Source organism: Streptosporangium sp. NPDC050284, assembly GCF_044459525.1.
Classification (GTDB): Bacteria; Actinomycetota; Actinomycetes; order Streptosporangiales; family Streptosporangiaceae; genus Streptosporangium.
The window spans coordinates 1-115,343 of the sequence record NZ_JBITIZ010000014.1; the positions used below are offsets into that span (position 1 = coordinate 1).

At 70.4% G+C, this 115,343-nt stretch carries 99 protein-coding genes (1 of these 99 running past the window's edge); 63 read left to right on the top strand and 36 right to left on the bottom strand.

From position 1 onward, the window contains the following. Positions 1-429 precede the first annotated feature (429 nt). On the top strand, positions 430-939 hold the full coding sequence (locus ACIBH4_RS28735) for a GNAT family N-acetyltransferase (RefSeq protein WP_362501796.1): 510 nt from the start codon (positions 430-432) through the stop codon (positions 937-939). A gap of 37 nt (positions 940-976) precedes the next feature. On the opposite strand, the gene ACIBH4_RS28740 is transcribed toward ACIBH4_RS28735, so the two are convergent. Together ACIBH4_RS28740 and ACIBH4_RS28745 are read right to left on the bottom strand one after the other, a co-directional pair. After that, positions 977-3,346, bottom strand: coding sequence for an SDR family NAD(P)-dependent oxidoreductase (locus ACIBH4_RS28740; protein ID WP_362770060.1), 2,370 nt, complete (start codon positions 3,344-3,346; stop codon positions 977-979). 53 nt (positions 3,347-3,399) lie between these two features. Further along, positions 3,400-6,948, bottom strand: a complete 3,549-nt coding sequence (locus ACIBH4_RS28745) for a BTAD domain-containing putative transcriptional regulator (RefSeq protein ID WP_362770058.1) — start codon at positions 6,946-6,948, stop codon at positions 3,400-3,402. Positions 6,949-7,110: 162 nt separating this feature from the next. On the opposite strand from ACIBH4_RS28745, the gene ACIBH4_RS28750 reads away from it, so the two are divergent. The 4 genes from ACIBH4_RS28750 to ACIBH4_RS28765 all read left to right on the top strand — a co-directional run bounded on the left by ACIBH4_RS28750 (position 7,111) and on the right by ACIBH4_RS28765 (position 11,234). Continuing rightward, the gene (locus tag ACIBH4_RS28750; RefSeq protein ID WP_362501802.1) at positions 7,111-7,698 is read left to right on the top strand and encodes an NAD(P)H-dependent oxidoreductase; all 588 of its coding nucleotides are present in this window, start codon (positions 7,111-7,113) and stop codon (positions 7,696-7,698) included. Positions 7,699-7,816: 118 nt separating this feature from the next. Further along, complete coding sequence (locus ACIBH4_RS28755) at positions 7,817-8,374, top strand: dihydrofolate reductase family protein (RefSeq protein WP_362501804.1); 558 nt, start codon at positions 7,817-7,819, stop codon at positions 8,372-8,374. Positions 8,375-8,651: 277 nt separating this feature from the next. Next, positions 8,652-10,274 carry a serine/threonine-protein kinase gene (locus ACIBH4_RS28760; RefSeq protein ID WP_362501806.1) on the top strand — a complete coding sequence of 541 codons (1,623 nt, stop codon included), beginning with the start codon at positions 8,652-8,654 and terminating at the stop codon, positions 10,272-10,274. A 231-nt stretch (positions 10,275-10,505) separates the two neighbouring features. Beyond that, entirely contained in the window at positions 10,506-11,234 is a 729-nt protein-coding gene (locus ACIBH4_RS28765; RefSeq protein ID WP_362501808.1) for a maleylpyruvate isomerase family mycothiol-dependent enzyme, read from the top strand. Positions 11,235-11,290: 56 nt separating this feature from the next. On the opposite strand, the gene ACIBH4_RS28770 is transcribed toward ACIBH4_RS28765, so the two are convergent. The 4 genes from ACIBH4_RS28770 to chvE form a co-directional block, all read right to left on the bottom strand. Continuing rightward, entirely contained in the window at positions 11,291-12,328 is a 1,038-nt protein-coding gene (locus ACIBH4_RS28770) for a TerC family protein (protein ID WP_362501810.1), read from the bottom strand. A gap of 186 nt (positions 12,329-12,514) precedes the next feature. Beyond that, the gene (mmsB, locus tag ACIBH4_RS28775) at positions 12,515-13,798 is read right to left on the bottom strand and encodes a multiple monosaccharide ABC transporter permease (RefSeq protein ID WP_362501812.1); all 1,284 of its coding nucleotides are present in this window, start codon (positions 13,796-13,798) and stop codon (positions 12,515-12,517) included. An 8-nt stretch (positions 13,799-13,806) separates the two neighbouring features. Next, positions 13,807-15,336, bottom strand: coding sequence for a multiple monosaccharide ABC transporter ATP-binding protein (mmsA, locus tag ACIBH4_RS28780; protein WP_350944271.1), 1,530 nt, complete (start codon positions 15,334-15,336; stop codon positions 13,807-13,809). A 100-nt stretch (positions 15,337-15,436) separates the two neighbouring features. Further along, on the bottom strand, positions 15,437-16,579 hold the full coding sequence (chvE, locus tag ACIBH4_RS28785; RefSeq protein ID WP_362501814.1) for a multiple monosaccharide ABC transporter substrate-binding protein: 1,143 nt from the start codon (positions 16,577-16,579) through the stop codon (positions 15,437-15,439). Between the two features lie 640 nt (positions 16,580-17,219). Between chvE and ACIBH4_RS28790 the strand changes: the two genes are divergently transcribed. From ACIBH4_RS28790 to araA, 4 genes are all read left to right on the top strand, one after another. Then, a complete protein-coding gene (locus tag ACIBH4_RS28790) occupies positions 17,220-18,209 on the top strand; it encodes a LacI family DNA-binding transcriptional regulator (RefSeq protein ID WP_362502238.1) in 990 nt (329 codons plus the stop codon). Positions 18,210-18,379: 170 nt separating this feature from the next. Then, entirely contained in the window at positions 18,380-20,083 is a 1,704-nt protein-coding gene (gene araB / locus ACIBH4_RS28795; RefSeq protein ID WP_362501816.1) for a ribulokinase, read from the top strand. Positions 20,084-20,198: 115 nt separating this feature from the next. Further along, entirely contained in the window at positions 20,199-20,867 is a 669-nt protein-coding gene (locus tag ACIBH4_RS28800) for an L-ribulose-5-phosphate 4-epimerase (protein WP_362501818.1), read from the top strand. Then, the gene (gene araA, locus ACIBH4_RS28805; protein WP_362501820.1) at positions 20,864-22,360 is read left to right on the top strand and encodes an L-arabinose isomerase; all 1,497 of its coding nucleotides are present in this window, start codon (positions 20,864-20,866) and stop codon (positions 22,358-22,360) included. Before ACIBH4_RS28800 ends, araA begins: the two co-directional genes overlap by 4 nt. A gap of 138 nt (positions 22,361-22,498) precedes the next feature. Here the strand turns inward: araA and ACIBH4_RS28810 are convergent, their stop codons facing one another. Beyond that, a complete protein-coding gene (locus tag ACIBH4_RS28810; RefSeq protein ID WP_362501822.1) occupies positions 22,499-22,684 on the bottom strand; it encodes a hypothetical protein in 186 nt (61 codons plus the stop codon). A gap of 446 nt (positions 22,685-23,130) precedes the next feature. Between ACIBH4_RS28810 and ACIBH4_RS28815 the strand changes: the two genes are divergently transcribed. The 14 genes from ACIBH4_RS28815 to ACIBH4_RS28880 all read left to right on the top strand — a co-directional run bounded on the left by ACIBH4_RS28815 (position 23,131) and on the right by ACIBH4_RS28880 (position 41,804). Next, a complete protein-coding gene (locus ACIBH4_RS28815; RefSeq protein WP_362501824.1) occupies positions 23,131-24,807 on the top strand; it encodes an ABC transporter substrate-binding protein in 1,677 nt (558 codons plus the stop codon). Between the two features lie 3 nt (positions 24,808-24,810). After that, positions 24,811-25,821, top strand: coding sequence for an ABC transporter permease (locus ACIBH4_RS28820; RefSeq protein WP_362501826.1), 1,011 nt, complete (start codon positions 24,811-24,813; stop codon positions 25,819-25,821). Then, on the top strand, positions 25,821-26,666 hold the full coding sequence (locus ACIBH4_RS28825; protein WP_362501828.1) for an ABC transporter permease: 846 nt from the start codon (positions 25,821-25,823) through the stop codon (positions 26,664-26,666). Before ACIBH4_RS28820 ends, ACIBH4_RS28825 begins: the two co-directional genes overlap by 1 nt. Before the next feature lie 6 nt (positions 26,667-26,672). Further along, the gene (locus ACIBH4_RS28830) at positions 26,673-28,823 is read left to right on the top strand and encodes an ABC transporter ATP-binding protein (protein ID WP_362770057.1); all 2,151 of its coding nucleotides are present in this window, start codon (positions 26,673-26,675) and stop codon (positions 28,821-28,823) included. A gap of 8 nt (positions 28,824-28,831) precedes the next feature. Then, entirely contained in the window at positions 28,832-30,889 is a 2,058-nt protein-coding gene (locus ACIBH4_RS28835; protein WP_362770054.1) for a hydantoinase/oxoprolinase family protein, read from the top strand. Beyond that, a complete protein-coding gene (locus ACIBH4_RS28840; protein ID WP_399173163.1) occupies positions 30,886-32,580 on the top strand; it encodes a hydantoinase B/oxoprolinase family protein in 1,695 nt (564 codons plus the stop codon). The genes ACIBH4_RS28835 and ACIBH4_RS28840 overlap by 4 nt, the downstream gene beginning before the upstream one ends. Beyond that, positions 32,573-34,444: a hydantoinase B/oxoprolinase family protein gene (locus ACIBH4_RS28845; protein WP_362501836.1), complete on the top strand. Its 1,872-nt coding sequence runs from the start codon at positions 32,573-32,575 to the stop codon at positions 34,442-34,444. The genes ACIBH4_RS28840 and ACIBH4_RS28845 overlap by 8 nt, the downstream gene beginning before the upstream one ends. Beyond that, positions 34,441-35,811 carry an amidohydrolase family protein gene (locus ACIBH4_RS28850; protein WP_362501838.1) on the top strand — a complete coding sequence of 457 codons (1,371 nt, stop codon included), beginning with the start codon at positions 34,441-34,443 and terminating at the stop codon, positions 35,809-35,811. The genes ACIBH4_RS28845 and ACIBH4_RS28850 overlap by 4 nt, the downstream gene beginning before the upstream one ends. After that, a complete protein-coding gene (locus tag ACIBH4_RS28855) occupies positions 35,808-36,251 on the top strand; it encodes a DUF4440 domain-containing protein (RefSeq protein WP_362501840.1) in 444 nt (147 codons plus the stop codon). The genes ACIBH4_RS28850 and ACIBH4_RS28855 overlap by 4 nt, the downstream gene beginning before the upstream one ends. After that, positions 36,248-37,237: a zinc-binding dehydrogenase gene (locus tag ACIBH4_RS28860; protein WP_362501842.1), complete on the top strand. Its 990-nt coding sequence runs from the start codon at positions 36,248-36,250 to the stop codon at positions 37,235-37,237. Before ACIBH4_RS28855 ends, ACIBH4_RS28860 begins: the two co-directional genes overlap by 4 nt. 13 nt (positions 37,238-37,250) lie before the next feature. Further along, positions 37,251-37,610, top strand: a complete 360-nt coding sequence (locus ACIBH4_RS28865; protein ID WP_362501844.1) for a TIGR04076 family protein — start codon at positions 37,251-37,253, stop codon at positions 37,608-37,610. A 185-nt stretch (positions 37,611-37,795) separates the two neighbouring features. Further along, positions 37,796-38,818 carry an LLM class flavin-dependent oxidoreductase gene (locus ACIBH4_RS28870; RefSeq protein WP_362501846.1) on the top strand — a complete coding sequence of 341 codons (1,023 nt, stop codon included), beginning with the start codon at positions 37,796-37,798 and terminating at the stop codon, positions 38,816-38,818. A 161-nt stretch (positions 38,819-38,979) separates the two neighbouring features. Then, complete coding sequence (gene kynU, locus ACIBH4_RS28875; RefSeq protein ID WP_362501848.1) at positions 38,980-40,473, top strand: kynureninase; 1,494 nt, start codon at positions 38,980-38,982, stop codon at positions 40,471-40,473. Continuing rightward, complete coding sequence (locus ACIBH4_RS28880; RefSeq protein WP_362502241.1) at positions 40,428-41,804, top strand: NAD(P)/FAD-dependent oxidoreductase; 1,377 nt, start codon at positions 40,428-40,430, stop codon at positions 41,802-41,804. Before kynU ends, ACIBH4_RS28880 begins: the two co-directional genes overlap by 46 nt. A 166-nt stretch (positions 41,805-41,970) precedes the next feature. Here the strand turns inward: ACIBH4_RS28880 and ACIBH4_RS28885 are convergent, their stop codons facing one another. Continuing rightward, the gene (locus tag ACIBH4_RS28885; protein WP_350947333.1) at positions 41,971-42,600 is read right to left on the bottom strand and encodes a cupin domain-containing protein; all 630 of its coding nucleotides are present in this window, start codon (positions 42,598-42,600) and stop codon (positions 41,971-41,973) included. Positions 42,601-42,695: 95 nt separating this feature from the next. On the opposite strand from ACIBH4_RS28885, the gene ACIBH4_RS28890 reads away from it, so the two are divergent. Further along, positions 42,696-43,913: a damage-control phosphatase ARMT1 family protein gene (locus tag ACIBH4_RS28890; RefSeq protein ID WP_362765267.1), complete on the top strand. Its 1,218-nt coding sequence runs from the start codon at positions 42,696-42,698 to the stop codon at positions 43,911-43,913. A gap of 10 nt (positions 43,914-43,923) precedes the next feature. Here ACIBH4_RS28890 and ACIBH4_RS28895 read toward each other — a convergent pair whose 3' ends face one another. From ACIBH4_RS28895 to ACIBH4_RS28905, 3 genes are all read right to left on the bottom strand, one after another. Continuing rightward, a complete protein-coding gene (locus ACIBH4_RS28895; RefSeq protein ID WP_362501852.1) occupies positions 43,924-44,589 on the bottom strand; it encodes an AIM24 family protein in 666 nt (221 codons plus the stop codon). A gap of 82 nt (positions 44,590-44,671) precedes the next feature. Beyond that, complete coding sequence (locus ACIBH4_RS28900; protein ID WP_350947336.1) at positions 44,672-45,331, bottom strand: DUF47 family protein; 660 nt, start codon at positions 45,329-45,331, stop codon at positions 44,672-44,674. Further along, positions 45,328-46,308, bottom strand: a complete 981-nt coding sequence (locus tag ACIBH4_RS28905; RefSeq protein ID WP_362501854.1) for an inorganic phosphate transporter — start codon at positions 46,306-46,308, stop codon at positions 45,328-45,330. Before ACIBH4_RS28905 ends, ACIBH4_RS28900 begins: the two co-directional genes overlap by 4 nt. Positions 46,309-46,764: 456 nt before the next feature. Here ACIBH4_RS28905 and ACIBH4_RS28910 point away from each other — a divergent pair, with 456 nt between their 5' ends. Then, positions 46,765-47,469, top strand: coding sequence for a dihydrofolate reductase family protein (locus ACIBH4_RS28910; RefSeq protein ID WP_362765264.1), 705 nt, complete (start codon positions 46,765-46,767; stop codon positions 47,467-47,469). Positions 47,470-47,559: 90 nt separating this feature from the next. On the opposite strand, the gene tnpA is transcribed toward ACIBH4_RS28910, so the two are convergent. Then, positions 47,560-47,982, bottom strand: a complete 423-nt coding sequence (gene tnpA, locus ACIBH4_RS28915; protein ID WP_362501859.1) for an IS200/IS605 family transposase — start codon at positions 47,980-47,982, stop codon at positions 47,560-47,562. A 22-nt stretch (positions 47,983-48,004) separates the two neighbouring features. Between tnpA and ACIBH4_RS28920 the strand changes: the two genes are divergently transcribed. From ACIBH4_RS28920 to ACIBH4_RS28940, 5 genes are all read left to right on the top strand, one after another. Then, a complete protein-coding gene (locus ACIBH4_RS28920) occupies positions 48,005-49,201 on the top strand; it encodes an RNA-guided endonuclease TnpB family protein (RefSeq protein WP_362765261.1) in 1,197 nt (398 codons plus the stop codon). Between the two features lie 87 nt (positions 49,202-49,288). Beyond that, entirely contained in the window at positions 49,289-49,732 is a 444-nt protein-coding gene (locus ACIBH4_RS28925) for a deaminase (protein WP_362765258.1), read from the top strand. Between the two features lie 407 nt (positions 49,733-50,139). Then, a complete protein-coding gene (locus ACIBH4_RS28930) occupies positions 50,140-51,366 on the top strand; it encodes a glycosyltransferase family 9 protein (RefSeq protein WP_362765256.1) in 1,227 nt (408 codons plus the stop codon). Between the two features lie 34 nt (positions 51,367-51,400). Then, complete coding sequence (locus ACIBH4_RS28935; protein WP_362501865.1) at positions 51,401-52,480, top strand: glycosyltransferase family 9 protein; 1,080 nt, start codon at positions 51,401-51,403, stop codon at positions 52,478-52,480. Continuing rightward, positions 52,477-53,442: a UDP-glucuronic acid decarboxylase family protein gene (locus ACIBH4_RS28940; RefSeq protein WP_362501867.1), complete on the top strand. Its 966-nt coding sequence runs from the start codon at positions 52,477-52,479 to the stop codon at positions 53,440-53,442. Before ACIBH4_RS28935 ends, ACIBH4_RS28940 begins: the two co-directional genes overlap by 4 nt. 111 nt (positions 53,443-53,553) lie before the next feature. On the opposite strand, the gene ACIBH4_RS28945 is transcribed toward ACIBH4_RS28940, so the two are convergent. Then, positions 53,554-54,741: an ROK family protein gene (locus tag ACIBH4_RS28945; protein WP_362501869.1), complete on the bottom strand. Its 1,188-nt coding sequence runs from the start codon at positions 54,739-54,741 to the stop codon at positions 53,554-53,556. 286 nt (positions 54,742-55,027) lie between these two features. On the opposite strand from ACIBH4_RS28945, the gene ACIBH4_RS28950 reads away from it, so the two are divergent. The 5 genes from ACIBH4_RS28950 to ACIBH4_RS28970 all read left to right on the top strand — a co-directional run bounded on the left by ACIBH4_RS28950 (position 55,028) and on the right by ACIBH4_RS28970 (position 60,844). Beyond that, positions 55,028-56,500, top strand: coding sequence for a sugar ABC transporter ATP-binding protein (locus ACIBH4_RS28950; RefSeq protein ID WP_362501871.1), 1,473 nt, complete (start codon positions 55,028-55,030; stop codon positions 56,498-56,500). Beyond that, complete coding sequence (locus ACIBH4_RS28955; protein ID WP_362501873.1) at positions 56,497-57,540, top strand: ABC transporter permease; 1,044 nt, start codon at positions 56,497-56,499, stop codon at positions 57,538-57,540. Before ACIBH4_RS28950 ends, ACIBH4_RS28955 begins: the two co-directional genes overlap by 4 nt. Next, positions 57,537-58,475 (top strand): ABC transporter permease, encoded by a 939-nt coding sequence (locus tag ACIBH4_RS28960; RefSeq protein WP_362501875.1) that lies wholly within the window; start codon positions 57,537-57,539, stop codon positions 58,473-58,475. Before ACIBH4_RS28955 ends, ACIBH4_RS28960 begins: the two co-directional genes overlap by 4 nt. Positions 58,476-58,548: 73 nt before the next feature. Then, on the top strand, positions 58,549-59,727 hold the full coding sequence (locus tag ACIBH4_RS28965) for a substrate-binding domain-containing protein (RefSeq protein WP_399173227.1): 1,179 nt from the start codon (positions 58,549-58,551) through the stop codon (positions 59,725-59,727). Positions 59,728-60,004: 277 nt separating this feature from the next. Further along, positions 60,005-60,844 carry a sugar phosphate isomerase/epimerase family protein gene (locus ACIBH4_RS28970; protein ID WP_362501879.1) on the top strand — a complete coding sequence of 280 codons (840 nt, stop codon included), beginning with the start codon at positions 60,005-60,007 and terminating at the stop codon, positions 60,842-60,844. Positions 60,845-60,875: 31 nt separating this feature from the next. On the opposite strand, the gene ACIBH4_RS28975 is transcribed toward ACIBH4_RS28970, so the two are convergent. Next, entirely contained in the window at positions 60,876-62,384 is a 1,509-nt protein-coding gene (locus ACIBH4_RS28975) for a hypothetical protein (protein WP_362501881.1), read from the bottom strand. Positions 62,385-62,593: 209 nt separating this feature from the next. Continuing rightward, entirely contained in the window at positions 62,594-63,553 is a 960-nt protein-coding gene (locus ACIBH4_RS28980) for a LysR family transcriptional regulator (protein ID WP_362501883.1), read from the bottom strand. Between the two features lie 327 nt (positions 63,554-63,880). Here ACIBH4_RS28980 and ACIBH4_RS28985 point away from each other — a divergent pair, with 327 nt between their 5' ends. After that, positions 63,881-64,660 (top strand): putative hydro-lyase, encoded by a 780-nt coding sequence (locus tag ACIBH4_RS28985; RefSeq protein ID WP_362501885.1) that lies wholly within the window; start codon positions 63,881-63,883, stop codon positions 64,658-64,660. A 26-nt stretch (positions 64,661-64,686) separates the two neighbouring features. Here the strand turns inward: ACIBH4_RS28985 and ACIBH4_RS28990 are convergent, their stop codons facing one another. The 3 genes from ACIBH4_RS28990 to ACIBH4_RS29000 form a co-directional block, all read right to left on the bottom strand. Then, positions 64,687-65,274 carry an AAA family ATPase gene (locus tag ACIBH4_RS28990; RefSeq protein WP_399173173.1) on the bottom strand — a complete coding sequence of 196 codons (588 nt, stop codon included), beginning with the start codon at positions 65,272-65,274 and terminating at the stop codon, positions 64,687-64,689. Positions 65,275-65,401: 127 nt separating this feature from the next. Beyond that, complete coding sequence (locus ACIBH4_RS28995) at positions 65,402-66,232, bottom strand: patatin-like phospholipase family protein (RefSeq protein WP_362765253.1); 831 nt, start codon at positions 66,230-66,232, stop codon at positions 65,402-65,404. Positions 66,233-66,288: 56 nt separating this feature from the next. Further along, positions 66,289-66,687 carry a PPOX class F420-dependent oxidoreductase gene (locus ACIBH4_RS29000; protein ID WP_362765250.1) on the bottom strand — a complete coding sequence of 133 codons (399 nt, stop codon included), beginning with the start codon at positions 66,685-66,687 and terminating at the stop codon, positions 66,289-66,291. 68 nt (positions 66,688-66,755) lie between these two features. On the opposite strand from ACIBH4_RS29000, the gene soxR reads away from it, so the two are divergent. From soxR to ACIBH4_RS29020, 4 genes are all read left to right on the top strand, one after another. Beyond that, complete coding sequence (gene soxR, locus ACIBH4_RS29005; protein WP_362501891.1) at positions 66,756-67,208, top strand: redox-sensitive transcriptional activator SoxR; 453 nt, start codon at positions 66,756-66,758, stop codon at positions 67,206-67,208. 324 nt (positions 67,209-67,532) lie between these two features. Further along, positions 67,533-70,790 (top strand): cellulose binding domain-containing protein, encoded by a 3,258-nt coding sequence (locus tag ACIBH4_RS29010; protein WP_362765247.1) that lies wholly within the window; start codon positions 67,533-67,535, stop codon positions 70,788-70,790. 244 nt (positions 70,791-71,034) lie between these two features. Next, positions 71,035-71,607, top strand: coding sequence for a TIGR02611 family protein (locus tag ACIBH4_RS29015; protein WP_362501895.1), 573 nt, complete (start codon positions 71,035-71,037; stop codon positions 71,605-71,607). Between the two features lie 292 nt (positions 71,608-71,899). Further along, positions 71,900-72,274, top strand: a complete 375-nt coding sequence (locus ACIBH4_RS29020; protein ID WP_350947360.1) for a hypothetical protein — start codon at positions 71,900-71,902, stop codon at positions 72,272-72,274. A 279-nt stretch (positions 72,275-72,553) separates the two neighbouring features. Here ACIBH4_RS29020 and ACIBH4_RS29025 read toward each other — a convergent pair whose 3' ends face one another. Continuing rightward, entirely contained in the window at positions 72,554-73,324 is a 771-nt protein-coding gene (locus ACIBH4_RS29025; RefSeq protein WP_362501897.1) for a TetR/AcrR family transcriptional regulator, read from the bottom strand. Between the two features lie 137 nt (positions 73,325-73,461). On the opposite strand from ACIBH4_RS29025, the gene ACIBH4_RS29030 reads away from it, so the two are divergent. From ACIBH4_RS29030 to ACIBH4_RS29040, 3 genes are all read left to right on the top strand, one after another. Next, positions 73,462-74,472 (top strand): ATP-binding cassette domain-containing protein, encoded by a 1,011-nt coding sequence (locus ACIBH4_RS29030; protein ID WP_362765244.1) that lies wholly within the window; start codon positions 73,462-73,464, stop codon positions 74,470-74,472. 169 nt (positions 74,473-74,641) lie between these two features. After that, positions 74,642-75,472, top strand: a complete 831-nt coding sequence (locus ACIBH4_RS29035; protein ID WP_362501901.1) for an ABC transporter permease — start codon at positions 74,642-74,644, stop codon at positions 75,470-75,472. 168 nt (positions 75,473-75,640) lie between these two features. After that, complete coding sequence (locus tag ACIBH4_RS29040) at positions 75,641-75,919, top strand: hypothetical protein (RefSeq protein WP_362501903.1); 279 nt, start codon at positions 75,641-75,643, stop codon at positions 75,917-75,919. Here ACIBH4_RS29040 and ACIBH4_RS29045 read toward each other — a convergent pair. Then, entirely contained in the window at positions 75,867-77,903 is a 2,037-nt protein-coding gene (locus ACIBH4_RS29045; protein ID WP_362765241.1) for a phosphatidylglycerol lysyltransferase domain-containing protein, read from the bottom strand. The two genes, ACIBH4_RS29040 and ACIBH4_RS29045, sit on opposite strands and share 53 nt — an antisense overlap. Before the next feature lie 277 nt (positions 77,904-78,180). Here ACIBH4_RS29045 and ACIBH4_RS29050 point away from each other — a divergent pair, with 277 nt between their 5' ends. Then, positions 78,181-79,143 (top strand): hypothetical protein, encoded by a 963-nt coding sequence (locus ACIBH4_RS29050; protein WP_362501907.1) that lies wholly within the window; start codon positions 78,181-78,183, stop codon positions 79,141-79,143. Positions 79,144-79,245: 102 nt separating this feature from the next. Here ACIBH4_RS29050 and ACIBH4_RS29055 read toward each other — a convergent pair whose 3' ends face one another. Next, positions 79,246-79,566: a co-chaperone GroES gene (locus tag ACIBH4_RS29055; RefSeq protein WP_350947367.1), complete on the bottom strand. Its 321-nt coding sequence runs from the start codon at positions 79,564-79,566 to the stop codon at positions 79,246-79,248. Positions 79,567-79,718: 152 nt separating this feature from the next. Here ACIBH4_RS29055 and ACIBH4_RS29060 point away from each other — a divergent pair, with 152 nt between their 5' ends. After that, entirely contained in the window at positions 79,719-81,380 is a 1,662-nt protein-coding gene (locus ACIBH4_RS29060) for a DUF885 domain-containing protein (RefSeq protein WP_362765238.1), read from the top strand. A gap of 15 nt (positions 81,381-81,395) precedes the next feature. Here the strand turns inward: ACIBH4_RS29060 and ACIBH4_RS29065 are convergent, their stop codons facing one another. The 3 genes from ACIBH4_RS29065 to ACIBH4_RS29075 are packed head-to-tail and all read right to left on the bottom strand — an operon-like array spanning position 81,396 to position 84,426. Then, the gene (locus ACIBH4_RS29065; RefSeq protein WP_362501910.1) at positions 81,396-82,190 is read right to left on the bottom strand and encodes an ABC transporter ATP-binding protein; all 795 of its coding nucleotides are present in this window, start codon (positions 82,188-82,190) and stop codon (positions 81,396-81,398) included. Beyond that, complete coding sequence (locus tag ACIBH4_RS29070) at positions 82,187-83,341, bottom strand: iron chelate uptake ABC transporter family permease subunit (protein ID WP_362501912.1); 1,155 nt, start codon at positions 83,339-83,341, stop codon at positions 82,187-82,189. The genes ACIBH4_RS29065 and ACIBH4_RS29070 overlap by 4 nt, the downstream gene beginning before the upstream one ends. Continuing rightward, positions 83,338-84,426 carry a FecCD family ABC transporter permease gene (locus tag ACIBH4_RS29075; RefSeq protein ID WP_399173229.1) on the bottom strand — a complete coding sequence of 363 codons (1,089 nt, stop codon included), beginning with the start codon at positions 84,424-84,426 and terminating at the stop codon, positions 83,338-83,340. Before ACIBH4_RS29075 ends, ACIBH4_RS29070 begins: the two co-directional genes overlap by 4 nt. Before the next feature lie 84 nt (positions 84,427-84,510). On the opposite strand from ACIBH4_RS29075, the gene ACIBH4_RS29080 reads away from it, so the two are divergent. Further along, the gene (locus ACIBH4_RS29080) at positions 84,511-85,533 is read left to right on the top strand and encodes an ABC transporter substrate-binding protein (protein WP_362501916.1); all 1,023 of its coding nucleotides are present in this window, start codon (positions 84,511-84,513) and stop codon (positions 85,531-85,533) included. 32 nt (positions 85,534-85,565) lie between these two features. Here the strand turns inward: ACIBH4_RS29080 and ACIBH4_RS29085 are convergent, their stop codons facing one another. Continuing rightward, positions 85,566-87,962: a helicase-associated domain-containing protein gene (locus tag ACIBH4_RS29085; RefSeq protein WP_362765233.1), complete on the bottom strand. Its 2,397-nt coding sequence runs from the start codon at positions 87,960-87,962 to the stop codon at positions 85,566-85,568. 339 nt (positions 87,963-88,301) lie between these two features. After that, positions 88,302-88,733, bottom strand: a complete 432-nt coding sequence (locus tag ACIBH4_RS29090; protein WP_362501920.1) for an ATP-binding protein — start codon at positions 88,731-88,733, stop codon at positions 88,302-88,304. Between the two features lie 316 nt (positions 88,734-89,049). Between ACIBH4_RS29090 and ACIBH4_RS29095 the strand changes: the two genes are divergently transcribed. The 3 genes from ACIBH4_RS29095 (at position 89,050) to ACIBH4_RS29105 (ending at position 90,528) form a co-directional block, all read left to right on the top strand. Then, positions 89,050-89,910, top strand: coding sequence for a helix-turn-helix domain-containing protein (locus tag ACIBH4_RS29095; protein ID WP_386200457.1), 861 nt, complete (start codon positions 89,050-89,052; stop codon positions 89,908-89,910). Next, positions 89,911-90,147, top strand: coding sequence for a DUF397 domain-containing protein (locus ACIBH4_RS29100; protein ID WP_350947375.1), 237 nt, complete (start codon positions 89,911-89,913; stop codon positions 90,145-90,147). Between the two features lie 138 nt (positions 90,148-90,285). Then, on the top strand, positions 90,286-90,528 hold the full coding sequence (locus ACIBH4_RS29105) for a hypothetical protein (RefSeq protein ID WP_362501922.1): 243 nt from the start codon (positions 90,286-90,288) through the stop codon (positions 90,526-90,528). A gap of 55 nt (positions 90,529-90,583) precedes the next feature. On the opposite strand, the gene ACIBH4_RS29110 is transcribed toward ACIBH4_RS29105, so the two are convergent. Beyond that, complete coding sequence (locus tag ACIBH4_RS29110) at positions 90,584-91,165, bottom strand: histidine phosphatase family protein (RefSeq protein ID WP_362501924.1); 582 nt, start codon at positions 91,163-91,165, stop codon at positions 90,584-90,586. 159 nt (positions 91,166-91,324) lie between these two features. Between ACIBH4_RS29110 and ACIBH4_RS29115 the strand changes: the two genes are divergently transcribed. The 10 genes from ACIBH4_RS29115 (at position 91,325) to ACIBH4_RS29160 (ending at position 101,473) form a co-directional block, all read left to right on the top strand. Further along, complete coding sequence (locus ACIBH4_RS29115) at positions 91,325-92,179, top strand: Gfo/Idh/MocA family oxidoreductase (RefSeq protein ID WP_350947378.1); 855 nt, start codon at positions 91,325-91,327, stop codon at positions 92,177-92,179. 364 nt (positions 92,180-92,543) lie between these two features. Further along, on the top strand, positions 92,544-93,497 hold the full coding sequence (locus ACIBH4_RS29120; RefSeq protein WP_362501927.1) for an ABC transporter substrate-binding protein: 954 nt from the start codon (positions 92,544-92,546) through the stop codon (positions 93,495-93,497). A gap of 293 nt (positions 93,498-93,790) precedes the next feature. Continuing rightward, entirely contained in the window at positions 93,791-94,777 is a 987-nt protein-coding gene (locus tag ACIBH4_RS29125; RefSeq protein ID WP_362502250.1) for an iron ABC transporter permease, read from the top strand. Then, positions 94,774-94,932 (top strand): hypothetical protein, encoded by a 159-nt coding sequence (locus ACIBH4_RS29130; RefSeq protein WP_399173181.1) that lies wholly within the window; start codon positions 94,774-94,776, stop codon positions 94,930-94,932. Before ACIBH4_RS29125 ends, ACIBH4_RS29130 begins: the two co-directional genes overlap by 4 nt. Further along, positions 94,929-95,702: an ABC transporter ATP-binding protein gene (locus tag ACIBH4_RS29135; RefSeq protein ID WP_362501931.1), complete on the top strand. Its 774-nt coding sequence runs from the start codon at positions 94,929-94,931 to the stop codon at positions 95,700-95,702. The genes ACIBH4_RS29130 and ACIBH4_RS29135 overlap by 4 nt, the downstream gene beginning before the upstream one ends. 116 nt (positions 95,703-95,818) lie before the next feature. Next, on the top strand, positions 95,819-96,481 hold the full coding sequence (locus ACIBH4_RS29140; RefSeq protein ID WP_362501933.1) for an adenosylcobinamide amidohydrolase: 663 nt from the start codon (positions 95,819-95,821) through the stop codon (positions 96,479-96,481). A 26-nt stretch (positions 96,482-96,507) separates the two neighbouring features. Beyond that, a complete protein-coding gene (locus tag ACIBH4_RS29145) occupies positions 96,508-97,149 on the top strand; it encodes a Uma2 family endonuclease (protein WP_362765230.1) in 642 nt (213 codons plus the stop codon). Between the two features lie 297 nt (positions 97,150-97,446). Further along, positions 97,447-99,039, top strand: coding sequence for a hypothetical protein (locus tag ACIBH4_RS29150; RefSeq protein WP_362501937.1), 1,593 nt, complete (start codon positions 97,447-97,449; stop codon positions 99,037-99,039). Continuing rightward, the gene (locus ACIBH4_RS29155) at positions 99,039-100,628 is read left to right on the top strand and encodes a serine/threonine-protein kinase (RefSeq protein ID WP_362765227.1); all 1,590 of its coding nucleotides are present in this window, start codon (positions 99,039-99,041) and stop codon (positions 100,626-100,628) included. Before ACIBH4_RS29150 ends, ACIBH4_RS29155 begins: the two co-directional genes overlap by 1 nt. Positions 100,629-100,810: 182 nt before the next feature. Then, positions 100,811-101,473: a response regulator transcription factor gene (locus ACIBH4_RS29160; protein ID WP_362501941.1), complete on the top strand. Its 663-nt coding sequence runs from the start codon at positions 100,811-100,813 to the stop codon at positions 101,471-101,473. Here ACIBH4_RS29160 and ACIBH4_RS29165 read toward each other — a convergent pair. After that, on the bottom strand, positions 101,413-102,117 hold the full coding sequence (locus ACIBH4_RS29165) for a hypothetical protein (protein WP_362501943.1): 705 nt from the start codon (positions 102,115-102,117) through the stop codon (positions 101,413-101,415). The genes ACIBH4_RS29160 and ACIBH4_RS29165 overlap by 61 nt on opposite strands. Positions 102,118-102,328: 211 nt before the next feature. On the opposite strand from ACIBH4_RS29165, the gene gdhA reads away from it, so the two are divergent. Further along, entirely contained in the window at positions 102,329-103,669 is a 1,341-nt protein-coding gene (gene gdhA / locus ACIBH4_RS29170) for an NADP-specific glutamate dehydrogenase (protein WP_362765224.1), read from the top strand. 174 nt (positions 103,670-103,843) lie between these two features. Here gdhA and ACIBH4_RS29175 read toward each other — a convergent pair whose 3' ends face one another. The 6 genes from ACIBH4_RS29175 to ACIBH4_RS29200 form a co-directional block, all read right to left on the bottom strand. Next, positions 103,844-104,737 (bottom strand): phosphotransferase, encoded by an 894-nt coding sequence (locus ACIBH4_RS29175; RefSeq protein ID WP_362501947.1) that lies wholly within the window; start codon positions 104,735-104,737, stop codon positions 103,844-103,846. A gap of 154 nt (positions 104,738-104,891) precedes the next feature. After that, positions 104,892-105,605: an MBL fold metallo-hydrolase gene (locus ACIBH4_RS29180; protein WP_362765221.1), complete on the bottom strand. Its 714-nt coding sequence runs from the start codon at positions 105,603-105,605 to the stop codon at positions 104,892-104,894. A gap of 208 nt (positions 105,606-105,813) precedes the next feature. Continuing rightward, on the bottom strand, positions 105,814-107,193 hold the full coding sequence (locus ACIBH4_RS29185; RefSeq protein WP_362765218.1) for a hypothetical protein: 1,380 nt from the start codon (positions 107,191-107,193) through the stop codon (positions 105,814-105,816). A gap of 868 nt (positions 107,194-108,061) precedes the next feature. After that, a complete protein-coding gene (locus ACIBH4_RS29190) occupies positions 108,062-108,691 on the bottom strand; it encodes a hypothetical protein (protein ID WP_362501953.1) in 630 nt (209 codons plus the stop codon). 210 nt (positions 108,692-108,901) lie between these two features. Then, entirely contained in the window at positions 108,902-110,416 is a 1,515-nt protein-coding gene (locus ACIBH4_RS29195) for a hypothetical protein (RefSeq protein WP_362765216.1), read from the bottom strand. 20 nt (positions 110,417-110,436) lie between these two features. Continuing rightward, positions 110,437-110,625, bottom strand: a complete 189-nt coding sequence (locus ACIBH4_RS29200) for a TIR domain-containing protein (protein WP_362765213.1) — start codon at positions 110,623-110,625, stop codon at positions 110,437-110,439. Between the two features lie 288 nt (positions 110,626-110,913). Between ACIBH4_RS29200 and ACIBH4_RS29205 the strand changes: the two genes are divergently transcribed. From ACIBH4_RS29205 to ACIBH4_RS29215, 3 genes are read left to right on the top strand one after another with little or no spacing between them, the layout of a single operon-like run. Next, positions 110,914-113,055 (top strand): DUF6421 family protein, encoded by a 2,142-nt coding sequence (locus tag ACIBH4_RS29205; RefSeq protein WP_362501961.1) that lies wholly within the window; start codon positions 110,914-110,916, stop codon positions 113,053-113,055. Next, positions 113,052-113,717: an SDR family NAD(P)-dependent oxidoreductase gene (locus tag ACIBH4_RS29210; protein ID WP_362501963.1), complete on the top strand. Its 666-nt coding sequence runs from the start codon at positions 113,052-113,054 to the stop codon at positions 113,715-113,717. The genes ACIBH4_RS29205 and ACIBH4_RS29210 overlap by 4 nt, the downstream gene beginning before the upstream one ends. After that, on the top strand, positions 113,714-114,787 hold the full coding sequence (locus tag ACIBH4_RS29215; RefSeq protein WP_362501965.1) for a low specificity L-threonine aldolase: 1,074 nt from the start codon (positions 113,714-113,716) through the stop codon (positions 114,785-114,787). The genes ACIBH4_RS29210 and ACIBH4_RS29215 overlap by 4 nt, the downstream gene beginning before the upstream one ends. Before the next feature lie 61 nt (positions 114,788-114,848). Here ACIBH4_RS29215 and ACIBH4_RS29220 read toward each other — a convergent pair whose 3' ends face one another. Further along, positions 114,849-115,148, bottom strand: coding sequence for a DUF3467 domain-containing protein (locus ACIBH4_RS29220; RefSeq protein WP_329092600.1), 300 nt, complete (start codon positions 115,146-115,148; stop codon positions 114,849-114,851). A gap of 74 nt (positions 115,149-115,222) precedes the next feature. Further along, positions 115,223-115,343, bottom strand: partial view of a DUF305 domain-containing protein gene (locus ACIBH4_RS29225; RefSeq protein WP_362501967.1) — the 3' portion only. It continues 536 nt past the right edge of the window; 121 of the gene's 657 nt are visible here — the last part of the coding sequence; the start codon falls outside the window, past its right edge — the gene reads right to left on this strand; it ends in the stop codon at positions 115,223-115,225.

The window sequence follows — 115,343 nt, forward strand, 5'->3', positions numbered from 1 at the left end:
GCGGACGTCGAGATCGTGGCCTACTGCGGTGGCCCCTACTGCGTGGTCTCCCCGGAGGCGGTGCGGCTGCTGCGCGACCACGGATTCCGGGCACGCCCACTGGAGGGCGGACTCGCCCGCTGGCGTCGTACGGGCAACCGGCTGCGGACCGGTTCCACCACCTCGGGCCTGTGACGGGGTCGTTCGTGGCGCTGTCGCGGGACCGTGGTCTCGTGGGGGTTCGTGGCTCCGTGACGGGTCGTGCGCGGCGCCGTCACAGGTTCGTGGCCTCGTGGTGTCGCTCATCGGCGCCGTCGCGGGTTCGTGGTCCGTGGTGGTGCCAACGGGTGAACCGTCGAAGTGGCAGGCGGTGAGCGTCGCAGGCATAGTGCTGTTGGGACCCGCCCTGACGATCTGGGCGATCGGACGACAAGGAGCACCGGTGGTGTCATGACCGACCTCCCCCTGACCATCCATCCGGCGACCGCCGCCGACGCCGACGCGCTGGGCGAGATCCACGCAGACTCCTGGGCCGTCGCCTACGAGTCCTTCTTCGGGCCGGAGTTCTTCGCCGAGGCCGTGGGCCGCCGCCGTACCAAATGGGGTGCGGTCGTGGCGAGCGGGCAGGACACGATCCTGCTCGCCGCCCTGAACGGCCGCCCCCTGGCCTTCTCCTACTTCGGAAACTCCCCGGAACACCCCGGCGCCGCCGAGATCTTCGGCTTCTACGGCCACCCGGACGGCTGGGGCAGCGGCATCGCCGCCGCCCTGATGACCGCCACCGTCGAGCGCCTGAGGGCCGAGGGGTTTCCGCGCGTCCACCTGTGGACCCTGCGCGACACCCCGCAGTCACGCCGCTTCTACGCCAAGACCGGTTTCGCCGAGTCGGGCGCGGAAAGGAGACACGACTTCGGCGACGGGAACCTGATCGACGAGGTCGAGTACGAGCTGACACTCTAGGCGTGCCGACCCGCGCGGCGGCGGCGATCCGAGGCCCTCACAGGTCCTGGCCGCGGTGCCTGCTCACCATCCCGGCCGCGAGGGGGGCGTTCGCGAAGTCACCGGCCGCCACGCGGGCCGCGACGGTGCGGCGGACGAGACGGTCGGCGAGGGAGGGGGCGTGCCTGCCGACCATCATCTCCAGGCGTCCCCGGACGGTGGTCGCCACGTCGCGCGGGGCACGGCGGGCGGTGACGGCGCGGACGATCGCGTCGACCACGCCCTCGACGGGCTCCGGCCGGGACACCGCGTCCAGGGAGAGCCCGGCCTGTTTCGTGCTGTCGTGGATCGGGCTGCGGACCATGCTCGGGTAGACGGTCGTCACGCCGACGTGCGTGCCGACCTCCAGCCGGAGCGCGTCGGCGTAGGCGGCGAGGGCTCGCTTGGAGACGCCGTACGCCGCCGCGAGCGGCAGGGGCAGGACCGCCATCCGTGAGGCGATGAAGACCACCTGCCCGCGCGCACGCACCAGGTGGGGCATGACCGCCGCCGTCACCCGCCAGGCGCCGAGGAGGTTCAGCCGCAGCTGCGCCTCGACCTCGTCGCCCGGGGCGAGCTCGGCCGGTGCGGGCCCGCCCCGGCCGGCGTTGTTGACCAGCAGGTCGATGCCGCCGAGCAGGGCCGCCGCCTCGGCCACCGCCGCGTCGACGGATTCGGAGGAGGTGATGTCGCACGCGATGATCGGGATGTCGGAGTCGTCGGGGCGGGCGATGTCCAGGCCGACCACGTGCGCGCCCTGGGCGGTGAACCGAGCGCTCATCGCCCTGCCGAAGGTGCCGGCCGCGCCGGTGACCAGGATCCGGCGTCCGGCGAGCGCGCGGGAGGGGGAGGCGCGCAGCTCGCGCCGCATGACGCGGAGATAATGGTCGACGTCGATCCGCATGTGGGGCCTGCGCTGCCCCCAGCGGTCGCGGGCGGCGTCGAGTTCGGCGGAGGCGATGCTGCGCGCGGTCTCGGGGTCGGGCAGCCGGTGGGTTCCGGCGCGTACGGCGGCGAGGAGGCGGCCCTGTGCCTCGACGACGGGCAGCGCCGAACCGGTCGACTGCATCAGCCCGACGTAGCTGATCGAGTCGTCGCCGATGGGGAAGACATGGCGGTAGAGCAGCGTGCTCGCCGGGTCGGGCGCCGTGCCGGTGTCGGTCTGGGTGTCAGTGGTGGCGACGGTGTCGAGGAACGGGGTCACGGCCCGGTAGCCGGTGCACCAGATGATGTGGTCGACCTCGTCCACCTGCCCGTCGGTGAAATGGACCCGCGAGCCGTCCAGGCGCGCGATGCCCTGGCGCGCGAGCACCCTTCCCTCCGCGACCAGGCGGGGAACAGAGTCGCTCAGCGTGGGGTGGTCCTGGAGCACGCCCCGGCGGGGAGCGGGCAGACGCGGCCCCGCGGGTTTCCTGTCGGCGACCCTGAGCACCGCCTGGGAGACCACCTGCCGCACCCGCCAGGGGAGGAGGGCCGCGAGGGCGCCGTTGAGCTGGTCGGAGGGGCGGCCCAGCAGCCGCTTGGGCAGCACCCAGACGCCTCGCCTCGCCGACAGCAGCACGGCGGACGCGTGGTCGGTCAGTTCGGCGGCGATGTCCATCGCGGAGTTGCCGGTGCCCACGACGAGCACACGCCTGCCCGCCAGCTCGGTGGGGGTGACGTAGTCGTGCGCGTGCGACTCGGTGCCGGTGAACGTCCCCGGGTAGGGAGGTTCGGGCAGCCGGGGCTCGTGGTTGTGGCCGTTCGCCACCACCAGGTGCTCCACCGTCTCGCGGTACGGCCCGCCGGGACCGGTCAGCTCCAGCTCCCAGCCGCCCTCGGTGCGCCGGGCCGATTCCAGCGTCGTGCCGAACCGGAAGCGCTCGCCGACCCCGAAACGGTCGGCGTACGAGCGCAGGTATTCGAGCATCTGGGCGCGGGCCGGGTAGTCGGGCCACTCGGCGGGCATCGGGAAGTCGGAGAACTCGGTGCGCGGCTTGCTCGTGTTGAGGCGCAGGCCCTCGTAGGACGCGGTGTCGGCCTCCAGTCGCCACAGGCCGCCGAGGGAGGTGGCGCGTTCGATGCCGAGGACGGGCAGACCGGCCTCGATGAGGGCCTTCGCCGCCGCTATGCCCGCCGCACCGCCGCCGACGACGGCCGTCATCCCCCGGCCAAGCACGCCGTCGCGGCCGGGGGGCACCCCTTGACCGCGTACGTCGTCAGCGGCGGTCGCTCCTCGGCCGGTGACGCCTTCGCGGTCGGCGGTCCCCCTCACGTCGTGGGTGCCTTCGCGGGTGGTGGCTGTCCCAGGGGCCGTCTCAGGCGCCGTCCCAGGGGCCGCTCCGGCCTCGCCGCCGACGGTCGTCTCCGTGCCCGGCATGTCGTCGGCGGTCGCTTCCCCTGTGCTCATTCTTCGTCTCCCATGTTCCAGCGGAATTGATTTCACTGTCCGAGAGCTGCGGGTCACGGAGACTCGTCCGCCGGCGAGGACGCGGCGCCTTCCGGTACGACGGCGAGGGACCTGATCTGCTCGGAGGTGAGCGCGGTGCCGCGTTCGCGTTCCGCGGCGAAGCGCTCCTCGCCCAGCGCGTCACGGATCCGCGCGGTGATCCGGTCGACGTCGACGCTCTCCACGGAGGTGAGGGGCATGGGGCTCGACGCGAGGGCCGCGGCGCCCGCGCCCAGGAGCCGGGCGGCCCGGTCGTGGTGCCCGGCGACGGAGAGTGCCCCGGCCAGGCCGTACACGGCGACCTTCATCTCCCTGGTCCCGTCGAACCTGGCCATCAGATCGAGGGCGACCAGGTGCAGGTCGAGGGCCGCCGCCGCGTCGCCGCGCCCCTCGGCGACGAAGCCGAGCTCGGTCATGATCATCGGAAGGTAGGGTGGCGGCTCCCCGGAGACGGGAGGGGTGTGGTCCAGCACGTCGCGCAGGTGGGTCTCGGCGACGTCGAGGCGGCCGTCCCTGCGCGCGGCGAAGGCGAGCCCCATCCGGGCGAAGGTCTGCCCGGCCCGGTGACCCTGCTCCAGGGTGAGCCGCAGCGACCTCTCGCTCCACTCCGCCGCCCGCGCGTAGTCGCCGCGCTGCAGCGCGATCCAGCCCAGCCAGCCCAGCCGCCCGGCGAGCTCCGTCCACAGCCCGAGCTCCTCGGCGAGGCGCATGCCGTCACGCTGCAGCCGTTCGGCCCGGTCGAGGTCGCCGGTCATCTCGGCCAGCGCGCCGAGCCAGCCGCCGGACTCCAGTTGCCCCCAGCGCTCCCCGAGCTCGTCGAAGATCCGCGCGCTGCGCTCGCCGTCGCGTCCGAGCCCGTCCAGGTCACCGCGTACGTGGGCGAGTTTGGCCCGCAGGGCGAGGGCGGCGGCCGTTCCCCAGCGGTCACCGAGCGCCTCGAAGGCGGGCAGCGCCCGGTCCAGCAGGTCCGCGGCGACGGACAGGTCACCGAGGTCGACCCCCGCGTAGGCGAGGATCCACCACGCCCTGGCACGCCCGCCGGGATCGTCCGCCTTCTCGTACGCCTCCAGGGCGGCCCTGCGGAGCTCCTCCCGGTCGGCGGCGGCGACGTCACCTCGGAGGAGCCCGATCACGGCCTTCCAGGTGAGAGCCTTGGCCCGAAGGGAGGCGAACGAGACGTCTTCGGAGCCGCCGACGGTGTCCGGTGCGAGGGGTCCGACGCCGCCGGATTCGCCGCTCGACCCGTGGTTTCCGACGGTGCCGGATTCGTCGCCAGGTTCGTTGACAGGTTCGTCGCCGGGTTCGTCGACGGGGGAGACGGCGGGGTATCCGCAGGGGGCGGCGAGTGCCGCCGCCAGGGATCGGTGGGCTTCGGTCAGCCGGCCGCGCAGGAACCAGTACCAGCCCATCGCGCAGACGAGGCGCAGCGCACCCTCCGCGTCGCCGTTCCTGACGGCCGCGTTCAGCGCGGCGCGGAGGTTCGCGGCTTCGGAGTCGAGACGCCGCAGCCAGCGCCGCTGGTCCGCCTCGTAGAGACGCGGCTCGGCCCGTTCGGCCAGGTCGGTGTAGTGGCGCAGGTGCCGCAGCCGCACCCGCTCGTACTCCCCGGCCCGCTGCAGACGCTCGACGCAGTACGCCGCCACCGACTCCAGCAGCCGGTATCTCGGCCCGTCGGCACCGTCCACCATGACCACCAGCGACCGGTTCACCAGCCGTGCCACCAGGTCGAGCACACCTGCGGCGGGGACGTCGTCATCCGCGCAGACGGCCTCGGCGGCCTCCATGTCGCAGCCGTCCGCGTGGACGGCGAGGCGGCGCAGGACGGCGCGCTCGGCGCCGGTCAGCAGCTCCCAGCTCCAGTCGATCATCGCAGTCAGGGTCTGCTGGCGGGGTGGGACGCCCCGGTGTCCGGTGGCCAGCAGCCTGAACCGGTCGTCGAGGCGGGCGACGAGACCGTGCACCCCGAGGGCGGGGACCCTCGTCGCGGCCAGCTCAAGCGCGAGCGGGATACCGTCCAGCCTGCGGCACAGCGCCGCGACCGCCGGAGCGGTGTCCGCGTCGAGGACGAACCCCTTGGCCGCGGCGGACGCGCGTGCCACGAACAGCCGCACGGACCCCGTCCGCTCCAGCTCGGGGATGTCGTCGAAGGCCCGGCCGGGCACCTCCAGCGGTGGGACGCTCCAGACCACCTCGCCGGGCAGGGCGAGCGACTCCTGGCTGGTCGCCAGGATTCGCAGCCCGGGGGCGGCGCGCAGCAGCGATCCGGCCAGCTCTGCGACCGGCTCGACGACGTGCTCGCAGTTGTCCAGCACCAGCAGCAGCCTCCGGGGGCGCAGCGCCTCGGTGAGCCGGTCGGCGGCGGTCACCGGTCCCGCGCCACCCGCGGAGTCCTGGACGTCCAGCACCGTCATGATCGTCTCAGCCAGCCGGTGGACCGCGTCCTCGTCACCGGGACGGTCGAGCGCGGCGAGTTCGACCAGCCACACCCCGTCACGTACGAGGCCGGGAGCGACGGTGCCGGAGGGGGCGGTGCCGGAGGGGGCGGTGCCGGAGGGGGCGGTGCTGGAGGGGGCGGTGGTTCCGGGAGCGGGGTGGGAAGCGGAGGCGGAGGGCGTGGTGCCGGAAGGACCCAGGTCGGTCAGATGTCTGGCGGTCTCGACCGCGAGGCGGGTCTTGCCCACGCCGCCGGGACCGGTGAGCGTCACCAGCCGTTCCGTCTCCAGCAGGGCGCGGATCTCGGCGACGGCCTCCTCCCTGCCGATCAGGTCGGTGAGCGGCGCGGGGAGATTGGTGTCCGGCCTGTCGGGGGGAGAGCCGGACGCGGCCAGCGCCGGGTCCTGGGTGAGGACGGCCCGGTGCAGGGTGACCAGGTCGGCGCCCGGATCCAGGCCCAGCTCGTCGGCGAGCAGGAGGCGCAGCTCCTCGTAGCTGTCCAGCGCCTCGCTCTGCCGCCCGGAGCGGTACAGGGCACGCATGTGCGCGGCGCGCAGCCGCTCCCTGAAAGGGTGGGCGGCGAGCAGGCCGCCGAGCTCCCCCGCGAGCCGGACGTGCTCGCCCAGCTCCAGCCGTGTCTCCGCGTGCTCCTCCTGCGCGGTCAGCCACCGTTCCAGCAGTCTCGTGATCGCGGGGCGCGCGAACGGCTCGTCGCCGAAGTCGGCGAACGCGGGGCCGCGCCACGACGCCAGCGCGTCGGCCAGCAGCGCCGCCCTGACCCGCGGATCCCCCGCGAGGGCCGCCTCGTCGAGCAGGCGCAGGAAGTCGGCCACGTCGGTGTCGGCTCTCAGCACGTAGCCCGCGGGATGACGGGTGACCAGGTCCCGGCAGCCGGGTTCCGCGTCCTCCAGCACCCTGCGCAGCTGCGAGACCTTGGCCGAGAGGGCGCCGGTCGGATTGCCCGGCGGATCGTCGCCCCACAGGTCGTCGACCAGCCGGTCGGCGGGCACCGGGCGTCCCTCGTGCGCGAGGAGGTCGGCGAGCAGGGTCCGGACCTTCAGCCCGGGTATCGCCACCGGCTCACCGGCGGTCGTCCACACGGCGAGCGGCCCAAGCACCCCGAAACGCATGAAGGCCACGATAACCCCGGGCACTCACCGCGTTACGACTCGTCTTACGGCGGATTTCCGTGCACCCCGGATCGGCCGTAAAGCGACGGGAGCTTTTCCGTAAAGGGGTTCGGCCATGCTGAGGGCACATCGAACGGAGCGGGACACGAGGGAGGTACGGAGATGCCGGAGGAGGGCAGGCTGCGACTGGCGGTCATCGTCGGGAGCACCCGCGACGGCCGGTTCGGGCCCACCGTGGCGGACTGGTTCACCTCCCGGGCCCGCAGGCGCGGAGACCTGGACGTCGACCTGATCGACCTGGCCGAGACCGGCCTGCCGCAGACCCTCACCGACCAGGAGGAGCCCGCACCCGCGGAGGTGGCCGCCCTGGCGCCGAGGCTCGCCGCCGCCGACGCCTTCGTCGTGGTCACCCCCGAGTACAACCGGAGCTTCCCCGCTCCGCTGAAGACCGCGATCGACTGGTACTACGAGGAGTGGCAGGCCAAGCCCGTCGCCTTCGTCGCCTACGGCAGGGACTCCGGTGGCCTGCACGCGGTCGACCAGCTCCGCCAGGTCTTCACCGAACTGCACGCCGTCGCCATCCGCGACGCCGTCATCCTTCCCCGCTACTGGGACCTCTTCGCGACCGACGGCACCTGGCCGAGGGCCGGCACGGAGTGCAACAGCGCGGCGAAGAGCACGCTCGACCGGCTGACCTGGTGGGCCCGCGCCCTGCGCGACGCCCGCGCCAGGAGCCCGTACGTCCCCTGACCGTCTTCACACACCACCCCATCCATTTTTATCCGGACTTATCCGGACTCGTTCAGTCTCAGCAGGCCTCATCCAGCCCTAACGGGCTTCATTCAATGAGAACGACACGGAGAAAATCATGCGGAAGATCATTGCCATGACCCACACCACGGTCGACGGCTACATCGACAACCCCCACCTGTGGTCCATGCCGTACTCGAACGAGGAGTCGATGGCGTACGCCCTGAACCTCACCCTCGGCTGCGACACCCTGCTGCTGGGGCGGGTCACCTACGTGGGCATGGCCCAGGCCTGGCCCGGTATGAGCAACCCCTACGCCGACCACGTGAACGGCACCGAGAAGTACGTGGTCTCCTCGACCCTGGAGAAGGCCGAGTGGGAGAACTCGACCATCGTCCACGGCGACGACCTCGTCGCCACGGTGACCGAACTGAAGAGGCGGCCCGGCGGGAACATCATGATCTGGGGCTGTGGCCGGCTCACCGACACGCTCATGGAGAACGGCCTGCTCGACGAGTACCGGCTCCTGGTCTCCCCGGTCATCCTCGGTCAGGGACAGCGGCTGTTCCGGGGGGAGAACGTCACGGCGACCCTGGAACTCGTCGACAGCACGACGTTCGACACCGGTCTCGTCGCCCTCGCCTACCGCCCGGTGAACGCGGCGAACGCCGGCTGAGCGACACGGCCGGAGTCCTGGAGTCCCGGAGGCGCCCGCCGCTTCCGGGACTTCCGGGTTTCCTCGCGTTCTCCGGTTCGTTTCCGGTGCCGCCCGGGTCACCGGCGGCCGGCCGCGGGCCGCCGAGCAGCGGAGACCCTTCTCGGGAGAGGACACCGCAGGCCGGGATCGCCCACGACCCGGCGTGATCCGACGGGACGAGAAGCCGCGGTTCGTCGAGGGACTTACGGCATAGATCCATAAGTCGGAGAAGTCCCCTCATATAGTTGTGTGCCAATTGTCGGGCTCGGAATCGATGGCGAGGATCGTGGGCGTTCAGGAGGGGGCAGGGGCCGTGCTCGCCGGTCGGTACCGGCTGGACGAGCTGATCGGCCGTGGCGGTACGGGCGAGGTATGGCGCGGGTACGACCTGCGCCCCGGCTGGGCGGTGGCGATCAAGATCCTGTCACCGCAGGTGGCCGACGCCGCGGTGTGTGAGAGGTTCGCCGGGGAGGCGAGGACCGCCGCGCGCGTCGTCCACCCCAACGTGGTGACGGTGCTCGACATGGGCGAGCACGAGGGTCGGCCGTACCTGGTGATGGAGTCGCTGACCGGCCGGGATCTCGCCGCCGAGCTGGCCGAGCGGGGACCGCTGAGCGTGTCCGAGACGTGCGACCTGGTCAGGCAGGCCGCGCTCGGGCTGGACGCCGCGCACCGGGCCGGGGTCGTGCACCGCGACGTCAAACCCGCGAACCTGCACCTGGGCACGGGGGGCGTGCTCAAGGTCGTCGACTTCGGCACCGCCAGGGTCGCGAGCGAGGCCGCGATGCGGCTGACCTCGGCGGGAAGCGTCATCGGTACGGCCGCCTACCTGTCTCCCGAGCAGATCCTCGGCACGCCGGGGAACACGGCCTCCGACCTGTACGCGCTCGGCTGCGTCTTTTACGAGCTGCTGTGCGGACGGCCCCCGTTCGTCGGCCCCGACGCGGAGGTGATCTCCCAGCACGTCCGTGACCGGCCGGATCCGCTCAGGCGGTACCGGCCCGATGTCCCGCCGGAGCTTGAGGGGCTGGTCCTGGCCCTGCTGGAGAAGGATCCCGCCGCGCGGCCGACCGGGGGAGAGGTGATCCGCCAGGTCACCGCGACGGCCCGCCACACGTCGCCCGTCCGCGACAGCGTCCCCGCGGCCCCTGCGGCACCGACGGCCACGTACGACATCGGGGCACCGATACCGGCACAGGCGCCGGCGCCGACGAAGATCACGCGGGGGCCGGTCTCCGGGCCCGTGCCCGATGTCCTCTCCGCGCTCACGCGGGGGCGGCCTCCCGGGCGGACCGTCGCGATCGCCCTGGGCGCGGTGGCCGTGCTGGTGGCGGCGACCGTCTGGGCGCTGACGCCGTCGGAGCCGACCGGGCAGGTCAGCACGGCCGGGGTGCCGTCCGAGACGCCCTCTCCTGAGCGGCCCACGCAGCCCGCGTCGCCGTCACCCACCCCCACACCGTCACCGTCGCCGTCCGTCTCGCGGAGCGCGGCGGCGCCGTCCCCGGATCCGGTCCTGTCGCCGCCCGCGGGGACCGGATGGCAGACACTGCTGCCCGTCCTCCACCGGGCGATCACCGAACAGGAGCTCCAGGGGAAGATCGACCCCAGGACGGCCCGCGAGATCCGCAAGAGGGTCACCAAAGCGGGCGAGGCCCTGTGGAAGGGCGATGAGCGTAAGGCGCGTGACGAACTGCGCAAGTTCGGCCGGGACCTGTCCGAGGCGAGGCGGAAGGGCAGGCTCGCCTCCGACGGACCGCTCTTCGACTTCCTGCGCAAATCCGGGTTCGCCTTCCGGACGGAGGGCCGGGAGCCAGGGCCACGTCATCGCGGCGGCGACAACGACGACGAGAACGATGACGACCACGAGAACGAGGACTAGGCCGGTACGTGGTCGAGATCGCCTCGGCCGCTCCTCCTCGTGTCCGGGTGGGACGGTCGGGTGTTCCGGCTCCACCGGCTGCCGGACCGGTGCTCCACTGTCCGGCCGGGTGCCATGACGACGGCTCGCCGACGGGAAAGACCAGTGCGGGCGAAACCTCGTGATCTTGAATACCCGCAGGCGCCGGAGCGCGGGACGGGGATGTCCGTCGTTCCCGGGTACTGCTGAGGTATGACCGCTGAATCGAAGGATCCGCTGGCGGATCTCAACCCGTTCGACATATTCGACACCGAGGCCCTCCGCCTCGACCGCTTCTTCTCCGGGCTCGACGCGGAGGACTGGCGGCGTCCCTCACGGCTGCCGGGCTGGTCGGTGCGCGACGTGCTCGGGCACCTGGCGGGGGAGGAGCTGTACAACCACGCCTGCCTGGACGACGACGTCGACGGGTTTGTCGCGATGCTCGGGAGCGAGGGCGTTGAAGGTGGTTTCAACGCCTTCAACGCCTGGTGCGTGGAGCGCCGCCGTGACGTTCCGGTCGAGGAGGTGCTCCAGGAGTGGCGGCGCGAGAACGGGGAGACGCGCGAGCGGATGCGCGAGCTCGGCCGCGACGCCCTGCTGCCGACCCTCGCGGGACCGTACCCGGTGGGGTCGCAGACCTTCCACTACGACTCGGAGTACGCCACCCATGCCGACGACGTCGGCGCGCCCGTGGCGGAGGGCGAGGAGGACGAGCGGGTCTGGTGGCGGGTGAGGGTGGGCGCGTTCGCGCTCGCGGAGCAGGGGGCGAAGGTCCAGGTCGAGCTGACCGCCGACGGGATCTGGGTGCACGCCTACGACATGAGCGCGCAACTGGCGCCTGTGACGTTCGTGGCGGCGACCGTCGGCCGCCTGCCGGACGACCACCCCGTCGACCATCCTCTCGACCGCAGGCTCAGGGCCGCCCTGCGCTGTCTGGCCTGAGCTTTTCCGCTGCGCTCTTCGGTGCGTCGCCCAGCCGGCGATCCGCTGCCGGGACCTCAGTCGTTGTCCCTGCCTTTGCTGTCCTTGCTGCTCTCGTCGGTTCTGTCCCTGCGGCGCATCCGGTGCAGGGTGCCCGCGTGGGCGCGCTCCTCCGGGTGCGCGCGCACCCTCCGCAGGCTGGCGACGACGGTGACGAGCAGCACCAGGAAGATCACTCCGAGGGAGACCGGGGTCGGGACCTCGGGGAAGGACTTCGAGATGTCCTCGTGCAGGAACGACAGGATGAGCTTGAGGCCGATGAAGCCGAGGATGACCGCGAGGCCGATCGACAGGTAGACGAGGCGCTCCAGCAGCCCTTCGATCAGGAAGTACAGGGCACGCAGCCCCAGCAGCGCGAAGGCGTTGGCGGCGAAAACGATGAGCGGGTGCCTGGTGACGCCGAAGACGGCGGGAATGGAGTCGAGGGCGAACAGCAGGTCGGTGCTTCCGATGGCGAGGAAGACCAGGAACAGCGGAGTGACCACCCGCCTGCCGTTCTCGCGGGCGACGAGCCTGCCGCCGTGCATGTCGTCGCTGACCGGCAGCACCTTGCCCGCGTGGCGGATCAGCGGGTTGTTCTCGACGTCGGGGTCCTGGTTGCGGTGCCGTACGAGCTGGATCGCCGTCCAGATCAGGAGCAGGCCGAAGATGAGGAACGTGAAGGAGAAGAGGGAGATGGCCGCCGCGCCGACCGCGATGAGGATGGCCCGCAGCACCAGCGCGGTGGCGATGCCGAAGAGCAGCACCTTCTGCTGGTGCTCCTCGGGCACCGAGAACCGCGCCATGATGATGACGAAGACGAAGAGGTTGTCGACGGAGAGGCTTTTCTCGACGATCCATCCGGCGAAGTACTCCGTCGCGAGTCCCGCCCCGGCCAGCCACAGCAGGACCAGGCCGAAGGCGATGGCGACGCCGATGTAGAAGACCGTCCAGGCGGCGGCCTCGCGCATGCCCACGACGTGCGGCCGGCGTGCCGCCACCACGAAGTCGAGGGTGAGCAGCGCCACCACCACTGCGATGACCGCGATCCACATGCCCAACGAGTCGATGGCCATCGCTGTCCCCTCTTACCGGTCGAGATCATTCGCCTTACCCAGGGCGGGGACCTCCACACCCGGTGATCATCGGCCGATACGCCCTCGGCCCGCCGGGGTGTCGGCGGGCCGAGGGTGGAGGGGAGGATGGGCGGAGGGCGGGGGACAGGGGAGGGGACGGTGGCCGGGCGCGAGGGCCTGGCCGGGTCAGTGGCCCGCGCCCGAGCGGCGCTTGGTCCACACGTCGAGGGCGACCGCGGCGAGCAGGACCAGGCCCTTGAAGAGCATCACCTGCTCGCTGGGCGCGCCGATGAGGGACATGCCGTTGTTGATCACGGCCATGATGAGACCGCCGGTGAGTGCGCCGACGACCTTGCCCACGCCGCCCTGGACGGCGGCCCCGCCGATGAACGCGGCGGCGATGGCGTCCAGCTCGAAGCCGTTGCCCGCCGTCGGGCCCGCCTGGTTCAGGCGGCCGGCGAAGATGATGCCGGCGACCGCGGCGAGCACCCCCATGTTGACGAAGATCCAGAACGTGACGGACTTGACCTTGATGCCCGACAGGCTCGCCGCGTTCAGGTTGCCGCCGATGGCGTAGATGTGGCGGCCGAAGACGGCGCGGTTGGTCAGGAGTGTGTAGCCCAGGACGAGGAGCGCGAGGAGCACCAGCACCCAGGGCAGGTTCTTGAACCTGGCCAGCTGCACGATCACGACCATCACCACCGCGGAGGCGGCGCCGATCTTCAGGAAGAACAGGGGCAGCGCGTCGACCTTCTGCCGGTAGCCCAGCCGCGCCTGGCGGGCACGCCACTGCGTGCCGGCGATCCCGGCCACCGCGGCCAGGCCGACGAGCAGCGTGAGCAGGTCGGCGCCGCCGAGCGGGCCGAGGCCGATGTTGCCGAAGAAGCCGGGCACGAAGCCGTTGGCGAGGGTCCGTACCTCGTCGGGGAAGGGGCCGATGCCCTGGTTGCCGAGCACGGTGAGGGTGAGCGCCCTGAAGATCAGCATTCCGGCGAGGGTGACGATGAACGCCGGGATGCCGAAGTAGGCGATCCAGTACCCCTGCCAGGCCCCGATCAGCGCGCCGGCGATCAGCGTGATGAGGATCGCGAGCGGCCACGCCACGTCCATGTCGACCATCAGCACGGCCGCGATGGCGCCGGTGAGCCCCACCACGGAACCCACGGACAGATCGATGTGCCCGGCGATGATGATCAGGATCATGCCGATCGCGAGGATCAGGACGTAGGAGTTCTGCACCATGATGTTCGAGATGTTCTGCGGGCTGAGCAGCTCACCGTCGGTCAGGATGGAGAACAGCAGGATGATCAGTGCGAAGGCGATGTAGATGCCGCTCTGCCGCAGGTTCATCGAGAAACGGCTGCCGGGTGCCTTCGCGGGCACCGACAACAGGTCGCCGCCCGGTGGTGGTGCTCCGGTGTTTCCTACGGGTTCGGCGACTCCGTGCGCCGGGACCTGGCCGCTGCTCATCGTGCTCCCTAATCCTTTTCCTTGGTCATGAACTGCATGAGCCGCTCAGGGGTGGCCTCCGCCCGCGAGACCTCACCGGTGATGCGACCGGCCGACATGGCGTAGATGCGGTCGCAGACGCCGAGCAGCTCGGGAAGCTCCGAGGAGATGACCAGGATGGCCTTGCCCTGGTCGGCGAGCTGGTTGATGATCGAGTAGATCTCGTACTTGGCACCCACGTCGATGCCCCGGGTGGGCTCGTCGAGGATGAGCACGTCAGCGTCGGTGAAGATCCATTTCGACAGCACCACTTTCTGCTGGTTGCCGCCGCTGAGCTTGCCGGTGACCGACAGCACGCTGGGAGCCTTGATGTTCATGCTCTCCCGGAAGCCGTCGGCGACCTGGTACTCCTTGTTGTCGTCGACCCAGCCGCGCTTCGCCAGCTTCCCCAGCGCCGCGGCCGAGACGTTCCGCTTGATGTCCTCGATCAGGTTGAGCCCGTACCGCTTGCGGTCCTCGGTGGCGTACGCCAGCCCGTGGCCGATCGCCTCGCCGACCGTGCGGAGCTGGATCTCCCGCCCGTTCTTGTAGACGCGGCCGGAGATGTCGACCCCGTAGCTGCGGCCGAACACGCTCATCGCGAGCTCGGTGCGCCCGGCGCCCATCAGCCCGGCGAGGCCGACGATCTCGCCGCGGCGCAGCGTGAGGCTCGCGCCGGAGACGACGACGCGGCCGTGCTGGCTGGGGCTGTGAACCGTCCAGTCCTCGATCCGCAGCGCCTCCTCGCCGATCTTCGGCTCGTGCGGCGGGAAGCGGTGCTCCAGGTCGCGGCCGACCATGCCCGAGATGATGCGGTCCTCGGTGACCCGGTCGTTCTTCATGTCCAGGGTCTCGATCGTCCGGCCGTCGCGCAGGATCGTGGTCGAGTCGGCGATCGCCTGGATCTCGTTCAGCTTGTGCGAGATGATCACCGAGGTGATGCCCTCGTCGCGTAGTCCGCGCAGCAGGTCGAGCAGGTGCGCGGAGTCCTCGTCGTTGAGCGAGGCGGTCGGCTCGTCGAGGATGAGCAGCCTGACCCGCTTGGACAGCGCCTTGGCGATCTCCACCAGCTGCTGCTTGCCGACCCCGATGTCCATCGAGAGCGTCACCGGGTTCTCCCGCAGCCCGACCCGCTCCAGCAGCTCGGCGGCCTCGGCGTTCGTCCGGTTCCAGTCGATCAGGCCGCGGGTGGTCCGCTCGTTGCCGAGGAAGATGTTCTCGGCGATCGAGAGGTAGGGGCTGAGCGCGAGCTCCTGGTGAATGATCACGATGCCGCGCTTCTCGCTGTCCCTGATGTCGGAGAAGCGGCACGGCTCGCCGTCGAAGAGGATCTCGCCCTCGTACGAGCCGTGCGGGTACACGCCGGACAGGACCTTCATCAGCGTCGACTTGCCGGCGCCGTTCTCTCCGCAGATCGCGTGTATCTCGCCTCTGCGTACCACCAGGTTGACGTCCTGCAGGGCTTTGACGCCCGGGAACGTCTTGGTGATCCCCCGCATCCGAAGTATGTCGTCGGTCATGCCGTCCGCCTCCGTACTGCCTTCCCGCTCCGCGTGCACCCGGCCGGCGGCGGGTGGAGCGCCGCCGGCCGGGTGCCATCCGTTATGACACCGGCACCGCTTACTTGAGCTTGTCCTCGGTGTAGTAGCCGGAGTCGACGAGGACCTGCTTGTAGTTGTCCTTGTAGACGATCACCGGCTCGAGCAGGTTCGACGGGACGACCTTGTTGCCGTTGTCGTAGTCCTCGGTGTTGTTGACCTCGGGCTTGCCGCCCTTGAGCACGGCGTCGGCCATCTCGACGGTCACGGCGGCCAGCTTACGGGTGTCCTTGTAGATCGTCGCGTACTGCTCGTCCCCGATGATCGACTTCACCGAGGCGACCTCGGCGTCCTGGCCGGTCACGATCGGGTAGGGCTGGCCGGAGGTGCCGTAGCCGCTGCTCTTCAGCGCCGACAGGATGCCGATGGACAGGCCGTCGTACGGGGAGAGCACGCCCTGGACCTTGGTGTCGCCGGAGTAGGCCTTGGTGATCAGGTCCTCCATGCGCTTCTGCGCGGTGGCCGGGTCCCAGCGCAGGATCGCGACGGTCTTGAAGTCGGTCTCCTTGCTCTTGACGACGAGGGTGCCCTTGTCGATGTACGGCTTCAGGGTGTCCATCGCGCCGTTGTAGAAGAAGGTGGCGTTGTTGTCGTCGGGGGAGCCGGCGAAGATCTCGATGTTGAACGGGCCCTTGGCGTCGCCCTCGGAGCCGTCCTCCTTCTGCAGCTTCAGGCCGACCAGCAGCGAGGTCGCCTGCTGCACGCCCACCTTGTAGTTGTCGAAGGTGGCGTAGTAGTCGACGTTCGGCGAGTTGCGGATGAGCCGGTCGTAGGCGATGACCGGGATCTTCTTGTCGGCGGCCTGCTGGAGCTGCGTGGTGATGGCGGTGCCGTCGATCGAGGCGATGATCAGCAGCTTGGCGCCCTTGGTGATCTGGTTCTCGATCTGGTTGACCTGCGTGGGGATGTCATTCTCCGCGTACTGCAGGTCGACCTTGTAGCCCAGCTTCTCCAGGGCGCTCTTGACGTTGTCGCCGTCGTGGATCCAGCGCTCGGAGGACTTGGTGGGCATGGTGACGCCGACGAGGGTCTCGGCGGGCGCCGCGGAGGCCGCTCCCGACGCGCCCGCGTCCTCGTCGACGGTCTTGACGCTGGAGCCACAGGCCGTCACTCCCATGGCGAGAGCCAGGCTCACCGCGGCGGTGGCCAGCTTCCCGAACTTCATCGAATACCTCCAGGGTGGGGTTCCGTGCCTCCGGTCCGGGGTGAGCCGGGGACACGGGGGGGCCGATTTGGCCAATGGGGCACAGCAAGGAGCGGTGCGTCCCGGGAGTAGCGGGCGCCGTGGCGGCACGCCCCGGATTCCGGCGTGCCGCCGGGGCGTGTTCTGTCCGAATCGGGTCCACGGCGACACCGGAGCCGGTCGGGACCCGGCCCGCTCCGGCGTCGGTGAACGTGTCCGTGAGCGTCGCCGCGGACACCGTCATGAGCATCGTCGTAAGTGCCGTCGTAAGCGCTGTTGTGAGCGCTCACATCAGCGGCGTGAGGCCACCGGACGGTCCCTTCGGCTGTGTGACGAGCAATCAAATGCCCGGGTCGGCCGACTGTCAACCCCCGGGCGGTCAGGAGTCCTCGCGTCATGGAGTCCTTCTCGCAGGAGATGTGAGCGTTAACAACAAGGTATGCGCCAGTTAAGGGCGTCATGACGGCAACGTCAAGTAGGTGTTAACGGATGATCTCCGAGTAATCAGAATGTAATCTCAGGGGTGCTTGACGCGAGGTGTTGTTAGCGCTCACAGTCTGTCCCAAGCCACCATGAAGGAGCCGACCAAGTGAGTCCGAGCCTCGAACGCCGTCCGCCCGTGATGGCGGACGTCGCCACGAGGGCCGGTGTGTCGCACCAGACGGTGTCGCGCGTGCTCAACGACCACCCCAACGTCCGCGCCGAGACCCGCGAGCGGGTCCTGGCGGCGATCCGTGAGCTCGGTTACCGGCGCAACATGGTCGCCCGAGCCCTGGTCACCAGGCACACGCGCACCCTGGGCGTGGTCAGTTTCGACACGACCCTCTACGGGCCCGCGAGCACGGTCTACGGCATCGAGCAGGCGGCGAGGGCGGCAGGTTACTTCGTCAGCATGGTCAGCCTCAAGACCATCGACACCGCGGGTGTGCGCGACGCGCTCGGCTATCTGGCCGAGCAGGCCGTCGACGGCATCGTGGTGGTCGCGCCCCAGCGCTCGGCGGCTCCCGCGCTCGCCGGCGCGCCCACCGACATCCCCGTCGTGGCCGTCGAGGGCAGCCACACGGGAGACGTTTCGGTGGTGAGCGTCGACCAGATCGAGGGCGCCCGCCTGGCCACCCGGCACCTGCTCGACCTCGGCCACGAGACCGTGTGGCACATCGCCGGCCCTTCGGACTGGCTGGAGGCCGACGGGCGGATCGAGGGCTGGCGCGAGGTGCTGAGCGCCGCGGGCCGCACGGCCCCCGAGTTGTTGTCCGGCGACTGGAGCCCGCGCTCAGGCTACGAGGCCGGGCTGCGCCTGGCGGCGACACCCGGTGTCACCGCCGTGTTCGTCGCCAACGACCAGATGGCGCTCGGGATGTTGCGGGCCTTCGCCGAGCTGGGCGTGCGGGTCCCCGAGCAGATCAGCGTCGTGGGGTTCGACGACATCCCCGAGTCGGAGTTCTTCACTCCGCCGCTCACCACGATCAGGCAGGACTTCGGGGCGGTCGGTAAATACAGCATCGAGGTCCTGCTCAGGCAGATGGAGGCGGGAGCGGAATGGTCCCAAGAGCGACATGTCGTCCCGCCACGGTTCGTGGCGAGGACCAGTACCGCGCCGTTCCGCGCCTAGGACCGCGTATCGTTTCGCACCGGTGGCCGCACCCGGGCGTGGTTCCGCGCCCGGATCCGCGACGCCCGGACCCGCCCCGCCACGCCTGAGCCCCGTGGATCCGGCGCGGTCCCCCGTACCTGAGAACCCCCCCGAGCGAGGTCCCGCCGTCCTGATGTCCTGGAGAGAATGTGAACGCTAACAACGACCGTTACGTGGTCGGTGTCGACTTCGGCACACTGTCGGGCCGCGCCGTGGTGGTACGGGTGGGCGACGGCGCCGAGATGGGCACCGCCGTGCACGAGTACGCCCATCGGGTGATCGAGGAGCGGCTGCCGGACACCACCGTGCGCCTGGGCCCCGACTGGGCGCTGCAGTCGCCGGAGGACTGGCGGGAGGTGCTCCGCCAGGCGGTGCCCAAGGCGGTGGCGGCGGCCGGGATCTCCCCGTCGCAGGTCATCGGCCTCGGGACCGACTTCACGGCCTGCACCATACTTCCCGCCACCGCCGACGGCACCCCGCTGTGCGAGATCGACGGGTTCGCCTCCCGCCCCCACGCGTGGCCGAAGCTGTGGAAGCACCACTCGGCGCAGTCGCACGCGGACCGGATCAACGCCGTCGCCGCCCGCAGGGGAGAGGCGTGGCTGCCCCGCTACGGCGGGAAGATCTCCTCGGAGTGGGCGTTCGCCAAGGGTCTGCAGGTGCTGGAGGAGGACCCGGAGATCTACGACCGGACGGAGCGCTGGATCGAGGCCGCCGACTGGATCGTCTGGCAGCTCACCGGCGTGGAGACGCGCAACGTGTGCACCGCCGGATACAAGGCCGTCTACCAGGACGGGGCCTACCCGTCCGAGGAGTTCCTCGCCGAGCTCAACCCCGCCTTCACCGGTTTCACCGCCAAGCTCGGCCAGAACCCGGCCCCTCTGGGGGGCCTCGCCGGACGGCTGGACGCCCGCGCCGCCGGGTGGACGAAGCTGCCCGAGGGCATCGCGATCTCGATCGGCAACGTCGACGCGCACGTCACGGCCGCCGCCGCCGACGCCGTGCGGCCCGGCCAGATGGTGGCCATCATGGGCACCTCCACCTGCCACGTCATGTCCTCCGACGCGCTGGCCGAGGTGCCGGGCATGTGCGGGGTGGTCCGCGACGGCATCGTGCCCGGCCTGTGGGGGTACGAGGCGGGTCAGTCGGGTGTCGGCGACATCTTCGGCTGGTTCGTCGAGACCTCGGTGCCCGGCTTCTACGAGCGCGAGGCGGAACAGCGCGGCCTCAGCGTGCACGACCTCCTCACCGAGCTGGCCGCGGCGCAGCGGGTGGGACAGCACGGCCTGGTGGCGCTCGACTGGCACAACGGCAACCGCTCGGTGCTGGTCGACCACAACCTCTCCGCGGTGGTGGTGGGCCAGACGCTCGCCACGAAACCCGAGGACACCTACCGGGCGCTGATCGAGGCCACCGCGTTCGGCGCCCGCACGATCGTGGAGACCTTCGAGAGCTCCGGGGTGCCCGTGACCGAGTTCGTCGCCGCGGGGGGCCTGATCAAGAACCGCTTCCTGATGCAGGTCTACGCCGACGTGCTGCGCCGCCCGATCTCGCTGATCGGCTCCGAGCAGGGGTGCGCCCTGGGGTCCGCCATCCACGCGGCGGTCGCCGCCGGGGCCTACCCCGACATCACCTCCGCCTCGGCCGTGATGGGCAGCCGCGCCGAGGCCGCCTACATCCCCGACGCCGGTCGCGCGGACGCCTACGACCGTCTGTACGCCGAGTACCGCCGCCTGCACGACCACTTCGCCGACGGGAAGATGCTGCACGGCCTGCGGGCCCTGCGCTACGAGGCGAGCACACCGGCCGGCGAGAACGAGAAGAACACGTCGACGAACGAGGAGGACGCGTGACCGGGCGCGAGGAACAACCGATCGGGCGAGCGCAGTCCCCGCCCCCGTGCGCGGCCGGACATCCGGCCCTGCGGGCGGCCGGGTACCCGGCCACGTGCGAGACGGCGGTGGCCGGATGAGCGCCGTCGTCAGGAAGCTGCGGGAGACGGTGTCGGCGCTCCACCAGGAGCTGGTCCGCTACAACCTGGTCGCCTGGACCGCGGGCAACGTCTCGGGCCGGGTCCCCGGCGAGAACCTGTTCGTCATCAAGCCGTCGGGGGTGACCTACGACGCCCTCACCCCCGAGTCGATCGTGGTGTGCGACCTGGACGGTGAGCTGGTCGAGGGCGAGCTGTCGCCGTCCAGCGACACCGCCGCGCACGCGTACGTCTACCGGGCGATGCCGCGGGTGGGCGGGGTGGTGCACACCCACTCCACGTACGCCTCCGCCTGGGCGGCGCGGGGCGAGTCCATCCCGTGCGTGCTGACGGCGATGGCGGACGAGTTCGGCGGGGAGATCCCGGTCGGGCCGTTCGCGCTGATCGGCGGGGACGACATCGGCAAGGGAATCGTCGCCACCCTGGAGGGCCACCGCTCCCCGGCGGTGCTGATGCGCAACCACGGCGTCTTCACCATCGGCGCGGACGCCCGCGCGGCCGTCAAGGCCGCGGTGATGTGCGAGGACGTCGCCCGTACCGTGCACGTGGCCCGCCAGCTGGGCGAGCCGCTGCCGATCGCGGCAGCAGACATCGACAGTTTGTACGACCGCTACCAGAACGTCTACGGGCAAAGGAGTCCGCGGTGACCCTTCACGAGCGTGAGATCTGGTTTCTCACCGGAAGCCAGGGCCTGTACGGCGAGGACACGCTGGCCCAGGTGGCGGAACAGTCCCGGAGCATCGCCGAGCGCCTCGACGACGCGCTGGCGTTCCGGGTGGTCTGGAAGCCGGTGCTGACCGACGCCGCGTCGATCCACCGGGTCTGCCTGGAGGCGAACGCCTCGGACGCCTGCGTCGGGGTGATCGCCTGGATGCACACCTTCTCCCCGGCCAAGATGTGGATCGCCGGGCTGGACGCGCTGCGCACGCCGCTGCTGCACCTGCACACCCAGGCCAACGTGGCGCTGCCGTGGAGTTCCATCGACATGGACTTCATGAACCTCAACCAGGCCGCGCACGGCGACCGCGAGTTCGGCTACATCCAGGCCCGGCTGGGCGTGGCGCGCAAGACCGTCGCCGGGCACGTGAGCGACCCGGCGGTGGCGGCGCGCATCGGCGCGTGGGCGCGGGCCGCGGCCGGGCGCGCGGAGCTGAGCTCGCTGCGGCTCGCCCGCTTCGGTGACAACATGCGCGACGTGGCGGTCACCGAGGGTGACAAGGTGGAGGCGCAGCTGCGCTTCGGCGTCTCGGTCAACACCTACGGCGTCAACGACCTGGTCGCCGCAGTCGACGCCACGGCGGACTCCGACGTGGACACCCTGATCACCGAGTACGAGGACACCTACAAGGTCGCCCCCGAGCTGCGCGCCGGAGGCGAGCGCAACGACTCGCTGCGCTATGCCGCCCGCATCGAGCTGGGACTGCGCCACTTCCTCACCGAGGGGGGCTTCGGCGCGTTCACCACCAACTTCGAGGACCTCGGCGGGCTGCGGCAGCTGCCGGGGCTCGCCGTGCAGCGGCTGATGGCCGACGGCTACGGCTTCGGCGGCGAGGGCGACTGGAAGACCTCGGTGCTGGTGCGCACCCTGAAGGTGATGTCGGCCGGCCTTGAGGGCGGCACCTCCTTCATGGAGGACTACACCTACCATCTCACCCCCGGCCAGGAGGTGATCCTGGGCGCGCACATGCTGGAGGTCTGCCCGACGATCGCCGCGGGTGTGCCCTCGTGCGAGATCCACCCGCTGAGCATCGGCGGTCGCGAGGACCCGGTCCGGCTGGTCTTCGACGCGGAACCCGGACCCGCCGTGGTGATCGGCCTGTCCGACATGGGGGACCGGTTCAGGCTGGTGGCGAACGAGATCGACGTGGTCAACCCCGCCGAGCCGCTGCCCAGCCTGCCCGTCGCCCGCGCGGTGTGGAGGCCCCGTCCGAACCTGAGCACCTCGGCCGAGGCGTGGCTCACCGCGGGAGGCCCGCACCACACCGTGCTGTCGTCCGCCCTGACCACCGAGGAGCTCACCGACCTCTCCGACATGCTCGGCGTCGAGTTGCTGGTCATCGACGCCGACACCACCGCCCGCCAGTTCGCCAAGGAGATCCGCTGGAACCAGGCGTACTACCACCTGGCGCGCGGTTTCTGATCCGGATCCCTTCCCCTCCCGTTGCCGCCGGCTTCCGGTGCCCCCGCCGCTCGCGGGGGTGCCGGAAGCCGTTGTCGTCACAGGCGCCTTTCTGCGGGACCCGCTCCGGCTCACGGGGAACAGGGGAACATCCGAGCGCTAGGGACGCAGCCGGTGGCCGCCGTCCACCAGGCGGGAGAGCAGGCTGATGGTGGCCGCACCCGCCGCGACGCCGCTGAGCACGGAGAGCGGCCAGGCCGACCCGGCCACCAGTGCGAGCGCGCAGGCCAGCACGGCGATCACGACCGCGGTGGTCACGACGAGCAGTACAGGTACGGAGAACATCGGCTCACTTCCGCAGGGGGTGTCGCCGGGGTTCCGGCGACACGGTGGCCGAGACCCGGATCCGGTCGGATCCGCGCTCGCCCCTACAGGTCCTGCCCGTTCTGAGAGATGTAATCATGTCTCGCGGAGGCATGTGGTCCGCGGTGCCGCCGTCTCGTCGTCCCGTGCGGGCTCTCCGGGCGGCGCGGCCTTGCCGACAGGGTAGGAAGCGTCGGTCACATCCGAGCGTCGTTCGTGTGAAATTCTGTGAACACAGACACTCCCTCCGGTCTTCAGGTCTCCCAATTAGCTCTCTGAGCATTGGTTTTATCTGTGAACAAGCCTTACTCCCTTGTTCACGGAACTCAGGTCTGATAGAACAAGCGGCACATGTAGGTCGAGTGGGTCGTCGCTGGAACGATCCGCTCATCTCGCGGCCTAACCCTCATGGCCCCTGGAGGACTGCGATGCCCGGTTTCTCTCACCCCCACGGTCCGGGATCCCCCGCGCTGTCCCGCCGCTCGATCCTGCAGCTCGGGGGTGGGGTCGCCCTCCTCTTCGCGACCGGGTGCGCCGCGGGCACCAAGGCGGGCGACCCCGCCCCCGCGGCGAGCACCGCTCCCGGCGGGAGCGGCGCCCCCGCCGCCAGGGCGTTGCGGATCGCGGTGGGCAGCTACCTGAGCAGCTGGGACCAGGACTTCGTCGGATTCGACCTGACCGCGCTGATGCTCTACAAGAACGTCTTCCCCTACATGATCGACTACGGGGTCACCTCGGTCGGCGACGGCCAGATCCTCGACACCGAGGCGATCGCCCCGACCTTCGCCGAGTCCTTCGAGCCCGACGCCGACAACAAGGTCTGGACCCTCAAGCTGCGCCAGGGCGTCAAGTTCGCGAGCGGCAACGAGATGACCGCCAACGACGTCAAGTGGTCCAAGGACCGCGCCTTCGCCGCGAAGGCGAACGTCGCCGGGGTCTACCGGCTGATCGGGCTCACCAAGGCCGACCAGGTCGAGGTGGTCGACAACTACACCGTGAGGTTCACCCAGGCGTTCCCCAGCGCCCTCACCCGGCAGATCCAGGCCATCTCGCTGTACGTCTTCGACTCGGAAGAGGCGAAGAAGCACGCCACCGACGACGACCCCTGGGCCAAGGAGTGGTTCGCCAAGAACCCCCCGACCGGCGGCTACTTCAACGTGGAGAAGGCGGTCCAGGGCCAGGAGATCCTGCTCAGCGCCAACACCGGCTATCCCGGCACCGACGGCGCCAAGAGCCCGCAGATCAGGCTCACCGTGGTGCCCGCGGCCTCCAACCAGCGCCTCCAGCTGCAGAACGGCGACATCGACATCGCCTTCGGAATCGGCCAGCGCGACATCAAGGACCTCAAGACCACCCAGGGCATCAAGGTCATCTCCGCGCCGAGCAACAACCAGCTCGCCATCCAGATGTCGGTGACCACCGCGCCCTTCGACGACCCCGCGGTGCGCAAGGCGCTCGCCCAGGCCGTCCCGTACGAGCAGATCATCGCCAACGTCTACGGCGGCGACGCGCGGCCCACCAAGAGCGTCGTCCCGCTGGACATGCCCGGCTACTCCGAGAGCGGCTACCCCTACACCCACGACGTCGCCAAGGCCAAGGAGACGCTGGCCGGGGCGGGCAAGACCTCGATCACCTCCGAGCTGGTCTTCCAGACCGACAACGAGGAGCAGCAGCAGATCGCCGTCCTCGTGCAGAGCGAGGCGAGGAAGGCGGGCATCGAGCTGAAGCTCACCCCGCTCGACCCCGCCACGCTCGCCGAGCGCAGGGAGAAGAAGAACATCCCCCTGCAGATCACTCTGGGCCAGCTCTGGGTCAACGACGTGGAGTACATGCTCGGGACCAGCTTCACCAAGGGAGCGAACCTCAACTACTCCAACTACGTCAACGACGAGATCGAGAAGATCTTCGAGGAGTCCCACACCGTCGTCGACGAGGCCGAGCGCGCCAAGCTCTGGCTGCGCGTGCAGGAGATCATGGCCGAGGACGTGCCGTGGGTCGTCGTCTGCCAGCCCAACTTCAACCTCCCCGTCAGGGAAGAGGTGGAGGGATGGGTCCAGCCGATGGACGGTCTGGCCCGGCTGCGCTACCTGAGCGTCACCGGGTGATTCATGCGTGTCCTCCGGTTTCTCCTCAGGCGGCTGCTCCAGCTCGTCCCGGTGCTCCTCGGGGTGGTCGTCGTGACCTTCCTCCTCGTGAGGGTCCTGCCGGGCGATCCGATCCGTACCATCCTCGGCCCCAACGCCACGGAGGCCGACGCCGCCGCCGCGCGGGCCAGGTTCGGGCTGGACCAGCCCCTGTGGCGGCAGTTCCTCGACTACGTCGGGGGACTGTTCACCGGTGACTTCGGCACCTCGATCCAGAGCGGCACCTCCGTGGGCGCCGAGATGGCCGTGCGTATCGGGCCCACCATGGAACTCGTCGTGATCGCGCTCACCGTGGCGCTGGTGCTGGCCACGGTGCTCGGCATCTGGTCGGCGCGGAACGCGGGCCGGTTCGGCGACCACACCGTCCGCGTCGCGGCGCTCGTCGGCAACTCGGTGCCCGAGTTCTGGCTCGGCCTGGTGCTCGTCCTCGTCGGCTACAGCGTCCTGGGCTGGTTCCCCGCGCCGAGCGGCCGGGTGGACCCAGACACCGATCTCAGCCTGATCACCGGCGCCGACCTGCTCGACGCGGCGCTGACGGCGAACGGTCCCGCGTTCGTCTCCGCGCTGGAGCACCTCGCGCTGCCGGTGGCCACGCTGGTGATCGCCATCGTCGCGCCGCTGCTGCGCAGCGTCCGGGCCTCCGCGCTGGAGGTGCTCGCCTCCGAGGCGTACACGGCCGCCGCCGCGCACGGGCTCAGGGACCGCCTGCTGCTCCGCGGCTACCTGGTACGGGCCGCGCTGGTGCGGCTCCCCGCGCTGGCGGCCCTGGTGTTCGGCTTCTCCATCGGCTCGACCGTCCTCGTGGAGTACGTCTTCTCCTGGCAGGGCTTCGGGCAGTGGGCGCTGCGCGGCCTGCTCTACCGGGACTACCCGGTGGTGCAGGCGTCGGTGCTCGTGATCGCGCTGTTCTACGTGGTGGTGTTCCTCATCGCCGACGTCGTCCACGCGATCCTCGACCCGAGAGTGAGGATCTGATGTCGCAGCGCGTCCGGGAGGTCGGCGGGGACCGCGGTTTCGCGTCGTCCCTGATCATCGCGGGTTCCGCCGTCCTGGCGCTGGTCGCCGTGGCGGTCGTGTTCGCGCCGCTGCTCAGCGCGTGGGGCCCCGAGGAGATCGACCCCCTCGCGCCCCTCGCGGCGCCGGGCGGCGCCCACCTGCTGGGCACCGACCTCAACGGCATGGACGTGTGGAGCAGGGTCCTGTACGCCGCCAGGCTCGACGTCGGCATCGCGATCGCCGCGGTCGCCCTCGCCGTGGTCGCGGGCAGCCTCGTCGGCCTCGTCGCCGGATACCGGGGCGGCTGGCCGGACGACGTGCTGATGCGAGTGCTCGACGTCTTCCAGGCGTTCCCCACCTTCATCCTCGCCCTCGCGGTGGCCGCGCTGCTCGGCGGCGGGACCGCGAACCTGATCGCGGTGATCGCGCTGGTGAACGCGCCCGCGTACGCCCGGCTGGTGCGGGCCGAGGTGCGCTCGGTGCGGGAGCTGCCGTTCGTGGAGGCGTCCCGCACCTCGGGCTCCTCCTTCTGGGGGGTGCTCTGGCGGCACGTCCTGCCCAACAGCCTCACGCCGGTGCGCGTCATCGCCCCGCTGAACTGCGGCTGGGCGATGCTCACGCTCGCCGGGCTGTCCTTCCTCGGGCTCGGCGTGCCGGTGCCCACCGCCGAGTGGGGCGCCATGATCAGCCTCGGTGCCGGAGACGTCGTCGCCGGCCGGTGGTGGACCTCGGTGCCGCCCGGTCTCTTCCTGCTGATCTGCGTCCTGGGCTTCAGCCTCCTCGGTGAGGGCCTGCAGGAACGCGCCGACTCCACGAGGAGGTGACGGACGATGACACTTCTGTCGATCGAGGACCTCTCCGTCGTGATCCACCGCCCAGGACGCCGGGTCGCCGCGCTGAGCGGGGTGAACCTGAGCGTCGAACCGGGCGAGGTGGTCGGCCTGGTCGGTGAGAGCGGCGGCGGCAAGAGCATGGTGGCCCGCTCGATCGTGGGCCTGCTGCCCGGCGGCTCCCGTACGACCGGGAGGGTCCTGTTCGAGGGCACCGACGTGCTGACGATGGGCGCCGCCGAGCTGGAGTCCTTCCGGGGGCACGGCGCCGCGATCTGCTTCCAGAACCCGCGCGGCGCGCTCAGCCCCACCAGGACCGTCGGCCGCCAGCTCGTCGACCGGCTCGTCACCCACCAGGCGCTCGCCCCCGCCCCCGCGAGGGAGGTCGCCGCCAAGCTGTTCGAGTCGGTCGGCATCCGCAGCCCGAGGCGCCGGCTGGACGCCTACCCGCACGAGCTCTCCGGCGGTATGGCGCAGCGCGTCATGATCTCACTCGCCACCGGCTGCGCCCCCGGCCTGCTCATCGCCGACGAGCCCACCACCGGGCTGGACGTCACCCTCACCAGGGAGATCCTCAACCGCTTCCGACTCGCCGCGAACGCCGAGCGGCGCGGCGTCCTGCTCATCTCGCACGACCTCGCCTCCATCGCCGAGGTCTGCGACCGCGTCGTGGTGCTGTACGCGGGGACGGTGGTGGAGAGCGGTCCCGGACCGCAGGTGCTCGACGAGCCCGCCCACCCCTACACGCGGGCGCTGCTGCGCTCGGTGCCCGACATCGACGGGCGTGCGGTGATCGCCACCCCCGGTGCGATGCCGCTGCTCTCCGAGGCGCCCTCCTCCTGCCCGTTCGTACCGCGCTGCGCGCACGCGACGGAGCTGTGCGTGGCGGAGCGCCCGCACGCCCGGACCCTCTCCTCCGACTGGAGCGCCGCCTGCTTCCACCCCCGCTCAGGGCCCCTCACCGAGCCGCTCACCGAGCCGCTCACCGAGCCGCTCACCGGGCCCCTCGACGCCCCTTCCCCGTCGCTCACGGAGCCGCCCGCCCGTACGGCCGCCGTCTCGACGGGGGAGGGGACCCGCCCCGCGCAGGGAACGTCCTCCGGCGCGGGAACGCGCCCGGGAAAGGGGACGCGCTCAGGTGAGAAGACGGACCCGGGAGAGGGGACGCGCCCCGGAGGCGGGACGGGCGGGGAGGTGCTGCGCGTCGAGGACGCGCACGTCGTCTACGGTTCCCGTTTCGGCGGCGGGGGCCACCACGCCCTGCGCGGGGTCAGCCTCAGCGTCGCCGCCGGTGAGACCCTGGGCGTCGTCGGGGAGAGCGGCTGCGGTAAGAGCACCCTGGCCAGACTGATGCTCGGGCTGGTCGCCCCTTCCACGGGGAGGGTCGAGGTGGCCGGGCGGGTCCTGTCCAAGGTGCGCGGCCGGGAGCTGCGCCGTCTGCGCACCCGGGCACAGCTGGTCTTCCAGGACCCGGTGGGCTCGCTCAGCCCCCGGCGGACCGTGCAGGACGCGATCGGCGAGCCGCTGCGCGCCGCCGGGGTGCCCGCCGCCGAGCGCGTCTCGCGCGTCGCCGGAGTCCTGGAACGCATGGAGCTGGACCCGTCGATCCTGGGGCGGCGCCCGCACGAGCTGTCCGGCGGGCAGGCGCAGCGCGTCGGCATCGCCCGCGCGCTCGTCGGCGACCCCGACCTGATCGTCTTCGACGAGCCGACCTCGGCGCTCGACGTCACCGTGCAGGCGCAGATCCTGAAGGTGATCGCCGAGGTGAGCGGCGACCGCTCACGCGGCAGCGTCTTCATCTCCCACGACCTGGCCACCGTTCGAGGATTCTGCGACCGCGTCGTGGTCCTCTACCTGGGGCGGATCGTGGAGGAGGGGCCGGTGGAGGAGGTCTTCGGCAACCCCCTGCACCCCTACACCCGGGCGCTGCTGTCCAGCGCCCCGAGCCTCGGCGCCGGGTACGGCGGACCGCGGGTCGAACTGACCAAGGATCTGGAGGAGGCGGACGCCGCCGCGGGCTGTGCCCTCGCGCCGCGCTGCCCCTTCGCGACCGGCGAGTGCCGGCGGCAGGAGCAGGAACTCCGCCCGTACGGCGCGAGCCTGGTCGCCTGCCACCGCGCCGCCGAGATCCCCGCGCTGATCGAAAGGTGACACCCGCAATGCCCGACCCCAAGCACATCCGTCTGGCCGTCGACATCGGCGGCACCTTCGTCGACGCGATGGAGCTGGACACGCGCACCCACGAGGTGCGCTTCAGGAAGGCCTCGACGACTCCGGCGCGCCCCTGGGAGGGCGTGCTCGACGCGGTCACCGCGCTCGGCACCGACCTGTCGGAGGTGGAGCTGTTCATCCACGGCACCACCCTCGGGCTCAACGCCGTCCTGGAGCGGCGCGGCGAGCCCACCGGGATCATCACCAACGACGGCTTCCGCGACATCTTCCTCATCGGCCGGGGCAACGTGCCCTCCGACCACATGTACGACTTCCAGTACGAGCGGCCCGACAGCCTCGTGCTGCGGCGCCACACCGCCGGGGTGCGTGGGCGGCTCGACCACCGGGGCCGGGTGGTCGAGGAGCTCGACGCCGCCGGGGTGCGGGAGGCCGCCCGCGTCCTGGTCGAGGAGCGGGGAGTGGTGTCGATCGCCGTCTGCTTCCTGCACTCCTTCCTCGACCCCTCCCACGAGCGGGAGGCCGCCCGGATCATCCGCGAGGCGTACCCCCAGGTGACGGTCTCGGTCTCCACCGACATCGTGAGGGAGTACCGCGAGTACGAGCGGACCAGCACGACCGTCCTCGACGCCTACATCCGGCCGATCTTCGAGAGGTACGTGGACCGGCTGGAGCGCGGGCTCGCCGAGCGCGGCTTCGACGGGCGATTCCTGATCATGCGCTCCGGCGGCGGTTCCATGACGTCGGCCGTGGCCAAGACCTCCCCGACGCACACCGTGCTGTCGGGCCCGGCGGGCGGCATCGTGGGCGCGGCGCACATCGCCGCCGCCCTCGGTCGCCGGGACCTTCTCACCTTCGACATCGGCGGTACCTCGCTGGACGCGTGCGTGATCGAGCACGGGTCCCCGGTGGCCGCCTACGAGGCGCAGCTGGAGCACTTCCCGCTGCTGATCCCCACCTACGACATCCGCACGATCGGCGCCGGAGGGGGCTCGATCGCGTGGCTGGAGCGGGGATTGCTGAAGGTGGGGCCGCAGAGTGCGGGTGCCGACCCCGGCCCGGTGTGTTACGGCCGGGGCGGCACCCGCCCCACCGTCACGGACGCGGCGGTCGTCCTCGGCTACGTGGACCCGGACCGTTTCCTGGCCGGGACCATGGAGCTGCGGGCCGACGCCGCCCGCGCGGCGCTCGACGAGCAGGTGGCCGGGCCACTCGGGCTCAGCCCCGAGGCCGCGGCGGCGGGCGTCTTCGACGTGCTGCTCGCCAAGACCGTCGGCGCGGTCCGGCAGATCACGGTCGAGCGGGGACACGACCCCCGGGGCTTCTCACTGCTCGCGTTCGGCGGGGCGGGGCCGCTGCTCGCCCCGCTGCTCGCGGCGGAGATGGGCATCGGCGAGGTCATCGTGCCGTTCGCGCCCTCGGGCTTCTCCGCCTGGGGCATGCTCAGCGCCGACATCGTCGACGACTTCTCCCGTACGGTGATGGCCACCCTGGACGACGCCGACCTCGACGGGCTGGAGACGGTGTTCAAGAGCGTCGAGGCCGAGGCGGTCGCCTCCCTGGAGGCGCAGCGGGTCCCGGCGGACCGCATGGTCCTTGAGCGCCAGTTCGAGCTGCGCTACCTGGGCCAGGAGCACTCGCTCATCATCACCACGGGCCGCGACCTCGACCGCGACGCGATCAGGCGGGCGTTCGAGGAGACCCACGCGGCGCGGTACGGGCACGCGATGGACAACCGGGTGCAGATCCTCAACCTGCGGGTGCGCGGCATCGGTCGTACCGACAGGCCCGAGCTGGTGACGCGCCCGCCGGGCGACGGCGACGCGAGCCGGGCGCTGCTCGCCCGCAGGGACGCCTACGACTTCGGCACCCGCGCCACGGCGTCGTTCGCCGTTTACGAGCGCGCGCTGCTGGAGCCGGGTGACGCGTTCGAAGGGCCCGCCCTGGTCGACGAGGGCACCTCGACCACCGTGGTCCCCTCGGGACAGCGGGTCGAGGTCGAGGAACACGGCTACCTGCTGGTACGGCTTGTGGAGGCGACGGCATGACGGAGCGGCTGGACGGTGCCGGGGCGGACGGTGCTCGGCTGGACGGCGCGACCGCCGAGGTGGTGCGCAGTTACCTGCTCGCGGCGGCGGAGGAGATGCGGGCCACGCTGATCCGCACCTCCTTCAACCCGGTGATCTACGAGGTCCACGACTTCGGCATGTCGATGTACGACGCGGACCTTCGGCTGATCGCCGAGGCCACCGGGCTCACCTTCTTCCTCGGCGCCAACGACTTCTCACTCCGTAAAGGGGTGGAGTATGTGGGGCGGGAGAATCTGCGTCCCGGTGATGTGGTGTTGCTGAACTATCCATATTGGAACGCGGCACACGCGTATGACGCGACGTTGTTCTGCCCGGTTTTCATGGGTGCGGACCTGGTGGGTTTTTTGTGTGTGCGGGCTCACTGGATGGATCTGGGGGCGAAGGATCCGGGGTATGTGCTGGATTCCACGGACATGCATCAGGAGGGGATTATCTTTCCGGGGACGAAGGTGTTCTCGGAGGGGGTGGCGAATCGGGAGATCATTGAGTTGATCCGGTTCAATTCGCGGATGCCGGATCTGGTGATCGGTGATCTGAACGCGCAGGTCGCCGCGCTGCGCACCGGCGAGCGCCGCTTCCAGGAGATCCTGGAGAAGTTCGGCCGCCCGACCGTGGAGGCGGCGGTCCAGCGGATGGTCGAGGACGGGGAGGCGCGCACCCGCGCCGCCCTCGCCGAGTTGCCGCAGGGCTCGTGGACGGCGGTCGACTGGCTGGACGACGACGGGATCACCGAGGATCCGGTCCGCATGGAGGTCACCGTCACCGTCGCCGACGGCACCTTCACCGTCGACTTCGCCGGTTCCTCGCCCGCCACCGCCGGTCCCATCAACATGCCGTTCGGCGCGACCATCGCGATCTGCAAGGTCGTCCTGAAGGCGCTCACCTCGCCCGACGAGCCGTCCAACTTCGGCACGACCGTTCCCCTTGAGGTGCGGGCCGAACCGGGCACGCTCTTCCACGCCGTCTACCCGCAGCCGACGTTCACCCTGTGGACCGGCATCGTCGCGGTCGAGCTCATCCTGAAGGCGCTGGCGCAGGGCATGCCCGACCGGCTTCCCGCCTCCTCGGGGGGTGACGTGCCGGGGTTCATGATGGTCGGGATCCATCCGGAGACCGGGCAGATGTTCGCCGTCAGCAACAACGACCCGGTCGGCTGGGGTGCGACCCCGTCCCACGACGGCATGAACGCCGCCACCCACGTCTCGGGGAGCACGGGACGCATCACCCCGATCGAGGTTCTGGAGGCGAGGACCGGGATGTTCTTCGAGCGGGTGGAGATGCGTGAGGACTCCGGGGGTGCGGGGCGGCTGCGGGGTGGGGTGGGTTTGCGGCGTGACATTCGTTTCGTGGTGCCGGGGGAGTTCCTGTCGGTGATCAAGAAGACGAGGTCGCGGCCGTGGGCGCTGGAGGGCGGGCTGGAGCCCGAGCCAAATCAGGTGGTGGTCTTTCCCGGCACCGAGCGTGAGCACCGGGTGAGCACCAAACGGACCAGGGTGGAGGTCGGCGACCGGATCACGCTGCTCACGGCGGGTGGTGGCGGGCACGGGGATCCGCGCGAACGCGATCCCGACCTCGTGCGCCGCGACGTCGCCGAGGGCTACGTCTCCCCCGAGGCCGCCCGCGAGACCTACGGGATCGACGATGTCTGAGCCCGCCGCCTCCACGCCGTCCGGCTCCGTCGTCCCGGGGGCCGCCGTCTCCGACTCGTCCGGTCCCTCCACGCCGTCCGGCTCCGCCATCTCAGGGGTCGCCGTCTCCGACCCGTCCGCTCCCTCCGGCCCCGCGGCCCCGGAGTCCACCGGGCCCGCCGCCTCAGGTGGGCGAAGGACCGGCCGCGCGGGCGGGGGCCTCGGTCCGGTGGACGGCGCGACGGTCGAGGTGGTGCGCAGCCACCTCTCCTCGGTCGCCGAGGAGATGCGGGCCACGCTCGTCCGTACCGCCTTCAACCCGGTGATCTACGAGGTGTTCGACTTCGGCATCTCCGTCTACGACGCGGACCTCCGCCTGGTCGCGGAGTCGACAGGCCTGAGTCGTTTTCTCGGCGCCAACGACTATTCCATCCGTAAGGGGGTGGAGTATGTGGGGCGGGAGAATCTGCGTCCCGGTGATGTGGTGTTGCTGAACTATCCGTACTGGAACGCGGCGCATTCTTATGATGCGACGTTGTTCTGCCCGGTGTTCGTGGGTGCGGACCTGGTGGGTTTTTTGTGTGTGCGGGCTCACTGGATGGATCTGGGGGCGAAGGATCCGGGGTATGTGCTGGATTCCACGGACATGCATCAGGAGGGGATTATCTTTCCGGGGACGAAGGTGTTCTCGGAGGGGGTGGCGAATCGGGAGATCATTGAGTTGATCCGGTTCAATTCGCGGATGCCGGATCTGGTGATCGGTGATCTGAACGCGCAGGTCGCCGCGCTGCGCACCGGCGAGCGCCGCCTCAGCGAGCTGCACACCCGCTACGGCGGGGACGTCGTCGCCTCCGTCGTCGAGACCGTGATCACCGCCGCCGCCGAGTCCGCCGCCGAGGCCGTCGCCCGCCTGCCGCAGGGCTCGTGGACGGCGGTCGACTGGCTGGACGACGACGGGGTCACCGGGGATCCGGTCCGCATGGAGGTCACCGTCACCGTCGCCGACGGCACCTTCACCGTCGACTTCGCCGGATCGTCCGGCGCGACCGCGGGACCGGTCAACCTCCCGTTCGGCGCGACCATCGCGACCTGCCGGGTCGCGTTCAAGGCGATCACCACGCCGACAGAGCAGACCAACGCCGGGCACTTCGCCCCGCTGGAGGTGCGGGCCGAGCCCGGCACGCTCTTCCACGCCGCCTACCCGGCGGCGACCTTCACCCAGTGGACGGGGACGGTCGCCCTGGAGCTGATCTACAAGGCGCTGGCGCAGGGCATGCCGGAGCGGCTTCCCGCCTCCTCGGGGGGTGACGTGCCGGGGTTCATGATGGTCGGGATCCATCCGGAGACCGGGCAGATGTTCGCCGTCAGCAACAACGACCCGGTCGGCTGGGGTGCGACCCCGTCCCACGACGGCATGAACGCCGCCAACCACCTGTGCCAGACCCAGGCCCGCAACACCCCCGTCGAGGTTCTGGAGGCGAGGACCGGGATGTTCTTCGAGCGGGTGGAGATGCGTGAGGACTCCGGGGGTGCGGGGCGGCTGCGGGGTGGGGTGGGTTTGCGGCGTGACATTCGTTTCGTGGTGCCGGGGGAGTTCCTGTCGGTGATCAAGAAGACGAGGTCGCGGCCGTGGGCGCTGGAGGGCGGGCTGGAGCCCGAGCCAAATCAGGTGGTGGTCTTTCCCGGCACCGAGCGTGAGCACCGGGTGAGCACCAAACGGACCAGGGTGGAGGTCGGCGACCGGATCACGCTGCTCACGGCGGGTGGTGGCGGGCACGGGGATCCGCGCGAACGCGATCCCGACCTGGTGCGCCGCGACGTCGCCGAGGGCTACGTCTCCCCCGAGGCCGCCCGCGAGATCTATGGAGCCGAGGTCGTCCGATGAACGACATGGTCAACGACGTGGTCCTCGTCAACTGCACCGTCACCGACGCCCGCGCCGCCGGTCTTGCCGGCATGGCCTCGGGAGGTCGTACGGCGGGCGTCCCGTTCTCGGGCGACGCGGCCATTGGGCCGGAGATCCGGACGGCGGACGGGCAGATCACCGACACCGCGGTCCTGACGGCGGAAGGGCAGGGGCGGATCGCCGACGCCGCGGTGTGGATCCGGGGTGACAGGATCGCGGCCGTGGGTCCTCGCGAGCGGATCCTGGAGCGGACCGGCGACGCCCACCTGCTCGACCTGGACGGCGCGTACGTCACTCCCGGCCTGGTCAACATGCACACCCACCTGTCCCTGTCGCTCCCCGGCCAGGGAGGCGACAGCGTCAAGAACATGACGGCGCACGAACTCGCCCTCTACATGGCGGACGGCGCCCGGCGCACCCTGCACTGCGGGGTGACCACGGTGAGGTGTGTGGCCGAGAAGGACCACGCCGACTTCGCGCTGCGCCGGGCGATCGAGTCGGGCCGGGCGGTCGGCCCGCGCATCTTCACCGCGGGTCGCGCCCTGGTCTGCACCGGTGGCCACGGGCACGAGGGGAGCGACACCCTGGAGTGCGACGGCGCCGACGGGTTCCGGCGCGGGGTGCGCAGCCAGATCAAGGCGGGCGCCGACCTCATCAAGATCATGATCTCGGGCGGTATCGCCGGGGAACACGAGAAGATGGACACCCCGCAGCTGTTCTCCGACGAGCTGGCGGCGGCGCTGCAGACCGCGCACGCCTGGGGCCGCAAGGTCACCGCGCACGCGGGTCCGGCGGCGGTGATCGCCGAGGCCGTCGAGATGGGCCTCGACTGCGTCGAGCACGGTTACCAGCTCACCCCCGAGGTCGCGAAGAGGATGGCCGAACGCGGCACGTCCCTGGTACCGACGCTGCTCGTCACCCGTTGTAAGGAGTTCTTCGACGAACTCGGGGTGCCGGAGTGGATGCAGTGCCGCTCGCTCGGCGCCGGACCCCGCCACCTGGAGAGCTACGCCATCGCCCTCGACGCGGGGGTGGACGTCCTGCTGGGCAGCGACATGCCGCCGTTCTGGGACTTCGAGGGGACCAACGCCTCGGTACGCGAGCTGGAGTGCATGTCCGAAGGCGGTCTCGGCCCGGCCGGAGCGCTGTACGCGGGCACGCTCGGCCCGGTCCGCTGGCTCGGCGCCGAGGCCGACCTCGGCACCGTCGAGGTCGGCAAGTACGCGGACCTCATCGCGATGGACGCCGACCCGCTCGCGGGCACCTCGGCCTTCCGCGGGGTCCGCTGGGTGATGAAGGGCGGCCGGGTCGTCCGCGACGACCGGTCGGGATGGGAGAAGCAGTGAAACCCGATTCCGAGGTGGGCACCGACCTGATGGGAGAAGTCGTGAACACCGGGTCCGGTGCGGACGCCGATCTGATCTCGGCCGGCATCGACGACATGTACGACGCGTTCCTCGCGGCCGACCGCCACCGCTTCGACGGGCACCTGCACGACGAGGTGACCACCTGGGAGACGCATCTGCCGGGACCGCTGAGGACCCGGCGGGAACTCGACGCCTACCGCGACGAGAGGGACGGCTCGGGTGCGCGTCCCCGCCTCGACAGGCTGGAGGCCGAGGACAAGTGGATCGACGTGTGGGACGACACCGGCGTCGCCCGCTACGTGCTGGTCGCCCAGCTGCCGGACGGACCCGTCCAGCGCAGCCGGGTGACCGACGTGCTGCGCCGCGTCGGCGGAGACTGGCTCATCGTGCACCACCACTCAGAACTGCTCACGCCGTGAACCGGCGGCTGGTCGCCTACGAGCACGGCGAGCCCGAGGAGGTCCTCTCCCTGGCGGAGGTGCCCGAGGAGCGCGCCCCCGGCGACGGCGAGGTGAGGATCGCGGTGCGGGCCGTCGGGCTGAACTACCTCGACGTCATGCTGTGCAGGGGCACCTACCCCGTACGCCCGGATCCGCCGATGACGCCCGGCGTCGAGGCCGCAGGGACGGTGGTCGCCGCCGGGGCGGGTGCCGAGCACCTGGAGGGCAGGGCGGTCCTCGCCTGCCCCACCCTGCCGCACGGAGCCCTCGGCGACGTCGTCACCGTCGACGCCGCCCTCGTCGTGCCCTACCCGGCCGGGCTCGACCCCGTCACGGTCGCGGCGCTGCCCGTCACGTACCAGACCGCGTGGTTCGCGCTGCGCAGGGCCGGGCTGGCGGCGGGGGAGACGGTGCTCGTGCACGCGGGCGCGGGAGGTGTCGGCATCGCCGCCACCCAGCTCGCGCTCGCCTTCGGGGCGCGGGTGATCTGCACGGCGGGCGGCCCGGCCAAGACCGCACTGTGCCGGGAGAACGGCGCGGCCGAGGCGATCGACTACCTGGAGGTCGACTTCGCCGCCTCGGTGATGGACCTCACGGACGGCCACGGCGCCGACGTCGTCGTCGACCCCGTCGGCGGCGACGTCCTCGCGCGCTCGCTGGACTGCCTCGCCTTCGAGGGGCGCCTGGTGGCCGTCGGTGCGGCCGGAGGGTTTCCGCCGCCGGTCGACCCGATGGCGTTCGTCGCCGCCAACGCCTCCCTGGTCGGGGTGTCGTGGGGGTCGGCGTACCCGTGGCGGAGACCGGCCGCGGTGCGGGACGCCTACGAGGAGCTGTTCGCCCTGCTCGGCTCCGGCGCCGTACGGCCGCTCGTGTCGCGCGTGGTGGGCCTGGCGGAAACGCCCGCGGCCCTGGCCGACCTGGCCGAACGCCGTACGACAGGAAAGATCATGGTCCGGACGGGCTGAGGGAGGAAGCGGCATGAACGACATCAGTGGGAACGGCGACGGCGGCGACGGTGGCGACGGTGGCGACATGGAGCTGTACGACCTGCGGGTGGTGGTCGACCGCATCGAGGGCAGGTCCGTCTGCGGGATGGAGGTGGGCGACTGCTTCACGCTGGAGAACAGCGCCCACCTGCGCCTCCCCGACGGCGAGCACTTCTGCGTCTACGCGCTCGCCTCGGTCCTGCCGTTCCTCGCCGCCAAGCAGCGCGACCTCGCCGAGGGCGACTGGCTGGAGCGAGACACCCTGTTCACCTGCCCCGACCCGGAGGAGCGGCTGGTGATGCGGGTCGAGCGGACCGGGCGCCGCCGGATGAACTCCGCCGACCTGACCTGAGCCGACCTGACCTGAGCCGACCTGACCTGAGCCGACCTGACCTGAGCCGACCTGAACCGAGAAGGACCCGCGATGACCGGCGTTCCGGAGGGATCCCCGACGACCGCCGTGATCACGCGGCGATCCGCGACGACCGCAGACTGTGAGGAAGCCGTGACGACCGCCACCGGGCAGGAGAGCCCCCGATGACCGCCGCCGAGATCGGCCTCGGCCTGCAGAGCGACAAGCGGGCCGGTGACTACGCGCGGCTCGCGCGCCGCGCCGAGGAGCACGGCTTCGACGTGCTGAGCGTGTTCGGCGACCTGATGTACCAGCCGCCGATCTTCCCCCTGCTGGAGATGGCCGCCGCCACCGGGCGGGTGCGGCTCGGCACGGCCTGTCTCAACCCCTACTCCACGGCACCGTACGAGATCGCCGGGCAGCTCGCCGCCCTCGACCTCGCCTCGCACGGCCGCGCCTACCTCGGGCTGGCACGCGGCACCTGGCTCGGCGCGGTGGGCATCGCCCAGCCCAGGCCGCTCACCGCGCTGGCGGAGGCGGCGGAGGTGGTTTACCGGCTGCTCGCCGGTGACACCGGAGGGTACGAGGGGGAGATGTTCCGCCTCGCGCCGGGCACCGGGCTGCGCTACCCCGTGCACCGGCCCCGGCCGCCGCTGCTGCTCGGCACGTGGGGGCCGCGGGGGGCGGCGCTGGCCGGACGGGTCGCCGACGAGATCAAGGTGGGCGGCAGCGCGAACCCGGCGATGGTCGGGGTGATCCGCGAGCGGGTCGCGGCCGGGGCGGTGGCGGCCGGGCGCGATCCCGGCGAGATCGGCGTCGTCCTGGGCGCGGTGACCGTCGTGGACACCGACGGCGCCGCGGCCCGCGCCAAGGCGCGCGGCGAGGTCGCGATGTATCTCGCGGTGGTCGCCGACCTCGATCCGACCGTGGAGATCCCCGCCGACCTGCTCGACAGGGTGAAGACGTTGGTCGGGGAGGGGAGGGACGCCGAGGCGGGGCGGCTCATCCCCGACGACCTGCTCGACCTGTTCGCCTTCTCCGGCACCCCCGAGCAGGTCGCCGCGCAGGCCCAGGCCCTCATCGACGCGGGCGCGCACCGGGTGGAGTTCGGCACCCCGCACGGCCTCACCGACGACCGGGGCGTGGAGCTGCTCGGGGCCGAGGTGCTGCCGCTGCTGGACAGATCCCCCGCGGTGAGAGAGCGGTAGCCCGGTGCGAATCGCGACACCCTCGGGTGACGCTCCGTCATCTTGAAACCGGATGTCCCGAGAACCTTCCGTCCGGAAAGCGCACGGCCCGAATCATCTCACTCTGCTGATTTTCACTTGAGTTCAGTATGGGTGAACATAAGAGAGGAGAAGGAGATGATGTGACGAGTGAACGCGCCGGGGGTCCGGCAACGGAGATGTCGGACGTGACGGCCGCGGGGGCCGGGGGCCTCGGCGATCTCCATGACACCGGCGGTGACGTGGACCGCGCCCCGCGCCGTGACCTGGGCGGATACGAAGGATCCGGTGGCCGTGGCGGCCTTGGGGAGACCGGTCTGCCCGGTGAGCGGGAGGCGCTCGCCGCCGACGCCGAGTCCGCACGACAGGCCAGGGCCGCCGGAAGGCCGGTGTGCCGCCGCGCGGAGTTCCTCGTCCCGCCCGCCCCCGCCACCTCCCGGCACCCCGAGCTCGCCTACTTCGCCGGCAACTCGCTCGGCCTCCAGCCCCGCGCGGCCCGCGCCGCGATCTCCGCCGAGCTGGACGACTGGGCCATGCACGCGGTCGAGGGCCACCACCGCGCGGCGCACCCCTGGTTGCCCTACCACGCGGAACTGCGCGAGGACGCCGCGGCGCTCGTGGGCGCGTTCCCCGACGAGACCGTGGTGATGAACTCCCTCACGGTCAACCTGCACCTGATGATGGCGACCTTCTACCGCCCGGCGGGTGAGCGCACCCGCATCGTGATCGAGGACCACGCCTTCTCCTCCGACAGCTACGCGGTGCGCAGCCAGGCCGTACACCACGGCCTCGACCCCGACGAGACGGTGGTCCGCCTGCGCCCCCGCGAGGGCGAGGACTGCCTGCGCACCGCCGACATCGTGGACTACCTGGCCCGCGAGGGGCACCGGGTGGCGCTCGTGCTCCTGGGCGGGGTCAACTACCTGACCGGTGAGTTCCTCGACATCCCCGCCGTCACCGCGGCCGGGCACGCGGCCGGGTGCCGCGTCGGCTGGGACCTCGCGCACGCCGCGGGGAACGTGCCGCTCGCGCTGCACGACTGGGACGTGGACTTCGCGGCCTGGTGCTCGTACAAATATCTCAACTCAGGTCCCGGCGCCGTCGCCGGATGCTTCGTGCACCGGCGCCACGTGACCGATCCCACGCTGCCCCGGCTCGCCGGATGGTGGAGCACCGAGGAGGCGACCCGCTTCGAGATGCGGCCCGAGCTCGTCCAGGTACCCACCGCCGACGCCTGGCAGATCTCCAACCCGCCGATCCTCGCGATGGCCCCGGTACGGGTCTCGCTGCGGATGTTCGCCGAGACCGGGATGGCGGCGCTGAGGGAGCGGAGCCTGGCGCTCACCGGCTACCTGGAAGGGCTGCTCGCCGAGGTGGTCCGCGACCGCCCGCTGCAGATCGTCACGCCCGCCGACCCGGCCAGGCGCGGAGCCCAGCTCTCCCTCCGGGTGACCGGCGGCGTCCCCGGCGCCGATGACGCCGCGAACCTCGCCGCCCGGCTGCACGAGGTCCACGGCGTCCTCGCCGACGTGCGGCGCCCGGACGTCATCCGGCTCGCCCCCGTGCCCCTGTACTCCACGTTCCACGACTGCTGGCGGGCCGCCGACGCGCTCGCCAGGGAGGTGAGCCCGAGATGAGGTCCCCCGGCGAGGTCGCCGTGGTCGGCGCGGGGCTGGTCGGCTGCCTGACGGCCTGCTACCTGGCCCGCCGAGGCTACGAGGTCACCCTGTACGAGCGCAGGCCCGACCCGCGCGAGGCCGCCCCCGAGCGCGGACGCTCGATCAACCTGGCGATCTCCGAGCGGGGGATCGACGCGCTGCGCCGGATCGGGCTGGACGAGACCGTTCTGAAGGCCGCGCTGCCGATGCCCGGCCGGATGATGCACGCCCCCGACGGCACGCTCAGCTTCCAGCCCTACAGCGCGGGAGGGCAGCGGGCGATCAACTCCATCAGCCGCTCCGAGCTCAACCGCACCCTGCTGGACGCCGCCCTCGGCATGCCGGGGGTCCGCGCGCTCTTCGAGCACCGGCTGACCGGACTCGACGTCGACTCGGGCCGGATGGACTTCGACACGCCCGGCGGTCCCGTCACCCGCACCGCCCAGGTCGTGCTCGCCGCCGACGGCGCCTACAGCGCGGTACGGGGCCGGCTGCAGTTCCTTCCCGGCTTCGACTTCAGCCAGGAGTACCTCGACTACGGCTACAAGGAGCTGACGATCCCGGCGCGCGACGGCGGGTTCGCCCTCGACCCGGGCGCGCTGCACATCTGGCCGCGCGGCAAGGCGATGATGATCGCCCTGCCCAACCCGGACAGGTCCTTCACGTGCACGCTGTTCTGGCCCAAGTCGGGGCCGGGCAGCTTCGCCGAGCTGGACACCGCGGAGCGCTTCGAGGAGTTCTTCGCCGCGAACTACGCCGACGCCCACGCCCTCATGCCCGACCTCGCCGACGACTACGCCCACAACCCGATCGGGCACCTGGTCACCATGCGGGCCCGCCCCTGGCACGTACGCGGCACAGGGGGAGCGGCGGTCGGCCTGCTCGGAGACGCGGCCCACGCGATCGTCCCCTTCTACGGCCAGGGCGCGAACTGCGGCTTCGAGGACTGCGTGGAGCTCGACCGCTGCCTGGAGGAGGCCGGCGACGACTTCCCCCGGGCCCTCGCCATGTACGGGGCCCGGCGCAAGGAGCACGCCGACACCATCGCCGAACTCGCGCTGGAGAACTTCGTCGAGATGCGCGACAAGGTCGCCTCCCGGTCGTTCCTGCTGCGCAAACGCGTCGAGCACGGCCTGGAACGGCTGCTGCCCGGCGTCTACGTCTCCCGCTACGAGCTCGTCTCGTTCAGCACGGTGCCCTACGCCGAGATCCAGCGGCGCATCTCCCGCCAGCGCGGGGCGGTCGCCGCCGGGGCACTCGGCGCGCTGGCCGCGGTCGCGCTGGCCACCCGCGCCCTGCGCCGCCGCTGACCACCTCCGCGCGGTCGCTCGCCGAGCGTCCCGAGCCGCTGTCGGCCGCGTCGTGCGGTCGCCCGGCGAGCGTTGCGCGCGGGGGCCGTCCCGCGTGGTCGTGACGTCCTGCCGTGGCGGTGGATCGCTCCGCGCCGGATCGCCTTCGCGCCCGGCGGGGAGGGAGTCAGAACAACCGGGGGGTCACCACGGACACGACCGTGGTGACCCGGTCGGTGTCGTTGAACATGCTGTGCGGGACGGTCGATCTCAGGTGGACGCTGTCGCCCGGGTACAGCCGGTGCTCGACGCCGTCGACCTCGTACAGCAGCTCGCCCTCCAGCACGAAGGCGAACTCCTCCCCGGCGTGACCGTAGGAGTTCTCGCGTTTGCCGCCGGGAGCGATGTGCACCAGCAGCGGTTCGAGCACCAGGTTCGGGCCCCTCGCCGAGAGCATGCGGTAGGTCTGCTGGCCCGAGATGTATTCGGTGGCGGCCGTCGCCGAGCGGGTGAGCGTGAAGTGGCTCGGCAGATGGGAGACCGGGGCGCGCGTCTCCTGCGTCTCCTCCTCGGGCGGCACGTCGTTGAAGAACTCCGCCACGCTGCGGTCGAGCGCGGTGGCCACGCTGTTGAGCGCGGTGAGGCCGATGGAGGAGATCCCCCTCTCGACCTGCGAGAGGAACCCGATCGAGAGCCCGGAGTGGGTGGCGAGACCGCGTAGTGTCAGACCGCGTTCCTTGCGGAACTGCCGCATCCGGGCTCCGACGGCGTCGTGGCGGTCCAGCTCCTCACCGCTGTGACGCTCCGATGTGCCCACCTGCGGCTCCCTCCGTCAGGCAGCGTGACCGCCTGTTCGCTCTAGCTAAACATATTTCATAACAAGAGTCGTCCCGCGTCAAAAAGGAGTCGGAAATGGCAGACGGTGATGCCCGGCAGCGGCCTGCGGGGCCCTCGGCGCCGCAGGATCCGCCGGTGTTCCTGAGCGACGTCCCCGGTTCCTATCCGTGGCGCGTTCTTCATGAACGGCACCCCGCCCTGATCGAGAAGGTCCGCACCGCCACGCCGTACGACCTCGGGGCGAACCGGGCGCTCGACCTGCTGCTTGAGGAGATCGAGGGGGTGATCGAGCCGCTTGAGGAGTCCGCGCACGACCGTGACCTGTGGGAGAGCTGGGACCGGGGCCATGTCGGGCGGCGGTGGGACGACGCGCCGTTCCTGTGGGCGGAGAGTTACTTCTACCGCAGGCTCCTGTCCGCGGTCGGCTACTTCGGGCCGGGACCGTGGCGAGGCGTCGACCCGTTCGAGCCCTTCAAGCAGGCCGAGCTGTTCGGCGAGGCCGTCGACGAGGAGCTTCGCGAGCTCGACGCGGTGGCCGCGCTGCCCTCCGCGGAGCGGGCCCAGGCGCTCGTTCTGAGGGCGCTGTGGGGGAACCGGGCCGACCTGGTGTTCCGGGTCGCGGCCGGCCCCGAGCTCGCCGGGAGGGAGTCCGGGCTCCTCGCCGACGACAGCGCGCTCCTGTGGTCACTCGTCGACGGCGAGGAGGCCGGTCGCGGGGGGCTCGCGAGGATCTGCCTCGTCGCGGACAACGCCGGGAGCGAGCTGCTGCCCGACCTCGTCCTCATCGACCACCTGCTGCACGCCAAGGGAGCGGGCAAGGTCGTCCTGCACGTCAAGCCCCTGCCGTACTACGTGTCCGACGCCACCCCGGCCGACGTCCTGGCCTGCCTGCGCAGGATGGCCGCCGCCGGTGGCGAGGCGGGAGAGGTCGCGGGGCGGCTGCGGGCGGCGCTCGGGTCGGGCAGGCTGCTCATGCGGGCGTACGCCTTCTCCTGCGCGCCCCTGCCCTACCGGGAGATGCCTTTCGGTATGCGGGAGGACTTCGCGACCGCGTCACTCACGATCATGAAGGGTGACCTGAACTACCGCCGTCTCGTCGGCGACAGGGCCTGGCCGCACACCACCCCGTTCGCCGAGGCCACCGCCTACTTCCCCGGCCCGGTCGTGGCGCTGCGCACCCTGAAGTCCGAGGTCGCGGTCGGCCTGGACGGAGACGTGGTCACGTCGCTGGAGGCCACGGGCCGCCCTTGGCTGACCACCGGCGCCCACGGCCTCATCCAGGCCAGAGCGTGAGCGGCGGGGGTCAGCCGGAGTTGGGGATGATCGGGCCCTCGCTCGCCTGGACGAGGACGAAGCCCTCTCCCCTGAACGCGAGCTGCAGAGCCTCGCCGCTGCCTCGCCCGATCAGAGCCCCCGCCTTCATCGTGCGGTTGACCCCCACGTGCAACCCCGCGCTCCAGCACACCGCGGACTGGCCGTCGGCGAAGGTCGGCGCCTGGGAGGTGTCGAGGAGCACGGGGGCGCCGTGCGCGGTGACCGCCACCCAGCCGGTGCCCTTGAGCGTGGTGTTGAACAGGCCGCCGGTGGCGACGCCCGCGCCCTGGACGCGCTGGATGTCCCAGGTGAGCTGCGGGTCGAAGGCGAGCAGGTTGGTGCCGTTGACGGTGAGCGCCTCGTCCTCCAGGTAGAACAGGTGCACGTCGGTGGCGTTGTCGGCGAAGAAGATCACGCCCTGCCCCCGGACGCGCATCAGCGGCGCGCCCTCCCCGCTGACCATCTTCTTCAGGAAGCGGCCGACGCTCCCCGCGCCCTCGTAGTCGAAGTCCATCTGTCCTTGGAAGGCGACCATCGACCCCTGCCGGGCGAGCACCTCCCCGTTCAGCCGCACCCGCAGCATCTTGGCGTTCTGCAGGGCGAAGTGGCCGGGGAACCGGTCCTGGTCAAGGTTTCCGAAGAACGAGCTGCGCACGGGAGATGCCTCTCAGCGTCGGGGACGTCGCATGGTGAACGGTCGCATGGGATTGACGAACCCGGCCACCCGGGAGTTCCCTTCAGTGGCTCCGTTTGAGCATCGCGTCCGCGAGCGCGTCGGCGGCCTCGCCGAGCCGGCGGCCCACCGCGTCGAGCCGCGACAGCAGCTCGCGCCTGCGCAGGGTGTCCATGGTCAGCCGCTCGGCGAACAACTCGGCGAGCCGGGCCTGGTAGAGCTGGCGGACGCGACTGCACGCCTTGCGGGTGGCGAGCACGGCCCCGGTGACCGAGGCCGGGTCGTCGATCATCTTCAGTACGGCGCCCTCCAACTCGTCGAGACCGTCGATCACCGCCCGCAGCGGCTCGACCGCGAACCGCACGTCCTGTGGCCCGAACAGGTCGATCTCGCGCACGCAGTCGCGTAGCTGGTCCAGCACGTCGTCGATCGAACGGGAGAGCCTGAACAGGTCCTCCCTGTCGAGAGGGGTCGCCAGCACCCGCCGCAGGATCCGTACCAGCCGGGCTCTGGCCTCGTCCCCCTCGTGCTCCACGTCGGCCATCCGGGCGCGTGCCTTCGACCGTTCGATCTCGCCGTCCGCGACCGAGAGGGCGAGCACGGCTCCCGCCCGCGCGATGGCGACCTGCTCCCTCACCAGAGAGACGATCCGCCGCCCCGACCGGCCGCGCAGGTCGTCCCAGGCACGCGCGAACCTCCGGGTGCGGCCCTCGGTGCCGCTCACATCAGCCTCAGCGCGAGACCGCCGAGACAGCCCAGCGCCATCGACGACGGCAGCGTGACCAGCCATGCCGTACCCACGTTCACGACGCCCTGCCATCGCACCCTCCTCGTTCCCTCGCTCGTCGCCGCGCCGACCACCCCCGCGGTGATCGACTGGGTCATGCTCACCGGGCTTCCCAGGGCCGAACTGCCGAGGACGGCGCCGGTGGCCGCCGTCTCGGCGGAGACGATGTGCAGCGGGCGGGTGATGACCACCCCGCGGCCCAACCGGCCTCCGACGCGGATCAGACTCGTCAGGGCACCGGCGAGGAAGAGCGCCACGAGGGCGGCCATCCACACCGGCGGGACCTCGACGGGCCCCACCCCGCCGAGCCCGTGACGGCTCACGCCGATCGCCACGCTCACCACCGCGATCATCTTCTGGCCGTCGTTCACCGCGTACGCCACGCACTGGGCCGAGTAGGCGAGCAGGTGGGTGGTGAACACCAGTCGCGGCATGCGACGGTAGGACGGCACGTGGTGCGACAGGGCCCCCAGCAGATAGCCCAGGACCAGCCCGGCGAGGGGCGCGCAGGCCCCGATCGCGAGGACGGTGCCCAGGTCCCCCCACGACACGGAGAGCCCGGCGCCGAGTCCCGCGCCGCTGATGCCGCCGATCACCGCGAGGGTGAGGCTGGTCGGCAGGCCCCTGCCGGTCAGCACCGCGACCACCGCCACCGCGATCACCACTCCCACCAGGAACGCCGCCGCGCCGCCGCTCGTCCCGAGCCCGGCCAGCCGCTCGGTGAACGTGCGCGCGACCGCGACCCCCAGGAGGTACGGGACGGCGAAGAGCACGGCCACGAGGAGCACGGTGACCGCCCATCCGGGGGAGCGGGGGAACCTGAGCCCGAGACCGATGATGGTGGCCCCGTCATTGGCCCCGCTGGCCAGCACGAAGAGGATCGCCACGGCGGCGAACGCGAGGGTCCATCCCATCAGCGGTGATACCGCCGTTCGCGCCTCGCGCCCGCGCCGCACTCGCGTCCCGGATGCCTCGCCGTCACGCCTCCCCCTCGCCCCCGGAAGCGCGGAGGGCACTGGCGGTGCGAGAGACGGGGGCGGCGAGGGTGGCGAGGGGGCGCGCGCGGCCGGTGTCGCGGAGACGGTGGCGGGTCGGCCTTCCGAGAGGTCGAAGAAGACCCGGGGAGCGTCCGTGGCCACGTCTCGGCGGACTCGCGCGCATTTATGCCCCTTCAATGAGAAAGCTTTATTTTTAGGTTAACAGAGGGTAAACGAAGGGGGAATTGCCGCTGACGTACAGATGACATCCTGTCTTCGCCGGTACGCGACCGGCGGGAAGTGGCCGGGCGGGACGCGCGGAGGCGGACGTCGCCACGAGCGGGTACGGCGAGGTTGTTACGATCGGCCGGTGCCGAGGCGGGGAGGTGGAGGGTGGGCGAGCGCCCCTACGTGCTGCTGAGCTGCGCGATGTCCGTCGACGGATACATCGACGACGAGACGCCACGACGGCTCCTGCTCTCCAACGACGAGGACTTCGACCGGGTCGACGCGGTCCGCGCCACCTGCGACGCGATCCTGGTCGGAGCGGGCACCGTCCGCCGCGACGATCCGCGACTCCTCGTCAGGTCGCCCGAGCGTGCGCTGGAGCGGGTCGCGCGCGGCCTGCCGCCGTCTCCCGCGAAGGTGACGCTCACCGCCACCGGAGACCTCGACCCGGGCGCCGCCTTCTTCACGGCCGGTGACACGGAGAAGATCGTGTACGCCGCGCCGGCGGCGGTGGCGAAGCTCGCCGGGCGTCTCGGCGGGGCCGCCGAGGTGGTCGACGCCGGTGCCCCGGGTGCCGCCGTCGGCACGGGCGGCACGGTCGACCTGGGCCGTGTCCTGGGTGACCTGTACGGGCGGGGGGTGCGCCGCCTGATGGTCGAGGGCGGCACCTCCGTGCACACCCGCTTCCTGCGGGAGGATCTCGTGGACGAACTCCACCTCGTCGTCGCGCCGTTCTTCGTCGGCGATCCGGCGGCCCCGCGTTTCGTCGGGGGCGGGGAGTTCCCCCGTGACCGCGATCGCAGAATGGACCTGGCGGAGGTCCGCAAGATGGGCGACGTCACCCTCCTGCGCTACCAGATTCGTCCGTAGTGCTCCGGCGTTCAGGCCGGTGTGAAGCGGACTCGCCCGCGTAGCGGGGCAGGAAAAGCCGATCCGCCGCCACGGCGGATCGGCGTCCGGTCAGGCTCGGACGGGGCGGTTCTGCTGCTCGATGTACCGGCGCAGGACGCTGATCGGTGCGCCGCCCACGCTTCCGGCGAAGTAGGAGCCCGACCACAGCTTGTTCGCCCGGTAGTAGTGGCGGGCCAGTTCGGGGAACTCGGTTCGCATCCGGCGGGAGGAGACGCCCTTGAGGCTGTTGACGAGCCGGGACAGGGCGATCTTGGGCGGGAAATTGACCAGCAGGTGAACATGGCTGGCCTCGCCGTTGAACTCGGCCAGTTCGGTCTCGAAGTCGGCGCAGACGTCCCGCATGATCTGTTCCAGGCGTTCCAGGTGTGCCCCGGTGAACACCCGATGCCGGAACTTGGTCACGAAAACCAAATGGGCATGAAGGACAAAAACACAGTGCCTGCCGGTTCTGATGTCTCCATGTTCGGCCATAGACCAATGGTAGGGTCATGGTGTGCAGCTTCGGTACAACGTCCGCCTCTACCCGTCGCCGGGTCAGCGCGAATCGCTGGCGCGAGCGTTCGGGTGCGCGCGGACGGTGTACAACGACGGGCTGCGCGCCCGGACCGACGCCCGCGAGCAGGGGGTGGCGTACGTCTCGGACGCGGAGTTGTCCAAGCGGGTCATCACCGCCGCGAAGAACACCCCGCAACGAGCATGGCTGGGCGAGGTGTCAGCCGTGGTGTTGCAGCAGGCGCTCGCGGACCTGAACACCGCCTACCGCAACTTCTTCGCCTCGCTGTCGGGCAAACGGAAGGGGCCCAAGGTCGCCGCCCCCCGGTTCCGATCCCGCAAGGACAACCGGCAGGCCATCCGGTTCACGAAGAACGCCCGGTTCCAGGTCACGGCGGGCGGGAAACTTCGCCTGCCGAAGATCGGCGACGTGAACGTCCGCTGGTCGCGGGATCTGCCCGCCGACCCGTCGAGCGTGACGGTCATCAAGGACGCCTCCGGCAGGTACTTCGCGAGCTTCGTCGTCGAGACCGGCGGCGAGCAACTCCCGGAGTCGGCCGCCGAAGTGGGGATCGATCTCGGTTTGACGCATTTCGCGGTGCTGTCGGACGGCCGGAAGGTGGACAACCCGCGCTTCCTGCGCCGGGCCGCGAAGAAGCTCCGCAAGGCGCAGCGGGATCTCAGCCGCAAGGCCAAGGGATCGAACAACCGCACCAAGGCCAAGGCCAAGGTCGCCAGGGCGCACGCCCGGGTGACCGACGCGCGCCGCGACTTCGCCCACAAGCTCTCCACGAGCATCATCCGCGAGAACCAAGCGGTGGCCGTGGAGAACCTGTCGGTGTCCGGTCTCGGACGCACACGACTCGCCAAGTCGGTACACGACGCCGGATGGTCGCAGTTCACGACCATGTTGGAGTACAAGGCCAAGCGGTACGGGCGGACCTTCACGAAGATCGACCGCTGGTTCCCCTCCTCCAAGCTCTGCTCTGACTGCGGGCACATCGCCGAGTCGATGCCGCTCAACGTCCGGTCGTGGACCTGCCTGTGCGGGGCCGTCCACGACCGGGACATCAACGCGGCGATCAACATCCTGGCCGCCGGACGGGCGGACAGGCTAAACGACTGTGGAGACCCGGTAAGACCACCGCTCGCGGTGGCTCAGGTCGACGAAACAGGAAGCCTCAGAGGTGCCGCGTGAACGCGCGGCGCGGGCTGAATCCCCGGCCTTCAGGCCGGGGAGCGCGTCAACTGCTGACCTGAGACGCCGTCCACGGGGGAGGCCGAGATGAGCGACCGCGAATGGCTGGAGCTGGCGTGCGACCTGGCGAGGTCGTGCCCGCCCTCGGAGACGGCCTTCTCGGTCGGCGCCGTGGTCGTCTCCGCCGACGGTGAGGAGATCTCCCGGGGCTACTCGCGGGAGAACGACCCCCACGTCCACGCGGAGGAGTCGGCGTTGGCCAAGATCTCCCCGGACGATCCCCGGCTGGCCGGCGCCACGGTCTACAGCAGTCTGGAGCCGTGCAGCGCGCGCGCCTCGCGTCCCAGGACCTGCACCCGGCTGATCCTGGACAGCGGTGTGCGGCGCGTGGTGATGGCGTGGCGCGAGCCGCTGGTCTTCGTCGACTGCCACGGGGCCGAGGAACTCGCGGCGGCCGGGGTGACCGTGCTGGAGATTCCCGAGCTGGCGGACCGTGCCCGCGAACCCAACGCCCACCTCGTTTCCGGCTGAGGGGCCCTTCGCCCGGCTCTCCGGCCGATCGGCTTTCCGCGCCCTGCCGCCGGCCGATCGGCTCCTCGCCCGCCGCCTCCCGTGACCGCCCCCGGTTATCCGATCACCAGGGCCGTCCGGTCTCGCGGGGATTCACCGTCGCGAAGCTTCGCTACCCGGCCGATGGGCCGGGTAATCGCGGCAGTGATTACTTATAGTGATAAAAGTAATTGCATAATCCTCTTAACTGCGCTTATGTACGATTTTTCGGTTTGTGTGGTCGCTCCTCTCGGTAGTCAGTAGATATCGAACGAGAGGCCGAGCGCCATGGGATTTCTCGGTAAAAATACGACATTTCATGACTTATTGGCCGTTTTTGCGGTCAACGGGAAGATCGCCCACGTCGTGACGCGACCGAGGGAGCGACGGTGATCGGCACCGTCCTCGTCGCCCGCCTGGACAAGGCGGGCGACGTCCTGCTGGCGGGACCCGCGATCCGCGCGGTGGCCGCGAGCGCGCGGGAGGTCGTGCTGCTGACCGGGCCGTACGGCCGGGCCGCCGCCGAACTGCTGCCCGGGGTGTCGAGAGTGGTGGAGTGGCGTACGCCGTGGATCGACCCCGCCGCGCCGCCCGTGACCGGCACGCACGTCCTGAGGTTGCTGCGCGTCGTCCGTGACGTGGCCCCGGAACAGGCCCTCATCCTCACCCCGCGCCACCGGTCTGCGCTGCCGCTGGCCCTGCTGCTCAGGCTGGCGGACACGCCGAGGATCGCCGCGATCTCCACCGACCACCCGGGCTCGCTGCTCGACGTGTGGCACGCCGTCGACGAGGAGGCGGACATGCCGGAGCCCGAGCGAATGCTCGGGCTGGCCGCGGCGGCGGGATTCGAGCTTCCGGCGGGAGACGCGGGCGGCCTCGCCGTGCGACGCCCGCTGCCCGATGTCGGCCACCTCACCGGGGCGCCGGGCTACGTGGTCCTGCACCCCGGCGTCTCGGTCCCCGCCAGGGCGTGGCCGGAGGAGAACTGGGCACGCGCGGTCCACGACCTGGTCCGCTCGGGTCGCAGGGTCGTCGTGACCGGCGACCGGGACGAGCGGGGACTCACCGCGCGGATCGCCTCGGGTGCCGGGCAGCACGGCCTGTCGCCGGGTCCCCTCTTCGCGGGCGACTGGATGAGCGAAGGCCCCGCCCGCCTGCGCGGCTGGGAGATGGATGAGCCCGCCTTCACGGCGGGCTGGGTCGACGGTGAGTCGGCCGCGACGGGTGGCCGGGGTTCGAACGGCCACCCGGGCCCGCGTGACGGGCGGCCCGGCGGCCACCCGGGTAGGTCCGTCGTCGATCTGGGCGGCAGGACGACCTACCCCGAGTTCGCCGCGGTGCTCGAAGGAGCGTGCGCGGTGGTCGTCGCCGACACGGGACCCGCCCACCTCGCGGCGGCGGTCGGCACACCGGTCGTCAGCCTGTTCGCCCCCGCCGGGCGCTGGGCGCCGTACGGGGTGCCGGCCGTGCTCCTCGGAGACAGGCGGACGTCCCGCGAGACGACGTGGGCCGGAACCCGTCCGGTCGCCGGTCACCCGTGTCCGGCGTCGGTGCCGAGCGCGCGGGTCGTCGAGGCGGTCGACCACCTGACGTTCGTGAAGGAGACCGTCACATGAGGATCGCCCCGACGTTCGTGAAAGAGGTCGTCACATGAGACTCCCCCCGTTATCTGACCATGCGCGTCCTTCTGACGCCGGCAGCGAGACCGACAGCGAGACCGGCGTCGAGACCGGCGTCGAGTCCGGCGCCGACACCGGCAGCGACACCGCGGGGCGGAACGTCGCCCTGGAGGACGATCAGCCGGTCATGATCGTGCTGCGCGGACTGGGGCTGGGTGACCTGCTCACCGTCGTCCCCGCCCTGCGGGCTCTGCGGCGATCCCATCCCGACCACCGGATCGTGCTGGCCGCGCCCGCCGCGCTGGCGCCCCTGGTGCCGTTGATCGGCGGGGTGGACGAGGTGTGCGACGTGTCGGGCCCCGGTCACGTGCCGCGCCTCGGGCGGCGTGTCGACGTCGCCGTCAACCTGTACGGCGGTGGCCGGCGAGGCATCGCCGCGCTCCACCGCACCGGCCCGGCTCGGCTGCTGACCTACCGGCATCCCGCCTTCCCCGACGCGTACGGACCGGACTGGGCGGAAGGCGTGCACGAGGTGCGGCGCTGGTGCGACCTGCTCGGCTGGTACGGCATCGAGGCCGATCCCGCCGATCTGGAACTGGAACGCCCTCCCCTCGCCGACGAGGGCTCGCGGCCGGTCGTCATCCACCCGGGAGCCGCATACCCGGCCAGGCGCTGGCCGCCGGAGCGGTTCGCGCTCGTGGCCGCGGAACTGCGGGACAACGGGCACCGGGTCGTGGTCACGGGGGGCGAGCGGGAAAGGGACCTCGCCGAACGGGTGGCCCTGCTCGCGGGGCTGCCGTCCACGTCCGTACTCGCCGGGCGCACCGGGTTGCTCGAACTGGCCGGGTTGGTGGCGGGGGCACGGCTGGTGATCTGCGGCGACACCGGCGTGGCTCACCTGGCGGCCGCCTTCCTCACCCCTTCGGTGACGCTGTTCGGCCCCGTCTCGCCCGCGCTGTGGGGACCGCCGCCGACGGGGCCGCACACCGTCCTGTGGGCAGGAGGTCTCGGCGATCCCTACGGGTACCGGCCCGATCCGGGACTGCTGGAGATCGGGGTCTGGGACGTCCTCGACGCCGCCGCGCGCCTGATGGAGGTGGGGGTGCGGTGAACGGGCGGCGGGTGGTGGTGACCGGTGGCGCGGGATTCGTCGGGTCACACCTGTGTGAGCGGCTGCTGGACGAGGGGGCGGAGGTGGTCTGCCTGGACAACTTCCTCACCGGTTCGCCGGCCAACGTCGGGCACCTGGTCGGGTTGCCCGCCTTCCGGCTGGTGGAGTGCGACGTCACGAGTTTTCTGCGGGTGCCCGGGGAGGTGGACCTGGTGTTGCACCTCGCCTCGGCGGCCTCGCCGGTGGACTACCTGCGCCATCCGATCGAGACGTTGAAGGCGGGCAGCCTGGGCACGCTGCACGCGCTGGGGCTGGCCAGGAACAAGGGCGCCCGGCTCGTGCTCGCCTCCACCAGCGAGGTCTACGGCGATCCGCTGGAGCATCCGCAGCGCGAGACCTACTGGGGCAACGTCAACCCGGTGGGACCGCGCAGCGTCTATGACGAGGCCAAGCGGTTCGCCGAGGCGCTGACCACCGCGTACCGGACCTGTCACGGCACCGACACCGCGATCGTACGGATCTTCAACACCTACGGGCCGAGGATGCGGCCCTATGACGGCCGGGCCATTCCCACCTTCGTGCGCCAGGCGTTGCGCGGTGAGCCGATCACGGTGGCCGGCGACGGAGGGCAGACCCGGTCGGTGTGCTACGTCGACGACACCGTGGAGGGGATCGTGGCTCTGGCCCGCGGCGAGATGACCGGGCCGGTCAACATCGGCAATCCCACCGAGCTGAGCGTGCTGGCCCTCGCCGAGACGGTCCGGCACCTGACCGGCTCGGAGTCACCGATCCGCTTCGTCGGCCGCCCCGACGACGATCCGCAGATCCGCCGTCCCGACATCTCCCTCGCCGTCTCCGCGCTGGGATGGCGGCCGAAAATCGACGTCATCGAGGGACTGCGCCGTACCATCGCCTGGTTCGCGCGGGAACTCAGCGCGTCGCAGGAGCTGATCCCCCGCTGAGAGGTCTCCTTCCCGCCGGGGCCGGGGTGGATCGCGAAAGCCACCTACCCGCCGGGAAGCGGGGTAGGCGGGGTGAGCGGGGTAGGCCGCGACGGTCCCATCGGGGATCGGTCAGACGGCGGGGACGGAGACGGAGCGGTCGACGCTGCCGGGGGCGAGCACGTGCTCGATGACCATGACGGCGGCGCCGATCACACCCGCGCGGTCGCCCAGCTCGCTGGCGGTGATCGTCAGGTGCTGGGTGGCGAGGGGCAGCGACCGGCTGTAGATGACCTCGCGAAGCCCGGCGAGCACCTGCTCACCGGCCTCGGAGATGTCGCCGCCGACCACGATCACCGAGGGGTTGAAGAAGTTGACGATCGAGGCGAGCACGTCGCCGACCTCGCGGCCCGCCTGCCGGATGAGCTGCACGGCGTCGGTGTTGCCCGCGCGTACGAGGCGGACCACGTCGCGGCTGTCGTCGGCCTCCACCCCGTCCGCGGACAGCTTGGCGGCCATGGCGGCGCCACTGGCGACGGCTTCCAGGCAGCCGACGTTGCCGCAGCGGCAGACGGTGTTCAGGGCCGAGGCCACCCGGATGTGCCCGATGTCGCCGGCCGCGCCCTGGGCGCCCCGGTGCAGACGGCGGTCGCTGATGATGCCGCAGCCGATGCCGGTGCCAATCTTGACGAAGATGAGGTGGTCGGCGCCGGGGCGGGCGGCCCAGTGCTCGCCCAGCGCCATGATGTTCACGTCGTTGTCGACGAGGACGGGGGCGCCGAGGCGCGAGCCGAGCCACTCGGGAACGGGGAAACCATCCCAGCCCGGCATTATCGGCGGATTGACCGGGCGTCCCGAGCTGTGCTCGACCGGGCCGGGCAGGCCGACGCCGATGCCGCAGATCTCCTCCGGGCGGTGACCGATCTCGGCGAGCATCTCCTCGAAGGTGCGCTGGAGCCAGCCGAGCGTCTCCTCGGGTCCGCGGTCTATCGGCACCTCGGCCGCGCGCTCGGCGAGGACCGTGGTGCCGAGGTCGGTGACCGCCACCCGGGCGTGAGTGGCACCGAGGTCGGCGGAGAGGACGACGCGGGCGGTGCGGTTGAACGTGAAGGCGATGGCGGGGCGGCCCCCTGAGGAGATGGCCTCCTCGGTGGGGATGATCCACTGCTGGCTCAGCAACGCGTCGAGACGCTGGGCCAGGGTGGACCTGGCCAGCCCGGTGAGCTGGACCAGTTCGGCCCTCGTTCTGGCCTGACCGTCGCGCAGGATGTTGAGAAGCGCCCCCGCACCGGCGATCGAACCGTTCGCTTCGCTGAACATGCACACAGTCAACACCCCTTGTTTCCGCTGCGTCAAAGCGACTTAGGCGCTCGGCCTGCCTCATTATGCCAAATGGTGACATCCTTTTGCTTGACCGTCGCCATAAGAGCGCTTTAGCATCCGGACACATGAAGGAAATCGGCCGGTTACCGACGAATCGATTACCATCCGGTGACGTCGGGACCGGATTTTCGGATGTGTTAGCCCTGTCCCTGATATCCCAGGTATCCCTGGCACCTCAGGCGCGTTTTCCCGCCGCCGTATCTCGCGCGGGGACGGTAGCCTCATGATCCTGAGAATGCGCGGCATCGCCAAGAGTTTTCTCGGGGTTCGCGTACTGAGCGAGGTCGATCTGGAGGTCGCCGCCGGAGAGGTGCACGCGGTCGTCGGTGAGAACGGCGCGGGAAAGTCCACGCTGATGAAAGTCCTCGCCGGGGTGCACGCCCCTGACGAGGGCAGCATCGAGATCGACGGCACCGAGGTCTCCTTCGCCCACCCGGTCGAGGCGCAGCGCGCCGGGGTCGCGATCATCTACCAGGAGTTCAACCTGCTGCCCGAGCGCAGCGTCGCCGAGAACGTCTTCCTCGGCCGCGAGCCCGTCCGGCGGGGGCTGGTCGACAGGGAGGCGATGGAGACCGCCACCGCCCGGCTGCTCCAGGAACTCGGCGAGACCTCCTTCACCCCCCGGGACCTGGTCCGTCACCTCTCCATCGCCCAGCAGCAGGTCGTGGAGATCGTCAAGGCGCTCTCCCAGGACGCCAGGATCATCGTGATGGACGAGCCCACGGCGGCACTCGCGGATCACGAGGTGGAGCTGCTCTACCGGCTGGTGGCCCGCCTGCGGGAGCGGAGCATCGCCGTCCTCTACATCTCCCACCGGCTGCGAGAGGTCTTCGACCTGTCCGACCGGGTGACGGTGCTGAAGGACGGCACGCTGGTCAGGACCGCGGACACCGCCGAGATCACCTCCGACGAGCTGGTCCGGCTGATGGTCGGCCGCGACCTCGGCACCTACTTCCCCGACAGGGGCACGGAGCCCGGAGAGGTGCGGCTCAGCGTGCGCGGCGGAGGCAACGCCGTGCTCGACGGGATCGACCTCGAACTGCGCGAACGCGAGATCCTCGGGGTGGCCGGCCTGCAGGGGTCGGGCCGCACCGAGCTGGCCAAGGCCCTGTTCGGAGCCGAGCCGTTCACGCGCGGCACGATGAGCCCGCTGCGGCCGACATCGGTGCGGCAGGCCGTGGCCGCCGGGATCGGCCTGGTGAACGAGGACCGCAAGGCCGAAGGGCTCGCGCTGCGCCAGTCCGTACGGGACAACGCCCTGCTGGTCTCCCGCTCGGTGCGCAGGATCGGCAACGGCGGCAGGATCGGCGGGACCGGCGGGACCGGTGTCCTCGAACTCCTGGAGGCGGTACGACTCCACCCGCCCCGCCCCGAGCAGGAGGTCCGCTACCTGTCCGGCGGCAACCAGCAGAAGGTCGTGCTGGCCAAGTGGATGACCGTGGCGCCGAAGGTCCTGATCTTCGACGAGCCCACGCGCGGGGTCGACGTGGGTGCCAAGGCCGCCATCCACGATTTGATGCGCGGCCTGGCCGAGGACGGAATGGCGATCATGATGATCTCGTCCGAGCTTCCCGAGCTGATCGGCATGAGCGACCGCGTCGTCGTGATGCGCGACGGCCGCATCGCCGGTGCGCTGCCCGCCGGATCCTCGGAGGAGGCCGTCATGCGCCTGGCCGCCGGTGAGGTGACGTCATGACCGGCCGGGGCAGGCCCGCGGCGGCGACCGGCACCGCCGCGCCCGCCGCCCCCATCCCGCCGGAAGGGGAGAGAAGACGCGCCCTGGTGGGCCGCATCGGCTCGACCCAGGTCATCTACCTCGCCCTGGCCGGGGTCATGCTCGTCGGATGGGTGTTGGTCGCCCTCGACGGGGGCGACTTCCTCACGCTGGAGACCATCGTCGGTATCCAGCAGCGCTCGGCCGCGCTGGGCATCGTCGCGGTGGGTCAGACGCTGGCGATCCTGGTCGGGTCGCTGGACCTGTCGGTGGCGTACCTGATCAGCCTCACCTCCCTCGTCGCGGCCGAGATCATGGCCGGGCAGGACGGCGGAATCGTTCCCGGCGTCGCGGCGGTGCTCGCGGTGAGCGCGCTGATCGGGCTGGTCAACGGCCTGGTCATCACCCGGCTGCACGTCCACGCCTTCATCGCGACCCTCGGCACGGCCCTCATCGTCAAGGGGATCGTGGACCACCTCTACGACGGTCCCGCGGGCAGCGTGCCCGACTCCTTCCAGCGGCTCGGCTACGACAGGATCGGACCGGTCCCCGTCTCCGCGCTGCTGTGGGCCGCCGTCGCGCTCGCCGTCTGGTTCCTGCTGCGCCGTACCAGGCTCGGGTACCGGATCTACGCGGTCGGCGGTGACGAGGAGGTGGCCAGGCTGTCCGGCGTACGGACCGGCAGGATCGTCGTCGCCGCACACATCCTGTGCTCGGTCTGCGCGGGCGTCGCCGGGCTGCTGCTGGCGAGCAGGCTCGGCGCGGGCGCGCCCACGGTCGGCACCGACGGCGGCTACGACCTGGAGTCGATCGCCGCGGTGGTCCTCGGCGGTACGGCCCTGGCCGGAGGCAGGGGCGGGGTCGCCGGGACGGTCGGCGGGGTGTTGCTGCTCGCCGTGCTCGACAGCGTCTTCAACCAGCTGGAGGTCAACGCGTTCTTCAAGGACGTGGTCCGCGGCGTGGTGATCGTCGTCGCCGTGGCCGTCTACGCCCGCCGCGGCGCGAGGGGGCGATCCCGATGAGAGCCCTCAGGTCCATGGGGCCGATCCTCGCCGTGCTGGCGGTGCTGCTGGTGCTGATCGCGCTGGTGAACCCGTTCTTCCTGGAGCCCGCCGGGTTCCTCGCCTTCCTCAAGAGGGCCGCGCCGCTGGTCATCCTGGCCGCCGGGCAGTACTTCGTGATCGTCTCGGGGGAGTTCGACCTGTCGGTGGGGTCACTCGTCACCGTGCAGGTCGTGGTGGCCGCCCGGCTGATCGACGGGCAGGAGCAGGCGACCTGGCCGGTGCTGGCCCTGCTGATCGTGATCGGGCTGCTGGTCGGGCTCGCCAACGGGGCCATCACCACCAAGCTGCGGGTGCCGTCGTTCATCACCACGCTCGGCATGATGCTGGTGCTGTCCGGCGCGGTGTTCCTGTGGACCGGCGGCGCCCCGCGCGGCGCGCTGTCGGAGACGTTCCGGATGTTCGGTCGCAGGGATCTCGGCCCGGTGCCCTGGTCGGTACTCATCCTTCTCGTCGCGGGCACCGCGGCGATCCTCCTCATGCGCTCCGACTTCGGTAAGCGGCTCATCGCCACCGGCGACAACGAACGCGCGGCAGGACTGTCCGGGGTGAGGGTCGACCGGACCAGGATCGCCGCCTTCGTCATCTCCGGCCTGGCCGCGGCCGTCGCGGGCATCCTGCTCGGCGGCTTCGCGGGCGTCTCGGCCCAGGTCGGGCAGGGCCTGGAGTTCCAGGCCATCACGGCCGTCGTCCTCGGTGGCGTCGCGCTCGGTGGCGGGCGCGGCTCCGTGGTCGCCGCGATGGCCGGGGCCTTCACCCTCGAAGCGCTGTTCACCCTGCTCAACCTGTACGGGATCTCGGGGGCCCTGGAGTTCGCGGTCCAGGGCGTGATCATCATCGCCGCCGTCGCGGTGAGTTCCGTACGGCTTCCGTTCAGGCGCGCCCTACGCGTCTGAACGCACCCCAGAGAAACAAGGAGAGCCTTCATTGAACAGATCGATCACGGTGCTCGTCGCGGGTGTCTCCGCGATGTTGCTCGCCGCGGGATGCGCCAGTGACAAGCCGGCGACCTCCAGCGCGGCACCGGAGAGCTCGGCGGCCGCCCCGTCCACCGGCGCGTCCACCGCCGCGTCCTCCAACACCGGAGAGCAGTCGAAGTTCTTCGTCCAGGCCGACTACGACGCCCAGCTCGCCATGCGGGCCCAGAGCGCGGAGGGGCCCGCGGACAAGCCGTGGGAGCAGGCCATCGCCCCGGAGATGGTGGACACGGCCAAGTACAAGAAGGACGGTCCCTACAACCTGTGCTTCTCCAACGCCGCGGTGAACAACCCGTGGCGGCAGGTGGGCTGGAAGACCATGCAGGCCGAGGTGGCGCTGCACAAGGAGATCAAGAAGTTCACCGCCCTCGACGCGGAGGGCAAGGACGACAAGCAGATCTCCGACATCGCCGAGCTGGTCGGCAAGGGCTGTGACGCCCTGATCGTCTCGCCCAACACCACCGCGACGCTCACCCCCGCGGTGACGGGCGCCTGCCCCAAGGTCCCGGTGATCGTCTTCGACCGAGGCGTGGAGACCGACTGCCCGGTGACGTTCATCAACCCCATCGGCGGTTACGCCTTCGGCGCCGACGGCGCCGAGTTCCTGGTGGAGAAGGTGCCGGCCGGGGGCAAGGTCCTCGCGCTGCGGATCCTGCCGGGCGTCGACGTGCTGGAGACCCGCTGGTCGGCGGCGAAGGTCACCTTCGACCAGAGCCAGCTCGACGTGGTCGGGGTGGAGTTCACCGACGGCGACGCGGCCAAGACCAAGAGCATCGTGAGCGACTACATCCAGCGGCACGGCAAGATCGACGGGGTGTGGATGGACGCGGGCGCGACCGCCGTGGCGGCCGTCGAGGCGTTCGAGGACGCCGGGGTCCCGGTGCCGGCGATCGTCGGCGAGGACCAGCAGGACTTCCTGCAGAAGTGGAAGAGCGGCGGCCTCACGGCCGTCGCGCCGACCTACCCCACCTACCAGTGGCGCACCCCGATCATCGCCGCCCTGAAGATCCTCAAGGGTGAGGAGGTGCCCAAGACCTGGAAGCTGCCCCAGCCCAAGATCACTTCCGAGAACCTGGACACCTACCTGCAGCCCAACATGCCGCCGCTGCACTACGCGCTCTGCGGTTGCGAGAAGCTGCCGGACTTCCCCGCCGCCTGGGGCGGTAAGTAAGGCCGATCTCCCCGCGGGCCGGGGCGGCGAACAAGAGCGATCCCCCGGCCAGAGCGGTGAGTAAGGCGGATCCACCGGGCTCCGGGCACCGCGAGGCGGTGCCCGGAGCCCACCGCTACCCCACGCGCCGCCTGACCGCGACGCGACGGGAGAATCCCCGGCCCTTCTGGCCGGGGAGGAGGTCGAGTTCACGAGGCTCACGAAGAGCCCGCGAGACGAGTCCGCCGACGGGCTCGGGAGACATTGAGTACGCGTTCAGCACGAAAAGGGGTTGCCGATGTTCCCCATCGGGGTCAACACGTGGGTATGGGTCTCGCCGCTGACGGACGAGGATCTCGCCCGGCTGGCGCCGAAGGTGGCCGCCTGGGGGTTCGACGTGATCGAGCTACCGGTGGAGCAGGCCGGAGACTGGGATCCCGCGCGGGCGGCCGAACTGCTGGAGAGCCTCGGGCTGAAGGCCTCGGTGGTCCTCGTCATGCCACCGGGCAGGGAGCTGGTCGACGCCGACGCGGCGACGGTCGCCGACACCCAGGACTACCTGCGGCGATGTGTGGACGCCGCCGTGGCGGTGGGCAGCCCGGTGATCGGCGGACCCGCCTACGCCTCGGTGGGGCGGACCTGGCGGATGTCGGAGGAGGAGCGCAAGAGCCGCTACGCCGAGCTGCGGGAGAACCTGACCCCGGTCGGCGCGTACGCGGCGGAACGCGGGGTGACGGTCGCCGTCGAACCGCTCAACCGCTACGAGACCAGCCTGGTCAACACCGTCGAGCAGGCCGTCGAGGCGGTCGGCGGGATCCCGGGCGTCGGCCTCGCGCTGGACGTCTATCACATGAACATCGAGGAGCGGGATCCGGCGGCGGCCGTACGGCTGGCCGGGGATCTCGTCGCGCACGTGCAGGTCTGCGCGAACGACCGGGGTGCGCCGGGGGCCGACCACATGGACTGGCCCGCCCTCGTCGACGCCCTGCGCGCCGTGGACTACCGGGGACCGCTCTGCATCGAGTCGTTCACCGCGCACAACCGGACGATCGCCACGGCCGCCTCGATCTGGCGACCTCTCGCCGAGACCCAGGACGCCCTCGCGACCACGGGCCTGGCCTTCCTGCGCACCCTCTGAGGGGCTTCGGCCCCACCTTCCCCAGGGCCGTTCAGTGACCGGTGTCGTCGTCCGTCGCCGTGGAGTCCGTCCCCGTCGCGTCCATCGCCGTGCCGGGGGCGGCGGGTGCCCGCCGGGGGCGCCTGAAGAAGGCGGCCACCGCGTAGGGGTCGACGGGGTCGGAGAGCAGGGCGAGCATCTCCTCCCCACGCTCGGGATCGACCTTGAACGGGTGACCGAACACGTGCGGCCCCGTCCCGTCGCCCAGCAGCCTGGTCAGCATCAGGTCACCGGGTATCGCCTGCCCGGAGAGCAACTCGTCGACCAGCCTCACCCGCTCCCCGGTCCCGTCCCCGGCGGCGGACACGGTGATCTCGTCCCCGGACACGTCGAGGACCTCCCACAGCCGCAGCGGCGTCCGCCGCCAGGACTCCAGCAGCTCCACCTCGTCGTCGCGCAGCCACTCGGCCCGCGCGTCCAGGAACTCGCCGACGACGTCGTTCTCGAACAGCGCCAGGTCCGCGAGGGCGGGCTCCGCCACCCGGACGCTCAGCGCGATCAGATCCTCGATCAGCCGCCTGCGGGCCGGGCGGTAGGCGTACGTGAGCAGCTGCCGGAACAGGTGCGCGGCCCGCTCGGGCAGCGGAGCCCCGGGGATGGTGCGGCACGCGGCGTACTCGGCCGCGTCGCGAACGGCCGGTGCCAGATCGGGGGAGAGGGAGAGCACCTCGGAGATCAGCCCTGCCGCCTCGAACGAACGGCCCTCGCCCTCGGCCGACCTCGCGATCAGCAGCAGGGCGGCCGGCTCGGTGCGGGGCAGTGCCTCGACCAGTGCTGGGCCGAGCGGCTCGCGCTCCACCTCGTCGGCGATCCTCGCGAGCACCGTGTCCGACCGCGACAGGTAGGTGACGGCTTTGGGGAGGCTGGAGAGGTCGGCGCCCTCGCCGTACGTGCGCAGCGCGCTGCGCACCAGGGCGAGCCTGATGATGTCCAGCGGGGCCAGGTCGGCGACCGACGCCGTGTCCCACGGGGCGCCCACGATGCCCACCCGGCCCTCGCGCAGCTCCAGCGAGGCGTTGAGCAGCAGCGGGGACAGCGGCGGCAGCGGGTCGGCGAAGGTCTCGGGGGCCTTCATCAGCAGCTCCAGGACCACGACGTCGACCGGCACACCGGGACTGGGCTCCAGCCCTTCCGCGAAGGCGCGCAGCGCGTCGAGCGCCTGCTCACCGAACTCCTGGACGACCCGCATCACCCGCTCGGCGGGAACGTCGTCCAACTCGGTGACCGACAGCTCCAGGGTGCCGCCGCGCAACCGCAGCGCGATCACCTGCTCCGGCTCCACCCCGGCGAGCCAGCCGTCGGGTCCGGTCAGGACGGGCTCGCCGGTGTCGAGCGAGGTCCGCACCCGGCCGCCGCCCGCCAGGGGCACCCCCTCACCGTCGGCCAGCCGTGCCCACAGCCGCAGGTCGTCGGAGGCGGGCAGCACCCCGCTCGCCAGCTCGGCCCGGGTGGCGAGGTGCGTCAGCACCGCGCCCTCGCTCAGCGTCAGAAGGTCGCTCATTCCTCCATTGTTCTCGACGCCCGGACGTGGAGAGGCCGCCCTCCCCGCCAGGAGCTCGCACAAGCCCGTGGCGGGGAAGGGCGGCGGGGACGGCCGGGCCGCGGGGGCGGCGGACCGGCCTGGTCTCTGGAATCCCTCCGGTGGGGGTGCCGTCAACGTAACGGGGTGCACATGAGGCGCGCCTCTACCAGATGCCCCCTACCGTCACGTTATGGAGAGGTGCCCAGCCGGGGGTTCTCGGTCAGCCACGCCGCGTATCGTCTGCTCCGTCCGATCGCGTCGGAATGCGCGGCCTTCGCGTGTTCGAGGATCGACGCCGCGACCGCGGCGCTCGCGGCCTCCGGGTGCCAGCCGAGCAGCTGCCGCCAGCGCAGCGGAGCTCCCGCGAGCGGTACCAGCTGCAGCCCCTCGACGGGCTGGAAGGTCGCCTGGCACAGCGCGGCGGCGCGTCCGACCTTGGCCAGGTGCATGCAGGTGGCCACGTCGGTCTCGTAGATGGTCTTGGGGGTGAAGCCGGCGCGGGCGCAGGCCGTGGCGAAGCAGTCGCCGAAGCAGCTGTCGCCGGGGGTCACCGTCCACTGCTCGTCGGCCAGCTCCGCGAGCTCAACCTCCTTCCTGTCCACCAGCGGATGGTCCTCGTTGAGCAGCACGAAGACTGGGTCGGTCCCCACGGTCGACCACACCACCGGCCCCTCCACCGGCGGAGGGCTCTCTCCGCAGGCGCCGATGAACGCGAAGTCGATCCGGCCCAGCATCACCATGGCGGTGAGCTCCCTCGCGGACCAGGAGGTGTGGGTGCTCACCGGGGTGGACGGCCAGGCGGTGGCGAGGCGGTCCACCAGACCGCCGAGTATCGGGCCGTGGGTGGCACCCAGCCGGTAGCTGGGGAGGTCGGCGTTCGCGTTGGCGAATCGAAGTGCCTCCTCCTGGAGTTCGCGGGCCGCGGGCAGCAGCACCAGCGCACGTGACAGGACCAGCTGCCCCAGGGGTGTGGGCCTGGCGCCGTTGTGGTCGCGTTCGAAAAGAGCTCCCCCGAGAACCCGCTCTATCCGTTTGAGCTGCGCCGTCAGCGCGGGTTGGGCCAATCCGAGGTGGGTGGCGGCCTTGGTGACGCTGCCGGCCTGTGCCACCGCGCGCACGATCTTGAGGTGTCGGAGCTCGAGATCCATACCGGGAACGTAAGGCCGGGGCGTTATACCTGCAATGCAAACTTGTCATGAAATATGACTCAATTTTGTCGAATCGTTCCAAAAACGTTTTAGGCGCCTTAATTTATATATTTATGGACAGCCGTTAGCCTCTTTCCGGCCGTCTCGTCTGGAGGACACCCGCTCCCGCCGGCCGGAGTCTGACAGCGGTGTCCGACATCCGAGATTTCGGGGACCGGGATTGCGCCGAAGTTTCGGCTGCCGGAGACACCGATATCCAGCATCCGTATCCCCGCCCGCGGACGAGGAACGCTGGGCGGCGGACGGCGCCGAGGTTATGATCCGCCGATGGACGTAGCGGCGCTCACCCCGGCGCGGGCCCGGAGTCACTTCAGGGAGGGGTTGCGGGTGCCCACCGCAGGGTGGTGCCGGGGCTGGACCCAGGCCAACCTGCTCGCCGTGCCCCGCGAACTCGCCTACGACCTGCTCCTGTTCGCCCAGCGCAACCCCGTCGCCTGCCCGGTCCTGGACGTCGGCGATCCCGGTGCGGTGAGCACCGTTCTGTTCGGCGGCGACCTTCGCACCGACCTGCCCGCCTACCGCGTCTACGAGGACGGCAGGGCCGTGGCCGACGTCGGCGACGTTCGCGACCTCTGGCGGAACGACCTGGTCGCCTTCCTGCTCGGCTGCAGCTTCACCTTCGAGGACGCGCTGCTCAGGGCCGGGGTTCCGGTACGGCACATCGAGACGGGGACGAACGTGCCCATGTATCTCACCTCGATCGCCTGCCGTCCCGCGGGATCGCTGGGCGGCCCGCTGGTCGTCTCGATGCGCCCCGTCCCGGCCTCCCTGGTTCCGGCCGCCGTACGGGTGACCGCGAGATATCCGGCCGTGCACGGGGCGCCGATCCATGTCGGCGCCCCCGAGGAGATCGGGATCGCCGACCTCGGCGTCCCCGACTTCGGCGATCCCGTCGAGGTGCGGGCGGGGGAGACCCCGGTCTTCTGGGCCTGCGGGGTGACGCCGCAGGCGGCCGTCATGGCGAGCGGGGTGTCCTTCGCCATCGGCCATCTCCCGGGCCATATGGCGATCACCGACGCCAGGGACGACCGCTTCCAGGTCCCCTGAACGCCGCGCCCTCCGCCGCCGGGCGTTCAGGCGCGGGCAGAGTTCCGGGAGGTGACGAGCCTTTCCAGCTGCGACGTGAGCGAGGGGGCGCCGGGACGGTTGTCGATCTCGTCGTGGGGCACGGCGGGCGGTTCGTCCACCCTGATCGCCCGCAGATAGTCCTCGAAGCGGTCGAGCTTGCCCGCGTCCCTCGCGAGCCCTCTCGCCTCCAGCCGGGCTCGCAACGCAGGGCCGTCCGAACGGACCCAGAGGAGATGCACCGGCGGGCCGCCCAGCCGCTCCACCCAGCGTTCCCACACCGTCGCGTCGTGCACCTGGGTGGTGAACGGGCCTTCCAGCATCACCGGACAGCCGTGGGAGCGGATCTGGCGGGCGACCTCGGTCAACCCCTCGTATTCATGGCGTTTGATGTTCTGGTCGTACCAGCGGCCTTCGCGCTCCCCGTCGTCGCGTCCGTGGGCGCGGAGGGTGGCCGCGACGAAACCGCCGTAGACGGTGTCCTTGTCGAGCAGCGCGGGAACCGGGTCGAGCAGCGCGAGCAGTGCCGCCGCTACGGTGGACTTCCCCGCCCCCGGTGGCCCGCTCACCACCCACAGCGGCGCCACTCCGCTCACTTTCCCTCCGTGGAATCCCACCGGGGGCGCCGAGGGGGGCGCCGCGCTTTCCGCCGCGGACCCCGGTGGACCCCCGTGCGCCCCGCGAGAAAACCTGTCGCGGGTCCGCCTCCGGCCGGTCACGGTCTCAGTCCTTCCAGGCCCTGGCCACGCTCTCCTGGACGGCGATCGCCTGGGCGAGGCCGGCCTGGAAGGCGGGGCGCCACAGGGCCGGGTCGAGGACGTTGGTGCCGAACACGGCGACCGACGCCTCGTCGGGGACGACGTGGGCGACGGTGGCCTCACCCAGTTCGGCGAGTTCGGCTTCGAGGCGGGACCTCGGCGAGACGTGCGCCAGCGGTTCCAGGAGGACCACGGCGGAGCTGCCCGCCGCCAGGTCGGCGTTCGTCGCCGAGCGGACCCCGCCGTCCATGTAACGGCGCCCTCCGATCTCCACCGGAGGGAACACGCACGGGACCGCGCAACTGGAGGCGACCGCCGCCACCAGTGGAGCCCCCGAGTCGCGCTCCCAGACCACGAACTCGCCGGTCCCCGCGTCGACGGCGGTGATCAGCAGGCGGCGTTCCGGCCACTCCTTGACGGGCAGCCGGTTACCGATCGTCTCGATCCTGGCGCCGGTGTCCTTCACCGCGAGGGCCATCTCACCGACCCGGCGCCGGGCCTCCAGGGGCTCCAGGGACGGGTCGTAGAGCACGCCGAAGGCGGCCATCACCGCCTCCATGTCGACGGCGGAGGCGGTCGAGACGTTCGGGACCTCCGTGTCCGCCTGGACGCCGACCGAGCTCTCCAGATCGGCCTCGGTGGCGACGAGCGTCCCGACCACCGATCCGGCGGAGGTGCCGATGATCAGGTCCGCCTCTCCCAGCTCGATGCCGGCCCGGCGCAGACCGGTGACGATCCCCGCCTCCCAGGCGATACCCGCCACGCCTCCGCCACCCAGCACCAGTGTTCTCGTCATGCGCCATTCATACCTGATAGGTCTTCCCCGCAGAAGAAGCGCCCGACGAGGCGGAGTCAGACGTCACGGCCTCTCATGCCCTCCTGGGTGGGGTCGACGCCCCAGGAGATGATCCGCCGGGGGTGGATGCGGATGATCTCCCGGCTCAGGTACGAGGAGGGCGGTTCGTGGTCCTCGACGGCCTCGGCCTCACCCCGGATCTCCACGCCCCTCACCCGCCAGGGGTCGGTGGAGGCGACGTCGTCGACCACGAAGGCCACCCGCGGATTCGTCCGGACGTTGTGGAACTTCCTGGTGGTGCCCATCGCGCGGCCGTAGATGTCGATGACGCCTGTCTCGGTGTCGACGCGGAAACCGGTCGGGCTGTTCTGCAGGGAACCGTCGGGGCCCGTCGTCGCCAGGCGGCCCAGGCGCTGCCCTTCGAGATAGGCGAGCTCCGCCTCCGTGAATGTCATGTCCTCACTCTGTAACCTCAATGTTGATTGAGGTCAAGTTAGACTGGCGCATGCCCAACAATCCGGAGATGAGTGTCGGCCAGCTCTCCGCGCGCAGCGGGGTCGCGGTCTCCGCCCTGCACTTCTACGAGGCCAAGGGTCTGATCCGCAGCCGTCGCACCGCGGGTAACCAGCGTCGTTTCCCCCGTGACACGCTCCGCAGGATCGCCTTCATCAGGGTCTCCCAGCGCGTCGGGATCCCGCTCAGGACGATCCAGGAGGCGCTGTCCGCACTTCCCGACGAGCGCACCCCCACCAGGGAGGACTGGTCGAGGCTCTCGACGGTATGGCAGGACGAGCTCGACGACCGCATCAGGCAGCTCGAACGGCTCCGCCACGGCCTGACCGACTGCATCGCCTGCGGGTGTCTCTCCCTGGACCGCTGTGCGCTCGCCAACCCCGACGACGTGGCCGCCGCGAGAGGACCGGGTTCGCGCCTGATGCTCCCTCCCCGCGAGAACTGCGCTCCCTGTGAGGTGTGAGGAGGTCCGCCCCGCGGGCTGAGGCCGACGCCCCGAGTCGCTCCCGCGCGGCAGCTCCGGTGTCGCGTTCTCACGCCGATCCCGCACCTCAGGCAAGGGGCGGCGGCGACGGGCGACAGGGTGCGCTCCCGTGGGAGCGCCGGTGTTCCCCCGGGGGGTTCATCGCAGGTTTGTTAGTTGCCTATTCAAACTATTGACGATCCGGGGTCCGGCGTGTGAACCTCTGGGCGTTCATGCACGCGCATCATGGCGGTCGAAGGTCAGGGTCCCGTCACCTGATCGTGCATGGCGGTTTGTCCGTTGCATTGCGAAGGGAAGCCGTACATGCGAAGAAGGCTGTTCAGCATGCTCGCCGCCGTGGCGGTGGCGTGCGCGTCGGTCGGCGCGGCCGTCGGGGGCGCCCAGGCGTCCGCGTCGGGGGCCGCGACGAAGACGGTGGCGACCGGGACCGGTTCCGCGGCCGCCGCCGCAGAGACATACCAGTGGAAGAACGTGAGGATCGACGGCGGCGGGTTCGTGCCGGGGATCATCTTCAACCAGACCGAGAAAAACCTGATCTACGCCCGCACCGACATCGGCGGCGCGTACCGCTGGGAACAGGCGAGCAAGAGCTGGACCCCGCTGCTCGACTGGGTGGGCTGGGACAAATGGGGCTACAACGGTGTGGTCAGCCTCGCCACCGACCCGGTGGAGACCAACCGCGTCTACGTCGCCGCCGGGATGTACACCAACAGCTGGGATCCCAACAACGGGGCCATCCTGCGTTCCGCCGACAAGGGCGCGACCTGGCAGGCCACACCGCTGCCCTTCAAACTCGGCGGCAACATGCCGGGCCGGGGGATGGGGGAGCGGCTCGCCGTCGACCCCAACAGGAACAGCATCGTCTACCTCGGCGCGCCCGACGGCAACGGTCTGTGGCGCAGCACCGACAAGGGGGTGACCTGGGCCAAGGTCGCGAGCTTCCCCAACCCGGGAAACTACGCCCAGGACCCCTCCGATCCCAACGGCTACCTCAGCCACCGTCCCGGCGTGGTCTGGGTGACCTTCGACCCGACCTCGGGAACCGCGGGGAACACGACACAGAAGATCTACGTGGGCGTCGCGGACAAGGCGAACACCGTCTACAGCTCCTCGGACGGCGGGACCACCTGGAGCAGGGTCGCCGGACAGCCCACCGGCTACATGGCGCACAAGGGCGTGTTCGATCACGTCAGCCGTACGCTCTACATCGCCACCAGTGACACCGGCGGCCCGTACGACGGCTCAAAGGGCGATGTGTGGAAGCTCAACACCACCACCGGGGCCTGGACCCAGATCAGCCCGATCCCCTCCAGCTCGTCCGACAACTACTTCGGCTACAGCGGCCTCACGATCGACCGGCAGAACCCCGGCACGATCATGGTCGCGACCCAGATCTCCTGGTGGCCGGACGTGATCTTCTTCAGGTCCACCGACTCCGGCGCGACCTGGACCCGCGTCTGGGACTTCACCTCCTACCCGGAGCGCAGCTTCCGCTACACGATGGACATCTCCTCCTCGCCGTGGCTGACCTTCGGGACCAACCCGCAGCCGCCGGAGACGACGCCCAAGCTCGGCTGGATGACGGAGTCGCTGGAGATCGACCCGTTCGACGGCAACCGGATGATGTACGGCACCGGTGCCACGGTGTACGGCACCGAGGACCTCAAGAAGTGGGACACCGGCGGCCGGTTCACCATCAAGCCCATGGTCAAGGGGCTTGAGGAGACCGCCGTCCTCGACCTGATCAGCCCGCCGACCGGCGCCCCGCTGGTCAGCGCCCTGGGTGACCTGGGAGGCTTCCGGCACACCAACCTCGACGCCGTACCGCCCATGCTGTTCACCTCGCCGGTCTTCACCTCGACGACCAGCCTCGACTACGCCGAGACCAACCCGGCGATCATGGTCCGCGCGGGCAACTTCACCGACGCCGACCGGCCGAACGACAGTCACGCCGCGTTCTCCACGGACGGCGGCGCCAACTGGTTCCAGGGCACCGAACCCGGTGGCATCAACGAGGGCGGCACGATCGCCGCGGCGGCGAACGGCTCCCGGTTCGTCTGGGCGCCCAAGGGCGTGGGCGTGCACTACTCGGTCGGCTACGGCAACACCTGGACCCCCTCCACCGGACTCCCGACGGGAGCCGTCGTCGAGTCCGACCGGGTGAACTCCAACAAGTTCTACGGCTTCAGCGGCGGGAAGTTCTACGCCAGCACCAACGGCGGCGCCTCCTTCACGGCCACCGCCGCGACCGGGCTCCCCACGGAGGGCGACGTCAAGTTCAAGGCCGTACCCGGCCGTGAGGGCGACATCTGGCTGGCCGGGGGTACGGGCACCACCTCGGGCATCTGGCGCTCCACCAACGGCGGCGCGTCGTTCACCAAGCTGTCCGGCGTCACGAGCGCCGTCAACATCGGCTTCGGTAAATCCGCCACCGCCGGTGGCTACCAGGCGCTGTACACCGTCGCCACGATCGGCGGCGTGACCGGCGTCTTCCGCTCCGACGACACCGGCGCGAGCTGGGTGAGGATCAACGACGACAAGCACCAGTACGGCAACGCGGGCGAGGCGATCACCGGCGACCCGCGCGTCTACGGTCGCGTCTACCTGGGCACCAACGGCCGGGGCATCCTGTACGCCGACAACGACGGGACCGTCCCGCCCCCCGACACCGTCCCGCCGACCAGGCCCGGTACTCCGGTGGCCTCGGCGATCACGTCGTCGGGTGCGACGTTGACCTGGACGGCCTCGACGGATGCCGTCGGGGTGAGTGGTTACGACGTCTACCGTGAGGCGGGGGCGACGGACGTGAAGGTGGGTTCGCCGACCTCGCCGTCGTTCGCGCTCACCGGGTTGACCGCTGATACGTCGTACACCTTCTATGTGATCGCCCGTGACGCGGCGGGCAACAGCTCGGACGCCTCCACCCCGGTGACCTTGAAGACCCTCGCGGGGCAGGTCGACACCGTCCCGCCGACCAGGCCCGGTACTCCGGTGGCCTCGGCGATCACGTCGTCGGGTGCGACGTTGACCTGGACGGCCTCGACGGATGCCGTCGGGGTGAGTGGTTACGACGTCTACCGTGAGGCGGGGGCGACGGACGTGAAGGTGGGTTCGCCGACCTCGCCGTCGTTCGCGCTCACCGGGTTGACCGCTGATACGTCGTACACCTTCTATGTGATCGCCCGTGACGCGGCGGGCAACAGCTCGGACGCCTCCACCCCGGTGACCTTCAAGACCCTCGCGGGGCAGGTCGGCGGTGGCTGCACCGCGACCTACACGGTGTCCAACTCCTGGCCCGGCGGTTTCCAGGGCGAGGTGACCGTAAAGAACACCGGCACCTCGGCGACCACCGGCTGGACCGTGAAGTGGTCGTTCCCGAACGGTCAGACGATCACCCAGCTCTGGAGCGGCACCCACACCCAGACCGGTGCGGACGTCACCGTGAAGAACGTGAACTGGAACGGCGTCCTGGCCCCCGGAGCCTCCACGTCGTTCGGTTTCGGCGCCTCCTGGACCGGCACCAACGGAGTCCCCTCCAGCGTCACCTGCACTGCCCCCTGACCGCTTCCCGCCCGCTCTCTCACCGTTTTCCGTAGAGGGCGGGCGGGCCTCACCCAGGAGGCGACCGAATGCCGTCAGGTCGTTCCTCGCGCCCGGAAAGGGCTAGAGGGACGACCGCGGCGATCTCGGGACTCCCCCCTGAGGACCCCCGCTCCTCCCCCCTGAGGATGATCTGAAGACGTCAGCGGGGCCGGGTCGCCCAGCAGAGCCTATTGTGGAAGAAACCGACTGTGCTGGGGAGAACATGACGATCTCAGATGGGGTGCGCGAGCCTCACGGCGCGACCGGGCAGCCGTCTGAGACCGGCACCGGCGGCGTACGCGGAGAGACCGGCCTCGGTGGCGTCCAGGGCGAGGCCGCCATCGGCGGCGTCGGGGGTGACGGCCGGGTCGAGCTGGGCGACGCCGACGCGCTGAAAGACGCGGCGGCCGGGCGGGCCGGCATCCACGGCTGGCTCGACGGCGTCAGGTCCACCAGCGCGGGCCGCCTCACCCTGAAGATCGTCATCGGCGTGATCGGCGCCGTGCTGGTCATCGGCGGACTGATCATGGTGCCCTTCCCCGGCCCCGGCTGGCTGGTCGTCTTCGCGGGGCTCGCGGTGCTGGCCACCGAGTTCCACTGGGCGCACCGGCTGCTGGAGTTCGGCAAGCGGACCCTGTCGGCCTGGACGGCCTGGCTGGGCCGCCGGGGCTGGAGCGTCAAGATCCTGGTCGTCGCCGTCGCGGCGGTGACCGCCACCGCGATCGTCTACTACGGCCTCAAGCTCAGCCTCCACATCGACCTGGTCGTCGAGGCCCAGAAGTTCCTCACCCGATAGCCGCCCTCGCTCCCGCCTGGCCCTTGCTCCGCCTTCCCCTGCGCCCGCCGCGACGGCGGCCTCCGGTCCGTCCCGCAGGGCTTTCACCGGAACGCCCCGCCCGTGCCCGTCACCCACGGCAACGGCGCCGGCGGCACTCTGACCGCCTATGACGCAAGCTGTCCGGGAAACGGGACCGGCGCTCCCCGGAGTTTTACCCAGGCCCTTCCACCTCGTTATCTTTCGAGGATGTGACTCTTCGTAGTGTCTCCACGTCCGATCCGTAGAGACGAGTAAAGGAGAGTGACGTTCGATGCGCGCCCTGTCCTCGATGTTGGTCCTGGCGGCCGCCGGAGCCGTCGCACTGACCGGCACCCCCGCCCACGCCGACGACGTCAACCTGGCCGCGAGGGTCCAGCCGGGCGAGGAGGTGTTCCTCACGCCCGAACTCGTCCCCGGCGCCCGGTACGGCGGAAACGTTCTGGTCAAGCTTGACGAGAACAGCGTGCCCGTCAAGGTGAAGATCGGTAACTGCCGCGGCAGGTACGTCGGGTCGGTGCCGATCGCCGCGAACGACCACGCCGCGTACGTCGCCGCCACCACCACCCCGCCCGCCCAGTGCATCCGCTACCGGGTGAAGAACATGGGCAACCAGCCGGCGGCCATCACGGGCACCGGTTACTACTAAACCGGCCCTCCGGGGTGTGCGGGACGGAGACGGCCACCAAGGCCCTTCCCGTCCGGCGCACCCCGCTTTTTTGTTTCCGGGCACCGATCCCCGCCCGCGACCGGCGCAGGACGGCGAACCGGTCGTCGGCCCCCCTCCACGAGCAGCGCGGGGGTACGCCCGCGATGTGCGGCCACGATCGCTACCTGAGTCCCGAAAGAAAGAGAGGGAACGGCCTGAGGGGATGGCGTCCGTTCTCATGTGACGGATCGTCCGCGGTGCCCTCCATGGGATCCGGGTTCATGAGCGATTCCGGACCGCGATCAGGTCGGCGATTCCGGCCAGGATGCGGTCCAGGCCGAAGGTGAGGGCGTGTGCGGGGTCGGAGATCGCCTGGTGGGCCTCGCCCGCGGCCTGGCCGACCCGGGAGGCGACAGGGAAGCGGGTGCCGTCCATGATCTTGTCGAGCAGCGGGGCGTTGGACACCCACCACTCGACGTCGGTCATCCCGCTCTCCTCCTGGACCCGTGCCTGGTTGGCCGCCGCTCTGGCGGTGCTCTGCACATGGCTGAGGACCAGGGCCAGGACGGAGTCCATCTCGACGTCCGTCAGGCCGACGCCGTCCAGCGGGCGTAGCTCGGCCTCGTACTTGAGCGAGGCGTTCGGCCCCAGTGTGGAGCGGGCGTCGATGACCTGCAGCATCCACGGGTTGCGCCGGTAGAGGTCCCAGTTTCGGGCGGCGACGAACTCCAGCGCGCCCCGCCACCCGCCCGGCTGCCGGGACGGGGCGTCCACATCGTCGTAGAGCTCCCCGTACGCGGTGTCGACCATGAGGTCGACCAGCTCGCCCTTGCCGGGGACGTGGGTGTAGAGGGACATGGTCCCGACCCCCAGCCGCTCGGCGACCTGGCGCATCGAGACCGCTTCGAGTCCTTCGGCGTTGGCCAGCTCGATGGCCGCCAGGACGATCGAACGCACCGTCAGCCCAGAGCGTCCCGGCTTGCTGTGCGAGCCCCACAGGAGCGCCAGGCTGCGTGCCGGGTCGGCGTCGGAAGCTTTCTTCGCACTCACGGGAACAGTCTCCAGATTCTCGGCGTTGGGACCACCGTAGCCGAGCCGTACGGTGTACGGTACGGTCTACGTTCTAGAAGTGCGCAGAGGTCGGGCGAACTGCCGGTAGGTACCGGACGGGAAGACGGGTGCGAAGAGTGAAACCAGCAGACGCGAGGGCGGCCGGACGGGACACGACGGCGATCGCCGCGTACGACCTGCGAAAGAACTACGCGGGTGCCGCCGATGGCACGGGTCTCAACGGGTTCGATCTGGAGGTGGCGGCAGGAACGGTCTGCGGCCTGCTCGGCCCCAATGGCGCGGGCAAGACCACGGCGATCAGAATCCTGTCCACGCTGCTGCGCCCGGACTCGGGCCGGGCGAGCGTCGCGGGATTCGACGTCCGTACACAGGCGCGGCAGGTACGCGAACGGATCGGGTTGGTCGGCCAGTACGCGGCGGTCGACGAGATCCTCAGCGGGCGGCAGAACCTGGTGATGTTCGGCAGGCTGAACCATCTGCCCGCGGCCGGGGCGCGGAGGCGGGCCGACGAGCTGCTGGAGCGGTTCTCACTGGCCGACACCGGGGCCAAGCCGGTCGGCGAGTACTCCGGCGGTATGCGCAGGCGGCTCGACCTGGCGGCGAGCCTCATCGTCTCGCCCCAGGTGCTCTTCGTGGACGAGCCCACCACCGGCCTTGACCCGGCCGCCCGCCAGGAGGTGTGGTCGGCCATCCGCGACCTGGTCGGCTCCGGCACGACAGTGCTGCTCACCACCCAGTATCTGGAGGAGGCGGACCGGCTGGCCGACCGGATCACCATGCTCGGGGCGGGCCGGGTGGTGACCGAGGGCACCCCGGAGGAGCTGAAGTCCGCCATCGGCGGCGACTGGCTCGACATCGTCCTCGCCGATCCGGCGGACGTGGCCGCGACCGAGGCCCTCGCGGCGCGGGTCGCCTCCGGCGAGGTCCACGTGGACGCCGAGTCGCGCCGGGTCAGCATCCCGGTCGACGAGCGCACCCGGGCGCTCGTCACCATGGCCACCGCGCTCGGCGACGCCGGGGTCGAACCGGTCGACGTCACGCTGCGCCGCCCCACGCTCGACGAGGTCTTCCTGCACCTCACGGGCGGTGCCGAGAGCGCGACCGCCCGCGCCGGGGCGTCCGCGTGAGTACCGTGACCTCGCTCTCCCGCGAAAGGGGCCGGACGGACATCGCCGCCCTGCGCCCCGGCACGGACGGTCACCGTTCCCGGTGGGCCCCCGCCGAGTACGACGATCCCCGATGCGGAGGCATCCGCGTGAATACCACGATCCCGACCCTCGATACGGAGGCATCCACGTGAGCACGACGACCCCGACCACGCCCGCCGCCTCCCCGCTCGCCCGGTTCGGCTGGGCGTTGGCCGACTCCTGGACCATCACCCTGCGCGACCTGAGCCACTGGGGCCGTCGCCCGGGAACGGTCGCCGTCGGATGGCTCTTCCCGGTCCTGATGGTGCTGATGTTCGGCGGCCTGTTCGGCGGCGCCATCGGCGTCCCCGGCGGGGGCGGCTACTTCGACTTCCTGATCCCCGGCATGTTCGCGATGACGATGCTCTTCGGCCTGGAGAGCACGATGATGGCGGTCACCACCGACGCGGCCAAGGGCGTGACCGACAGGTTCCGTTCGATGCCGATGAGCGCCTCGGCGGTCGTGATGGGCCGCGGGATCGCCGACATGCTCAACTCGGTCGTCGGGCTGGCCGTCATGATCGGGGCCGGGCTGCTGCTCGGCTGGCGTGCCGGAGGAGGGGTGCCCGACGCGCTGGTCGCCGTGGGCCTGCTCCTGCTGCTGCGCTTCGCCCTGATCTGGGTGGGGATCTACATCGGCCTCGTCGCGGGAGGACCGGAGGTGGTGACGTCGGTGCAGATCCTGGTCTGGCCGGTCGGCTTCCTGTCCAGCGTGTTCGTCGACCCCGCCACCATGCCCGGCTGGCTCGGCGCGATCGCGGAGTGGAACCCGCTCTCGGCCACCGCCACGGCGGCGAGACGGCTCTTCGACAACCCGGGCTGGGCAGGGGAGTCGTGGATCGTGCAGAACGCCACGCTCATGGCGGTGATCTGGCCGCTACTACTGATCGCCGTCTTCCTGCCGTTGTCGGCGCACAGGTTCCGCCGGCTCGGCGGCTGACGGAGTGGTCAGATCTTTCGTGCGGGCGGGGAAAATCCTGTTTCTCAATGGGTCACAACATTTGCCACCGCGAGAAGATGCTCCGCGTTTTACATCGCCGCTCCGCGTTTTACATCGCGGTGACGGAATCCGTCGGGGCCTGTAACTGACCGTAGCGAATCTGAGGGCATGAGTGAGACGGAACGGGAACGATCCGCCTCGGGGTGGACGCTCAACAGGGAACTGCTCAACGTCGGCGCGATCATCGTCGCCGCCGGTATAGCCCATCTCGTCATGGGTCTGATAGGGCACGAGAAGTACGGGCCGTTCATGCTTGTGCTGCTCGGCGGGGTGCTCGTCGCCGCAGGGCTCGGTCACCGGTTCTACGAGCACCGGCGCCACCACGTTCCCATGGTCATGGAGATGGAGTGCGTGAGGTGCGGGGAGGCGCCGGGCGGAGGGGCCTGACGCGGCGAAAGGCGATCCTGGGAAGGCGGAGGGAGACGAAGGCCTCCGCCTGGAGCGCCGACAGACCGATCCGCGGAAGGTCCCGCGCCGAGGGATAGACGAGGAAGCGAGGTTTCCACAGCGGCTGGAACTTCGCGTTGAACCTGTACAGCGACTCGATCTGGAACCACCTGGACAGGAAGACCAGGACGCCGTACCAGAGACGGAGGATCGGGCCCGCACCCAGTCGCTCGCCCCTGGCGAGCGCGGCGCGGAACATGGCGAAATTGAGCGAGACCACGCTCACACCGAGGGCCGGGGCCGCCTGCAGGGCCTTGACGATGAGCAGGTCGTTGAGGCCCGGGTCGGCGGAGTGGTCACGGCGCATCAGGTCGAGGGAGATGCCGTGCTCCCCCCAGGGGACGAAGTGCAGGATGGCGCGGATGTCCTCACCCGGCTCGCGCTCGTCCTTCGCGGCGTCCTTGCCGCCTATGGTGTCCGCGCCGTCCGCGCCGTCCGCGCCGTCCGCGCCGTCCGCGCCGGTCATGCGGCTCGCGCCGCCTTCACCACCCGCGCCGGTGGTGCCGCTCGTGCCGTTCACGTCGCCCTCGCCGTCCCTGTCGCCGTCCCCGGCCTCCTCACCGCCTGTGCCGTCCGTGTCGCCCTCGCCGTACTCGCGATCCGTGGAACTTCTGGAATCCCTGAAATCCGTGGTCTTCGCGGTGTTTCCGGCGCCCTCGGCGGGCCTGTGCGCCGTGACGACGACGCATTCGGCGTCGGCGGGGTCACCGAAGCGGCCGAGGGCCATGGAGAAGCCCCGCTCGGTGTCCGTGCCGCGCCAGAAGTCGGCGGCGTGCCGGATCCGGTCCTTCTCCGCCTCGGTGAGATCCCCGACCCGCCGTACGAGACAGGTGTAGCCCGCGCGCTCCACCCGCTTCACCATCTGCCGGACGTTGCGCATCGTCCTGCCCTCAAGGGTGAAGCCGGCGACGTCGACGATCGCCTCGTCACCGATCTCCAGGGCGGACAGGCGGCCCTCCCTCGTCCAGACCTCGCCGCCCGTCTCGCTGCAACCGATCACGGCGGGCACCCAGGCGTGCCGTTCCGCCTCCTCCATGAACCGCCTGATCGCGCCCGGCCACGCCTCGACGTCCCCGATGGGATCGCCGCTGGCGAGCATGACCCCCGAGACCACGCGGTAGGCGATCACCGCCTTGCCCGTCGGGGAGAACATGACGCTCTTGTCGCGGCGCAGCGCGAAGTAGCCCAGCGAGTCGCGGGCGCCGTGTCCGGCGAGCAGCTCACGGACCGCGGCCTCCTGCTCGGGGCCCAACTCGGCGACGGGCCTCTCCGGCCGCAGCGCGAGGTAGAGGGTCGTCACCGCGGTGAGCGCGCCGAGACCGAGGAGTGAGAAGTAGACCAGGTCGGCGGTCCGCTCCGAGGAGTATCCGACCGGGCCCTCCACCCCGATGAGGCCGAGCAGCACGTGCTGGAGCCGCTCTCCGGCACTGGGATCACCGATGATCGTCCGGGGGTGTGCGTTGACCACGACCCAGCCGATGACGATGTCCAGGGCGCTCAGGGCGAGGAGGTTCCACAGCGCCCGCCAGCGGGTCCGGGGATCGGAGAGGGCGTAGAACTCGCGCTGTCTGATCACGAGCAGGGCGACGACCAGCGTGCTGAGGAGGGCGGTGAAGGGGCGGTGCGAGTGCAGGAACTCGGTGAGAACGCTCAGCGGCAGGAGCACCATCACCGCCTGCCAGGCCCTTCTCTTCCTGCGCCGGAGGCCGTGAGCGAGCATGACGATGAGGATTCCCAGGACGAGCGAGGCGGCCTGGGCGAGCGAGGTGAACGTCCCCGGCAGGAGTCCGGTGAGTTCGCCGACCCGGCTTCTCCTGAACGCGGGCAGCACGGCCCTGACGATGTCCAGGACGCCGATCACCATCGCCGCGTAACCGGCCGCGGTGGGCACCCAGGAGCGAGGCGCACATGACCGATCCCTCATGGGAGGACATTAATCGGCGATACGGTCTCTAACTCCATGACAGGACTCACCGTGGTCGAATCCAGCCCACTTCGTCCGGGCGACTTTGCGTTGCCCACTCGTATTCCTGGTTTGTCGCTCGCTCGTGTTCCCGATTTCCCGTCCCACGCGCTTCCAGTGTCCCCTCACCCCGTTCCCTCTCTCTCACACCTTTTCTAACCGATTCGTTCTAGATCACGATCTTGAGGGCTTTCCGGCTTAGGATGCCGCCGTGTCCGTGACTCCTGGGATTTACAGAGTGGTTGGAAGCCTTGCGCTCATGGTCTCGGTGCTCGTGCCGGTTCCGGCGGCCGCACACGCCGCCGAGCCGGCCGCCGCCGCACCCGCCGCCGTGCCTCTCGCCGCGCCCGTAGACATCGTGTTGCCCGGCACCCGGGTCACCGTCAGGGAGGATTCCAAGGACGCGCTCAGAGTGACCTCATACTCCTTCGGCAAGATGACCTACCTGCGAAGGGGCGCCGGATTCACCCGGCAGGCCGCCTACCAGGAGATCACGGTCGCGCCGAAGGCGACCAAGGCCCTCGCGGTGCCCGCCTCCTACCAGGAGGGCTACGACTCGGTCGTCCTGCTCGACCTCGCGGCCTCCAAGAGCACCAGGATCCGTACGGTGAAGAAGCCGCTCGTCGCGCACTACGTCCACTGGAACCGCAGGGGCGACAAGGCGGTGCTGACCGTCGAGAGGAAGAGCGGATCCGCGTGGGTGACCTCCGGCTTCGTGGTCGTCGACACGGTGGCGAAGACCGCCAAGACGGTGACCGTGGCCAATGTCGACAAGGCCGCGAGGTTCCGCTGGAGCTCCGACGGTGTCGACGTCGTGGCCGAATACGCGGGGGGCACCCGCTTCTACGGGCAGGACGGCGCGATCCGCCGCACCCTGGCCAAGACAGGCAGGCCCGCCGGTGGGGAGGACGCCTTCACCCCTTCGGGGCGGGGCCTGATGACCTGGTGCCCCTCCAGCTACACCGAGCACGTCTGCGTCTGGGACCGTACCTCGGGCAAGCTCACGACCAAGGTGCCGAGCATCAAGCCGAAGGCCCTGTGGGGCTGGTGGGACGAGACGCACTTCATCGCCGTCGTCCCCTCCTCGGGCCACTACCAGGTGGTCCTGTCCACGCTGAAGGGCAAGGTGACGCGGGTCCTGGCGGCCTTCTCCGCCTCCGACTGGTCCAACAAGCTCTATCTCGGCTACACCCGGCGGTGACCGACGGCGTGTGAGACGTCCGCGCACGGGTGCGGTGCGCGGGCGGTTTCTCCCGGAGACACCGAGGAGGCGGGTGCGGCCGGAAGACACCGGCCGACGGCGTCAGAGATACAGGCCGGTGCCGTTGTCGGTCTGCGGGGTGGCGATGGCGTGCAGGTCGCGCTCGCGCATCACCAGATAGACCTGGCCGTGGACCTCGACCTCGTACTGCTCCTCGGGGTTGAACAGGACCTTGTCGCCGACCTTCACCGCACGGACGTTCTGGCCCGCGCCGCAGACCTCACCCCAGACGAGACGGTTGGCCATCTTCACCGTCGCCGGGATGACGATGCCGGCCGTGCTGCGGCGTTCCTCGGACTCCTGCTCGATCTTGACCATGACGCGGTCGTGGAGCATCTGGATCTCGAATTTCGGGTCACCCACGAGACGAGTTTATGGGAACCGCGGGGTCGTGCTCGCTCGTCCGCGCACTCCGGTCCACCCGAGGCCCACACGTCAGGGTGATTCCGGCCGCGGGGGAACCGGCGGGCGGCAACACCGGTGACGAGATCATCCGCCCAGTAGGATCCGGCGTTATGACGTCTCCTGAGCTCGTGAGCGGCTTTCTCGACTGGTATCTGGCGGCGAATCCCTCCTACGCCGCCCTCGCGGGCGCGCAGGGGTACGACAGGACTCTCGGTGACTTCACCGAGTCCGGCATCCTCGCCAGGGAGCGTGAGATGCGCCGATGGCTGGAGCGCCTCCAGCAGGTCCAGGCTCCCAAGAGCCCCGGAAGTCCCGCGGGCTCCGAAAGGTCCGAGGGCTCCGAAAGGTCCGAGGGCTTCGAGGACGAGATCGACCGGGAGCTGGTCATGTCCATGCTGCGCGGTGAGATCGCGTACGAGACGTGGCCCCTCTGGAGGCGCGATCCTTCCGCCTACGTGGGGCCGATCTTCTCCTCGATGTTCGGTCCGTTCCTGCAGCGGCTGTCTCCCGAGGCCGAACTGGTGGACGCGGCCGTCGCGCGGCTGGCCGAGGTGCCGGACGTCATCGCCGCCTGCCGGGCGAACCTCGATCCCGCCCTGGCGGCTCCGCTGCTGGTCCAGCGAGGGCTGGGCCAGTCGCGGACCGCCAGGCGTTTCCTCACCGAGACGGTCCCCGGCCAGGTCGCCGACGAGGCCCTGCGCGCCCGGCTGGCGGCCGCGGCCGAACCCGCGGCGGCGGCCTTCGACGAGCTGGTGGGGTTCCTCGAAGGTTTCCGGGCGACCGGCACCTGGCGGATGGGGGAGGAGCTCTACTCCGCCCTGCTGCGTGAGCGGGAGATGCTCGGCTACGGCGCCGGCGAGCTGCGCGATCGGGGACAGGCCGCCTACGACGAGCTGGACGCGCGGATGCGCGAGGTCGCGGCGAGGCTGGACGGCGGTTCCGGTGACTGGCACGCGGTCATCACCGAACTCCAGGACGACCACGCGCCGACGCTGGAGGACATGCGGGCCGAGTACGAGGCCGAGACGGAGCGGGCCAGGAGGTTCGTCCGCGAGCGCGGCCTGGTGACCTTCGCGCGGGGCGAGGAGTGCAGGGTCGTCCCGTCGCCGGAGTTCCAGCGGCCCATCGTCTCCGTCGCCTCCTACATGTCGCCCCCGCCTCTGTCGACCTCCAGGATCGGGCACTTCTTCGTCCCGTACACCCCTTCGTCCTTCACCGAGGACCAGATCCGCCAGCGGCTGCGTACCAACGCCAGGGCGCAGATGCCCTCCATCGCCGTCCACGAGGCCTACCCCGGCCACCACTGGCACCTGTCGTGGGTGGCGGACAACCCCCGGCGGGCCCGCAGGCTGTTTCGCACCCCGTACTTCGCCGAGGGCTGGGGCCTGTACGTCGAGAAGCTCATGCACGAGCAGGGCTACTTCACCACTCCGGCCCAGGAGCTCGCCCACCTTGACTTCAGGCTCTTCCGTGCGGCCCGCATCGTCGTCGACACCTCACTGCACTGCGGCGACATGACGATCGAGCAGGCGGAGGAGTACATGACCACGAGATCGTCGCTCACCCCCGGCACGGCGAGGGGCGAGGTCGACCGCTACTGCGCGTGGCCCACCCAGGCGCCCTCCTACCTCACCGGTGCCCTGGAGATCGACCGCATCCGCGACGACTACCTGGCCGCGGGCCGCGGCGACCTGCGCGCCTTCCACGACACGCTGGCCGGTTCCGGCGGGCTCCCCCTGGGACTGGCCCGCCGGGTCGCGCTGGAGGGCTGAGCGGCGGGATCGCGCCTAGGCGCGGACGGGGGCGCGGCGGCGGGTCTCGGGGACGATCAGCGGGGTGCCGCTCTGCGGATCCTCGATGATCTCGCAGCGCAGTTCGAAGACCTGCTCCACCAGCGCGGCCGTGATGATCGAGGAGGGGTCGCCCTCGGCGACGATCCGGCCGTCGCGCATCACGATCAGGTGGGTGGCGTAGCGGCAGGCCTGGTTCAGGTCGTGCAGTACGGCGACGAGGGTCCTGCCTCGCTCGTGCAGGTCGGCGCAGAGGTCGAGCACCTCGATCTGGTGGGCGATGTCCAGGAAGGTCGTCGGTTCGTCGAGCAGCAGGATCGGCGTCTCCTGGGCGAGCGCCATCGCCAGCCAGACCCGCTGGCGCTGGCCGCCGGAGAGCTCGTCCACGCAGCGGTCCGCCAGTTCGGTCACGTCGGTCGACTCCATCGCCGCCGCCACCGCGACCTCGTCCTCGCGGGACCACTGCCGCATCAGCCGCTGGTGCGGGTAGCGGCCTCTGCCCACCAGGTCGGCGACCGTGATGCCGTCGGGCACGATCGAGCTCTGCGGCAGCAGGCCCAGCCTGCGCGCCACTTCTTTGGACGGCAGCGAGGTGATCGCGGCCCCGTCCAGGTGGACCGTCCCCGCGCGGGGCTTGAGCATGCGGGCCAGGGCGCGCAGCATGGTGGACTTGCCGCACGCGTTGGGGCCGATGATCACGGTGAACGACCCGTCGGGGATCGTGACGTTCAGGTCGCTGGCCACCACGCGCTTGTCGTAGGAGAGCGTCAGGTCGGTGCCGTACAGTCTCAACGTCGTTCCCTCCGGAGTAGAAACACCAGGTATATCCCGCCGATCGCGGCGGTCATGATCCCGACCGGTAACTGCACCGGTGCGAAGACGCGCTGTGCGGCCAGGTCGGCGCCGACCAGCAGGGTGGCGCCGGTCAGCGCCGAGGTGAGCAGGGTGACGCCGGGGGAGCGGGTGATCCGGCGGGCCAGCTGCGGTGCGGCCATCGCCACGAAGATCACGGGTCCGGCGGCGGCGACGGCGACCCCGCACAGCAGCACCGCGACGGCGATCGCCGTCGCGCGCACCGGCTCGACGCGGATGCCCGCGGCCCTGGCCGCGTCGTCGCCCATCTCCATCATCCGCAGCGGGCGAGACAGCCAGGCGCAGACGGGCAGGAGCACCGCCAGCGCGTACGCGACCGGGATCGCGTGTTCCCAGCCGCGCCCGCTGAGGCTGCCGGTGATCCACGCTCCCGCGGTGGCGGCGTCGTTGATGTCGGCGCGGGTGAGCATGTACCAGTCGGCGGAGACCAGCAGCGCGCCGACCCCGATGCCGACCAGGATCAGCCGGTAGCCCTGCACCCCGCGCCGGTAGGCGAGGGCGTAGACCACCAGTGCGGAGAGGACGCACCCGGCGAGGGAGGCTCCCGCGATCTGCCAGGCGGTGCCGCCCAGGATGACGGCGGCGATGCCCCCGGTGGAGGCCCCGGCGGTGAAGCCGATGAAGTCGGGGCTGCCGAGCGGGTTGCGGGTGAGGCTCTGGAGGATGGCGCCGCTCAGCCCGAACGCGGCGCCGACCAGCAGGCCGGTCACCACACGCGGCGCCCGCAGGCGGCTCACGATGAGTTCGGCGACCGGAGGCCCCTCGCCGAACAGCGCGGCCACGATGTCGGGGATGGGAACGGTGAACTCGCCGGTGGACAGCGCGACGAGGCTGACGGCCAGTCCCAGGAGGGTGACGGCGGCCCCGGCGGCGAGACCGCGCGGTGGGAGTCGCAGCGACCAGGAACGCAGGCGCAGGGCGGTGGGGAGGGATTTCGCCGCGGGTGTTCGCGGTGAGCCGTTCGCGAAGTGGAGGGTCTCCGCGGCGGGTGTCGTCCGTGAGGTGATTCTCAGGAGAGGGTTCGTGCGGCGGGTCTTCGGGGTGTCCGTCCGCCGTGAGGTGATCTTCATAGGGCGGCGAGCCTCCGGCGGCGGGCGAGCAGGATGAACACCGGGGCGCCGACGACCGCGCACATGATGCCCACCTGCACCTCGCCGGGGGCGGCGACGACCCGGCCGAGGATGTCGGAGCCGAGCAGCACCACGGGGGCGAGCACGAGGGTGTAGGGCAGGACCCAGCGTTGGTCGGGCCCGGTGAGGGCGCGCACCGCGTGTGGCACGGCCAGGCCCACGAACCAGAGCGGTCCGGCGGCGGCGGTGGCGGCTCCGCACAGCAGGGTGACGGCGATCGCGGTGAGCCCGCGCGTGCGGGCCATGTTCACGCCGAGCGCGCGTCCCGCCTCGTCGCCGAGTGCGAGGGCGTTGAGCGGTTTGGCGAGCAGCAGTCCGAGCACCAGTCCGGCCGCGAGGAACGGGGCGAGCCGTATCGCGACGTCGCCGCTCACTCCGGCCAGCGAGCCGGTGAGCCAGAACCGCATCCGGTCGAAGGTCGCGTTGTCGGTCCGCAGGATCGCCGAGGCGGCGGCGTTGAAGACCATGCCCAGCGCGACACCGGCGAGGGTGAGCCGTACCGGCCCGCCACCCGAGCGCCCGGCGGAGCCGAGCGCGTAGGCGAGCGCGGCGGCGGCGGCCGCGCCGGCGAACGCGAACCAGACGTAGAGGGAGGGGTCGCCCACCCCGAGCAGTCCGATCGCGACCGTCACCCCGAACATGGCGCCCTGGTTGACGCCGAGCAGTCCGGGGTCGGCGAGCGGGTTGCGGGTGAGGCTCTGCATCAGCGCCCCGGCCAGGCCGAGTGCCGCGCCCACGCCGATGCCGATCAGGGTCCTCGGTACGCGAAGTTCCCTGATGACCGTGTGGTCCGGGGACCCGTCGGGCGTGAGCAGCGCGTCCAGGACCGTGGACAGCGGGACCGAGCGCGATCCCACCGCGATGCTGACCATCGTGAGCAGCACCAGCGCGGCCAGCCCCACCAGCAGCCCGGCCACGAGCGTCACCGGGCGCCTGCTCGGCCCTCCTGCTCGCCTGGGACGCGACCCGTCCGGTTTCCCGGGCGTCTCGGACGCGGCCGTGGTCACACCGGCCCTGCTCACCAGGTACCCCTCTTCTTCGGTAATGCTTAGGCAAGGCTAATCTAACGTAGAAGTCAATTTAGGTAAGCCTATCCATTGGAGTGAGAAATGTCCCGACCTGTCCTTCCCCGGCGGGGGTTCATGGCCGCGGGCCTCGGTCTCGTGTTCGTCCTGACCGCCTGCGGGAGCGGAACGGAGACGACGACCGCGGCGACGGGCGGCCCGTCGGCCGCGACCTCCCCCTCGGCGGGCCCCTGGACCTTCACCGACGACCGTGGGAAGAAGATCGATGTGCCCAGCCGCCCGGCCCGGGTCGTCGCCCAGGTCGGCGCCGCCGCGGCGCTGTGGGACTTCGGCGTCCGGCCGATCGCCGTCTTCGGGCCGCACCGGCTCAAGGACGGTACGAAGGATCCCCAGGTCGGTGATGTCGACATCACCAAGGTCGAGTCCCTCGGCAACGTGTGGGACGAGTTCAACGTCGAGAAGTACATCTCCCTGCAGCCGGACCTGCTGGTCAGCGGCATGTACGCCAAGGACGCCCTCTGGTACGTGCCGGAGAAGTCCGCCGCCACCATCGAGCAGGTCGCCCCCACCCTCGGCGTCAGCCAGATGGAAATGTCGGTGCCCAAGATCATTGAGAGGTACGGGCAGGTCGCCGCCGCTCTCGGCGCGGATCTCGACGCCCCCGAGGTGGCCACCGCCAAGGCCAGGTTCGACGCCGCCTCCGCCGCGCTCGTCACCCCGCACAGCAAGAGCCTGAAAGTCATGGTCATGGCGGGCGGGCCGGAGGCGATGTGGGTGGCCAACCCCGAGGCGCACGCGGACGTGCGCTACTTCAAGGAGCTCGGCCTGGACGTCGTGGTGCCGGAGAAGGTCGACGAAGGCGGCTACTGGCAGACCCTGAGCTGGGAGAACGCCGACACCTACCAGGCGGACGTGATCCTGGTGGACGCCCGCTCCCAGTCGATGCGGCCCGAGGAGATGAAGAAGAAGCCGACTTTCGCCGGGCTGCCCGCGGTCAAGGCGGGACAGGTCTACCAGTGGCACGCCGAGGAGCGCTACAGCTACCAGGGCTACGCCGACGTGCTGGAGCAGCTCAACGCCGACCTCGCCAAGGCGAAAAAGCTGTAGTCGTCACGCCGTCGCGGGCCGACTCGTTCGGATCAGGCGTAGGTGCCGCGGACCTCCACGATGTCGGCCAGCGGGAACTCCAGGTAGTCGCCCGCCTCCTCACACCACGCGTCGAGCACGCCGCTGCGCAGCTCGCCGTGGCTGATGGTGGCGGTCAGGCCGTCGGTCAGCGTGATCGCCGCCCGTACGCCACGGTCGACGACGAAGCCGAGCAGCGACTGCTGGGCGGTCGGCAGACGAGAGGCCATACGGCCGATGACCGCCCACGTCCTGCCGGCGGACTTGGACGCCTCGCCCTCGGCGACGAGCAGGCGCTGGGCGTGCTCGCGCGGATCGGGAGGCGGTTCCACCAGCGGGTACGAAGGCTGCTCCAACTCGGCCACCCTGCCCCCGGGAAGCAGGATGAGCCGTCCGTTCCGTGGCTCCTCGACGCGGGCCCTGCGGATGGTGATCTCACCGGTGTCCTCGATCGGCACCGGCGCGTAACCGTTCTCCCTCAGCGCCGCGAGGGTCTTGTCGGCGGGCTGCGAACTGGCCAGCACGGTCGGGGCGAGCAGCCGCAGGCCCAACCGGCCCAGCCGCCGATGCCCGGCGATCTCGGCGAGCAGCACCGGATCGGAGGCCTGCACGATGCAGGCGACCGTGGTCACGGTGACCTCGCCGTGCCGCCTGGCCACGTCGTGGACGAGGTAGTCGAGGGGCTGCGGCACCGCGCCCACCTCCGCCAGGTCCGCCAGCAGGCCCTCGGCGGTGTAACCGGAGTCCATGGCACGGCGCACGCTGGCCGGGGTGAACCGCCACACCGAGGCCGCGCCTCGCGACTCGCGTTCGGCGGCCCGGTCGAGCAGCTCGGCGAGCTCACCGGCGGGCGGGCCGGTCACCACGGCGGTGAGATCGGCGCCGAAGAGAGCGCTCCGCCGCACGCTGGCGAGCGCTCTGGTGGAGCACTCGACCAGTACGGGGTCGTTCTCCACGATGGGCGACGAGTCGTCGATCTCGTCGCCGGGAAAGGCGTCGAGACCGGCCATCGCCCGGCCGAGATCGGTGATCGTGTCGAGGGCGACCAGCCCGAGCACGCGGGCCTCCTCCAGCACGGCGGGGGCGCACTCGGCCAGCAGCGCCCGGTCCAGCAGCGGCGCGTGCCAGTGCGCGGACCTGACCAGCCCCGCCAGGTCGGTGCAGGCGGTGTTGGCGGGCAGCCGGGCCAGCACGCCGAGCAGCGCCCGCCTGGCGCGGGCGACCATGGCCCCCGCCGGGTCGTCGCCGAGCACCGTGCCGTACTTGCCGTCGATCTTCCGTAGCGACGAACGCTCCATCCGCCACCACGCCGACAGCAGCACCCTGAGCCTGGCGGCGGCGTCGTCCAGCCGCCAGCGGTCGAACTTCTCCGTGGGCACCAGCCCTCCGGCGGGCTCGTCCCAGGCGAGCAGCCGGGCCACCGCGCACACCTCGAGCAGCAACCGGGTCTCGTCCTCGTCGCAGCCGGTGTCCTTGGCCACCCGCCGGACCTCGCGCACCCCGACCCCGCCCGCCTTGAGCAGCGGCAGCGGGAACTTCGCGGTGTTCTCCAACATGGCGGCGCAGCGCTCCACCACGTGCGGTGCGGCGAGCGTCATCAGGTGGTCGACGGCCTCGGGGTCGACGGGGATGGTGGCGAGGTCGGGTGGGAGGGGGGTGAAGGGAGGGTGGTAGTCGGGGCCGCGCAGCGCGAGCGCCACCTCACGAGGCATCTCGGCCATGTTCCAGCTGGGCCGGAAGAGCAGGCCGTGGTCGGCCGCCCACTTCTCCGGAGATCCGGGCACCACGAACCTGCCGCCGTCCACGTCGCGGACCGGGCCGTCCCAGGCGAACTCCTCCAGCAGCCCTCTCGTGCCGTCCGGAGCCTTCTCCAGAAGTGCGATCACCCGCTCCGGATCGGAGAGGATCTCGGTCACCCTGATGACCGTGCGCCGCTTGGGGCCCTGCGGAAGGCCGAGGGCCCTGGCCAGCCCGCGCAACGCGTCGGCGCTGACCGTCCAGGAGTTCAGGTAGTGGGGAATCGGGTCGCCGAGCCCGCAGGGCGCCGTCCACCACCGGGCGACCCCCTCGGCCACGCGGATGCGGCCCTCGGCGTCCGGCCACGCCAACGCGTGGTCGAACAGCAGGTCGAGCCAGGGGGCGACCTCGGCCTCGGGCACGCCCATGAACCGGGCCACCGTGTCAGATCCGGCCTGCTCGCCGAGGGCGAGCGAGGCCTGCGCCACCTCCAGCGAGGGCAGCGGCAGGCCGCGCATGACCTCCATCACCGCGAACCCGTTGCCCAGCCGCTGCGCCAGGGTGTCCAGGCGGCGTGGCCACGGTGGGGCGATGGCGTCCAGCCGGTTGGCCAGAACTCGGGCGAGCCGTTCTTCGTCGAGGGTTTTCAACCAGCCGAGCAGGTGATCGTCCATCTCGCAGCTCTCTCAGGAATCTCGCGCGGGGACTCTCCGTGAGCCATAAACATCCACGGTAATGCAGAGGACATCTCTGACGGCATCTACCGCGCAGAATGCGATGCGTTATAAAACTCTCCACCCGGATCTGACCGGTCCCGGGGCCGCGAGACGGGAGGGGGGCGGCCCCGGGACCGATCGGCGCCTTTGGAAAGGGAAGGGGCGGCGCCGTCCGGGAGGGTCGGTAGAGGCTCGGGGGAGCGGAGAAGGTCGTCGGAGCCCTGGGAGAACCTCGGGCCCGGGGTGATGGGCGGACCCGAGGGCGTTCGAGGGGCCCTCCGGGGAGAGGGGAAGGGACTACGGGCGGTCGAAGGGATCCGGCTCTTCGCACGGGCCCGTCCGAAGGACGGCCCACACGATCTTGCCGTACGGGGCGAGCGGTGCCCAGCCCCATCGGAGACTCAGCGACTCGACGATGTGCAGTCCGAGGCCGCCGATGTCGAGGGGGCAGGGGTCACGGAGGGCGGGAAAGCCGGCCCCCGGGTCGTTGAGCGTGCAGGCGACCAGCCCGTCCCGCCGGAGCAGGGAGAGCCGGATCGGCTCCCTGGCGCGTGACTCGGCCAGCCTCAGGCCGTGCCTGAAGGCGTTGGTCGCCAGCTCCGAGACCACCAGCTCCATGTTCTCGCCCAGTTCGGCGAGGTTCCAGCCGGTGAGGGTGCCTGTCGCGAAGCTGCGGGCGGAGTGGACGGACTCGGCCTGTGGCGGGAGGACGAATGTGGCGCTGGCCATGGCTACCGGGGACCTGGGAAGAAGATCACGCGCGGAATCGGGCCACCAGCCGGCGGGGGGCCACCAGTCGAGAGCCGTCCATGACGTTGACGCTCGGGGGGGCGCGGTTTGGGCGGACTGCACAGCCGTCATCATGGTGCAAACTCCCGTGCAGGTGCAAGAGCGAATGCACGTGCATAAGACCTGTGCAACCGCTACCGTTACCCCTGATTGGGTGATTACGGACGAAAGGGGATCTTGGTCATGGCCAAGGATTCTTTGGCCATGAAGTGACAGACTGTCGATCAGGAAAGCGAGCGAGGAGCACTACGTGTCCATGGATCCGCCCGGTACCGGTTCCACCGTTCGGCGAATCATGCTCGGCGCCAGCCTGCGCCGGTTGCGTGAGGAGAAGGGACTTGCCCGAGAGGTCGCGGGATTTCACATCCGTGCCTCGGAGTCCAAGATCAGCCGTATGGAACTCGGCCGCGTCGGTTTCAAGACACGTGACGTGGAAGACCTGCTCACCCTGTACGGCGTGCTCGACGACGCAGAACGGCGCGGCCTGCTGGAGATGGTCCGCGAGGCGAACACCCCGGGCTGGTGGCACAAGTACGGCGACCTGTTGCCGAACTGGTTCACCACCTACGTGGGGCTGGAGGAGGCGACGAACATGATCCGCACCTACGAGGTGCAGTTCGTTCCCGGCCTGCTGCAGACGTCCGCCTACGCGCGCACCGTGATCCGGTTGGGCTACCCGGACGTGCCGGAGGCGGAGATCGAGCGTCGTGTGCATATGCGCATGCAGCGGCAGGATCGCCTGACGAGGAAAGACGGCCCTCGGTTGTGGGCGGTCATCGACGAGGCGGCCCTGAGGCGTCCCATCGGAGGTAAGGAGATCATGCGTGAACAACTCCAGCACCTGCTGGAAGTGTCCTCGCTTCCCAACATCACCCTTCAGGTGATGCCCTTCCGATTCGGCATGCACGCGGCCGAGGGTGGTGCGTTCAGCATCTTGCGGTTTCCCGAGTCCGACCTGTCGGACGTCGTCTATGTCGAGCAGCTCTGGGGTGCCCTCTACCTGGACAAACGTGAGGACATCGATCCATACCTCACGGCCATGGAGCAGTTGTGCGTGGAAAGCACCACGCCCGGGGGCACCGCCGAGATCCTCGGCGACCTTCTCAGAGAGATGTAAATGAAGCAGACCTACAACGGCATGCCCGCCACTGACCTTGCCGGGGCCAGCTGGCGCAAGAGCCGCTACAGCAACTCGACGGGTAACTGCGTCGAGCTGGCCGAACTGACGGATGGCAGCATCGCGGTCCGCAACTCGCGTTTTCCCGAGGGGCCTGCCCTGATCTACACGCGGGACGAGATTCGTGCCCTGGTGCTCGGGGTGAAGGATGGGGAGTTCGACGGTTTAACGGTGTAACACCGTTTTTACATCGGGGCGGCCGGGTTAACCGCGACGCGCCGATGATGTAACCGGGGGAGTGGATCGGCGCGGAAGAGTTTGAGATCACAGTGATTGGGGGCTCAAACCGTGCTCGACCAGATGACCTTGTATCCGGTGGCAGACGACGTGCTGTTCGCGCCAGGCGGGCGCGTCGTGATCCGCACTTACGGCGTCGCCTCGGCGGCCACAGGGGAAGGTGCGTCCACTCCGGTGTCCTACCGCACATGGGTCACCGGAGTGCGCGACCAGCCACGTTACTGGCGCTGGGGTCACTTCGAGGACGCCTGCCACGGTCATCGCAAGGTCCTCGAATGGCTGACCGGCCGCGGTCCCCAGCCCGTCGCCGCCGCAGCCTGACCGAGACCTCCACCCCGTACGACGTGACGGCGCTCGGCCCGGCGGTTTTCAGAGGTCAGACGGGGGCGTTCCAGGCGAGGATCACCGGCTCGCCGTGCTCGAAGCCGAGCCGGGAGTAGGTTCCGGTGTCCAGCCGGAAGAGCCGCCCGTCCTGCGGAGACAGTCTGAGCCAGCGGGCGCACAGGACCCGCAGGAAGTGACCGTGGGCGACGAGGACCACGTCGCCCTCCACGGCCCCGGCGCGGGCGATCACCCGGTCGGCGCGGGCGCCCACCTGCTCCGCGCTCTCGCCGGGATGGTCGGCGTCGCCGGGAACGACGCCGTCACGCCACAGATACCAGCCGGGGCGGCCCTCACGGATCTTCGGGGTGGTGATGCCCTCGTAGCCGCCGTAGTCCCATTCCCACAGATCGGGCTCGATCTCGTACTCCTTGATCCCGGCCAGCTCGGCGGTGTTCCTCGCACGACCGGCCGGGCTCACCAGGGCCAGGTCGAATGTCAGGCCCGCGATCAGCGGGGCGAGCGCCCGCGCCTGGTCCTCGCCCTTGGGGGTCAACGGCATGTCGGTGAGTCCGGTGTGCCGGCCGTCCCGGCTCCATTCGGTCTCGCCGTGTCGCAACAGAGTCATCTGATTCATGGTGCCCACCATCATGCCGGTATGGCCTGTGCCGGTCGTCGGCGGCTCATGAACGGCTCACGGACGGCCCATGGACGGCTGATGGACTGAGCACGGACTGAGCACGGCATACACCCGGAGCACGCGTTTGGGGGGGAGGGAGCATGCGAAACTGGATTAGTGACGTTATCTGTAGGTCTGGTCGGCGCCGGACCATGGGCCGAGATGGTGCACGCGCCGATGCTGGCGGCTGGTCCGAACACGCGTCTGGCGGGCGTGTGGGCACGTCGCCCCGAGGCCGCGGCGAGGTTCGGCGCCCCGGTCTTCGAACGGATCGAGGAACTCTTCGACAACTGCGAGGCGGTCGCGTTCTCGGTGCCGCCCGCCGTACAGGCGGAGCTGGGGGTTCGCGCCGCCAAGGCGGGCAAGGCGCTGCTGCTGGAGAAACCGCTCGCCGCCGACCTGGACGGGGCACGGCGGCTGGCCGAGGCGGTCGCCGAGGCGGGAGTGGCCTCGCAGATGGTCCTCACCTGGCGTTACTCACCCGCCACCCGCGCCTTCCTGGCCAGGGTGTCGGCGATCGAGCCGTTCGGCGGGCGGGCGGCCAACGTCTCGGGGGCGATGCTCGGTGGGGCCTTCGCCACCTCCTGGCGTCTGGAGCGCGGCGCGATCCTCGACGTCGGGCCGCACATGATCGACATGCTGGACGCGGCGCTCGGCAGGGTCGTCGGGGTCCGGGCGCACGGCAACCCGCTGGGCTGGGTCGGACTGCTGCTCGAGCACGAGACCGGCGCGGTGAGCGAGGCATCGCTGTGCATGAGCGTGCCGGGTGAGAACCCGCCCTCCGAGGTCGAGATCTACGGGCGCCTCGGCAGGGAGTCCCTCGACGGCACCCGGCTGGGCTCCGACATCTTCTCCCTGATGCTCACCGAGTTCACGCGTACCGTACGGCGCGGCGGTGGCCACCCCCTGGACGCCGCGCACGGCCTGCGCCTGCAGGAGATCATCGCCGCCGCCGAGGAGCAGTTCGGCTGAGGGACGGCGGCGATGAGTGGTTCGGCCGAGGTGCGACTCGGCTGAGGGCGGTTCGTCGAAGAGGCGAGGAACGGTTCACCGCAGGGCGCGCGACGGAGAGGTTCACCGGAGAGCGGTTCGCCGGAGGGCGTGTGTCGAAGGTCTCGACACCCGGGGACCCTCGAAGGACGTTCTGGGGAATTGATACCGTTCGTCTGACGCGCAGCGTGAGCGAAGTCCGGTGTGAGTCCGGCGCTGTCCCGCAACTGTCATGACCCCGAGGGGTCGAGCCAGGTCGCCTCCGCCGCGTCGACGCAGACCCTCGTGGAAAAGGGTGACCCGTCTCTCCTGGGTCTCTCGGTTCCGGCAACTGAAAGGACCTCGTGTGAGGCCCGTACGCAGCGCCCTCGCCGGTGCCCTGTTCGCCGCGCTGACCCTGGCCGGATGCGGCCAGAGCTCCCCAGCCCCGTCCCCAGCCCTGTCCCCGACCGCCCCTGCGGCGGCCACTCCCTCGGCGGGCTTCCCCGTCACCGTCGAAGCGGGCAACGGCCCCGTCGTCGTCGCAAAGAGACCCGAGCGGATCGTCTCGCTGTCGCCAAGCGCGACCGAGAGCCTCTTCGCGATCGGCGCAGGACCGCAGGTCGTGGCGGTGGACGACCAGTCCACCTATCCCGCCGAGGCGCCGAAGAGCGACCTGTCCGGTTTCAAGCCGAACGTGGAGGCGATCATCGCCAGGAAACCCGACCTGGTCGTGGTCGCCAACGACATCGGTGGCGTCGTGGCCGCGCTGGGCAAGGTCGGCGTCCCCGTGCTGCTGGAGCCCGCCGCGACCAAGTTCGACGATGCCTACGACCAGATCGCCGACCTCGGCGACGCCACCGGCAACGGCGACAGGGCCGCCGAACTCGTCGCCGGGATGAGAAAGCGGCTCGACGAGATCACCGCGGCCGCACCCAAGGACGCGAAGCTCACCTACTACCACGAGCTGGACACCACCCCCTATTCGGTCACCTCCACCACCTTCCTCGGCCAGATCTACGGGCTGTTCGGCATGACGAACATCGCCGACGAGGCTCCCGACCCGGCCGGCGGCTATCCCAAGCTCTCTGCCGAGTTCGTCGCCCAGGCCGACCCCGACCTCGTCTTCCTGGCCGACACCAAGTGCTGCGCCCAGTCCAAGGACACCCTCGCCAAGCGTCCCGGCTGGTCCAAGCTCTCCGCCATCAAGAACGACCGGGTCATCCTCCTCGACGACGACATCGCCTCCCGCTGGGGGCCGCGCGTCGTCGACCTCGCCGAGCAGATCGGCGACGCCGTTCAGAAGGTGTCGGCGGGCTGATCGGTGTCAGGAAAAAACGGCAGATGTCTCCTCGCCGCCTCGAAGGACGAGGGCCGCACTCCGGACCGTCGGTGAGTCCCGGCGACGCGGCCTCCGGATCGTCGCCTTCAGCCGACACGGACCCCGGCATCGAGACGAACGCGGGCACGGACCCCGGTACCGGTACAGACACCGAGACGAACACGAACGCCGGCACCGGCACGGGCACGGGCACGGACGTCGGCGCGGCTCGGAAGGCCGATGCCCGGGGGAGGCAGGCGGCCAGGCTGAGCCCGCTGGTGGCGCTCGCGGCCATGGCGGTGCTCCTGGCGAGCATGCTCGCCGGGCTGCTGGTCGGCGCGGCGGACATCGCGCCGACCAGCGTGATGCTCCAGCTGCTCGACTGGCTGCCGTTCGTCTCGGCGGACTCGGGACTCGCCCCGGTCGAGCTGGGCCTGCTGACCGAACTGCGGCTGCCCCGGGTCCTGCTCGCCGCGATCGTCGGTGGCCTGCTGGCCGTCGCGGGAGCCGGATACCAGGGTGTCTTCCGCAACCCGCTCGCCGATCCCTACCTGCTGGGAGCCGCGGCGGGCGCCGGTCTCACGACCACGGCGGCGATCGTCTTCACCGGTGGCGACGTCGAGGCGATCGGCATCCCCGCCGCGGCCTTCACCGGGGCCGTCGGCGGTGTGCTGCTCGCCTACGCGCTGGGCAGCGCGGCGGGCCGGGGCGGCGGCACCGCGACGCTGGTACTCGCGGGCGTCGCGGTCACCTCCTTCCTCACCGCCGTCCAGACGTTCCTGCAACAGCTCAAGGTGGAGGAGCTCCAGCGCATCTACGCCTGGATCCTCGGCGACGTCGGCGGCGGCTGGGGCCAGGTCACGCTCGTCGTCCCGTACGCCGCCGTCTCCGTGGTGGTCATGCTGCTTCACGGCAGGCTTCTCGACGTGCTCTCGGTCGGCGACGACGAGGCGGTCACCCTCGGCCTGAACGCGACCCGCGTCCGCCTCGTCGTGCTGCTCGCCGCCTCCCTCGCCACCGCGGCGGCCGTCGCGGTGAGCGGGCTGATCGGCTTCGTCGGCATCGTCGTGCCGCACGTGGTCCGTCGCCTCGCCGGGTCGTCGTACCGGATCGTGCTGCCGATCTCGCTCATCGGCGGAGCCGCCTTCCTCGTCCTCGCCGACCTGATCGCCAGGACCGTGCTCGCCCCCGCCGAGCTGCCCATCGGGGTGGTGACCGCGTTCGTCGGCGCGCCGTTCTTCGTGGCCGTGCTGCGCGTGACCCGCAGGGTCGAGACATGAGGCGGCCCGTGACCCGCGGAGTCGAGACCGTGACGCACGTGCTCGGAGTCGAGACCATGAGGCCGTACGTGATCCGGGAGAAGAAGGCGCGGTTCCGCCCGTACGGTGGGCGCGCGGCCGTGACCCGCGCGCCGCGCGAAGGGGAGATGCGGTGAGCCACCTGGTGGTGAGGGACCTGTCGGTGGTGCTGGACCGGCGCCCGGTGCTGTCCGGTGTCGGGCTCGACGTACGGACCGGCGGCTGGCTGGCCGTCATCGGGGCCAACGGCGCGGGCAAGTCCACTTTGCTGAGGGCGCTGGCGGGGGTGCTGCCCTTCGAGGGGGAGGCGCTCGTCGACGACGTGCCGCTGCGGCGGCTCAAGGCCAGGGAGCGGGCCGGGCTGCTCGCCTACGCCCCGCAGTCCCCGGCGCTGCCGGCCGACATGACCGTGTTCGACTACGCCCTGCTCGGCCGCACCCCGTACATCCCCTACCTGGGCCGTGAGAGCCGTCACGACCGCGAGGTGACCGTGTCGGTGCTGGAGCGCCTGGATCTGTCGCCCCTCGCCGCCCGCCCGCTCGCCCACCTGTCCGGTGGCGAGCGCCAGCGTGTCGTGCTCGCCAGGGCGTTGGTCCAGCAGGCCCGGGTGCTCCTGCTCGACGAGCCCACCACGGCCCTCGACCTGGGACACCAGCAGCAGGTGCTGGAACTCGTGGACCGGCTCAGGCTGGCCGACGGGCTCACCGTCGTCACGACGCTCCACGACCTGAGCCTGGCGGGTCAGTACGCCGACTCGATGATGCTGCTCTCCGGCGGACGGGTGGCCGCCTCGGGCGCCCCGGCCGAGGTGCTCACGGGCGAGCTGATCGGTGAGCACTTCGACGCCCGTGTGCGTGTCGCGGCCGGTCCCGGCGGCAGGCCCGAGGTCCATCTGGAGCGTCCTTGAGCGAGACGGGAAATCGTTCGGAGGCGTTCGTGAGCGGATACGAGGTTGGGCTGGACGTCCCGGAGCGGATCCGAGGTTCACACGGCGCATCACCGAGACCGTCGCCGACACATGGGGTGTCTCCGAGACTGAGCCATCGCGACGAGGACGGAGCGCGGCTCGCCTCGTTGCTGTGGGAGTTCGGGCCAGGCCGGCGGGCGATCTCCTCGGCGATGGTCGGCGGCGGCATCGGTCCGGCCGCCTGGGTGCTCAACGCGCAGGTGGTCGCCGGGTACTCGCGGATGGACCCGGTGGACCACCTCCTGGAGCTCGCTCCGCCTGGCCCCGGGGTCGGCATGCTCACCGCGGCCTCGGTCGAGCACTTCACCCGGGCTCACGACGGGGGAGTGGAGGTGGTGGCGACCGTCGGCCTGCGTGTCCCCACCTGGGCCGCCGCCCCCGAAGGCGCCGCCGACCCCGAACTGGCCCCCATGCTGCTGCCGGGAACGATCAACATCGTCGTCGCCGTCCCGGTCGCGATGAGCGACGCCGCCCTGGTCAACACGGTCATGACGGTGACCGAGGCGAAGACCCAGGCACTACTGGAGGCCGGTTTCCCCTGCACCGGCACCGCCTCCGACGCCGTCTGCGTGGTCGCCCCCGAGCGGATTCCCGGGGGGCCGGAGGAGCTCTTCGGCGGTCCCCGCTCCACCTGGGGCGCCCGCGTCGCCCGCGCCGTCCACACCGCCGTCCGCCAGGGCGCCCACCGATGGTCGAACCGTGATACTTCAGCTACTTAAAGTAAGGAAATCGAGGGAAGTAGCACGTGGGCGAGGGCGAGACTCCCGATACTGAGCAGGTGACCGCGATGGCGACGACGGAGCCGACGACCAGACGGACGGTTCTCCACGGAGAGCCGCCGTTCACCGTCGACGACCTGCTCACGTTCCCCGACGACGGGAACCGCTACGAGCTCTTCAACGGGAGCCTGCTGGTGAGTCCCTCTCCTGTCCCCCTGCACCAGCGTGCAATCTTGCGTCTCGCGCGAATTCTCGAAGACGCCGCGCCGCCGGAGTTCGAGCCGCTGCCGGAGGTCAATCTCCGGGGGAGCAGACGTGACTTCTTCATCCCCGACCTGGTCGTGGTGCCCGCCGAGGCCGTCGACGAGACGGAGCTGATGTTCGCGCCGCGCGACATCCTCCTCGCCGTCGAGATGGTGAGTCCGAGCACCCGGGCGCGGGACCGCCACCTCAAGAGGGCCGCCTACGCGGCGGCGGGAATTCCCGTCTACTGGCGGATCGAGCTGTCCGACGGGCCGTCCGTCCACGTTCACGAGCTCGCCGGTGACGAGTACAAGGCAGCGGAGAAGCACGAGGCCGGAGAGGTGACGAGCCTGCTCGCCCCGTTCGAGGTCTCCTTCGATCCCGCGGTGCTGCTGCGTCCCCGCGACCGAAGGGACCGGAGCTGAGGGATCCGGGATCGAAAGGACCGGAGCCGAAAGGGCCGGGCCGCTTTGGGTGATCTTCGATCGGTATACATTGTCGCGCCGGAGGGGCCGCCGGGATTAGACTTTGCGTAACTGTCCGCGACGGGGCGTGGACGTGACGATAGGCCGTAAGACGGGATGGGCGAAGCGGGGTGGCGATGCCCTGCTCATGGCCTTTTACTGGTGATGGCGGAAAGAAAGTCAAGTCCTACGGGCCTGGACGGTTCACTTATTCACCCCTGTTTGCGACCCTGGTCCTATCCCCTGTAGGGAGTGGCGATGCGGCGGTTCGGTTCGGCGCTGGCGGTGCTCGGAGGGCTCTGTTTGGCGATCGCCGGGGTGGCTCCCGCCCTGGCTCACGAGCATCCCAGTGGGATCACCGACCTGGTGACCCCGGCGGTGGTCAGGATCGAGGCGACGGCGCGGGTCGACATCACGCTGCTCGACCACATCGGTGAACTGGTCCACGTGGAGCGTTCCTACGAGGTGCCGATCGGCAGCGGCACCGGCACCGTGATCAACCCCGACGGGGGCATGGTCACCCTCACCCGGGTGGTCAAGACCGACCGCGACGTCCGGATCTACGCGGCCAACAAGATTTTCGCCGCGCACCACAAGGTCAAGATCCCCGAGGACTTCGAGCGGCACCGGCTGAAGGACGACCGGCTCGACCACCACCTGCAGGAGTGCTACCCGCCCAAGCAGCCCACCGCCACCTGCATCATCGACGTCACCACCGAGATCACGGTCTTCCCCAACATCTCTCCCCCCGACAAGGAGGGATTCAAGGCGGAGATCGTCCGTGTCGGTGGCAAGCCCGACAGTCCCGCGGTGCTGAGCCCCGTCGGCCGCGCGGACGGGAGCGCGGGCCTGCCCACCGCCCCGCTCGCCGCCGTGGTGCCCGCCAAGGAAGGCTCGCCGGTGGCGGTCGCGGGATTCACCGGGCGGCCCGCCGCGAACCTGCCGGAGACCGTCGACATCGCCCACCTGCGGGCGGGTGGCGCGGGGGAGAGCGGCCGGCAGTTCAAGGACCCGGAGAACAAGGTCAACGAGCCGGAGAAGCTGGGAGCCCTGATCGACAAGGGCCTGCTCGGTGGCCCGGTGATCGAGGACAAGAAGGGCGAGGTCGTCGGCCTGCTGATCGGCGGCGGCAAGGACGCCCGGATGATCGGCATCCGTGAGATCACCAAGGCCCTCGCCGAGGCGGACGTCGCGCCCGCCCGGGGTTCGATCGACGCCGCCTTCGAGCAGGCGCTGACCCGCTTCCACACCCATTACTACGGCGACGCCGTCCCCGCCTTCCAGCGCGTGCTTGAGCTCTACCCCGGCCACATCGTGGCGGCGGCGCACCTGAAGACGTCGCAGGCCAAGCGGGGCACCGCGGAGGACGAGGCCACCAAGAGGGCGGCCGCCTCCACCGACCTGCCCAAGAGCACGCCCCTGTGGCCGTTCCTCGTCGGCGGCGGCCTGCTGGTGCTCGTCGTGCTGGTCATCGCGATCCTGCTCTGGCGCCGTGGGTCGCAGGACCCCGACCCCGAGCCTGAGCCGAGCCCGGCCGCGGAGACCCGGCCCCCGGTCCCGGCCTCGCCACCGATACCGATACCGCCGCGACCGGCCTTCGACGAGCAGGCCGACTCCACGGTCGTCGTCGGCCGATCCTTCCCGGCGCTGCCCAAGATCTCCTCCACCACCCCCGGTCAGCCGGTGCTGGTGGCACGCGACCCCGGTCACAACACGGCCCCGGGGTCCAGCACGGCGCCGGGCACGAAACCCGGAGAGACGGTGGTGCAGAAATACTGCACGGGTTGCGGGATGCGGCTGGGCCCCGCCCACAGCTTCTGCGGCTACTGCGGCCAGCCGACCAAGACGTGATGTCCATGAACGACAGGGCGCTGATCGGCCGGGAAGTGGCCGGCTACCAGGTAGAGGACATCATCGGCAAGGGCGGCATGGCCGTGGTCTATCTCGCGATCGACCCCAGGCTCAACCGCAGGGTGGCACTGAAGATCCTCAATCCGCTTCTCGGCGAGGACGACAGGTTCCGCCAGCGCTTCGTGCTGGAGTCGCGCACGGTCGCGAGCATCGACCACCCCAACATCATCCCGATCTACGAGGCCGACAGCGCCGACGACGGCACCCTCTACATCGCGATGCGTTACGTCGACGGCCCCGACCTGCGCAAACTCTTCTACGACCGAGGGCCGATGCCGGTCAGCCAGGTCAGCCGGATCTTCACCCAGGTGGCCGCCGCACTCGACACCGCGCACGCCCACGACCTGGTCCACCGCGACGTCAAGCCCGCCAACATCCTGATCGCCGGTCACACCGACGGCGACCACGCCTACCTCACCGACTTCGGCATCACCAAGCACCGCACCTCGATCTCCGGGCTGACCCAGACCAACCAGTTCATCGGCACCCCCCGCTACATGTCGCCCGAGCAGATCAACAAGGAGCACATCGACGGCCGCTGCGACCAGTACGGCCTGGCCTGCGTGGTCTACGAGGCCCTGTCGGGGCGGCTGCCCTTCCAGCGCGACAACGAGATCGCCCTGCTGTGGGCGCATCTCGCCGAGACGCCCACACCGCTCACCACGCTCCGCCCCGAGCTGCCGCTCGAAGTCGACGGTGTGATGATGCGGGCCCTGGCCAAGTCGCCCGAGCAGCGCTACGACACCTGCGGTCAGTTCGTCGCCGAGTTGCGTGACGCGATCAGCGGCGCCGGGCAGCCGTACCAGCTCGCGCAGGCTGCCTCGACGTCGCCGACGGTGTCGCCGACGGTGTCGCCGACGGCGTCCGAGACGACCGAGGTGTCCGGGAAGCGGACGGGGCCCAAGAGGCCCCCGTCCGGTGGAAAGGGCATTCTCATCGGTGCGGCCGTGGCGATCACGGCGATCGTCGCGCTGGTGGCGGTGCTCGCCGCGTTCCTGCGCGGCGGCGACACCTGGGTGGCGTACACGGGCTCCTCCGCGGTGCCGGTCGCCTTCCAGCACCCCGGGACCTGGACCCTTGAGCCGCACGCCGACGTGTTCGTGGTGGCCTCCCCGAAGGTGGAGCAGTTTCGCGCGCTGTTCGCCACACCCGTCACCGCCGACTGGGCCGCGGCGAACGAGATCATCAAGGACGCCCCGCAGGACGCCACCGGCCTCTACGCGCAGACCCTCGACACCCTCGACCCGCTCGGCGGCGCCAAGCAGCTGCAGGAGACCCTGCAGTCCTCGCTCCCCGGAACGGTCAGCGTCTTCTCCCAGGTCGTGCAGGTGAGCGTGGGCGGGCAGAACGCCGCGCGCCTGCAGGGGACGATCGCCGACCCGCAGCGCGGCGGTCAGCTCGAATTCACCGGCTGGATCGTCGAACGGCATGACGAGCCCGCCATCCTGATCTACTTCTGCGCGTCCGGCAGGTGCGATGACGCGGTCGCCAACAGGTTCGTGCGGAGTGTCTCGTTCCCGGCGTTCTGACCCGTTGACTTGTGCCCGACTTGTAAGCGGCTTGACCGGGCGTTTTGTCCTATGGGCAAGACGGTCGCCAGGCTTTAGTCTCCCCGCAGGGCGGCTCTCCTTCCCCTTCGGTACCGGTGCGTACGGGCCGTTCGATCGCTCGGCCCCGGAACGAGGTGTCCAGCCGCCCTCAAGGAGGAGAAGTGAACATCCGCGTCGTGATCGCCGACGACCAGGCGATGGTTCGCGCCGGGCTGAAGCTCGTCGTGGAGAGCGAGGTCGGGCTTGAGGTGGTCGGTGAGGCCGCCGACGGGATCGAGGCCCTCGCCGTGGCTCGCCGTACCAAGCCCGACATCGTGCTGATGGACATCTCGATGCCGCGCATGGACGGCATCACCGCCGCGAGGCAACTGCTGGGCCAGCAGGACCCGCCGAAGGTCGTCATACTGACGACCTTCGACACCGACGAGAACCTCTACGCCGCGCTTCGGGCCGGGACGAGCGGGTTCCTGCTCAAGGTCTCGCCGCCCGAGCAGCTCGTGGACGCGATCCGCGTCGTCGTCGCCGGGGACGCCCTGCTCGACCCGGCCGTCACCACCCGCGTCATCGCCTCCTTCGCCGGACGCCACGACCCCGCGCCTCCGCCGCAGCTGGCCGACCTCACCCCGCGCGAGCTGGAGGTGCTGCGCTTCCTGGCGCGCGGCCTGACCAACGCCGAGATCGCGGGGGAGCTCTTCGTCGGCGAGGCCACGGTCAAGACCCACGTGGCGCGGGTGCTGATGAAGCTTCACCTGCGCGACCGGGCTCAGGCGGTGGTGTTCGCGTACGAGTCGGGTGTGGTCCGGCCGGGGGCGGCGGTCGGGTAGTAGGAGATCCACTCCTCGCGGCTCATCCGGAGCATCTTGACGCCGAGCCAGCCCAGCGCGACCGCGGGGGCGATCCACATCGGGATGGTCACCGGACCGTACGGGACGACCAGCGAGGCGCCGTAGCCGATCAGGACGACGAGCGGCACCCACCAGTGCGCGAATCCCGCCCGCCAGACGCCGATCAGCAGGACGGGCGTGCCGAAGACGGCGAAGAACAGCCAGGGCATCTGGAAGCCGAAGACGACGCCGGGCAGGTTCAGCATCTCGTCGAGGATCCGCTGCGTCTGCTCGGGGGTGTTGCGCTGCCCGAGCCACCACTCCACCGGATCGGTCAGGAGCAGGCCCGACAGGCTGATGTAGCCGATGATGGTGAGTGGGCCGACGATGTGGCCGAAGACCACCGCGCGGCGGCGCATCACGTGCAGCAGGCCGAGGGCCGCGACGGCCATGAGCAGGTAGGACCAGTGATACATCACCGACTGGACCTGGGCGAGGGCGGGGTTGTCCCCGAAGCTGACCGCCTCGCGATCGTCGCCCCAGGTGCCGGGGTCGACGATGACGGCGATCGCCTGGAGCAGCGGGGCGACGATCAGTAGCACACCTGAGGAGACACGCCGGAAGTCGGCTGAGTCGTGAAACATGGGCTTTTCCTGCCTGTGCGGGGCTTCTCTCACTCAGGAAGGTAGGTGGCGGGTACGCTCGGGGGCGTCCCTCACCAGGCTGATCCGGGGTCCCTCTCGTGGGGTAGTGAGGGGGTAATAAGGTCTCACAGTAGGGCGGTGGGAGTTGTGAGAACCGCCTCTCTCAAGGTCTGGCCCACAGTGCGCGGACTTGCGACCAGAAAGATGAGCGATGTTGCATGAGAAGCTTGAATCGATTTACGACAGCGTCCTGCGTCGTAACCCGGGGGAGATCGAGTTCCACCAGGCCGCTCGTGAGGTGCTGGAGAGCATCGGCCCGGTTCTCGGCAAGCACCCCGAATACGCCGAATCCAAGATCATTGAGCGGATCTGCGAGCCGGAGCGGCAGATCATCTTCCGGGTGCCCTGGGAGGACGACCAGGGCGAGGTGCACATCAACCGCGGTTTCCGGGTCGAGTTCAACAGCGCGCTCGGCCCCTACAAGGGCGGCCTGCGCTTCCACCCCTCGGTCTACCTGGGCATCGTCAAGTTCCTCGGCTTCGAGCAGATCTTCAAGAACGGACTGACCGGCCTGCCGATCGGCGGAGGCAAGGGCGGCTCCGACTTCGACCCCAAGGGCCGCTCCCAGCGCGAGATCATGCGCTTCTGTCAGAGCTTCATGACCGAGCTCTACCGGCACATCGGCGAGTACACCGATGTCCCGGCAGGGGACATCGGTGTCGGCCAGCGTGAGGTCGGCTACCTGTTCGGCCAGTACAAGCGCATCACCAACCGGTACGAGTCCGCGGTGATCACCGGCAAGGGGCTCAGCTACGGCGGCGCGCAGGTCCGCACCGAGGCGACCGGGTACGGTTGCGCCTTCTTCGTCGAGGAGATGCTCAAGGCCCGCGGCACGTCCTTCGACGGCAAGCGCGTCGTCGTCTCCGGCTCCGGCAACGTCGCCGTCTACGCGATCGAGAAGGTGCAGCAGCTCGGCGGTACGGTGGTCGCCTGTTCCGACTCCTCGGGGTACGTCATCGACGAGAAGGGCATCGATCTCGACCTGCTCAAGCAGATCAAGCAGATCGAGCACCTGCGGATGGACGCCTACGCCAGGCGGCGCGGCGAGGTGTCCTTCGTGGCGGGGCGGAGCATCTGGGAGGTGCCGTGCGAGGTGGCGATGCCGTCGGCCACCCAGAACGAGATCACCGGCAAGGACGCCGAGGCGCTGGTGCGCGGCGGCTGTATCGCGATCGGTGAGGGCGCCAACATGCCCACCACGCCGGAGGGCATCCGGATCTTCCAGGAGGCCGGTGTCTCCTTCGGCCCCGGCAAGGCCGCCAACGCCGGCGGCGTGGCCACCAGCGCGCTGGAGATGCAGCAGAACGCCAGCCGCGACTCGTGGACCTTCGAGTTCTCCGAGCGCCGCCTCCAGGAGATCATGCAGGACATCCACGGCCGCTGCCTGAAGACCGCCGAGGAGTACGGCATGCCGGGCAACTACGTGGCCGGTGCCAACATCGACGGCTTCAAGCGCGTCGCCGACGCGATGCTCGCCCTCGGCCTGATCTGAGGTCTGAGCCGAGACGTCTGAGACGTCTGCCGATGACCGCCAAAGGCGTCGGTCACCGGCACACTGCCGCCCGCCTCCCCTCGCGATCCTGGGCGCCGAGCCCGCTTTCCCTGCCCGGGGATGCCGGTGGCGTTCTGAACGGAAGTCCTCCAGCGAAACCGTGAAGTGGGGCGCCTACGAGGTGAAGAGCCACTCCAGAGCGGTGAGGGATTTGTCGATGTACGCGTCCTGGCCGGTTTCGAGGCCGTACGCCAGGTCCTCGAAGACGCTGCATCTGGCGTAGAAGACGGCGCGCTCGCGCAGGGTGGTGAGGTCGCCCGTTCGGTAGGTGCCGAGGGCGGCGTCCAGGGCGGCGGGGCCGAGGTCGCGGTACAGCAGGCCGAAGTCGTAGGCCGGGTCGACGATCGCGGCGTCGCTCCAGTCGATGACGCCGGTCACCGCGCCCGTGACGGGGGCGACGAGAACGTGCTCGATCCCCAGGTCGTTGTGCGAGAAGACCGGGTCACAACCGTCGGCCGGAGGAGGGGTGTCCAGGAAGTCCTTCACAGCCCGGTGGTGGGCCTCGGGGATCTCCTCGGCGATCGCGGTATGGATCTCCGCCGCCTCGTCCAGCCATTCGGACGGCGGCGGGTTGTCCACCTCCACCAGCTCGGCCAGCTGATCCACCGGAACGGTGTGCGCGGCGGCGAGCAGACCGCCGAGCGTGGCGGCGACCGACGGGCCGTGGGCCAGCCGCTTCGGCAGGGGCAGGTCGAGCAGCGGCCGGCCAGGGAGCCTGCGGTAGGCGAGACAGCCCCGTTCCGCGACCGTGAATTCCGGCTCGGGGACGGGCACCGGTGAGAAGCCGGCGACGGCGGCGAGCAGACGGGCCTCGCGCGCCACGAGTGTGGCGCGCCGCGCCGGATCCGGCTCCTTGCTGAAGCGTACGATCAACTCGCCGTTGACCTGGTACGCGATGTTGTCCTCGCCCTCGCCGAAGGGTGTGACGGCCTCGATCTGGTAGCCGGGCAGGTGCTCGGCCACCGCGTCACGGGCGTCGTCAGCGCGGTCGTGGTTCTGGCTCCACATATCGCGACCCTACCGATCACATCGAAAGACCGGGCACCCGCCGATCGAGTTTTCGGCTCGCGCCGGGATGGCTCACATGAGCAGGCGCCCGGAACGGGGAGTCTGCCGAAGCGGTATCGAACCCGAGACAGCCGTTTCCCGGTGTGACCCGTGTTCAGGCCGGGAGTTGGGCCGCCACCGTACGCAGGGCCTTCGACGCCTCTCCTGCCCGTCCGGTCAGTGGGTCGCCGTGCCCGAAGCAGGCCGTCTCGACGTCGAGCTCGGCGAGCCTGCGGAAAGACTCGACGGCGCGAGGACGGTCGGTGTTGAACACACCGAGGATGGGGGAGCCGTCCACGCTCGCGACGGCGTCGCCGGTGAACAGGACGCGACGGCCGGGCAGGTAGACGGCGACGCTCCCGTCGGTGTGGCCGGGAACGCCGACCACCCGCGCACCGCCGCCGAAGTCCAGCACGTCGCCGTCCTCCAACTCGCGATCCACCCGCGAGGGTGGTGCGGCCGGCAGCGCCGGCTTGTTCTCGTAGAAGTCGCGCTCCCAGTCGGGCGCGTCGGTGAAGACGGGCGGTGGCCCGGGAGCCTCCCCCCGGATGATCGGCGCCTCCAGGCGGTGCGCCATCACCGTCACCTCACCCCAGGTGGCGACCTCGGCCGCTGAACCGGTGTGGTCCTCGTGGAAATGGGTCAGGACGACGTTTCGCAGGTCACCGGGCTCGCGGCCAAGAGCGCGGATCGCCTCCGCGACCCCGGCTCCGGAGCCGACCGTGCCGGTGTCGATCAGCGTCAGCGCCTCGGGGGCGTTCCAGAGGTAGGCCTGCCCGACCTCGAAACGAAGCAGGTGAAGCTCCGGCAGCAGCTGAATGATCTCCATGCCGTGAGCGTAAGGGGGCGCGAGAGAACGAGACCATGCCTTTCACCGAGGGCGGAGCCGGGGGGACGAGATTTACCCGGCCCGCCGAATGCGGCGTATGCGAAGGGGCGCGATCACGGGGCCTTTTGCCGCGGCCCGGGAGGACCGGCCGATCCCGCGCTCGTGGGGAGCGCGGATCAGCCGGTCGACACGACGAACGGGACACCTGTCAGGGGGTGGGCAGGCCGCTGTCCAGCCGGCATCCGTCGCTGGTCCGCGTGTTGTCACAATGGTTGAGTTGGAGGCTGTCCACCACGTAGGCGAAGGACTGGCCGTTCGGGCTCACCACCGAGAGCTGCACGGTGGCCGCGCCGGCCGGTGCGACCGCCGAGACGTTGCGCTCCGCCCAATCAGACGTCAGGGCGTGGAGCGAGCTGTCACTGTTCGAGATCAGCGCGTTCGACGCGTTGTACCAGGAGAGCCTCAGCTTGACGCCGCCGGAGGTGGCGGTCGTCAGCCGGACGAAGAACCTGTACCGCTGCCCCGGCGTCACCTGGGGCCTGCGGGTGACCGACAGGATCCCCTCGGCCCACGACTGGACGTTCACGGTCAAGGACCGTCGGCCGTCGTAGTAGCGGGCCGACACCTGCTGGTCCGTCGCAGGTGGGGTGACCTGAATCCATCCGCCGCCGGAGATGGTGAAGCCCGTGGGGAACCCATAGGGCGCGTCCGCCTCGATCGTGCGTTCCTGCGCGGTCAGCAGGTCGTTGCTGTACCCGATGTCGCAGCAGAGCGGCGGGGTGAGCATCGACCAGGTGGCGAGGTTGGCCTTGCGCGGGTGCGGATGGGAGCTCGTGTAGAACGTTGCCGTGGTCTCGCTCGGGTCGTAGTAGTTGTTGAACTCCTGGTCCACCTGCCAGGTGTGCCACTGGGTGGACATGACGTCGGTGTCCTCATGGAGGACCGTCTCGGTGACCTTGGCGTGGTCGACGTCGAACAGGTGGATGAACTCGTGCAGCATGGTCGCGCTGTCCCACTCGTCGGTCGCCGCGACGCACAGGACTTCGCAGAAGGCCTGCGCCGTCCCGTCGAAGTCCTCGAACACCATGTAGGTACGGTTGGTGTGGTCGTAACCCGCCGCCACCAGGTCGTCCTCGATGACGTCCGCGGTGGTCTCGCCGCCGATCACCCCGTTCTCGATCTTCTCCGGCACCACGAGGGCGCGCGCGTAGTCCGCGTAGCTGCCGGTGCCGTAGCCGGTCCGGCAGCTCAGATTGACATGCTGGTCGTAGTTCGTGGACTCGTCCAGTGACCAGTCCACCCGGTCGACGATCTTGGCGATCCTCTCGACGAAGTCGTCGTAGCGGTTCCCGGACTCCTCGTGCCAGGCGTAGATCACCTGGACCGCGGGGATACTCCCCGCGGCGTTCCCGGGGTTGGACAGCGTGGTGGCGCAGCCTCGCCGGGGAATGTCCGCGTCCGCCGGTTGGGCGTAGGGGACATAAGGTTCGGAGCCGATGGGATTGAAGTCGGCGTGTGCCGTATCCGCCATCAGGACGACAAGCACGACTACGACCAGCGCGGACATGAATCGCTTGAACCGTGCCAACAAAGGATTTTCCTCCAGGAGTTTACCGTGCCGTGAACCCGTAAATGCTCATGGTGGGTTCCCGAGAATTCCGGATGTGTTCTCGGCGGTATATCGGTAAGCATGATTCGGTCGGCGGCACCGGCCCTGAACGTGATCCTTCCAACTGGGCCGTGAAACGCGGCCAGGAACGGATCTCACGCGAGCCCGGGTTCCGCCCGATGTTGAGAGCAGCTCTATGAGCAGCGGTGATGGCAGGGGAAGGGCTGAGGGGCGCTGGTCCAACCGTCGAGCCCCCGGCCTTGGTGGCGGGGGTCGGGTGGGTCGGATCAAAAGCCGCTCATGCGACCGGTGGCCGGGTGCCGTCGGCCTTCACGAGCCTCGAATCCCATTCCGAAGAAATGTGTCCTGAATGTATGCGGTCGATGACCGCCTCACCTCTTTACCTTGGAATCATCGGGCCAGGCAAAGGTAAACAGCGCCTGTTTCGGCTCGATTTCGCAATGACTCCCTGTTTTGTTACTGCTGGGCGTCAGGACGTAAGTGCCCGAAGTTGAAAAGGCGGGGACCGTGAGGGGTGCGGTTACCGACGGCGCGTTCGCCGTTGCTCACCCCGTCGAACGCGCGATCTCGTCGAGCCGGGGGCGGTGACGATACGGGGCGCCGGGGCGAGAAATCGTGCCGCCGATCGCCGCGCTCGCCGACCGGCCCTGGTCGGGCGCTCACCGGCTGCCGTGGGGATGGGTCCGTCGCGTTCACCGTCGGTGGCGACCGGATGCCGGGGTGCGGGAAAGCCGTCCGCGCGAGGGTGGCGCCGTTCGCCGGAGGATCGGCGGTGTGCCGGCCGGGGCAGGCCCTGTGTCCCAGGACCTGCCGACCGGATGTGCCCTCAGCCCGCGCCGGGGACGACGGCGGTCTTCTCCTTGAAGTCGTAGCCGTGCTGCGTGGCGTTCTGCCGGAGGTTGTTGAAGGAGTCCTTGCCGGCCTGGAGGTCGGCCTCGGTGGCGGTGCCGTTCTTCAGCTTGGCGGTCAGGGTGCCGAAGCTGTCGGTGACCGCCTTGACGCCCTTGCACAGCGTCGGGTTGGCCAGGGCGAAGCGCCGGGCCACCTTCAGTTCGTGAAGGGTGAAGAGACCGGCGACGGCGGCCTTGGCGAAGGTCCGCTTCCGTTTCTCCGCTCCGGCCTTGAAACCGCCGCTCTGCAGCGGTTTGTAGATGTAGCGGTAGAAGGCGCCCAGTGCGAGGCCCGCGTGCAGCGCGAAGCGGGTCTTGGCGAACCTCTTGGCGTTGACGCCGACGGGGCACTCCTCCGCGGTGTACTCCTGGGCGGTGTCCTCCCCGGAGAGGTCGGCGGCGGGCGGGGCGCCCGCGGCGGGCGGAACGGCCGCGGGCGTCGTGGCCGCGGCGGCTTCCGGTTTCACGGCGGTCGACTGACCGCCGCCGCAGCCGCCGACGAGCAGTGTCACGGCCAGCAGTGCCGCTGCCGGAACGGCAACGGATCGGGCACTCCGTACAGGCATCTTCCCCCCTGGAGAACGCTCACGGCATCTTTGTGACCTTCATCCCTTTTGTACCCTTTGTGGTTGATTAAACACGCTACGTGAGGTGAGGTCGGCCGCTCAGCCCACGCCGACCATGCTCGGTTCATGTGCCGGCGGGACGCGTACGCGAGAGGAGGCGGCCTGCGGAGCACCGCCTGGACCGGCCCGGCTTCGCCGTCCGGTGAAGGATCACTCGTTGGACTGGTCGAGCCAGCCGATGACGGTGTCGACGGCCTGGGCGTCCAGGTGTTCGGCGAGAAGGCGCCGGAACTCGGCCTCGCCGAGGGCCTCGCGCTGCCGTCCGAGCCAGTACAGATCGATCCTGATCTCGGGTGACCGGAGTTCGGCACAGATGAGCAGGCCGCGCACGGTGAAGGCCACGGCCTCGGCGGCCCTGCCCGTCTTGGTGTACAAGATACTGATCTGGCCGTAGCCGCCGGCCATGCCCGCGCGGTTGCCGAGTTCCTGGTTGATGGTGAGGGCCCGGTGGTAGTGCTCCAGTGCCCGCTCGAACTCCCCGCGCTCCTGCGCCATGTCCTCTCGCGCCTGCTCCAGCTCCTCCTCCGCCAGCCCCAGATCCTCCACCCCGGCCCGCGGATTCCTCTCCCACGCCCGCCGCAGCAGCTCATCCAGCCGCTCCGGATCCTCCGGCACCGGAGTCGAGACCGGCCAGGTCACCCCCACCCGATCCACCGCCACCCGAAACGCCGACGCTCCAACCAGCAGCGCACGCGACAGATCGTCCAGCGAACCCACCAGCTCACCCAGCAACGTGTCGTCCACCGCCAACGTCACCGCCTCCGCCAACGCCGCGTCCAACCCCGAACCGGCGGCACGCAACCACTCCCCGGGATCGGGAATGCCACGCCGGTCGAGGAGGTCCTCCAGACGTTCGCGGACATCGTCGAAGCGGGCCCGGCCACCCCGGAGCAGGGCGTCCAGGTATTCCAGCGTGCGGGGATGACCGCCTACGTCGAACCAGGCCCGCTGTCGCTCGGCGACCGGCAGCGCGTCCAGTCCGGGCAGTCGCCACATCAGCTTGCGGGCCTCGGAGAGGGAGAGCGGACCGAGGTGGTGGACGTGCAGACGACGTTCGGCGCGTTTGGGGAGGGGAAGGGGTGGCGGCTGGTGATCAGCAGCTTGTGCCTGCCTCGCAGACGGATCCAGGCGGTCAGGAACCCGGCCAGTTCCTCGTTGAGGACCGTCCATCCGGTGCCGTCGTGCGACAGATTGTCCTCGAAGTTGTCCAGCAGCAGGGTCACCGGCACCTGGACGAGGAGCCACCCGAGTGACTGGAGCCGGTCGGCCCACTCGTTCGTACCGAGGCTCTCGTACGGTGAGTGCCAGGTGACGGATCCGCTCGTCGGTGAAGGCCGTCAGCAGGGTGCGGCCGATCTCCTCGAGGAGCTGGTCAGGGCTGGTCTGACTGACCGCCGAGACCACCAGGCCCGCCTCGAACCCGTCGGCGGCGTCGTACAGCGAGATCGACGGGCCACGCTGGAACAGCGCGGGAGTGGCCCACTCCACGAGCGAGGCGCCCAGGCTGTCCGGGGGCAGTCGCCGCCGCTCCTCCTCCAGCCGCCGACGCGCGTCGCAGAACGCGGGCAGCACCTCGGGGACGTCCCGAACCGCCAGCTCGTAGTAGAGCTGCCCGGCCAGGGCGATGGCGTACGGGTCGGTGACCGAGGCGGTCATCGCCAGCACGCCGGGCACCCCGGCCGCCGTCAGCCCCCGAGCCAGGCCACCCGGATGCCGCGTCGTTCCAGCCGCCCGGCCAGGTGGGCGACGATGTCGGCGTCGTCGTGCGAGTAGGAGACGAACACGTCGTAGGTCGTCGTGCCACCGCTTCGGGGGGAGGGTGCCGGGGAGATCGGGGTGCGGGAGGCACGCCTTCTGGAGACCTCTCTTCTCACGGAGATCCAGGCGAATTAGGCGCCCGCGATGCTCGCCACGGCACCGATCACGGCGACCGCCAGGTCCGCGATGTCCATGCGATCAGGCTATTGCGCGAGGCGTTTCCATGGCCGGGAGCCGCCACAGATGGTCACTGTTCGTATCGACCGACTCACCGGCCGGCCTCCCTCTCGCCCTTCCCGTAGGGATTCGATCTTCCAACCTCCTGTCCCGTAAGGGATGCACGAAAATGGGCATATGTTGTGTATATTTTCCGTTATCCACTCTCACCTGAAGGAGGATTTATCGTGTCAGCTTTCCCGCGCGTACTGTTCGACGAGGCACACAGCGAGTCGTGGACCATCCGGCGGGATGTGGCCGAGACGATGAATCCCGGCCACCCCGACGACAGCAGCTACGCCCGTGCGGCCGGGCTGCTGCGCGGGCTGGGCCACTCCGTGGACGCGCACGTCGAGGGGCCGCTCACCCCTGGCCTGCTGAGCGCGCGGGACGTACTGGTGATCGCGCATCCCTCCGCCGACCGGTGGGAGCACACCACCGGGCTGGGCAGCCCGGTCCTCCCCGTCGAGGAGCTCGACGCGATCGAGGAGTACGTCCGCGACGGCGGCGGGCTCGTCGTGCTGGCCGAGTACGAGCAGGAGAAGTACGGCAGCAACCTCACCGAGCTGCTCGCGCGCTTCGGCGTGGGCGTCGAGCACACCCTCGTCCGGGACCCCGGGAGCGCACACAACGGCGTGGCCTCCTGGGTCCTGGGCACCCCCCGGAACGCCTCGCACGACTCTCGAAGCGGGCAGGACCTGCTCGCCGGGGCGCGCCGCGCCTGCTTCTACCGGGCGGGGACGCTCACCGTCTCCGACCACGCGACCGTCCTGTTCGCCACCTCGCCCACCGCGACCCCCGCGAACCGCCCGCTGGCGGTGGCCGTACGGCACGGGGAGGGCCGCGTCGTGGTGGTCGCCGACTCCGACCTGTTCGGTGACGACTCGATCGGCGACTACGACCACGCCGTGCTCTGGGGCAACCTCGTCACCTGGGCCGCCCGCGTCCCCGCCGTCAAGAGCTCCGCCGTCAAGAACCCCGCCGCCAAGGGCTCGGCCGCCGGGAGGTCCGAGGCCGTGGAGGACTCCGAGGCCCGCGCCGAGTTCCAGGGACTCAAGGAAGCCGTCGAGGCGATCAGGCCGCTGCAGGCCAAGGACGGCTCGATCCAGGAGGAGAGCGACCGGGAGCGGGCCACCGAGCTGGTCTCGAAGATCGTCGGACACGTCGAGCGGCTCGCGCCGCGCTTCCCGCACGACGCCGCCTACCTGGCCGCCGTCGTCGCCGACTTCGGCAAGTGGGTCGACCAGGGGCTGGGCGTCCCCGACTTCCTCGACGCGCTCGACGCCTTCCACCCCGACACCCAGCGGGTGGACGGGCTGGAGCACCTGGTCGTCTTCCCGATGTACACCCAGAACGGCACCACCTTCCGCCACATCGAGGCCGTGTGGATCCGTACGATCTGGCCCGAATGGCTGGCCGAGCTGGAGCGGACTCGCTACGACAACCCGATGTTCGTGCCGATCGCCTTCGAGGACTTCACCTCCGGGTACGACACCAACTCCGCGGTGCTCTTCCCCGAGACCGTCGCGGTCCGCGAGACCCCGGCCCGCTTCACCTGGGGCGGGATCTTCGCCGACCGGGAGGCCGCGAGGTTCCGCGTGGTGAGCGGTGCCGCCGCGGCCACGCTGAAGCTCGCGCTGCCGCCGGACGCGGCCAGGCTGATCGCGTCGCAGGAGCTGGCCCAGGACACCTTCGTGCTCTGGGACCTCATCCACGACCGTACCCACAGCCACGGCGACCTGCCGTTCGACCCCTTCATGATCAAGCAGCGCATGCCGTACTGGCTCTACTCCCTGGAGGAGCTGCGCTGCGACCTCACCGCGTTCGGCGAGGCCGTGAAGCTGGAGCGCGAAGGCGTGCCGCACGCCCGCTACGTCCAGCTCGCGATCCTGTTCGACCGGCTGTTCCGCTTCCCGATCACCGGTAACCGGGTCCGCAACTACGACGGCCTGGGCGGGCAGCTGCTCTTCTCCTACCTGCACCGCAACGACGTCGTCCGCTGGACCGACAACCGGCTCAGCGTCGACTGGGACCGGCTCGCCGAGGGGGTCGCGGACCTGCGGGGCGAGGTCGAGAAGCTCTACAGGGACGGCATCGACCGCTCCAAGCTCGCCCACTGGCTCGCCGCCCACCAGCTGGTCGCCACCTACGTCGCGCCGAACCCCGCCTCGGTCTGGGCCGGCGGGGCCGACGCCCTGCCCGTCGAGGGATTTCCCAAGGCCGTGGTGGACGCGGTGCTGCCCGACGAGTTCCCGCTGAGCATGTTCTACGAGGCCCTGCGCCGTAAGCTCGGCGATGTCGTCGACTCCACGAAGGGGATCCGAGCATGATCATCCTTGTCACCGGTGCGGGCGGCCCCGCCGGCCGGGCCGTCGTCCGCAGGTTCACCGGCGAGGGTCACACGGTGATCGGCGTCGACAAGAGCGGCGCCGACGGGTGCCTCGCGGTCGACCTGCTCGACGCCGCCGCCGTGCAGAGGCTCGCGGCGGACGTGCGGGCGGAACACGGCAGGGTGGACGGGATCGTGCACCTGGTCGGCGGCTGGCGCGGGTCCAAGACCTTCGCCGAGACGTCGCTGGACGACTGGGAGCTCCTGCACGACCTGCTGATCCGTACCCTCCAGCACGTCACGCTCGCCTTCGAGCCGCTGCTCAGGGCGAGTGAGCGCGGCCGGTTCGCCATCGTCTCCGCGAAGGCGGCCGAGCGCCCCACCCAGGGCAACGCGGCGTACGGCACGGCGAAGGCCGCCTCCGAGGCCTGGACCCTCGCCTTCGCCGACGCCCTGGAGGGCACCGCCTCCACCGCGAACATCCTGGTCGTCAAGGCGCTCGTGCACGAGGGCATGCGCGCGGCGAGCCCCGAGCGGACGTTCCCCGGCTTCACCGACGTCGACGACCTCGCCGAGGCGATCGACGACCTGTGGAAGACCGACGCCAACGGCACCAGGATCGACCTCACCGCCGACGCGAGGCAGGAGGGGAGGACCGCGTGACGGACGCCATCCGCAGGCACGACCCGCTGGTGAAGGGCTTCGCCAGCGACAACTACGCCGGGGTCCACCCGGAGATCCTCCAGGCGATCGCGCTCGCCAACGGGGGCCACCAGACCGCGTACGGCGACGACGTCTACACCGCCGCGCTCCAGGAGGTCTTCAAGAAGCACTTCGGCCCCGCCGCTCAGGCGTGGCCGATGTTCAACGGCACCGGCGCCAACGTGGTCGCGCTCCGCTCGATGACCGCCCACTGGGAGGCGGTGGTCTGCGCGGAGTCGGCGCACATCCACACCGACGAGGGCGGCGCCCCCGAGCGGTCGGCGGGGCTCAAGCTGCTGCCGGTCGCCACCCCGGACGGCAAGCTCACCCCCGAGCTGATCGACAGGCAGGCGTGGGGCTTCGGCGACGAGCACCGGGCACAGCCCAAGGTGGTGTCGATCACGCAGACCACCGAGCTGGGCACGCTCTACACGCCCCAGGAGATCGGCGCGATCTGCGACCACGCCCACGACCTCGGCATGCTCGTCCACCTCGACGGCGCCCGTGCGACCAACGCCGCCGCCGCGCTGGACGTGCCGCTGCGCGCGTTCACCACCGACGTGGGCGTGGACGTGCTGTCCTTCGGCGGCACCAAGGCCGGTCTGATGTTCGGCGAGGCCGTCGTGGTGCTCAACCCCGACGCCGTGCGCGGCCTGCGCTACCTGCGCAAGAGCGCGATGCAGCTCGCCTCCAAGATGCGGTTCGTCGCGGTGCAGTTCGAGGCGCTGCTCGCGGGCGACCTGTGGCTGCGCAACGCCCGCAACGCCAACGCGATGGCCCGGCGGCTCGCCGACGCCGTGCGGGACGTGCCGGGGGTGGAGATCCCGCGCCCGGTGCAGGCCAACGCGGTCTTCGCGATCCTGCCGGCGGACGTGACCGAGCGCCTGCAGAAGCGTTTCCGGTTCTACACCTGGAACGAGGCCACCGGCGAGGTCCGCTGGATGACCGCGTTCGACACCACCGAGGCCGACGTGGACGCGTTCGCCGCCGCCGTGGCGCAGGAGCTACGTCCGAGCCAAGATCGGTCGTGAGGAGCGTCGTGAAGGCCCGGCGCGGGGACCCCTTCCAAAGGGCCGAAACCCCCGCCGGGCCTCAGTTCTTGTGACCCGTCTCGTGCTCGTACGCGGTCAGCTGCTGTTCGAGGGCCTTCATCAGCTCGAAGACCTGGCTCGGGGGGATGCGGATCCGGCTCACGATCCGGGTCGGCACGCTCACGAAGTGCTGCCCGGAGGAGGGGTCGTTGGCCAGCTGGGGCGGTCTGGTGATCACCGCGAAGTCCAGGACGAAGCCATCCTGGGTGTGCCACACAGAGGCGAAGTTGGCGTACTGCCCCATTTCCACCTCGGCGGAGATGCTCACCTCCAGGCGGTTCTCCGGCTCGTCGTTCACCATTCTCTTTCCTCCGGCCAGGTTGGCTCCATGCTGCCCTGGCCCGAAACCGGCCGCACAGGGACGCGCCGACGCCACTAAAGGATGGAAGGCAGCCGCTGAGCGCCGCGCTGCCGCAACATGTCGGTCATCAACTCGATCTCGCCCGTCTGACCGTCGACGATGTGCTGTGCCATGGTGGCCACCTCTTCACGGTCG

Coding starts and splice junctions, on each gene's coding strand:
- ACIBH4_RS29155 (WP_362765227.1), top strand. CDS start 99,039: ATGTCCATGAACGACAGGGCGCTGATCGGCCGGGAAGTGGCCGGCTAC.
- ACIBH4_RS28950 (WP_362501871.1), top strand. CDS start 55,028: ATGATCCTGAGAATGCGCGGCATCGCCAAGAGTTTTCTCGGGGTTCGC.
- ACIBH4_RS28955 (WP_362501873.1), top strand. CDS start 56,497: ATGACCGGCCGGGGCAGGCCCGCGGCGGCGACCGGCACCGCCGCGCCC.
- ACIBH4_RS29125 (WP_362502250.1), top strand. CDS start 93,791: ATGGCGGTGCTCCTGGCGAGCATGCTCGCCGGGCTGCTGGTCGGCGCG.
- ACIBH4_RS28810 (WP_362501822.1), bottom strand. CDS start 22,684: ATGTTCTCCGTACCTGTACTGCTCGTCGTGACCACCGCGGTCGTGATC.
- ACIBH4_RS28865 (WP_362501844.1), top strand. CDS start 37,251: ATGAACGACATCAGTGGGAACGGCGACGGCGGCGACGGTGGCGACGGT.
- ACIBH4_RS28935 (WP_362501865.1), top strand. CDS start 51,401: ATGAGACTCCCCCCGTTATCTGACCATGCGCGTCCTTCTGACGCCGGC.
- gdhA (WP_362765224.1), top strand. CDS start 102,329: ATGTTGCATGAGAAGCTTGAATCGATTTACGACAGCGTCCTGCGTCGT.
- ACIBH4_RS29010 (WP_362765247.1), top strand. CDS start 67,533: ATGCGAAGAAGGCTGTTCAGCATGCTCGCCGCCGTGGCGGTGGCGTGC.
- tnpA (WP_362501859.1), bottom strand. CDS start 47,982: ATGGCCGAACATGGAGACATCAGAACCGGCAGGCACTGTGTTTTTGTC.
- ACIBH4_RS28800 (WP_362501818.1), top strand. CDS start 20,199: ATGAGCGCCGTCGTCAGGAAGCTGCGGGAGACGGTGTCGGCGCTCCAC.
- ACIBH4_RS29175 (WP_362501947.1), bottom strand. CDS start 104,737: ATGTGGAGCCAGAACCACGACCGCGCTGACGACGCCCGTGACGCGGTG.
- ACIBH4_RS29040 (WP_362501903.1), top strand. CDS start 75,641: ATGAGTGAGACGGAACGGGAACGATCCGCCTCGGGGTGGACGCTCAAC.
- ACIBH4_RS28995 (WP_362765253.1), bottom strand. CDS start 66,232: ATGACGAGAACACTGGTGCTGGGTGGCGGAGGCGTGGCGGGTATCGCC.
- ACIBH4_RS29015 (WP_362501895.1), top strand. CDS start 71,035: ATGACGATCTCAGATGGGGTGCGCGAGCCTCACGGCGCGACCGGGCAG.
- ACIBH4_RS29045 (WP_362765241.1), bottom strand. CDS start 77,903: ATGAGGGATCGGTCATGTGCGCCTCGCTCCTGGGTGCCCACCGCGGCC.
- ACIBH4_RS29110 (WP_362501924.1), bottom strand. CDS start 91,165: ATGAATCAGATGACTCTGTTGCGACACGGCGAGACCGAATGGAGCCGG.
- ACIBH4_RS28840 (WP_399173163.1), top strand. CDS start 30,886: ATGACGGAGCGGCTGGACGGTGCCGGGGCGGACGGTGCTCGGCTGGAC.
- ACIBH4_RS28845 (WP_362501836.1), top strand. CDS start 32,573: ATGTCTGAGCCCGCCGCCTCCACGCCGTCCGGCTCCGTCGTCCCGGGG.
- ACIBH4_RS28970 (WP_362501879.1), top strand. CDS start 60,005: ATGTTCCCCATCGGGGTCAACACGTGGGTATGGGTCTCGCCGCTGACG.
- soxR (WP_362501891.1), top strand. CDS start 66,756: ATGAGTGTCGGCCAGCTCTCCGCGCGCAGCGGGGTCGCGGTCTCCGCC.
- ACIBH4_RS29165 (WP_362501943.1), bottom strand. CDS start 102,117: ATGTTTCACGACTCAGCCGACTTCCGGCGTGTCTCCTCAGGTGTGCTA.
- ACIBH4_RS29220 (WP_329092600.1), bottom strand. CDS start 115,148: ATGGTGAACGACGAGCCGGAGAACCGCCTGGAGGTGAGCATCTCCGCC.
- ACIBH4_RS28985 (WP_362501885.1), top strand. CDS start 63,881: ATGGACGTAGCGGCGCTCACCCCGGCGCGGGCCCGGAGTCACTTCAGG.
- ACIBH4_RS28980 (WP_362501883.1), bottom strand. CDS start 63,553: ATGGATCTCGAGCTCCGACACCTCAAGATCGTGCGCGCGGTGGCACAG.
- ACIBH4_RS28770 (WP_362501810.1), bottom strand. CDS start 12,328: ATGGCCATCGACTCGTTGGGCATGTGGATCGCGGTCATCGCAGTGGTG.
- ACIBH4_RS28825 (WP_362501828.1), top strand. CDS start 25,821: ATGTCGCAGCGCGTCCGGGAGGTCGGCGGGGACCGCGGTTTCGCGTCG.
- ACIBH4_RS28975 (WP_362501881.1), bottom strand. CDS start 62,384: ATGAGCGACCTTCTGACGCTGAGCGAGGGCGCGGTGCTGACGCACCTC.
- ACIBH4_RS29180 (WP_362765221.1), bottom strand. CDS start 105,605: ATGGAGATCATTCAGCTGCTGCCGGAGCTTCACCTGCTTCGTTTCGAG.
- ACIBH4_RS29020 (WP_350947360.1), top strand. CDS start 71,900: ATGCGCGCCCTGTCCTCGATGTTGGTCCTGGCGGCCGCCGGAGCCGTC.
- ACIBH4_RS29150 (WP_362501937.1), top strand. CDS start 97,447: ATGCGGCGGTTCGGTTCGGCGCTGGCGGTGCTCGGAGGGCTCTGTTTG.
- ACIBH4_RS29190 (WP_362501953.1), bottom strand. CDS start 108,691: ATGCCTGTACGGAGTGCCCGATCCGTTGCCGTTCCGGCAGCGGCACTG.
- ACIBH4_RS28870 (WP_362501846.1), top strand. CDS start 37,796: ATGACCGCCGCCGAGATCGGCCTCGGCCTGCAGAGCGACAAGCGGGCC.
- ACIBH4_RS29085 (WP_362765233.1), bottom strand. CDS start 87,962: ATGGACGATCACCTGCTCGGCTGGTTGAAAACCCTCGACGAAGAACGG.
- ACIBH4_RS28890 (WP_362765267.1), top strand. CDS start 42,696: ATGGCAGACGGTGATGCCCGGCAGCGGCCTGCGGGGCCCTCGGCGCCG.
- ACIBH4_RS28965 (WP_399173227.1), top strand. CDS start 58,549: ATGTTGCTCGCCGCGGGATGCGCCAGTGACAAGCCGGCGACCTCCAGC.
- ACIBH4_RS28765 (WP_362501808.1), top strand. CDS start 10,506: ATGACCGCTGAATCGAAGGATCCGCTGGCGGATCTCAACCCGTTCGAC.
- ACIBH4_RS28820 (WP_362501826.1), top strand. CDS start 24,811: ATGCGTGTCCTCCGGTTTCTCCTCAGGCGGCTGCTCCAGCTCGTCCCG.
- ACIBH4_RS28750 (WP_362501802.1), top strand. CDS start 7,111: ATGCCGGAGGAGGGCAGGCTGCGACTGGCGGTCATCGTCGGGAGCACC.
- ACIBH4_RS28905 (WP_362501854.1), bottom strand. CDS start 46,308: ATGGGATGGACCCTCGCGTTCGCCGCCGTGGCGATCCTCTTCGTGCTG.
- ACIBH4_RS28835 (WP_362770054.1), top strand. CDS start 28,832: ATGCCCGACCCCAAGCACATCCGTCTGGCCGTCGACATCGGCGGCACC.
- ACIBH4_RS29080 (WP_362501916.1), top strand. CDS start 84,511: ATGTCCCGACCTGTCCTTCCCCGGCGGGGGTTCATGGCCGCGGGCCTC.
- ACIBH4_RS29130 (WP_399173181.1), top strand. CDS start 94,774: ATGAGGCGGCCCGTGACCCGCGGAGTCGAGACCGTGACGCACGTGCTC.
- ACIBH4_RS28790 (WP_362502238.1), top strand. CDS start 17,220: ATGGCGGACGTCGCCACGAGGGCCGGTGTGTCGCACCAGACGGTGTCG.
- chvE (WP_362501814.1), bottom strand. CDS start 16,579: ATGAAGTTCGGGAAGCTGGCCACCGCCGCGGTGAGCCTGGCTCTCGCC.
- ACIBH4_RS28740 (WP_362770060.1), bottom strand. CDS start 3,346: ATGAGCACAGGGGAAGCGACCGCCGACGACATGCCGGGCACGGAGACG.
- ACIBH4_RS28815 (WP_362501824.1), top strand. CDS start 23,131: ATGCCCGGTTTCTCTCACCCCCACGGTCCGGGATCCCCCGCGCTGTCC.
- ACIBH4_RS28745 (WP_362770058.1), bottom strand. CDS start 6,948: ATGCGTTTCGGGGTGCTTGGGCCGCTCGCCGTGTGGACGACCGCCGGT.
- ACIBH4_RS28830 (WP_362770057.1), top strand. CDS start 26,673: ATGACACTTCTGTCGATCGAGGACCTCTCCGTCGTGATCCACCGCCCA.
- ACIBH4_RS28850 (WP_362501838.1), top strand. CDS start 34,441: ATGAACGACATGGTCAACGACGTGGTCCTCGTCAACTGCACCGTCACC.
- ACIBH4_RS29060 (WP_362765238.1), top strand. CDS start 79,719: ATGACGTCTCCTGAGCTCGTGAGCGGCTTTCTCGACTGGTATCTGGCG.
- mmsA (WP_350944271.1), bottom strand. CDS start 15,336: ATGACCGACGACATACTTCGGATGCGGGGGATCACCAAGACGTTCCCG.
- ACIBH4_RS28735 (WP_362501796.1), top strand. CDS start 430: ATGACCGACCTCCCCCTGACCATCCATCCGGCGACCGCCGCCGACGCC.
- ACIBH4_RS28960 (WP_362501875.1), top strand. CDS start 57,537: ATGAGAGCCCTCAGGTCCATGGGGCCGATCCTCGCCGTGCTGGCGGTG.
- ACIBH4_RS29000 (WP_362765250.1), bottom strand. CDS start 66,687: ATGACATTCACGGAGGCGGAGCTCGCCTATCTCGAAGGGCAGCGCCTG.
- ACIBH4_RS29090 (WP_362501920.1), bottom strand. CDS start 88,733: ATGGCCAGCGCCACATTCGTCCTCCCGCCACAGGCCGAGTCCGTCCAC.
- ACIBH4_RS28925 (WP_362765258.1), top strand. CDS start 49,289: ATGAGCGACCGCGAATGGCTGGAGCTGGCGTGCGACCTGGCGAGGTCG.
- ACIBH4_RS29070 (WP_362501912.1), bottom strand. CDS start 83,341: ATGAAGATCACCTCACGGCGGACGGACACCCCGAAGACCCGCCGCACG.
- ACIBH4_RS28755 (WP_362501804.1), top strand. CDS start 7,817: ATGCGGAAGATCATTGCCATGACCCACACCACGGTCGACGGCTACATC.
- ACIBH4_RS29210 (WP_362501963.1), top strand. CDS start 113,052: ATGATCATCCTTGTCACCGGTGCGGGCGGCCCCGCCGGCCGGGCCGTC.
- ACIBH4_RS28945 (WP_362501869.1), bottom strand. CDS start 54,741: ATGTTCAGCGAAGCGAACGGTTCGATCGCCGGTGCGGGGGCGCTTCTC.
- ACIBH4_RS29100 (WP_350947375.1), top strand. CDS start 89,911: ATGAAGCAGACCTACAACGGCATGCCCGCCACTGACCTTGCCGGGGCC.
- ACIBH4_RS29095 (WP_386200457.1), top strand. CDS start 89,050: ATGGATCCGCCCGGTACCGGTTCCACCGTTCGGCGAATCATGCTCGGC.
- mmsB (WP_362501812.1), bottom strand. CDS start 13,798: ATGAGCAGCGGCCAGGTCCCGGCGCACGGAGTCGCCGAACCCGTAGGA.